Source organism: Micromonospora sp. CNB394 (genome assembly GCF_000374985.1).
Classification (GTDB): Bacteria; Actinomycetota; Actinomycetes; order Mycobacteriales; family Micromonosporaceae; genus Micromonospora; species Micromonospora marina.
Genome location: NZ_KB895828.1, coordinates 139,288 through 253,162 on the forward strand (window position 1 = coordinate 139,288; position 113,875 = coordinate 253,162).

Consider the following 113,875-nt stretch of genomic DNA (forward strand, 5'->3'; position numbering starts at 1 on the left):
ACGCGACGCCATCGCGTCCACCCGCGGGTCGTCGGCGTTGAGCACCGCCAGCCCGTCTTCGGGCAGCGCCTCGACCAGCTCACCCTTGGCGAGCGCGATGGCCTCCACCGAGCCGAACTCGCCCAGGTGCGCCACGCCGACGTTGAGCACCACCGAGATCCGCGGCGGCACCACGTCGCACAGGTAGCGGACGTGCCCGACCCCGCGGGCGCCCTTCTCCATCACCAGGTAGCGGGTCTCCGGCGTCGACTGCAACGCGGTGTACGGGTGTCCCAGCTCGTTGTTGAACGAGCCGGGCGGCGCCACCGTCGGGCCGAGCCGGACCGCGAGCTGGGCGATCAGGTCCTTCGTGGTGGTCTTGCCGGACGAGCCGGTCAGACCGATCACGGTCAGCCCGGGCAGCCGGTCCACCACCGTGCGGGCCAGCCGGCCCAGCGCGTCGAGCGCGTCGCCGACGAGCACCATCGGCACGCCCGGCACCTCCCGGGTGCCGAGCACCGCCACCGCACCGGCCGAGACCGCGCCGGCCGCGTAGTCGTGGCCGTCGACCCGCTCGCCGGGGAAGGCCACGAACAGCCCGCCGGCGCTCACCTTGCGGGAGTCGAACTCCACCGTGCCGGTGATCCGGGCGTCCGGGTCGGCGCCGGTCAGCCGGCCGTCGACGGCGGCGGCCACCTCGGCCAGCGTCAGCGGGATCACCGCTGACCCGCCAGGTCACCGAAGCGGGCGCGCAGCGCCGCCGCCAGCTCCACCCGGTCGTCGAACGGCAGCACCTCGCCGCCGATCTCCTGTCCGCGTTCCTGGCCCTTGCCCAGCACCGCCACCACGTCACCCGGTTCGGCCACCCGGACCGCCTCCTCGATCGCCGCCCGCCGTCCGGGCACCTCGATGACGCGGGCCGGGGTCGCGGCGGCGTACGCGCCGGCGAGCACCTCGGCCCGGATCGCGGCCGGGTCCTCGGTCCGCGGGTTGTCGTCGGTCACCAGTACCACGTCGGCGCCGCGCGCGGCCACGCCGCCCATCACCGGCCGCTTGCCCCGGTCCCGGTCGCCACCGGCGCCCAGCACGCAGATCAGCCGGCCCCCGGTCAGGCCGCGCAGCGCGGTGAGCACCGCCTCGATCGCGTTGGCCTTGTGCGCGTAGTCGACGACGCCGCGTACCGGGGCGTCGCCGCTGACCAGTTCCAGCCGGCCGGGCACACCCCCGCAGGCGGCCATGCCGCGCGCCGCGGTCCGCGTGTCCACCCCGGCGGCGACCAGCAGGGCGACCGCCAGCAACGCGTTCGCCACGTTGTGCCGGCCGGGCAGCGCCACACCGGTGGGCAGCGCCGGGGAGTCCGGGCCGTGCAGCGTGAACCGCTGCGCGTAGCCCTCGCCGTCGATGCCGTCGGCCCACCAGGTCGCGTCCGGGTCACCGGCCGCCGAGTAGGTGACGGTGCCCGGCTTGTACAGCGGGCGCAGCGCCGGGTCGTCGTGGTTGAGCACCTCGACCCGGCAGCGGCCGTCGAACAGCCTGGCCTTGGCCGCGAAGTAGTCCGCCTCGTCGGCGTGGAAGTCCAGGTGGTCGGAGCCGAAGTTGGTGTAGCCGCCGACGTCGAACCGGACGCCGCCGACCCGGCCCATGGCGAGGGCGTGGCTGGACACCTCCATGACCACCGTGTCCACCCCGTGCTCGCGGGCCACCGCGAGCATGGCGTGCAGGTCGGTGGCCTCCGGGGTGGTCCGGACGCTGTCGATCACCAGGTCGCCGAGGCGGGTCTCCACGGTGCCGATCAGCCCGGTGACGTGGCCGGCGGCCCGCAGCCCCGACTCGACCAGGTAGCTGGTGGAGGTCTTGCCGGCGGTGCCGGTCACCCCGATCACGGTCAGGCCGGCGGTCGGGTCGCCGTAGACGGTCGCGGCCACCTCGCCGAGCGCGTCGCGCGGGTCGTCGACGACGAGCACGGGCAGGCCGGTCCCGGCGGCCAGCGCCGCGCCGGCCGGGTCGGTCAGCAGGGCCACCGCGCCCGCTTCCGCCGCCGCGGCGGCGAACTCCGCGCCGTGGCGCCGCGCGCCGGGCAGGGCGGCGTACAGGTCGCCGGGGCGTACCTCCTGGGAGGCGTGGGTCACGCCGGTGACGGCCAGTTCGGCGGCCTCCTCCGGCGGGGTCGCCGCCACGCGGGCGGCGAGGTCGCCGAGCCGTACGGGACGCACGGTTGTGGGACGTGGATTGCCGGGCACGGCGTCAGACCCTACCCGGTCGTCCGGTTCCGACCGCACAGCCGCCCCGGTGGTTCGCCGCCACTCACCGATGATGTCCCGCCGTCCCCGCTCAGCGCGGAAAGACCTCGAACTTCGGGGACTTGTTGGTGAGCGACGGCGGCACCCGGTAGTGGCGGAGAGTGAAGCCCATCATCTCCCGGAACGCCGGCGCGGCGACCGCACCGCCCCCGCCGTCAGGGCTCCACACGAACACCGCGACGACGTACCGGGGGTTCTCCGCCGGTGCCATGCCGATGAACGAGCCGACCTCGCCGGGCTGCTGCTTGCCGCCGTCGTAGCGCAGGCCGGTGCCGGTCTTGCCGGCCACCCGGTAGCCGGGCACGGCCGCGGCCAGCCCGGTCGCCTGACCGTCCGGGCCGTCGACGGTGGTGACCGCCTCCATCATCCGGCGCAGCGCCGCCGCGTTGTCGGGGCTGAGCACCGAACGGGTGGCAGGCGCCGCGGCGGGGCTGCGCTCGCCGTCCGCGCCGATGGTCTCCTTGACCAGGTGCGGCTGCACGTACGTGCCGTTGTTGGCGATGGCGGCGTACGCGGCGGCCATCTGCAGCGGCGTGGCGTCCACGCTGTGCCCGATCGGCACCGACCCGTACGCCGAGCCGCTCCACTGGTCCGGCGGCAGCAGCCGGCCCGCCGCCTCGCCGGGCATGCCCTCGCCGGTGACCTGGCCCAGCCCGAACCGCTTCTGGTAGTCGAACAGCCGGTCCTTGCCCAGCTTCTCGGCGACCTCGATGGTGCCGACGTTCGATGAGAAGGCGAGCATGCCGGGGATGCTCATGGTGCGGCCGTCGACCGGTTGGGTGTCGCGGAACGTGACGCCGCCGCGGACGGCGGTGTTGGCGACCGGGAACGCGGTGTCCGGCGTGATCACGCCCTCCTGGAGCGCCGCGCCGAAGGTGATGGCCTTGTGGATCGAGCCGGGGTCGACCACGAACGTGGTGGCCGCGTCGTCCCGGTCCGACGGTGAGCCCACCTTGGTGGGGTTGGCGGCGTCGTACGTCGGCTGGCTGGCCTGCGCCAGCACCTCGCCGCTCGGCACCTCGATGATCACGGCGGCGCCGATGCTGCCCTTCACCTTCGCCGTCTGCTTGGCCAGGATCCGCTGGGTCATGAACTGGAGGTCACGGTCGACGGTGAGCTTCAGCGAGCTGCCCGGCTGCGGCTGGGTGGTGCGGCTGTAGCCGCCCGGGATGGGCGCGGCCAGGTCGCCGAGGCCCACCTCGTAGGTCCGCTTGCCGGCCTGTCCGCGTAGCACGTCGTCGTACTTGGCCTCCAGCCCTTCCAGGCCGTTCATGTCCTGGCTGACGAAGCCGATCAGGTTCGCCGCCAGGTCGCCGCCGGGCACCTCGCGCCGCTCGTCGCGGTGCACGTTGATGCCGGCCAGGTCGAGCGCCATGATCTTCTTGGCGGTGCCGATCTCCACGCCGCGGGCCAGGTAGACGAACTGCAACGGGGTGTCGGTGCCGGGCAGGTTGCGCTTGCGCATCTTCTCGGCCAGGTCGGAGGCGGGCACACCGAGCAGCGGCGACAGCGCCCTCGCGGTGGCGGCGCGATCGGTGACCCGGGTCGGGTCGGCGAACACGTACCGGGCCTCGACGCTGTGCGCCAACGGCTCGCCGTCGCGGTCGAGGATCGCCCCGCGCGGGGCCGGCAGCTCGACCACGGCGAGCCGGTCGGGCAGGCCGCGGTCGGCGTACGCCGGGGTGTCCGCGGTCTGGAGATAGACGAGCCGGACGCCGATGCTGGCGAACAGCGCCAGCGCCAGCACGGTGCCGAGCCGCAGCCGCCGGCGCGGGTCGCCGAGTCGCGGCGGCCGGCGCGGCTTGCGTACCGGCCGGCGGGGCGGCGCGGCCGGGCGGCGCGGCTGGGACCGGCGGCGCGGCGGCGGCGCGTCCTCGTCGTCGTCGTCGAACGGTTCGTGCACGGGCCGGGACGAGACGGTCCGGACCACGGCGGCCCGGCCGCCCGCGGCGGTGGACCGGCGGCCGGACCGGGCGCCGTCGGTCGCGGGCTCGCGCGTGCCGGCGCGGCCGGCCCGGCCGCCGTCGAGCACCTGCAACGCGGGCCGGAACGGATCGCCGGACCGGTTGCTGCGGGGGGTACGCCGTTGCTCGGCGCCGCCGCCCTCGCGCACGGTCCGCCCGCGCGGGGTGTACGCGCGGGCGTCGGAGATCCCGCCGAGGCCCGGCTCGCGCGGCTCCGACCCCCGCGACGAGCCGCGCCGGGAGCCCGTGGCGTCCCGGCGCGGATCCTCCGATCTCGGCGGCATCGCTCAGCCTCCGTCGCCCTGCCGGCTGGTGACCGGCGGGGCGCCCTGCGCGGGGTGCGGCACCCCGATGGTCTGCCCGTCCGGCAGCCGGATGTAGGCCGGGTCCTCGGACTCGACCAGGCCGAGCCGCTTGGCGTTGGCGGTCAGGTTGCCGGGCGCCTTCTGGTTGGCGATCTCCTTGCGCAGTTCCTGCTCGTCCACGTCCAGCTTGGCCTGCTGCTGCTGGAGCCTCTCCAGCCTGAACGCGTTCTCGTTGATCTTGGTGTTGACCGCCAGGATGCCCAGCACCCCACCGACCACCAGCACCAGGATCAGCGCGACGAACGGAGCACGGGGCACCCGGATCGGCGCCGGCGGGGCGACCCGAAGGCGCGGCGCGGGCGCATCGGTCACCCGGGTACGCTCGGCCGGCCGCAGAGCGGCGCTGCCCTGCGTCGGGAACTCGCGCGCCCCCCGGGCGCGAGTCGCCTCCCGGCGGTCGGTCGCGGTCGTGTCCCGCGTGGTGCGCCGCGCCGCGGTCCGGCCCCCCGACCGCGGTGCGCGCTGCCCGACGGCTCCCCGGCCGTCGCGCTTCTCGACGTTCATGTCCCCTCCCCCTCCTCGTCCGTCCCGTTCGCGTCCCCCGGGGCCGACCGCGGGTCCTTGCCGGACCCCGGTGACCCCGTCCCCGGTTGGTGCATCGCCTTCACCCGGCGGCGGTACCGTTCGCGGTCGGTACGCCCCTGCCGGGCCGCCTCCGGGTCGAGCCGTTCCGCTGCCCGCAGCCGCACCGAGGCGGCACGCGGGTTCGCGGCCACCTCGGCCTCCCCGGGCAGCTCGGCGCCCCGGCTCAACAGCCGGAACGTCGGGCCCGACCCGGGCAGCTCGACCGGGAGGTCGACCGGGCCCTTACTGCGGACCCGGTCGGCGAGCGCCTGCTTGGTGAGCCGGTCCTCCAGCGAGTGGTAGGACAGGACCACCATGCGGCCGCCCACTGTGAGCTTGTCCAGAGCAGCCGGCAACGCCGTCTCCAGCGCTGCCAGCTCTCTGTTTACCTCGATCCGTAAAGCCTGAAACGTTCTCTTTGCCGGGTGTCCGCCGGTTCGTCGGGCCGGTGCCGGAATGGCGTCCCGGACCAGCTCGGCCAGCCGGGCCGAGGACGTGATCCGGACACGCTCCCGTTCGCGGATGATCGCCGAGGCGATCTTCCCGGCGAACTTCTCCTCGCCGTACACCCGCAGCAGGCGGGCCAGGTCCGGGTGGGAGTAGGTGTTGACGACCTCCTCGGCGGTCATCCCCCGGGTCTGGTCCATCCGCATGTCCAGGGGCGCGTCCTGCGCGTACGCGAACCCGCGGTCGGGCGCGTCCAGTTGCAGGGACGAGACGCCGAGGTCGAACAGCACCCCGTCGATCGCCGGGTGACCGAGCCGGTCCAGCACCTCGGGCAGTTCGTCGTAGACGGCGTGCTCCAGGTGGATCCGGTCGGCGAACCGGGCCAGGCGGACCCGTGCGTGGGCGAGCGCCTCGGTGTCCCGGTCCAGGCCGATCAGCACCGTGTCCGGATGCGCCGAGAGCACCGCCTCGGCGTGCCCGGCCAGGCCGAGTGTGGCGTCGACGTGCACGGTGCGACCGGGCCGGCCCAGTGCGGGGGCCAGCAGCTCGAGACACCGCTCGAGCAGCACCGGCACGTGCGTGCCGCGTAGCTCCCCCATCTCGACCCCCACCCCGTTCGCCAACCGTTCCGTCACGTGTCCGTCGTCGCCACGACGCCTCGCCATACCGCCAGATCCCCATCCGCTCCCGCCCGCCGGAGGCCGCGGCCCTCCGTGTCGGATCGTGCGCCTGGCACCGGGGAAGGGGTGCCAGGAACTCGAAAGCGGCTGGAGATCTCGCAGTACGTCGGGCGCCGTCACGCCCTACAGACCGCCGGGCAGCACCCCCTCCTCGATGTCGGCGAAGTCGTCTTCGCTCTCCGCGAGGTAGGCCTCCCAGGCCGCCTTGTCCCAGATCTCCACCCGGGTGCTCGCTCCGATCACGACCAGATCCCGGTCCAGTGCCGCGTACGACCTCAGGTGGCCGGGTATGGTGACCCGCCCCTGCCTGTCCGGCACCTCGTCGTGCGCGCTGGCGAAGAAGACCCGGCTGTAGGCCCGGGCCGCCTTGCTCGTCATCGGCTGCGCGCGCAACTGGTCGGCGATCCGCTGGAACTCGGGCATCGGGAAGACGTAGAGGCAGCGCTCCTGCCCTTTGGTGATCACGACACCCCCCGCCAGTTCGTCCCGAAACTTGGCCGGCAGGATCAACCGGCCTTTGTCGTCCAGGCGCGGAGTGTGGGTGCCGAGGAACATCGGCCCAACCCCCTCGCCCTGAGCGGCGTTCGCGGCGCCGCCGACCCCCCGGGCCGGTGTGGCCCTCCCGGCCTCACCATCGCGCCCCACTCTACTCCACTTCCCTCCACCTGCAACCAGAATCGCCCGCGTGGCGTGGCGTTTCCGCGCGCAAAACCGCACGTCAACGCGGGTGGGGCGGAGTGGAGGGGGTGGGGCGCCCCGCGCAGCGTCCGCTACCCGACATCGACCGCCGCCGTCCGGCCCCGCGCGCTCCGCCCGTCCGCCGGGTCGTCCCCGGCCGAACGGTTCGCCGTCGGCGGCGATCTGGCGGAGGCGGCGGTCCGGTAACCTCGCTCGGGTGACGGACGCGAAGATGCCCTTGCGGGCGAAGGTGGCCAGCTCCGTGTCGCGCACCGCCGCGGCGCTGTCGCGGGCCGCGGGCCGTGGCGACGGCTCGGTGATCGGCGGCTGGATCGGCCTCAAGATCGACCCGGACCTGCTCGCCCACCTCTCGGCCGGGCGCGCCATCGCCCTGGTGTCCGGCACCAACGGCAAGACCACCACCACCCGGCTCACCACCGCCGCGGTCGGCGTGCTGGGCCGGGTCGCCACCAACTCCTTCGGCGCGAACATGCCCACCGGCCACACCTCGGCACTGGCCAAGGCCGGCAGCACGCCGTACGCGGTGCTGGAGGTGGACGAGCACTACCTGGCCCAGGTGCTGGAGGCGACCGAGCCGCACGTGGTGGCGCTGCTCAACCTCTCCCGCGACCAGCTCGACCGCGCCAAGGAGGTCGCCATGATGGCGCAGCTCTGGCGCGCCGCCCTGGTCCGGCACCCGCGGATCCGGGTGGTCGCCAACGCCGACGACCCGATGGTGGTGTGGGCCGCCTGCCCGCCGGCCGACCCGGCCCAGGGCCACGTGCCGCCGCACGTCACCTGGTTCAGCGCCGGGCAGCGCTGGCACGACGACTCCTGGGTCTGCCCCGAGTGCGGATTCACCATCCAGCGCTCCGGCGAGCAGTGGTGGTGCACCGGCTGCCCGCTGCGCCGCCCCGAGCCGCACTGGACCGTCGAGGACGACGGTGTGCTCGACCCCACCGGCGCCTGGCACAAGATCCAGCTCCAGCTTCCCGGCAAGGTCAACCTCGGCAACGCGGCCACCGCGCTGGCCGTCGCCGCCGAGTTCGGCGTACGCCCGGTGGACGCGGTGTCCCGCCTCGGCACCGTCACCTCGGTGGCCGGCCGCTACGCCCAGGTGGACCGCGACGGGCGCAACATCCGGCTGCTGCTGGCGAAGAACCCGGCGAGCTGGCTGGAGGCGTTCGACATGGCCGACGTCGCGCCGACACTGCTGTCCATCAACGCCCGCGACCCCGACGGGCTGGACACCTCCTGGCTGTTCGACGTGGACTTCTCCCCGCTGGCCGGCCGGCAGGTGCTGATCACCGGCGACCGGGCGTACGACCTGGCGGTGCGCCTGGAGGTCAACGGGGTGCCGTTCCAGCACGTCCGCAGCTTCGACGAGGCCGTCCGCGCCGTGCCGCCGGGCCGGCTGGAGGTCATCGCCAACTACACCGCCTTCCAGGACATCCGAGCGGAGCTGGACCGTGTCAACTGAGAGCCTGCGCATCGTCTGGATCTATCCCGACCTGCTGTCCACCTACGGCGACCGGGGCAACGCGCTGATCCTGGCCCGCCGGGCCCAGCTGCGCGGAATGCCGGTCGAGGTGCTGGAGGTCCGTTCCGACCAGCGGCTGCCCGCCACCGCCGACATCTACCTGATCGGCGGCGGCGAGGACGGCCCGCAGGCGCTCGGCGCCCAGCGGCTGATCGCCGACGGCGGCCTGCACCGGGCGGTGGCCCAGGGCTCGGTGGTGTTCGGCGTCTGCGCCGGCTACCAACTGCTCGGCACCTCGTTCTTCGCCAAGGGCACCCGGTGTGCCGGCCTGGAGCTGCTCGACCTCTCCTCCGACCGCGGCCCCACCCGGGCCGTCGGCGAACTGGTCGGCGAGGTCGACCCGCGGCTGGGCATCCCGCACCTGTCCGGGTTCGAGAACCACGGCGGCCGCACCCACCTCGGCGCGGGCGTGTCCCCGCTGGCCCGGGTCACCACCGGGGTCGGCAACGACGGGGCCACCGAGGGCGCGTGGCGGGGCAAGCTGCTCGGCACCTACTCGCACGGCCCGGCGCTGGCCCGCAACCCCGATCTGGCCGACCTGCTGCTGCGCTGGGCCACCGGCATCCACCAGCTCCCGCCGCTCGACGACACCTGGGCCGACCGCCTCCGCTCCGAGCGCCGCACCGCGGTGGCCGCCGCCCAGAGGCCGTGACCGGCGCCGCCCGGCCGGGGCGGCGACCGGTGGCCCGCCGGCTCGCCGGGTTGCTGCGGCAGCCCTCGGCGCGCCGGTTCGGGCTGCTCCTGCTACTGCTCGCCGGGTTCGGCGTGACGCTGCTGCTGGTGCCCCGGCCGGACCCGGCCGACCTGCCCCGGCTCGCCGACTCGCTCGGCGGCTACGGCCCGCCCGTGGCGGTGGTCGGCGGCGCGCTGCTGCTGGTGGCGCTGGTGCCGCGGACGTTCGTCACGCTGGCCGCGGGCGCGCTCTTCGGTCCGGTGCAGGGCGCCGCGTACGCGCTCGGCGCGGCGCTGCTCGCGGCGGCCATCGGCTTCACCGTCGGCCGGATGCTCGGCCGCGACTTCGTCGCCGAGCGGGTACGCGGCCGGCTGGCCCGCCTCGACGGCTGGTTCGCCCGGCAGAGCGTCTTCGGCGTGATCACCGTACGGCTGCTGCCGATCGCCGGGTTCGGACTGGTCAGCTACGGCTACGGCACCACCGCCGCCCGGGTCGTGCCGTTCCTGGCCGGCAGCGTGATCGCCTCCGCCCCCACCGCCGTCGGCTACGCGGCGATCGGCGCGGCGGTGACCGCGCCCGGTTCGATCAACTGGTACGCGGCCGCGCCGGCCAGCCTCGGCCTGATCGCCAGCGCGCTGCTCATCCACCGCTGGTGGCGGGCCGAACGGCGACGTCGCGCGCCCTGACCGGCGGCGGGCGCGTCCCTCGATGTGGACGCGCCCACCGGCCGGTCTCAGGCGACGACCGAGACCATCCGGCCCTTCACCACGATCACCTTGCGCGGCTCCTTGCCGCCCAGCGCGCCGGCCACCGCCTCCAGCGCCGCCGCGCGGACCACGTCCTCGGCGGCGTCGGCCGGCACCTCGACCCGGCCCCGGACCTTGCCGTTGACCTGCACCGGATAGGTCACCGACTCGGCCACCAGCAGGGCCTCGTCCGCGACCGGGAAGTCCGCGTACGCCAGCGAGGTCTGGTGGCCCAGCTTGCGCCACAGCTCCTCGGCCATGTGCGGGGCGAACGGGGCGACCATCAGCACCAGCGGCTCGGCCACCTCGCGCGGGGTACGCGTCAGCCGGGTCAGGCCGTTGGTCAGCTCGATCAGCTTGGCGATGGCGGTGTTGAACCGGATCCCGTCCATGTCGGAGCGGACCCCGTCGATCGTCTTGTGCAGCAGCCGCCGGGTCGCCTCGTCGGCCGGCTCGTCGGTGACCCGCAGGTCACCGGTCTGCTCGTCGACCACGGTGCGCCAGACCCGCTGCAGGAACCGGTACGCGCCGACCACCGCCCGGGTCTCCCACGGGCGGGACACCTCCAGCGGGCCCATCGACATCTCGTACACCCGGAACGTGTCCGCGCCGTACGCGGCGCACATGTCGTCCGGGGTGACGACGTTCTTCAGCGACTTGCCCATCTTGCCGTACTCGCGCCGGACCTCGGTCTCGCCGTGGAACCAGCGGCCGTCGACCTCGACGACCTCCTCGGCGGGCACGTAGGCGCCGCGCGGGTCGACGAACGCGTACGCCTGGATCATGCCCTGGTTGAACAGGCGGCGGAACGGCTCGAACGACGAGACGTGGCCCAGGTCGTACAGCACCTTGTGCCAGAAGCGCGCGTACAGCAGGTGCAGCACGGCGTGCTCGGCGCCGCCGACGTACAGGTCGGTTCCCCCGCAGTCGCCCGGACGCCGCGGTCCCATCCAGTACGCCTCGTTCGCCGGGTCGGCGAAACGCTGCGAGTCGGTCGGGTCCAGGTAGCGCAGCTCGTACCAGCAGGAGCCGGCCCACTGCGGCATCACGTTCGTCTCGCGGGTGTAGCGCTTGGGCCCGTCACCCAGGTCCAGCTCCACCTCCACCCAGTCGCGCCGCCGCGACAGCGGGGTCTCCGGGTTGCTGCCGGCGTCCTCCGGGTCGAACGTCTTCGGCGAGAAGTCCTCCACCTCGGGCAGCTCGACCGGCAGCATCGACTCGGGCAGCGCGATCGGCGCCCCGGTGGAGTCGTACACGATCGGGAACGGCTCGCCCCAGTAACGCTGCCGGGAGAACAGCCAGTCGCGCAGCCGCCAGGTGACCGCGCCCGCGCCGTGCCCGTTCGCCTCCAGCCACTCGATGATCCGGGCCTTGGCGTCGGCCACACCCAGGCCGTCCAGGTCGATGCCGCGCTCCGGCGCGGCGCTGTTGATCGCCGGGCCGTCACCGGTGTACGCCTTGCCGTCGAAGCCCTCCGGCGGCGCCACGGTCCGCACGATCGGCAGCTCGAAGACCTCGGCGAAGTCCCAGTCCCGCTCGTCCTGCGCGGGCACCGCCATGATCGCGCCGGTGCCGTAGCCGGCCAGCACGTAGTCGGCGATGAAGATCGGGATCTGCCCGCCGGTCGCCGGGTTGGTGGCGTAGGCGCCGACGAAGACGCCGGTCTTCTCCCTGCTGTCCGCCTGCCGCTCCGCGTCCGTCCTGGCCGCGGCGGCCTTCCGGTACGCCTCGACGGCCTCCCGCGGGCCGGCGTGCCCACCGGTCCACGCGTCCCGGGTGCCCTCCGGCCAGGCGGCCGGCGTCAGCACGTCGACCAGCTCGTGCTCGGGCGCCAGCACCATGTAGGTGGCGCCGAAGACGGTGTCCGGCCGGGTCGTGAACACCCGCACCGGGGTCGCGTCGGTCGGGAAGTCGATGTGCGCGCCGGTCGACCGGCCGATCCAGTTGCGCTGCTGCAGCTTGATCGGCTCCGGCCAGTCCAGTGTGTCCAGGTCCTCCAGCAGCCGGTCCCCGTACGCGGTGATCCGCATCATCCACTGCTTCAGGTTGCGCTTGAAGACCGGGAAGTTGCCGCGCTCGGACCGGCCGTCGGCGGTGACCTCCTCGTTTGCCAGCACGGTGCCCAGGCCCGGGCACCAGTTCACCGGCGCCTCGGAGACGTACGCCAGGCGGTGGTCGTCGACGATCGCCCGGCGCTCCCCCACGGACAGCTCGGCCCAACCACGCCCGTCCGGGGTGGCCCGGGTGCCGCCCTCGAACTCGCCGATCAGCTCGGCGATCGGCCGGGCCTTGCGCGCGTCCGCGTCGTACCACGAGTTGAATACCTGCAGGAAGATCCACTGGGTCCAGCGGTAGAAGTCGGTGTCGATGGTCGCCACCGACCGCCGCTCGTCGTGGCCCAGCCCCAACCGGCGCAGCTGCGACCGGTACCGCTCGATGTTGGCCTCGGTGGTGGTCCGGGGGTGGGTGCCGGTCTGCACCGCGTACTGCTCGGCGGGCAGGCCGAACGCGTCGAAGCCCATCGCGTGCAGCACGTTGCGCCCGGCCATCCGCTGGTAGCGGGCGTAGCAGTCGGTGCCGATGTAGCCCAGCGGGTGGCCGACGTGCAGGCCGGCGCCGGACGGGTACGGAAACATGTCCAGCACGTACAGCTTCTCGGCGCCGGCGCGGGGGTGGCCCGGGTCGGCCAGCGGCCCGGCCGGGTTCGGCGCGTGGAAGGTGCCCTCCCGCGCCCAGGTGTCCTGCCAGCGGTGCTCGATCTCGTCGGCCAGGGCGGCGGTGTACCGGAACGGGGGGATGTCGGTCGCCGGTGCGGCTGCCTCACTCATGGCGTCTCCTCGGCGCGGATCGATTCGAAAGAAATGTGGGCGGTCTGCCGCGGGCACAAAAAAACCCCCCGCGCAGGAGGGGCGGCCGTGCTGTCGCGCGTTCAGCGCATCAGCACGGCTCGGTAAGAAGCAGGAAGAACCCGGCCACGCAGGCAGTGTACCTCGCACCCCTCGGCGGGGGCGCGCCCGTTCCGCCCCCGGCGGCCGGTCCCCCGGTCCGGCGAATATTCCGGGCGTAACCGACCGACCACCTGCGGGAGTCGGCAGTAACGACAAACATGGTTAGCCTGAGAGGCCAGTGAGATTACTGCGGCAGACGAGGCTCGGCGTCGCGAACCCAACGGCGGGTCCAGGTGCTCTACGAAGAGCTGCCGTCCAGGCGACGAGGAGGAGGCCCGTGACACAACAGACCTGGGACGAGGTGGGCGGTCTGCTGCCGCACGACGAGTTCCGCGCCGCCAGCGAGGCCATCGTGGCCAACATCGAGCAGGTCATCGAGGGCAAGACCGCCACCGTCCGGCTCGCCCTGGCGGTGCTGCTGGCCGAGGGTCACCTGCTCATCGAGGACGTGCCCGGCGTCGGCAAGACCAAGCTCGCCAAGGCGATGGCCCGGTCCATCGACTGCTCGGTCCGGCGGATCCAGTTCACCCCCGACCTGCTTCCCAGCGACGTCACCGGCGTCAGCGTCTACAACCAGGAGACCCATGACTTCGAGTTCCGCCCCGGTGCGGTCTTCGCCAACCTGGTGGTCGGCGACGAGATCAACCGGGCCTCGCCGAAGACCCAGTCGGCGCTGCTGGAGTGCATGGAGGAGCGGCAGGTCACCGTCGACGGGGTCACCTACCAGTTGCAGACGCCGTTCATGGTGATCGCGACGCAGAACCCGATCGAGATGGAGGGCACCTACCCGCTGCCCGAGGCGCAGCGGGACCGGTTCACCGCCCGCATCGCCATGGGCTACCCCGACCCGCGCGCCGAGCTGGCCATGCTCGACGGGCACGGCGCCACCGACCCGCTGCCGGGGCTGCGGCCGGTCTCCGACGCCGCCACCGTCCGCCGGCTGATCGGTCACGTCCGGCAGGTGCACGTCGCCGACGCCGTCAAGCAGTACGCGATCGACCTGGTCACCGCCACCCGGGAGGCCCCCGACCTGCGGCTCGGCGCGTCCCCCCGGGCCACGCTCCAGCTGCTGCGCACCGCCCGCGCGGTGGCCGCCCTGGAGGGCCGCGACTACGTCCTGCCGGACGACCTCCAGGTGCTCGCGGTGCCGGTGCTGGCGCACCGGATCATCCCGACCGCCGACGCCCAGCTGGCCCGGCGCACCACCGACGCGATCGTCTCCGAGCTGGTGCACCGCCTGCCGCTACCGCACGACCGGCAGCGGTCGCCGTACGACACCCGGCCCGGCGGCGGCAACAACGGCCGCGGGCCGTACGAGCCGCGGAGGCCGTGACGTGCGTGACGGCCTGCGTGGGCTGACCACCCGCGGCCGCTCCTTCCTGGCGGCCGCGGTGGCCGCGGCGATCTCCGCCGGCATCCTCGGCGAGAAGGACCTGCTCCGGGTGGCGGTCCTGCTCGCCGTGCTGCCGCTGCTGGCCGCCGCGTACGTCGGACGCAGCCGGTACAAGCTGGCCTGCAACCGGTCGCTGGAACCGCACCGGGTGCCGGTCGGCGCCAGCTCCCGGGTGGTGCTCCGGTTGCAGAACCTGTCCCGGCTGCCCACCGGCACGCTACTGCTGGAGGACCGCCTGCCGTACGCGCTGGGCAGCCGGCCCCGGGTGGTGCTGGAACGGCTCGGCGCGCACCAGGCCAGCTCGGTGGCGTACACGGTCCGGGCGGACGTGCGCGGCCGCTACGAGGTGGGGCCGCTGGTGATCCGGCTGACCGACCCGTTCGGCCTGTGCGAGCTGACCCGGTCGTTCCCCAGCACCGACCATCTCACCGTGATCCCGCAGGTCACCCCGCTGCCCTCGGTCCGGCTACCGGGCGAGTACGCCGGCAGCGGCGACAGCCGGGCCCGCTCGGTGGCGGTGCACGGCGAGGACGACGCCGCCACCCGCGAGTACCGGATGGGCGACGACCTGCGCCGGGTGCACTGGAAGTCCACCGCCCGCACCGGTGAGCTGATGGTGCGCCGCGAGGAGCAGCCGTGGGAGAGCCGGGCGACGGTGCTGCTCGACACCCGCGCCGCCGGGCACCGCGGCGAGGGCCCGGCGGCGAGCTTCGAGTGGGCGGTCTCGGCCGCCGCCAGCATCGCCGTGCACCTGCGCCAGGCCGGCTACAAGCTGCGTCTGGTCACCGGCAACGGCGCCGACGTCGGGGCCACCGAGGCCGGCGGCGAGGGGCTGCTGCTCGACCACCTCGCCGACGTGCACCTCGACCGGCGCGGCGAGATCACCACGCTCGTGCAGCAGGTCCGGCAGCGGGCCGACGGTGGCCTGATCATCGCGCTGTTCGGCACGCTCGGCACCGCCGAGGCGGAGCTGCTGGCCGGTTTGCGCGGCAACGGCGCCACCTGCGTGGCGTTCCTGCTCGACAGCAACACCTGGCTCAACCTGCCGGCGAACGCCCGGACCGAGGCGGAGCGGGCACACGGCGCCGCCGCGCTCGCGCTGCTGCAGAGCGGCTGGCGGGTCATCGGGGTGGAGCACGGCACCAGCCTGCCGGTGCTGTGGCCGCAGGCCGGGCGGGGCTCGCAGGGCTTCGCGCTGCGCGCGGCCATGGCCGAGACGGTGGCCGGCGGACGACGATGACCGGAGGGATGGTCCTGTGACCCCGCACCGCAACATCGGATTCGTCGCCGCGGCGGCGACGCTGCTGGCGGCGGCACCGCTGTCGGCGATCTTCGAACGCTGGACCTGGCTGGTCCAGGCCGCCGTCGTGGTCGCCGTGGTGGCCGGTTCGGCCGCGTTGAGCCGGCTGGGCCGGCTACCGTTGTGGGGGCAGGTGCTGGCCATGCTGGCCGGGCTGACCCTGGGCCTGACCTGGGTCTTCCCCGGCGGCACCGAACTGCTCGCGTTCGTGCCGACCCCGGCCACGTTCGGCCACTTCGGTGACCTGCTCCAGGCGTCGTTGCAGGACATGCGCTCGTACGGCGTGCAGGTGCCGGACGTCGACTCGCTGCTGTTCCTCGCGGTGCTCGGCATCGGCGCGGTCGCTGTGGTGGTGGACGTGCTCGCGGTCGGGCTGCGCCGGCCGGCGCTGGCCGGCCTGCCGATGCTCGCCATCTACTCGGTCCCGGTCGCGGTGTACGTGGACAGCGTCCCCGCCACCCCGTTCGTGGTGGGCGCCGCCGGTTACCTCTGGCTGCTGGTCACCGACAATGTCGACCGGGTACGCCGGTTCGGCCGCCGGTTCACCGGCGAGGGGCGCGACGTGGACGTCTGGGAGGCGTCCCCGCTGGCAGCGGCCGGACGGCGGCTCGCAGTGGTCGGCGTGATCGTGGCGGTGGCGCTGCCGCTCGCGGTGCCCGGGATGACCGGCGGGCTGCTGAACAACCTCGGTGCCGGGCCCGGCGACGGCAGCGGGCGGCCGGGCCAGGGCGGCAGCTCGGGCCGGGTGGACCTGTTCGCGGCGCTCAGCGGCCAGCTCAACCAGAGCGAGGAGATCGATCTGGTCAAGGTCAGCACCAACGAGACGGCCCCGTTCTACCTGCGCCTGGGCGTGGTCGACGACCTGCGACCCAGTGGCTTCCAGGCACGTGTGCCCACCGGGCGGCCGGTCACCCGCCCGCTGCCCGATCCCGGGGAACGCGCCCCGCGCGGCGTCGACCAGCGGCGCTACCGCGCCTCCGTCGAGGTGACGAAGAACCTGAACATGCCGTTGCTGCCGGTCTACGCCGAGCCGGTCAAGACCGACGACCTCAACGGCAACTGGCTGTACGACACGAACCAGCAGGTCGTTTTCTCCAATCGCGAGAACGCCCTCGGCAAGACCTACTCGTTCGACTACGTCCGGTCCACCTTCAGCCCGGCGGCGCTGCGCGCGGCCCCGTCGCTGCCCTCCGACAGCCTGGTGATGCGGCAGCAGACCGAGCGGCCGTCCGTCCCGGCCGTCGAGGAACTGGTCGCGCAGCTGGTCGAGGGCAAGTCGAACGACTACGACAAGGTCCGGGCCATCTACGACTACTTCTCCGTGGAGAACGGCTTCACCTACGCGCTGTCCACCCGCAACGGCAGCAGCGGGGAGGACATCACCGACTTCCTCGCCACCAAGGTCGGCTACTGCCAGCAGTACGCCGCGGCGATGGCCTGGCTGGTCCGGGCCGCCGGCATCCCGGCCCGGGTCGCCGTCGGGTTCACCAACGGCAGCAAGGCCGACGGCGGCACGTACGTGCTGACCAACCGCAACCTGCACGCCTGGACCGAGGTCAACTTCAGCGGGATCGGCTGGGTGCCGTTCGACGCCACCCCGGCGGCGGCCGTGACGGGGTCGGTCCGCTCGGCCTGGGCGCCGGACATCGACGCCCCAGAGGAGGTCACCCCCTCGGCCGGCAGCACCAGTGCTCCTGACGCGGCCGGCCCGTCGGCCGGGCCGAACGAGGCGGACCGGCTCGACAAGGACACCGACCAGGGCCTGACCCTGGACCAGGGCGGCCCCGCCGAAAGGAGCCCGGTCTGGCCGTGGTGGCTGGCCGGTGCGCTGGCGCTGCTGGCGCTGCTCGCCGTACCGGCCCTGCGCCGCTCCGCCCTGCGCCGCCGCCGGCGGGTCCGGGCGGTCACGCCCGCGGCCACCGCACTGCCGGTGCCGAATCAGCGCGGCGAGGCACGGCAGGTGGTGGTCGGCGTGGACGCCGAGGCGGCCCGCGCCGACGCGCACGCCGCCTGGGACGAACTGCTCGACACTCTCGTCGACTTCCACGTCCGGGTGGACCGCACGGAGACCCCACGGGCCACCGCCGAGCGGCTGGCCCGGGAGGCGCTCGGCGAGCGGGGGGACGCCGCGACCGGGGTACGCCTGCTCGGCCGCGCCGAGGAACGAGCCCGCTACGCCCGTGACCCGCTGACCGACGCAGAGCTGCAGCCGGCGCTGCGCACGGTCCGGGGCGCGCTGGCGGCGGGCGCGGACCGCCGTACCCGGCTGGTGGCCGCGCTGCTGCCCCCGTCGGTGTTGCAGCGTTGGCGCACCGGCCTGGCCGAGCGGTCGGCAAGGGTGGTGACCACGACCGGCCAGGTCCGTCAGCGTCTGACCCGCTGGAGCCCTCGCCGCCTCCTGGCCCGCTGACCCCCGCCCGCCCCTCAGCGGTGATCAAGGAGTTTGTGTCCGTTTCCGGCCCCGCTGGAGACACAAACCCCTTGGTCACCGCTTCTGGTCCCGGTGCGCGCGAGATATTGGTGCGAAATGGCCCCCAGAGGGCGTTTCCGTACCAAGACGGAGAGGGCTGGGCACACCCGTCCCGGCGATCTTGCAGTTCGTGCCCGGGCGAAAACGACATCCGGGGCGCCACTCGGGCCGAAAGTGCAAGATCGCGCGCGAGGGTCGGGGCCGGTGAGCGATGAGGCGCTCGACCAGGCGGACCGGGGAGGACGCGTGGGGACGGGGGACGAATCGCGGCGGCGCGCCGAGCGGCGGGAAGGTGCGATCGATCGCGGGCACGACCGACCGCGCCCCCTCACCCGCGCTGCCACGGCGAAAGGCGGCACGTCGCCCCGGCGGCGCTCACCGAGGTGCCACGGAGGCGCGCCGGTGTCCCGCCCGGGTCAGGGGCGGGACGCGGTCAGCGGTGACCCTCCGGGCGCTGCCGCCAGCGGTCCTCCATCCGGTCGAGGAAGGAGCCCCGGCGACCACCACCACTGCGGCCACGGGGACGACGCCGGCTCGTTGTGCCGCCGACCACGTGCAGGTCGGGCGACTGGGATCGGCGGTGCGACTGCACCGCGTAGCCCAACGAGGCCAGCATGACGACGAAACCCGCCACCGACAGCAGTGGAGTCGTAATCACCACGCCATAGACCAACAGGGCCAGACCAGCGACGACCACGCCGGCAGCGACGAGCACGCGACGCCGCGCGTGGAAACGCGGGTCGCTGGCGCGCACGGCCGAGGCGAACTTGGGGTCCTCGGCAAGCGACCGCTCGATCTGCTCGAACAGCCGCTGCTCGTGCTCCGAGAGCGGCACGGCACTCCTCCCCGGTCACGTTGGTCGGCCCGGGCGGGCCGACAGACCGTGGCAGCCAACCGGCTGCTTACCCGCAAGTCTACGAGGGCCCCCGCGCGTCGGAAAGCGGGACGACCTATGGCCGGGTCGGTTTTTCGACTTGTCGTGTATCACGACGGCCGAGAAGACTGGCCGGACCTATGACGGATCGCCCGAATCGGGCAGCCGCCGCGTCGGCCGCCACCTCCGCCTCCCGCCAGCCTCGCTCGGGCGCGCCCAGGGTGAGCTGCTGCGGAGTCTCCCCCGCGGGAGCGAGACCTTCCATCCGGACACCGACCAGCCGAACCGGCTCGCCGGGGGCGAGCGCGCCCCACAGCGCCCAGGCCGTGCCGAACATCTCCCGGGCGGTGTCGGTGGGCACAGCGAGCGTGCGGGAGCGGCTGATCGTCCGGAAGTCGGCGAAGCGGACCTTGAGCGACACGGTACGGCCCATCTGTCCGGCCGCCCGCAGCCGAGCGCCGGCCTTGTCGGCGAGCGCGAGCAGGGACCGCCGGATCTCGTCCGGGTCGCTCACGTCGGTGTCGAACGTGACCTCCGCGCCGATCGACTTCTCCACCTGCTCGGGCGTGACCCCGCGCGGGTCACGCCCCCAGGCCAGCTCGTGCAGGTGGGCGGCCGACGCCTCACCCACCGCCCGGCGCAGCAGGCCGGTCGGCGCCTCGGCGAGGTCGCGCACGGTACGCAGGCCGAGGCGGCGCAGCGCGTCCGCGGAACGCTCCCCCACACCCCACAGGGCGGACACCGGCAGCGGGTGCAGGAAGTCGAGCACCCGGGCGGCCGGAACCACGAGCAGGCCGTCGGGTTTGGCCCGGGTGGAGCCGAGCTTGGCCACGAACTTGCTCGGCCCCACGCCCACGGAACAGGTCAGCTGCTGTTCCCCGGCGACCCGGCGGCGGATCAGCGCGGCGATGTCGGCGGGCCGGCCGAACAGCCGGCGGGCACCCGCCACGTCGAGGAACGCCTCGTCCAGGGAGAGCGGCTCGACCAGCGGGGTGACGTCCCGGAAGATCCGCATGACGGCCCGGGACGCCTCCGTGTAGGCGCTGAAGTCGGGCGGGAGGTAGACCGCGCCGGGGCACAGCGCGCGGGCGCGGGCGGTGGGCATCGCGCTGCGGACGCCGTACCGCCGGGCCTCGTAGCTGGCGGAGCTGACCACGCCGCGCGGGCCGACGCCGCCCACCACCACCGGCCGGCCGCGCAGCTCGGGACGGCGGCGCACCTCCACCGACGCGTAGAACGCGTCCATGTCGACGTGCAGGATGGTGCAGCCGGTGTCGTCGGCGTCCGGCCCGAAGCGCGGGTCACCGCCTCGGGGCAACGACTGGCTACGGCCCATGACAGCAGGCTAGCCCGCCGGTCCGACAACCCGGCCCGGCACCGCCATCATCGGCCCGGCACCGCCATCATCGGCCCGGCACCGGACGAGGCCCGGAACCGGCGGCGCAGAGGCACTGACGAACCGGGGTCAGCCGCGGACCACCAGCAGCGGGACTGCCATCTCGGCGGCGGTGTCCGCACCGTGGTACGCCACCAGCCGCGACGCCATCGGCGGCTCGGAACGGGTGGCGACCACCGCGTACGTGTCCCGGCAGACCACCACCACGTCACCGATCCGGGTCAGGTGCGCCTCGGGCACCGGCCCGAACCAGCCGGTCGCCACCGCCTCGGCCCGGGTCAGCACGTGCGCGGCCGGGCCCAGCACCTCGGTCCAGGCGGCCGTCACGTCGGCCTCGGCGCCCGGCTCGGCATGCAGGTAGCGGACCCGGGGCTCACCGGCGACCACCCGCACCCCGGCCCGCAGGCGGGGGTCGGCGTCCAGGTCGATCCGGTGTCCGGCGGGCACGTCGAGCTGGCCGTGGTCGGCGGTCACCAGCAGCGCGGCGTCCGGCGGCAGCCCGTCGACGAGCCGGGCCAGCAGCGCGTCCACATCGGCGGCGGCGGCCCGCCACGGCGCGGAGTCCACGCCGCTGAGATGCCCGTGCCGGTCCAGGTCGGGGTGGTAGCCGGAGACGAGTGCGGGTCCGTCCCCGGCGGCGAGCGCCGCCAGCATCCGGGCGGCGAGCGCGTCGACGCCGGCCGCGCCCCGGTAGTCGCCGCCCCGGTTGGCGGCGAGCGTCAGGCCGCTGCCGGCGAACTCGGGGCGGCTGACCACCGTCACCGCGACCCCGGCGGCGCGCGCCCGCTGGTACCAGGTGGGCACCGGCTGCCAGCTCGCCGGGTCCGGGTCGCCGGCCCAGTCGACGTGGTTGAGCACCCGGTCGGTGCCGGGCACCCGGACGGTGAAGCCGAGCACGCCGTGCGCGCCGGGCGGGGTGCCGGTGCCGAGGCTGACCAGGCTGGTCGGGGTGGTGGACGGGAAGCCGGTGGTGAGCGACCGGCCGACGGTGGCGGCCAGGCCGGCGAGCGTCGGGGCGTACGGGGCGGCGGTGGGGATCTGGTACCAGCCGAGGCCGTCGACGAGCAGCACCGCGATCCGGCGTACCCCGGCCAGGCGCGGGGCCAGGCCGAGCCGGTCGGCCGCGCCCGGTACGCCGAGCAGCGCCAGCGCGCTCGGCAGCACATCGGCCAGGCCACCGCCCTCGTAGCGGGGCGCCACCCGGTCCAGCGGACCGGGAGCCCGGCCGGGAATCGGATCGGGAGCCGGGCCGGTCATGCCGGACGGCGGGCGAACAGGTGCAGCTGGGCGGCGAGATCGCGGTACGGGGACCGGGCCGCGAGGGCGCGCTCCAGCTCCACCAGGGCGGCCTGCTGTCCGTCCGCCACCGCGGCCGGGAGCAGGTCGGCGAGCACCCGTACCCCGTGGGTCTCCTCCACGACGAGGCCGGCGGCGGCGAGCAGCGTGCTCGCGTCGGCGGCGTCGTAGCGGCGACGCAGCGTGTCCCGGCCGCCGGTGGTCCCGTGCGGGTCGGCGGCGAGCGCGGCGGCGGCGTCCAGTTGCCCGTTCATCGCCCGGCCGAACACGGCGGCGGCCCGGCCGGCGACCAGCACGCTCGCCGCGCCACCCGGGCACAACGCGGTGACCAGCGCGGACATCACCGGCTCCGGGTCGTCGACCACCTCGAGGACGGAGTGGCACAGCACCAGGTCCACGGTGGCCGGCTCGACCAGTCCGGTGAGCGCGTCGGCGTCGCCCTGCGCCGCGCGTACCCGATCGGCGACCCCGGCCTCGGCGGCCCGGCGGGTCAGCGCGGCGAGCGCGTCGGGGCTGGCGTCGACCACTGTGACCCGGTGACCGGCCTCGGCGAGCGGGACGGCGAAGCCGCCGGTCCCGCCGCCGACGTCGAGCACGGAGAGTCGTTCGCCGGCTCGCCGGTCCAGCTCGGCCCGGAGCACCGACCAGATGACGGCGGTGCGGGGGGTGAGGGTTCGGATCTGCTCCACGCGCCGAGCCTAGTCACCCCCCGGCCCGGGTTCAGGACTCGCCGCCGCCGGCGGGGTCGTCCTCGGCGCGGGAGCGCTGGTTGTTCGCCACCGGGCCGTCGGTCACCTGGTATTCCCGCAGCTCGGCCCCGTGGGTGGGAGCCCAGTCGGCACCGAGGCGGGTGCGGCGGACGTTTGCCACGCCGCCGCCGGCGGCGTACGTGCGGTGAAAGGTCATCGTTCATCCCCCATACCCCGGGTGGGCCACTCTGCCCACCCGCGTCGGGAGTCTCCCGCCTCCGGCCCGCGGAAACCGTAATGTGAATCACTCCATCAACGGAAATCCCTGGATGCCGGGGTGACGGGGGGCTCGATCGCGTCCAGCCGGTCCGCGGTGAGGTTCGTGACGCCCTCGTGCCGCTGCAGCCGGCCCCGCACCACGAGTGCTCCACTGGTGCGGGCGATCCGACGGTATCTCTGCCACAGCCCCGGGGAGCAGGTGACATTGAGCATCCCGGTCTCGTCCTCCAGGTTGAGGAACGTGACGCCGCCGGCGGTCGCCGGGCGCTGCCGGTGGGTGACGATCCCGCCGACCCGGATCCGCTGCCCGGGCGGCACCCGGCCGAGCCGGGCGATCGGCACCGCGCCCAGTTCGTCGAGCCGGTCCCGGATGAACCGGGCCGGGTGGCTCTCCGGGGACAGGCCGGTGGCCCAGACGTCGGCGACCAGGCGGTCCACCGCGGCCATGCCGGGCAGGGTGGGCGGGTCCGCGCCGGTCACCGTGCCCGGCAGCCGGCCCGGCCGGTCCTGGGCCGCCGCGCCGGCGGCCCAGAGGGCCTGCCGCCGGGTCAGCCCGAAACAGGCGAACGCGTCGGCGGTGGCCAGCGCCTCCAGCTGCGCGGCGGTGAGACCGACGCGGCGGGCCAGGTCCGGCATGTCCCGGTACGGCCCGTGCGCCGCGCGTTCCGCCTCGATCCGCTCGGCCACGTCGTCGCCGAGGGTACGGACGCTGCCCAGCCCGAGCCGTACCGCCGGGCCACCCAGCCCCCAGGCGTGCGGCGGCTCGCCCGGCACGCTGCCCCACCGGGTCTGCGGGGTCGACTCCAGCACCGCCCTGGCGCCGCTGGCGTTGATGTCCGGCCGGCGCACCTCGACGCCGTGCCGGCGGGCGTCGTCGGCGAGCGTCTGCGGCGAGTAGAAGCCCATCGGCTGGGCGTTGAGCAGCGCGGCCAGGAACGGGCCGGGGTGGTAGCGCTTGAGCCACGAGCTGGCGTACACCAGGTAGGCGAAGCTCATCGCGTGGCTCTCCGGGAAGCCGTAGCTGGCGAACGCGGTGAGTTTGCGGTAGACGTCGTCGGCCAGTTCGCCGCTGATGCCCCGCTCGGCCATCCCGGCGTAGAGCCGGTCGGCGATCTGCGCCATCCGCTCCACCGACCGCTTCGCCCCCATGGCCCGGCGCAGCTGGTCGGCGCCGGCCGCGTCGAAGCCGGCCAGGTCGATGGCGAGCTGCATGAGCTGCTCCTGGAACAGCGGCACGCCGAGCGTCTTCTCCAGCGCGTTGCGCATCAGCGGGTGCGCGTACGTGACCGGCTCCTGGCCGTTCTTACGCCTGATGTACGGGTGCACCGAGCCGCCCTGGATCGGGCCGGGCCGGATCAGCGCCACCTCCACCACCAGGTCGTAGAACTCGCGCGGCTTGAGCCGGGGCAGCGTGGCCATCTGGGCGCGGCTCTCCACCTGGAACACGCCCACCGAGTCGGCCCGGCAGAGCATGTCGTAGACCTCGGGGTCGTCCAGGTCCATGTCGCCCAGGTCGAGGCTGGACCCGATCAGGTCGTAGCCGTAGTGCAGCGCCGACAGCATGCCGAGGCCGAGCAGGTCGAACTTGACCAGGCCGACGGCCGCGCAGTCGTCCTTGTCCCACTGGAGCACGCTGCGGCCGGGCATCCGGCCCCACTCCACCGGGCACACCTCGATCACCGGCCGGTCGCAGATCACCATCCCGCCGGAGTGGATGCCCAGGTGCCGGGGGAACCCCGCCCGCCTCCCCGAGCCGCCGGCCAGCTCGTTGGCGTACGCGACCACCTGCTCCGGGATGTCCGCCACGTCGACCGCGGCGACGGAGCCCCACCTGTCGATCTGCTTGCTCCAGGCGTCCTGCTGGCCGGGTGAGAAACCGAACGCCTTGGCCACGTCCCGCACCGCCGACCGGGGCCGGTACGAGATGACGTTGGCGACCTGGGCGGTGTGCTCCCGGCCGTAGCGGGCGTAGACGTGCTGGATCACCTCCTCCCGGCGGTCGGACTCGATGTCCACGTCGATGTCGGGTGGCCCGTCGCGCTCCGGGGCGAGGAACCGCTCGAACAGCAGCCGGTGCCGGACCGCGTCCACGTTGGTGATGCGCAGCGCGTAGCAGACCGCCGAGTTGGCCGCCGAGCCCCGGCCCTGGCAGTAGATGTCCTGCGCGCGGCAGAACGCGACGATGTCGTAGACCACCAGGAAGTAGCCGGGGAAACCGAGGTCTTCGATCATCCGCAGTTCGTGTTCCAGCTGCGCGTACGCCTCCGGGTGCGCCTCGGGCGGGCCGTAGCGCTCCCGGGCGCCGTCCATGGTCAGCCGGCGCAGCCAGCTCATCTCGGTGTGCCCGGGCGGCACCGGGTACGCCGGCAGCTTCGGCGCCACGAGCTGAAGGTCGAAGGCGAGTTCCGCGCCGTACTCGGCGGCCCGCGCCACCGCCCCCGGGTACGCGGCGAACCGCGCCGCCATCTCCGCGCCGCTGCGCAGGTGGGCGGTGGCCGCGGCGGGCAGCCAGCCGTCGATCTCGTCGAGGCTGCGCCGGGCCCGGACCGCGGCGACGGTGGTGGCCAGCCGCCGCCGCCCCGGGGTGGCGTAGTGCACGTTGTTCGTGGCCACCGTGGGCAGTCCGGCCGCGGCGGCCAGCTCGGCGAGCGCGTCGTTGCGGTCGGCGTCGACCGGGTGGCCATGGTCGGTCAGCTCCACCGCCACCGTCTCCGCGCCGAACAGCGCGGTGAGCCGGTCCAGTTCCCGGGCCGCCGCGTCGACGCCCTCGGTGAGCAGCGCCGCCGGCACGTGCCCCTTGCGGCAGCCGGTGAGCACCAGCACGTGGTCGCGCAGCTCCGCCGCGATCTCCTCCAGCTCGCCGTAGAGCGGGCGGCCCTTCTCCCCGCCGCGCAGCTGGGCGCGGGAGATGCTGGCGGCCAGGCGCGCGTACCCCTCGTGGCCGTGCGCGAGCACCAGCAGGTGCCGGCCGAGCGGGTCGGGTTCGCCGTTCTGCGGGCCGGGCAGCCCGAGGGACAGCTCCGCGCCGAAGATCGTCGGCAGCCGCAGCGCGCGGGCCGCCTCGGCGAAGCGCACCACGCCATAGAAGCCGTCGTGGTCGGTGACGGCGAGCGCGGTCAGCCCGAGCCGGGCCGCCTCCTCGGCCAGTTCCTCCGGGTGGCTGGCCCCGTCGAGGAAGCTGAAGTTGGAGTGCGCGTGCAACTCCGCGTACGGCACCACGCCGTCCGGGCGGGCCAGTTCCGGCGGCCGGTATTCCTGGCGTTTGCGGCTCCAGGCCGGTGAGTCGCCCCCGTCGGCGTCGACCGCGAGCGGGTCGACCACGTGCAGGTGCCGTTCGTCCTTGGCCCGCCCGGAGAGCACCTGCTCCAGCTTCGACCACGGCATCTTCGGGTTGTGGAAGCTCACCGGCGCCTCCCCCGGCGCTCAGTCATAGATCGCCTCCACCAGCCACTGCCCGCCCTCGACCGCGAGCAACAGGGCGGCGCCGTCGGCCAGGCTCACCTGGAACCGGGCCCTGCGGCGCGCCTCGGCCGGCGCCCACCAGCGCTCGTCCACCGGCCACGGGCCGGCCCAGCCGGTGATCTCGGCCGGGCGGCCGTCGCCGACGGCGAGCCGGGCCGGTGCCGCGCTGACCACCAGCCGGGCGCTCACCACGACCGGTTCCCCGGCCGCGTCGCGCACGTCGGCCGGCAGCGGGGCGGGCAGGACGACGGCCGGTGACGGTGGCGGGATCCGGCCCGGCCACGGCGGCTCGGCCACCGCCCGGCCCCGCCCGGCCCGCCGCCGCGCACCGCCCCCAGCGGGTACGACGACAGGGGCGGACGCGGCACCCGGAGCGGGAGCGGCGGGCGGCGGGGGTGGCGGGCCGGGACGCGCGGGCGCCCGCTCGTCACCCCACGGGACCAGGCGCACCTGGTCGGCCGGGGAACGCCCGCCCCCGAGCACGGCGGTGACCACCGCCTCGGGGCCGAGGATGCCCTGTACCCGGCTCAGCGCCCGGTGTGCCCGCTCCCGCTCCGCACCGGTCTCCCCCCACAGCCCGGGTTGCAGGCCCGCCTGGGCGAGCACCCCGTCGGGCACCAGTCGCAACCGGACGATCCCGGCGGTGGGCCGGGCCGGGCGCGTCCCGCCCCGGCCGTTGCTGCCGGAGAGCCAGCCGTCGAGCTGCCAGCGGACCCGGTCGGCGATGGCCGCGGCGGTGAGCAGGCCGCCGTGCCGCCAGACCCGGTGCAGCTCCTGGCCGTGTGCGGTGACCGCCTCGATGCCGAGGCGGGTGCAGGCCAGGCCGTAGCCGGCCAGCCGCTCGTGCAGCCGCTCGGCGAGCGTGCGGGCGGCGAACGCGGCGGCGTCGACCCGGTCGATCGGCTCGTCGTGGTCGGCGGTGACGGTGAGGTCGGCGGGCGGCTGCCGGACCGCCAGCGGGCGGTCGTCCCGGCCGCCGGCGAGCCGGTGCGCCAGCGCCCCGTCGAAGCCGAACCGGGCCAGCACGTCTCCGGCCGGCAGCGCCGCGAACTCGCCGAGGGTGCGGACGCCGAGCCGGCGCAGCAGGTCGGCCAGGGCGGGCCGGCCGAGCGCCTCGACCGGCCGGGCGGCCAGGAACTCGCGGGTGTCGCCGGGGTCGACGATCCGCCCCTCCCGGGCGGCCAGCCCGGCCGCGAACACCCCGTCGGCGATGCCGACCTGGCTCTCCACCGCGCAGGTCTGCGCGACGTGCTCCACGATCCGCTCGGCCGCCGCCTCCTCGCCGCCGAGGTAGCGGCTCGGCCCCCGGGCCGCCGTGGCGCAGGCGCCCGGCCGGATCACCTCGACGCCGGCCACCACCTCCTCCACGGCGGCCACCACCGGCTCGAACGCGCGTACGTCCCGGCCGGGGTCGTGGTCGACCACCGTGAGGTGCGGGCAGCGTCCCTGCGCCTCGCGGCGGCGCAACCCGCGCCGGATCCCCTCGGCGCGGGCCCGTTCGGAGCAGGCGATCACCCGGTTGGCGTGCAGCACCACGACCGGGTCGGTGGCGGGCACCCCGTCGACGATCTCGGCGGCGAGGACCGGCCAGTCCGGGCACCAGAGCAGCAGCGTCCGCTGCGGTGCGCCGCTCACGCCGGACCGGCTGCGGCGAGCGTACGGGCGGGTGGGGCGACCACGCGCAGCCGGCGCGACGGCGCGACGGCCGGGGCGCCGAGCCCGGCCGAGCGGGGGATCACCCGGGTCAGCTCGTCGCCGGGCAGCCACACCTTGATCTCCTTCGGGCGGGCGGCGGCGCCCCGGCCCCGGGCCGATACGGTCACCTCGCGACGGCGCAGCCGGCCGCGACCGGGGCCGAGCCCCTGCCAGACGCCCCGGACCACCTGGAGTGTGACGTCCGCGCCGTCCCACCGCCCGTACGGGACGAGCACGCTTCCGCGCTGCCGGGCTCGGGCGGCCAGCCGGGTGGCGACCGAGGCGGAGACGGTGGCCGGCACGGCGGTGACCACCACGTCGACCCCGTCGATGAGCGCGGCGACCACAGTGGGCCACTCCGGCCCGGGGTCGGGCACCAGGGCCAGCCGGTCCAGGGCGATGCCCGCCTCGGCGGCCGCGCCCGCCCCGAAGGTGGGTACGCCCACCACGGCGCACCACGAGCCGGCCCGGGACGCCTCGGCGAGCAGCGCGAGGATCAGCGAGGTGGCGCCGCTGCGCCGGGGCTGGCCGGCGCCGACCGCGACGGTGCTGCCGCGTCGCAGCCCGCGGCTGGGCAGCAGCCCGGTCAGCTCGGCCCGGACGGGCAGCACCCGGTGGCCGCCGGCCGGGTCGGGCGCGCTCGCCGGTCGGACCAGATCGGCCAGGGCGGCGGAACCGACCACCATGCGGCCCGCCATCGGACCAACCCCCCGTCGTGTTTCGCCACGGGCCTCGCCCGTGGATGGTGCTGCGTGGATCGTGTCGTGCGCGGCACGCGTGTGCCGTGGGTGCGGCGCCCGGCCACCCGGGGTCCCGCCGGTGGTGGCCGGGCGCCACGAATCAGGCGGCGGCTGCCCCGGGGCCGGGCGGGGCGGCGGAGGCGCCGAGCCGCAGCGGGCGGGGCAGGCCGTCGAGCGCCGGCTGGTGCGCCAGGCCGAGTGCGGTCTCCACCACTGTCACGAACTCCTCGGCGGCACGCAGCAGGTCGTCGGCCTCCCGGGCGGTGACCACGCGGGGGATGCCGGCCTCGGCGGCGGCCCGCTTGCTCGCGCCGGCGGCGAAGTAGGCGGCCCACTCGTCCAGCTCGGGGGCGACGGTGGCGAGCAGCACCCAGACGCTGGTGATCCGGTGCCGGCGGGTGGGTGCGGGGCGGGCCCGGGCGGCGAGCACGGCGGCGGCGGCGCGCAGCGCCGCGAGGTGGGCGGCGGCGTACCGGAGGCCGTCGGGACGGGTGCGGGCGGCCTCGGCCAGCCCGTCGCGGGCCACCGCGAGCAACTGGGCGGGGGTGCGGTGCGGCAGCACGTGCGCGGGCACCGTGGGTGCCTGGGCCGGACTGGTCGGCATGGGTCTCTCCTCCGCGTGTGGCCGGGGCGGGCGGTCGCGCGACGGGGACGTCGCCCGGTCGCCCGGAGCGGTCGGTGCGGAGGAAGACGCACCTTGGTGGCGGCCGGCCGGATGTGGACGCTTCCCCACACCCACACCCGGCCGGCGTGCCGGCGGGTCCGTCGCCCGCCGCCCGGGGGTCGTGGGCGGCGGGCGACGACCTGCCTGACGGGCCCGGACTCGCGACTGTCCGAGACCCGGTGCGGCCCGCGGTGCCGCACCTCCCGGAAGCCGGTGCCGCGAAACACCGCTTCCGGAGCGTTCGACGGGTGCGCGACCGGCTCGGATCAGGCCGGGCCAGCCGGGGAGCTGAGCCACTTGCCGTGTGAGCCGAATCGAACACTCGTTCTAACTACCCTGACAGTACACCTCCCCACCGACGAAAACGCAACGTGTGACGCGCCGGGGACACACGGGAGGGCGACGGCCCCCGGCGGGGTCGTACCGGGGTGGGGGAAGAATGGGTGCATGCAGCCACACCCGAATGTGCAGGCGGTGCAGCGCGCGCTCGACGACGCGGGCGCGCGGAACGGATCGGGCGAGGCCAGCCTCGTCCGACTGCTCCCCGAGGCGGTGCACACCGCGGCCGCGGCGGCCGGGGCGCTCGGCGTCGCCGTCGGCGCCATCGCCAACTCGCTGGTCTTCGACGCGGACGACGCGCCGCTGCTGGTACTCACCTCCGGCGCGCACCGGGTGGACACCGTCGGGCTCGCCGCCACGCTGGGCGTGACCCACCTGCGCCGGGCCACCCCGGAGTTCGTCAAACGGCACACCGGGCAGGTGATCGGCGGCGTCGCCCCGGTCGGCCACCCCGCGCCGCTGCGGACCGTCGTCGACACCGCCCTGGCCGGGTACGACGAGGTGTGGGCGGCCGGTGGCGTGCCCCGGGCGGTGTTCCCCACCACGTACGCGGAACTGCTGCGGATCACCACCGGCGCCCCGGCCGAGGTGGCGTGAACCCCGGACTCGTCACGCTGCACGTGTGGCGTGTGCCCCGCCGGGCCGTACCCGGTGTGCTGACCCGGATGGCCACCCACCCGGCGCGGCTGCGCCGCCTGCCCGGCGTGCGCTTCGCCAAGCTGCTCGGCACCGGGACCGGCACCGGCTTCGGCCCCGGCGACGCCGACCTGACCCGGTGGGCCGCGCTCGTGGTCTGGGGCTCCCCCGCCGACGCGGCCGGCTTCGACACCTCCCCGGTCGCCCGCTCCTGGGCCCGGATCGCCCGCGCCGCGGTACGGGTGGACCTGCGTCCGCTGACCAGCCGCGGCCGGTGGTCCGGCCGGGAGCCGTTCGGCGCGCCGTCCGGCGGACGGGTCACCGGGCCGGTGCTGGCGCTGACCCGGGCCCGGCTGCGGGCCCGCCGCGCGGCCACGTTCTGGCGCGCGATCCCACCGGTCGCCGCCGAACTGCACGCCGCGCCCGGGCTGCTCGCCCGGTTCGGCGTCGGCGAGGCGCCGCTGGGCTGGCAGGGCACGGTGAGCGTGTGGCGCGACCCGGCGGACCTGGTCGCGTTCGCGTACCGTTCCCCGGAGCACCGCGCCGCGATCACCCGTACCCCCACCGAGGGCTGGTACGCGGAGGAACTGTTCGCGCGGTTCGCGGTGGGCGACGTGGTCGGCGACCGCACGGTGCTCGGCTGGGCCGCCGAGGGCGACCCGGAAACATCGAGAGGGTACGCATGAGGCTGGTGCGGTGGACACCGGACGACCTGGTCCGGCGGCTGGACGACGTGGTGGCCGTCTACGGCGAGGCGATGGGCTACCGGGCCGACCTGCTGGAGGCCCGTCGCGGCTACATCGCCACCCACGTCCGCCGGCCCGGCTTCCGCGCCATCGCCAGCCTGACCCGCGAGGGACACCTGGCCGGTTTCGGGTACGGCTACCAGGGCGCCACCGGGCAGTGGTGGCACGACCAGGTGCACCGGGCGCTGAACGCGCCGGCCCGGCAGCGCTGGCTGACCCACCCGTTCGAGGTGGTCGAGCTGCACGTCCGCCCGCCCGCGCAGGGGCACGGCCTGGGCGCCCGCCAGTTACGCGCGCTGCTCGCCGTGGCCGAGGGTGACACCACGCTGCTGTCCACCCCGGAGGCCGACGAGGAGAAGTCCCGGGCCTGGCGGCTGTACCGCCGGTTCGGCTTCGTCGACGTCCTGCGCCACTTCCACTTCCCCGGCGACGAGCGGCCGTTCGGCGTGCTCGGCCGGGACCTGCCGCTCCCCCCGCCGGACGTCGCACAGTGAGCGCGAGGAGTGAGCCGGGTTTGCGAGCCCCGCAGTCGCGAACGAAAAGCGGCACAGTGAGCGGCCGGCTGCCCTGGGCGTTGCTGGCCGTGCTGGTGCTCGCCCAGATCTGCTACCCGCTCACCGGCGGCGCGACCCGGGCCGGGCTCACCGTGGCCACCGTGGTGCTCGGCTGGCTGCTCTCGGTCGGCCACGCGCTGCTCACCCGTGGCGTCCGTACCGCCGTCGCGCTGGTCGCGGTCGTCACCGGCGGCGGGTTCGCGGTGGAGGCGATCGGCGTGGCCACCGGGTTCCCGTTCGGCAGCTACGACTACTCCGGCGAGCTGGGCCCGAAGCTGGCCGGGGTGCCGCTGATCATCCCGCTCGCCTGGACCTGGATGGCCTGGCCGGCCTGGCTCACCGCGGTCCGGCTGGTCCGCTCCCGGGTCGCGCGGATCGCGCTCTCGGCGGTCGGGCTGGCCGCCTGGGACCTGTTCCTCGACCCGCAGATGGTGGCCGAGGGCTACTGGACCTGGCTCGACGCCACCCCGGCACTGCCCGGGCTGCCAGGCATCCCGGTCAGCAACTACCTCGGCTGGCTGGGCTTCGCGGTGCTGCTCGCCGTCGCGCTGCGCCCGCTCGCCGGGCCGTCGGTGGACCGGGTCGACGGCCGGGACGCCCCGATGTTCGCGCTCTACCTCTGGACGTACGCCTCCAGCGTGCTGGCGCACGCGGTGTTCCTGCGGCTGCCGGCGTCGGCGCTGTGGGGCGCGGCCGGGATGGCGGTGGCGGCGGTGCCGCTGGCGGTGACGCTGTGGCGGGCCCGTCAGGACCGGGCCGGTACGCCGGAGCCGGCGCCGCGCGTCGACGCCCCGGCATGATCGCCGCCCTCACGCTGGCGGTGGCGGTCGCCGCGCTCACCGGTCACACGTTGGTAAACGCGTACGCCTGGCTGCGCCGCCCCACTGCCGGCCCGGCCGAGGTGACCGAGCCGGTGGCGGTGCTGCTGCCGCTGCGCGACGAGGCCGAGCGGGTCACCCCGTGCCTGCGCGCGCTGCTGGCCCAGCGCGGCGTGCCGGACCTGCGGATCGTGGTGCTCGACGACGGCTCGACCGACGGCACCGCCGACGTGGTCCGCGCGGTGACCGGCGACGATCCCCGGGTCACGCTGCTCACCGGGGTCGCCCCGCCGCCCGGCTGGCTGGGCAAACCGCACGCCTGCTGGCAGCTCGCCACCCGGACCGGCCCGGAACCGGTGGTGCTGGCCTTCGTCGACGCCGACGTGGTGCTCACCCCGGACGCGGTCGCGGCGGCGGTGGCCGAGTTGCGCGCGGCCGACGCGGCGCTGCTGTCGCCGTACCCCCGGATCGTGGTGCGGACGGCGGCCGACCGGCTGGTGCAGCCGTTGTTGCAGTGGTTGTGGCTGACGTTCCTGCCGCTGCGCGCGATGGAACGCTCGCGGCGGCCGTCGCTGGCCGCCGCGGGCGGGCAGTTCCTGGTCGTGGACCGGGCCGGCTACCTGCGGGCCGGCGGGCACGCGGCGGTGGCCGACAAGGTGCTGGAGGACATCGAGCTGGCCCGGGCGGTGAAGCGGGCCGGCGGGCGGATCGCGCTGGCCGACGGATCCCGGCTGGCGTCCTGCCGGATGTACGACACCTGGCCGCAGCTGCGCGACGGCTACACCAAGTCGCTGTGGGCGACGTTCGGGCATCCCACCGCCGCGGCCGCCGTGCTGGCGTTGCTGTTCGCGTTGTACGTCGCGCCGCCGCTGCTGGCTCTCGGGGCGCTGCTCGCGGGCACGCCGGCGGTGGCCGCTGTGGCGTTCCTGGCCTACCTGGCCGGCGTCGCCGGGCGGGTGGTGAGTGCCCGCGCCACCGGCGGACGGGCGTGGCCCGACGCGCTGGGCCACCCCGTGTCGGTCGTGGTCCTCGGTTGGCTGACCGTCCGGTCGTACCATCTGCGGAAGCGACACCGGCTCACCTGGCGGGGTCGCCCGGTCACCTAGGAGGGGCACGCCATGGCGCGCATCGTGGTCATCGGCGCCGGGGTGGGCGGGCTCGCCGCCGCCGCCCGGCTCGCGGTCACCGGGCACGAGGTCACCGTCCTCGAACGGGCCGGCACGGTCGGGGGCAAGCTCGGCCGGTACGCCCACCACACCCCGGAGGGGGTGTGGCACTTCGACACCGGACCGAGCCTGTTCACGCTGCCGCAGGTCTTCCACGACCTGTTCGAGGCGACCGGGGCGAAGCTCGACGAATACCTCGACCTGGTCCCGCTGGACCCGATCGTGCGGCACGTCTTCCCCGGCGGTGGCCCCACGCTCGACTCCTGCGCCGACCCGGACGAGTTCGCCGCCCGGATCGGCGCCGCGTTCGGCGACCGGTCCGCCGCCGACTGGCGGGGGTTGTGGCGGCGCGCCGGCCGGGTGTGGGCGGCCTCGCACCGGGACATCCTGCGCCGTACCGTCGACTCGCCCCGTGACCTGGCCGCGCTGGCCTGGCGGCTGGGTGACCTGGCCGCCATCGGTCCCGGCCGCAGTCTGCGCGGGCTGGGCCGCCGCCACCTGTCCGACCCGCGGCTGCGGATGCTGCTGGACCGGTACGCCACGTACACCGGCGCCGACCCGCGCCGCGCCCCGGCCGCGCTCGTCGCCGTCCCCTACGCCGAGCTGGCGTACGGCGGCTGGTACCTGCGCGGCGGGCTGGGCACGCTCGCCGACGCGCTGCTGTCGCGCTGCCTGGACCTGGGCGTGGTGGTGCGCACCGGCGCGACAGTCACCCGGATCGACGCCGCGGGCGGGCGGGTGCACGGGGTACGCGTGGCGGGGACGGCCGCGCCGGTGCCGGCCGACGTGGTGGTGGCGAACGTGGACGCGCTCACCGTCTACCGGAACCTGCTGCCCGACCCGCGCCGGCTGGCCGCGCTCACCGACCGCAGCCTGGCCGGGTTCGTGCTGCTGCTGGGCGTACGCGGCGACTCGGGGCTGGCCCACCACAACGTCTTCTTCCCCCGCGACTACGACGCCGAGTTCGACGCCGTGTTCGGTGCCCCGGGTCGCGGGGTGCGGGCCCGCCCGGCGCCCGACCCGACGGTGTTCGTCACCGCCGCCGACGACCCGGCGGTCCGCCCGGACGGCCACGAGGCGTGGTTCGTGCTGGTCAACGCGCCCCGGCACGGCACCGCCGCGAGCGCCGTGGACTGGCGGCGGCCCGGCCTGGCCGAGGCGTACGCGGACCGGATCCTCGACGTGCTGGCCGAGCGCGGGGCCGACGTGCGGGACCGGCTGGTGTTCCGGGAGATCCGCACCCCGGCCGACCTGGACGCGGCCACCGGCGCGCCGGGCGGGGCGATCTACGGCACCGCGGGCGGGCTGCTGCGCCCGGCCAACCGGGGGCCGGCGGCCGGGCTGTGGCTGGTCGGCGGCTCCAGCCATCCGGGCGGCGGCCTGCCCATGGTCACGCTGTCCGCGGAGATCGTCGCCGAGGCGGTCGGCCCGGCCTGGTGAGGTGTAAGGAGGGGCCCCCTGTTAACGCCTCCGGTAGAGGAAGGGCCCCTTCTTAACGCCACGCTGACCGCCGCGCGGCCGCTGCGCGGGCGCGCGGCGGTCAGTCGGCGTCGACCAGCGCGCGGCGGACGGCGGAGAGCAACTGACCGAGGCCGAACCCGGCGAGCAGCACCCAGACCGTGGTGGCCATGGTGATCGTGCCGGCGGTCAGGTCGGCGTCGATCAGGCCGGTGAGCCCGGCGACCAGCAGCCCGACCAGCGCGACGCAGACCCGGGTGGGCCGCTCCCCCACGGTCACCGCGCCGATCTCGCGCATCCCGGCCGAGACCGCGCGCGCCCGCACGTACTCGTGCAGCCAGGACAGGCCGCCGGCCGCCGCGACCAGCGCGCCCGGCGCGCCGAGCAGCCAGAACGCGATCAGCCAGGCCACCTCGCCGAGCCGGTCGGCGACCGAGTCGTACACGTAGCCCAGCCGGGTGGTGCGGCCGGTCGCCACCGCCACCGCGCCGTCGACACTGTCGGCCACCGCCGCCAGCAGCACGAACAACGCGCCGAGGAACGGCCCGTCGCCGGGCCGCTCCACGAACAGGGGTACGCAGAAGCAGAGCAGCACCCCGAACACGGTCACCGGGGTCGGACCGACGCGCAGCCGGCCCAGCACATAGCCCACGTGGTACGCGAAGCGCAGCCAGGCACGCACCACCGGCGCGGCGGTACGCGGATCGAAGCCGCCGTGCAGCCGCGCCCACGCGGTCGCGTACTGGTCCCAGTTCAGCTGTGTGCCCACCACGGCTCAACCGTAGAAGCACGGCGCGGGTGTCGTGTGGCGGGTGGTCACACCCGGGCGGAGGCGCGCAGCCGCTGCCACACCTCCCGGGTCGCCGTGGACCGGTTGAGCGTGATGAAGTGGATTCCCGGCACGCCCTCGTCGAGCAGCTTCTCGCACATCTCGCTCGCCTGCTCCACGCCCAGGCGGCGGACCGCCTCCGGGTCGTCGGCCACCCGCTCGAACCGCTGCGCCAGCGCCGGCGGGAACGGCGCGCCGGACAGCTGCACCGAGCGTTCGATGGTGCCGATCTGGGTCACCGGCATCACCCCGGCCAGGATCGGCGTGTCGCAGCCGGCGGCGGCCACCCGGTCGCGCAGGCGCAGGTAGTCGTCGGCGTCGAAGAACATCTGGGTGATCGCGAACTCCGCGCCGGCCCGGCACTTGCGGACGAAGTACGCGGTGTCGCTGTCCACGTCCGGCGAGCGCGGGTGCTTGTACGGGAACGCGGCCACGCCGACTCTGAAGTCGCCGCTGTCGCGGACCAGCCGGACCAGGTCCTCGGCGTACCGGACGCCCTCGGGGTGGGCGATCCACTCGCCGCCCGGATCACCCGGCGGGTCACCCCGCACGGCCAGCACGTTGCGCACGCCGACCGAGGCCAGCCGGCCGATCACGTGCCGCAGCTCGGCCACCGAGTGGTTCACCGCGGTGAGGTGCGCCATCGGCAGCAGCGTCGTCTCGGTGGCGATCCGCTCGGTCACCGCGACTGTGGTGTCGCGGGTCGAGCCGCCCGCGCCGTAGGTGATCGACACGAACGACGGGCGCAGCGACTCCAGCTCGCGGATGGCCTGCCAGAGCAGCTTCTCCCCGGCCTGGGTCTTCGGCGGGAAAAACTCGAAGGAGAACGTGGGACGGCCGTCACGGATCAGCTCCCCGATGGCCGGCTGGGGATTGGGAAGGACCGAGGGAAGACCGAGCGCCACGGCCCGACTGTAACCGGGACGGCACGCCGCACCGGGAATCTTCCCAGCCCGCGAACACCTGCCCCGCCGCGACGTCGTACCCCGGGGGTAGAAAGACGGCAGCGCGGTGGGGCGGCCGACGGCCGTCCCGGGGGCCCGCGCGGGGGTCGCCACGACGGCGACGCGCCGGCGCCACCACCTGGCCGGGCGTCCGCGTCGCCATCCGCGCCGTCACCCCGGAGGTTCCGATGATCCCGTCCCCGCCACCGGGCCCGTGCCTGCTCGGGCCGCTGCTGGCGCAGTTGCGGGCCGCCCGTGGCTGGAGCCAGCAGCGGATGGCCGCCGAGCTGTGCGCCGCCTCCGGCGTGCCCACGCTGACGCGCAACGAGGTGTCCCGCTGGGAACGCCAGCTGCGGCTCCCCGGCGACTTCTGGTCCGCCTGGCTGGCAACGGTCCTGGGGGTGCCGGGCGAGTTGCTGGCCGGGGCCGCCGCCCGCAGCCGCCGGCTGGGCGTGGTGCCCGCGGCGGTCGGCCCGGCCGGATCCCGGGCCCGGCTGGCGCTGCTCACGCTCGCGTACCGCTGGGTGGCCGACCCGGGCGGCCGCACGCCGGTCGGCCCGTTTCCCGCCGCACCGCCGCTGCCCGGCCCGCCGGGACGGGACGCCGAGCGCTCGCCCGTCGCGGACGAGTCGCTGTGGCTCGACGTCCCGCGCGGCCCGGACGATCCCGCCGGTGCCGGTCGTGACCGCCCGGTGGACGGGGTGACGCTCGCCACGCTGCGGCGCTGGGACGACCTGCTCGGCGGTGGCGACCTCGCCGGGCACGGTGCCCGCGGGCTGCGGCGGGCGGTCCGCGGCTACCGGCGCGCCGGGCCCGCCGGCCGGCGCGCGATGCTGCCCGCGCTCGCCGAGTCGGCGCAGCTCGCCGGGTGGCTGGCCGCCGACACGGGCGACCTCGGCGGGAGCCTGGACGCGTACCGGCTGGCGCTGCGCGCGGCGGTGGCCGCCGGGCAGCCGCCGTTGGCCGGGTACGTGCTCGCGTCGGCCAGTCACCTGCTGGCCGGCGCCGGCGACCCGGCCGGCGCGCTGGTCCTGGCCCGGATCGGGTACGCGGGCGGCCGCGCCACCGCCTCGCCCGGTCTGCGCGCGCTGCTGCTGCACCGGGTGGCGCTCGCCGCCGCGCTCGCCGGGCGTCCCCGTGCCGCCGGGCAGGCGCTGGCCGGTGCCGATCGGGCCGGCACGCCGGAGCCCGGCCGGGAGCCGCCCTGGCTCTACTGGCTCGACACGGCCGAACTGGCGGCGATGACCGGGCGCACGCTCGTGGCGCTGGGCCGTCCGGCCGCCGCCGTGCCGCTGCTGACGCCGGTGGTGGGCGCGCGGGGCCGCCCGCGCCGGTCGGCCGTGTACGGCGGCTGGCTGGCCCGCGCCCACCTGGGCCTGGGCGCGGTGCCCGAGGCGTGCGCGGTGGCCGGGGAGGCGCTGCTCGACGCGGTCCGGTCCGGTTCCCCCCGGGCCGTCGGCCAGCTCACCGCGTTCCGCCGCGGCCTGGCGCACGCGCCGCCCGGTCCGGCGACCCAGGGGTACGCGCGAGCGCTCACCGCGGCCCGCCCGTACCTGCCATCCGGCGCGCGCCCCGCCACCGGCGCGACCGTCCGCGCGGGTGAGCCACGAGGCACGCCGGGACGCCGGGCACGGCGGGAACGGGTGTGAACCGCTAGCGTCGTGGCGTGACCCACGCTGCTCCCGTATCCCCCGTCGACCGTGCCGGCCTGCGTCAGCGGATCGACAAGGCGCTCACCGAGTTCCTCGCCGGCCAGCGCGGCTGGCTGACCGCCGTCGACGACGGCCTGCTGCCCGTCGCGGAGGCGGTCGAGGCGTTCGTGCTGGGCGGCGGCAAGCGGCTACGCCCGGCGTTCGGCTACTGGGGTTACCGGGGCGCCGGCGGGATCGACTCCGACCAGGTCGTCGCCACCCTGGCCGCACTGGAGTTCGTGCAGGCCAGTGCGCTGATCCACGACGACCTGATGGACCGGTCGGACACCCGGCGCGGCGAGCCGGCGATGCACAGGCGGTTCGCCGCCCGGCACCGTACGGCCGGCTGGGGCGGCGACGCGGACGCCTTCGGCGACGCGGCGGCGATCCTGCTGGGCGACCTGTGCCTGGTCTGGTCCGACGAGCTGCTGCACTCCTCCGGCCTGCCGCCGGCCACGGTGGCCCGGGCCCGGCCGGTCTTCGACGAGATGCGCACCGAGGTGACCGTCGGGCAGTACCTGGACGTGCTGACCCAGGCCACCGGGGACGCCTCGCTGGACCGGGCCGCGAAGGTGGCCCGGTACAAGTCGGCGAAGTACACGGTCGAGCGCCCGCTGCTGCTGGGCGCCGCGCTGGCCGGCGCGCCGCCCGAGGTGCATGCCGCGTACTCGGCGTACGGGCTGCCGCTGGGTGAGGCGTTCCAGCTCCGCGACGACGTGCTGGGGGTGTTCGGCGACCCGGAGCGCACCGGCAAACCGGCCGGCGACGACCTGCGCGAGGGCAAGCGTACATACCTCGTGGCGGCCGCTCTGGAGACGCTCGACCCGGCCGGCCGGGAGGCGCTGCTGGCCGGGCTCGGCGTACCGGACCTGGACGCGGCCGGGGTGGACCGGCTGCGTGAGCTGATCAGCACGAGCGGCGCGCTGGAGCGGGCCGAGCGGCACATCACCGCGCTCACCGAGAGCGCTCTGGCCGCGCTCACCGCTGTCGACCTGGACACCGAGGCCCGCCAGGCCCTGGTCGACCTGGCCATCGCCGCCACCCGCCGTCCCGCCTGACCCTTGCCACAGGGGAGTCGATCATGAGGCTGGCGGCACTTTCGGAGATCGACTTCGCCGCCAACTTCATGATCGACGAGAACGGAGGCAGAAGGGGCTAGAAGGCTACGGCCTGGGCTCGGCGTTTGACCTCTCGGGCCAGGTCGCCGCCGAGGGCTACGGCGGGGGTGCCGGGAAGAGATGGGTCCTCCCGGTAGAGCCAGCGCAGCGCCTCCTCGTCGTCGTACCCGGCGTCGGCGAGCAGGTTGAGCACGCCGGGCAGGTGCTTGAGCACGGTGCGGTTGGCCACCAGGTCGGCCGGGATCCGGCGGACGCCGTCGCGGCGCACCGCGAGCAGCTCGCGGTCGCGGATCATCTGGTGCACCTTACTGATCGACAGGTCCAGGCGCTCGGCCACGTCGGGCAGCGTCAGCCAGCCGGCCGGGTCGGCCGGTCCGGCCAGGTCGGGGCCGGTCTCGGCGGGTACGGAATCGGTCACCCGACCACCCTGCCACGTGCCCGCCGGGACCGGTGCACGGCACCCCCGCAGCGCGCCGGTCCACCCGTGTCCGAACCCGGCGGTAGCATCCTGTTCTACGTTCACCCTTCCGACACATAGACTGCCTGCCGATGGACACACAGGTCGCCGACACGTTGCTGGGCTCGCTGATCGAGGGGCGCTACCGCATTCGCGGGCGCGTCGCCCGGGGCGGCATGGCGACCGTGTACACCGCCACCGACGAGCGCCTGGAGCGCACCGTGGCGGTCAAGATCATTCACCCGACCCAGGCGCCGCAGGCCAGGGCCCGGATGGCCGGCTTCGTCGCGCGCTTCACCGACGAGGCGAAGACGATCGCCCGGCTCACCCACCCGAACGTGGTGGCGGTCTACGACCAGGGCATCCACGCCGGCCTGCCGTACCTGGTGATGGAGTACGTCCGCGGTCGCACGCTGCGCGACGTGCTCGCCGAGCGCCGCCGGCTGAACCCGGACGAGGCACTCGCGATCACCGAGCAGATGCTCGCCGCGCTCGCCGCCGCGCACCGGGCGGGCCTGGTGCACCGCGACGTCAAGCCGGAGAACGTGCTCGTCGCCGAGGTGCCCACCGGCGGCAGCCGCAACCTGGTCGACAGCGTCGTCAAGGTGGCCGACTTCGGGCTGGCCCGGGCCGTCGAGGCCAGCGCCGAGGACGAGAACGGCAACCAGCTCATGGCGACCGTGGCGTACGTGGCGCCGGAACTGGTCACCCAGGGCCACGCGGACCCGCGCACCGACGTCTACTCGGCCGGCATCGTGCTGTTCGAGATGCTCACCGGCCGGGTGCCCTACGACGGCGACCGTCCGGTGGAGGTCGCATGGCAGCACGTCGACCGGGACGTACCGGCCCCGTCGACGCTGGTGCCGGCGCTGCCGCCGGCTCTCGACGCGCTCGTCGCCCGGGCCACCCGGCGCGATCCGGCCGGCCGCCCGGCCGACGCCGCGGCGCTGCTGAGCGAGGTGCAGGCCGCCCGCGAGCAGCTGGGCCACCCGCACGCGCACACCACCGTGCTGCCGCAGCTCAGCGACGACACGGCGATCCTGAGCCAGCCGACCCAGATGGTGGCCGCGCTCCAGCCGGTCGAGCGCCCCGCGTGGGCCCGGCTGCCCGACAGCGGCGCCGCGCAGCGTCCGCACCGGCGCCGCGCCGTGGAGGAGGACGATCCGGGCACCGGGTTCGCCGCCCTGCGTACCCGGATCATGGGCTCGCCGCGCGGACGGCTGGCCGTCGCCGCGGCGGTCGTGGTGCTCGGCCTGGTCGCCGCGGTGGGTGGCTGGTGGTTCGGCGTGGGCCGCTACACGGTCGCGCCGCAGATGGTGAGCCTGACCAAGGCCGACGCGGAGGCGCAGGCGCAGCGCGGCGGCTTCACACTGAAGTACGCCACTGGGCGCCACGACGAGCAGGTCCCCAAGGACACCGTGCTCGGGCAGTCCCCGGGCTCGGCCGCGCGGATCGTCAAGGGCGGCACGATCACGCTGACCCTGTCGCTCGGTCCGGAGCGGCTTCCGGTGCCGGACGTGGTGGGCAAGGACTACGCGCTGGCCCAGGCCGAGCTGGAGGGCGTCAACCTGGTCGTGGCCAAGGGCTCCTCCCGGTACGACGACACGCTGCCCACGGGCGTGGTGCTTGCCACCGATCCGAAGGTGGGCACCGAGGTCAAGCCCGGGGCCAAGGTGACGGTGATCCTCAGCAAGGGTCGCGCGCCGGTGACGGTGCCCGACCTGGTCGGCAAGAGCCTCGCCGAGGCGCGGACCATCCTCGCGCAGCTCGGGCTGAAGCCGGTGGAGAACGTCAAGGACTCCGACAAGCCGAAGGACGAGATCCTCGGCCAGAGCCCGGCCGACGGCACCGGTGTGGAGAAGGGCGCCCAGGTCAAGCTGGAGATCAGCAAGGGCCCGCCGCAGGTGGCCGTCCCCCGGGTGATCGACATGCCCTGCCAGCAGGCCAAGCAGATGCTGGAGAGCCAGGGCTTCCCGGTCAACGTCCAGCTCAGGCCGAACGGCGTCGTCCGGCTGCAGAACCCGGCCGAGAACACGCCGGTGCCGCCGGGTACGACTGTCACTGTGACATGCCTGTGAGCGCAGGTGACGGACGCCGGCGGGTGGGGTCGCACACCCCCACCTCCGGTGGCCTGGGCCGGGCGGCCCTCCCGTACGCGGACGCGGCCGAGTCCGAGGTGGTGCAGGTCTACGTGTCGAACTCGCGCGGCTGGGCGCTGCCGGCCGGCGACCCGGCGCAGGACGCGTTGTTCCGCGACGGGTGCGGTGAGCGCGGACTGCCCGTGTTCATCCACGCGTCGCTGCTGGTCAACCTCGGCTCCCCCACCCCGGCGACGGTGACCCGGTCGGCGGAGACGCTGGCGCACGCGCTGCGGCGGGGCCGGGCGATCGGCGCCGAGGGCGTGGTGTTCCACGCCGGCAGCGCGGTCGACTCCGGTCACGCCGAGGCGGCCCTGCGGCAGGTCCGCGAGGCGCTGCTCCCGCTGCTCGACGAGATCGCCGCCACCGGCGGGCCGATGCTGCTGGTCGAGCCGAGCGCCGGGGGCGGCCGGTCACTGGCGTCCCGGGTCGAGCACCTCGGTCCCTACCTGGACGCGGTCGACCGGCACCCGATGCTCGGGGTCTGCTTCGACACCTGTCATGCCTGGGCTGCCGGTCACGACCTGGCCGCCGAGGGCGGCATGACCGCCACGCTCGACACGCTCGTCGCCACGGTGGGCGCGGACCGGTTGCGGCTGGTGCACGCGAACGACTCGAAGGACCTGTGCGGCTCCACCCGGGACCGGCACGAGAACATCGGCAAGGGCACCATCGGCGAGCCGGCGTTCGCCGAGCTGATGCGCCACCCGGCGACCGCCGGGGTGCCAGTGCTGGTGGAGACCCCCACGGAGAAGCACATCGGCCACGCCGCCGACATCGCCACCCTGAAGCGCCTCCACCCCTGACGGGGTTCGCTCCCCTCCCCCGCATGACTCCGGTGATCAAGGAGTTCGTGTCCCGCCACGGCGCGGATTCGGACACGAACTCCTTGATCACCGCCGACATGGTCAGGCGCGCAGGGCGGTGTCCAGGATGGTGGCGGCGCGGTCGATCTGCGCGTCGGTGACGTCCAGGTGGGTGACCAGCCGGGCGGTACGCGGGCCGAGCACCGAGATCAACAGCCCTTCCGCCCGCGCCGCCGCCGCCAGCGCGTGCGCGTCCAGCGGGTGCTTGGTCAGGTCCAGCGGCACGATGTTGGTCCGCACCACCGACGCGAGCACCCCGTGCGGGGCGACCGCCTCGGCCAGCCGGGCCGCCTTCACGTGGTCGTCGGCGAGCCGCCCGACGTGGTGCGCCAGCGCGTACCGGCCCGCGGCGGCGAGGACGCCGACCTGCCGCATGCCGCCGCCCATCCGCTTGCGCAGGAACCGCGCCCGGGCGATCTTCTCCGCGCTGCCCACGATCAGCGAGCCGACCGGCGCGCCGAGACCCTTGGAGAGGCAGACCGACAGCGTGTCGAACAGCACGCCGTACCCGGCAAGCGGCACCCCGTCGGCGACGTGCGCGTGCCAGATCCGCGCGCCGTCGCAGTGCAGCGCCACCCCGTGCTCGTCGGCGACCTCGCGCATCCGGCGCAGCGTCGGCAGCGGGATCACCCCGCCGCCGCCCCGGTTGTGGGTCTGCTCCACCGCGATCGCCCGGGTGGGCACCGCGAAGTAGCCGTCCGGCCGGATCATCCCGGCGACCACGTCGGGGTCCAGATCCGCGCCCACCGCGGGCCACGTCCGCGAGGAGATCCCGCCGTACGCGGCGGCGGCACCGACCTCGTACGTGACCACGTGCGCGTCGGCGTCGCAGAGCAGCTCGTCCCCGGCCGGCACGTGCAACTGGAGCGCGATCTGGTTGGCCATCGAGCCGCTCGGGGCGAACAGTGCCGCCTCGTGACCGAACAGCGCGGCCACCTCGGCCTCCAGCGCGGTGACCGTCGGATCCTCGCCGTAGACGTCGTCGCCCACCTCGGCGACGGCCATCGCCTCCCGCATCCCCGGCGTCGGCCGGGTCACGGTGTCCGTCCGCAGATCGATGACCTCACCCACTGTGCCCCCTCCGGCTGCCGACTGCGGGGCTCGCAAGCTCACTCCTCGCGTCAGCCACGGAGCATCTCCGCCACCAGGAACGCCAACTCCAGCGACTGCTGGGTGTTCAGCCGGGGGTCGCAGGCGGTCTCGTACCGGTCGGGCAGGTCGAGGTCCTCGATGCCCTGGGCGCCGCCGAGGCACTCGGTGACGTCCTCGCCGGTCAGCTCGACGTGCAGGCCACCCGGGTGGGTGTCCAGGCCGCGGTGCACCTCGAAGTAGCCGAGCACCTCGTCGACGATCCGGTCGAAGTGCCGGGTCTTGTAGCCGTTCGAGGACTCGTGCGTGTTGCCGTGCATCGGGTCGCACTGCCACACGACCTTCGCCCCGGCGGCGGTGACCTTGGCGACGATCGGCGGCAGCGCGTCGCGGACCCGGTGGTTGCCCATCCGGCTGATCAGCGTGAGCCGACCCGGGATGTTGTCCGGGTTGAGCTTCTCGCAGAGTTCGATCGCCTCGTCCGGCGTGGTCGTCGGGCCGAGCTTGACGCCGATCGGGTTGGCGATGCGGGAGATGAAGTCGATGTGCGCGCCGTCGATCTGCCGGGTCCGCTCACCGATCCAGAGGAAGTGCCCGGACAGGCCGTACGCCTTGCCGTTGGAGATCCGGGTCAGCGCCCGGTCGTACTCCAGCGCGAGCGCCTCGTGCGAGCAGTGCAGCGTGACGGTGCGCAGCGCCTCGTCGTCGGTCATCCCGCAGGCCCGGATGAAGGCGAGCGCCCGGTCGATCTCGCGGGCGATCGCCTCGTAGCGCTCGCCGGCCGGGGACCGCCGGACGAAGTCCTTGTTCCAGTCGTGCACGGCGTGCAGGTCGGCCAGCCCGCCGGCCAGGTACGCCCGGAGCATGTTCATCGCGGCGGCCGAGTTGGCGTACGCCCGGATCATGCGCTGCGGGTCGGCGACCCGCGCCTCCGGCGTGGCCTCCAGGGAATTGATCATGTCGCCGCGGTAGGCGGGCAGGCCCCGGGCGTCGGTCGGCAGGGACCGGGGCTTGGTGTACTGGCCGGCGACCCGGGCGACCTTGACCACCGGCAGCGACGCGCCGTAGGTGAGCACGATGGCCATCTGGAGCAGCGTGCGGGCGTTGGCGAGCAGGTGGCTCTCGGTGTTGTCGGCGAAGGTCTCCGCGCAGTCGCCGCCCTGGAGCAGGAACGCCTTGCCCTCGCAGACCAGCGCGAGCCGCTGCCGCAACTGGTCGACCTCGTAGGGCGCGACCACCGAGGGCACCGTGTCCAGCACCCGGCAGACCTCGGCCACCTGGGCCGGGTCGTCCCAGGGTGGGGTCTGCGCGCGCGGCAGCTCCCGCCAGCGGTCGAGACCGAGGGCAGCGTCCTCGGCGGAGTCGGCGGTCGGGCGGCTGGTCTGTAGACCAGGGCTGCCCACGGCGGGGTGACTCAGCTGATGCCACTCATGGCGCATGGAGGAAAGCGTACGGCGACCGTCGCGATCACTCGCGGCCGAGGGGGATGGTTCCGGTCACTGGGAGGGCACCGCCGAGGCTGTGGGCGGCGGCCCCGAAGGGCTGACGTCCGGATCGACCGACCCGTCGCCGGGCGCCTCGCCGGAGATGCACCAGTCCGCGCCGCTCCGGGTGACGGTGAACAGCAGCGGCCGGACGGCCTTGCGCGAGCCGGCGGCAACCGTGATCGAGGCGCTGACCTCCTGGCCGTTCGGGCCGGAGCGGACCTCGGTGATGGTCGCCTGCGGCACCGTGAAGTGGTCGGCGAAGTCGCCGTTCGGACCGGTGGCGGCGGAGTCGAAGGCGGCGTGCATGGGCGCGCAGAGCTGGCTGCGGCCGGCGGCGGCGTCGCGGGCGGTGAGCGCGTCCAGGTACGCCTGCACGCGTTCCCGGCTCTTGGCCGCCGCCTCCTCGGCCGGTGCCTTCCCGCTGGGCGGGGTGTCTCCGCCGTCCTGGCCGCCCGAGCCGCAGGCGGCCAGGGCCGCCGGTAGGAACGCGAGGAGGGCGAGCCCGGCGAACCGGCCCCGGTGGCTGCGACCCATCTGTCCTCCCGTCGCGTGGACTCGTCGAGTGGCGAGTGTGCCACACCCGGCCCGAGCGGCCGGGTGACTCCCCATCCTGACCCGGATCGGCGCGCGCGGCCAGGACGGCACGCGGGCGGGGAGGGGCCGGTGCGGCCCCTCCCCGCCGGGTGGGTGGTGCGTCGGCCCTCGGCTCAGCCGAGACCGCCCTTGATGGCGCCGATCAGCTCACCGTTGCTGGTGTCACCGGAGAGCTCCCAGAAGAACGCGCCACCGAGGCCCTGGCTGTTGGCGTAGCTCATCTTCCCGCCGATGGTCGACGGGGTGTCGTAGCTCCACCAGTTGCTGCCGCACTTGGCGTACGCCGTGCCGCCGACGGTGCCGGTGGCCGGGCAGCTGTTCTTGAGCACCTTGTAGTCCTCGATGCCGGCCTCGTAGGTGCCCGGTGCCGCGCCGGTGGCGCTGCCGCCGGGTGCGGACTGGGTCACCCCGGTCCAGCCGCGTCCGTAGAACCCGACGCCGAGCAGCAGCTTGCTGGACGGCACGCCCTTGGACTTCAGCTTCTGGATCGCCGCGTCCGACCAGAAGCCCTGCTGCGGGATACCCGGGTACGAGTAGAGCGGCGAGTGCGGCGCGGTCGGTCCCTGGGCGTTGAAGGCGCCGAAGTAGTCGTACGTCATCGGCATCAGCCAGTTGAGGTTGTTCGCGGCGCCGGCGTAGTCGGTGGCGTCGATCTTGCCGCCGTTGCTGCCGTCGGCGGTGATCGCCGCGGTGACCAGGAAGCTTCCGCCGAACTTGCTCCGCAGCGCCGAGATCACGTTCTTGAACGCGTTCGGGCCGCTGTTGTCGCACTGGAGACCGCAGGCGTTCGGGTACTCCCAGTCGATGTCGATGCCGTCGAAGACGTCCGCCCAGCGCGGGTCCTTGACCAGGGAGTAGCAGGAGTCGGCGAACGCGGCCGGGTTCTGCGCGGCCTGGGTGAAGCCGCCGGACCAGGTCCAGCCGCCGAAGGACCACAGCACCTTGAGGTTCGGGTACATCTTCTTCAGCTTGCGCAGCTGGTTGAAGCTGCCGCGCAGCGGCTGGTCCCAGGTGTCGGCGACGCCGTCGACGCTGTCCGCGGCGGTGTACGCCTTCTCGTAGTCGGCGTAGCTGTCCCCGATGCTGCACCGGCCGCCGGTGGTGTTGCCGAAGGCGTACAGGATGTGGGTCAGCTTCGCGGCCGAGCCGCTGGTGTGGATGTTCTTGACGTGGTAGTTGCGGCCGTAGACGCCCCACTCGGCGAAGTAGCCGACGATCTTCTTGCCGCCGGGCGGCGGCGTGGTGGGCGGCTGCGTGGTCGGCGGCGTGGTCGTCGGCGGCGTGGTGGTGGGCGGCGTGGTGGTCGGCGGGGTCGTGGTCGGCGCGGTGGTCGTCGGCGTGCCGCCGCCGGTGCAGGTGCCGCCGTTGATCGTGCAGCTCACCGGCGCCTTGTACGCGCCGGTGCCGTTGTAGCCCCAGCTGAAGCTGGCACCGGGGGCGAGCGTCGCGGCCCAGCTCTTGTTGACCGCCACGTAGCGGTCACCGCTGCGGGTGATGTCGGCGTCCCAGGAGCTGCTGATCGAGGTGCCGGAGGGCAGCGTGAACTCGATGCGCCAGCCGTTGACGGTGGAGCTGGTGCCGTTGGTGACGGTCACCCGCCCCTCGTGGCCGGTCCCCCAGTCCTGCACCTTGGCGAACGTGGCGGTGACGCTGCCGGCGGCCGACGCGGTGGTCACGGGCACCGCGGCGACCGCGAGCGCGACCACGGCGCCGGTGGCCCACAGGGCCCGGCGGAGCGATCTCTTCATACGGCGTCCCTCCAATAGTTAGGAAACTTTCCAAATTGATTGCTGAGACGCTACTCACGCCGTCACCACTTCGTCAAGATGCAAGTGCATCGATTTCCTGGATGGCGCGCGCGGGGAACGTACCGGCCATCGGGCGGTCCTCGGTTACTCAGGCGGCAGGTACGCCTGCAGCACCATGAGGCGACGGGCGGAAGGTCGCTGAGTCTCGGCGACCCCGAGCCAGGGTTGCGCTGCGCAGGGCTTGCAATCCTGCCCCCACCGCAACGACCGATGTGGATAGAGTCGGCGACCATGACTGAAGCCACGCGGCAACTGGGACTGGGACATGGCAGCGCTTTCGGCGAGCGAGGGGTAGCGAAGAGACTGGGAACGCTCGGCCGATACACATCGCTCAGCGGTCGGCGACTGCTGGAGATCGGCTGTGGGGACGGCACGTACACGATGCGGCTGGTAGACGCATTCGAGCAGATCGAGGCGGTCGACATCCAGCAGGACCGATTAGAGCTGTTCCGGGAGCGGCTGGCCGAGGACCCGGCGGCGGCGCAGAAGATCAACGTGCGGGAGTTGTCCGCCACCGAACTGGACTATCCGGATGAGAGTTTCGACCTGGTCACCGCCATCGAGGTGGTGGAGCACATCGATGATCTCGATGCCGCATTGCGGCAGGTGCACCGGGTGCTGGTGCCGGGTGGCCGGTTCGCGTTGACCACTCCCCACCGGTGGTTCCCGTTCGAGACGCACGGTTTCCTGATCCGCGGCAAGCGGTACCGGCCGGCGCGGGGCCCGTTCCTGCCGTGGATCGTCCCGCTGCATCGGCGGTTGGCTGACGCGCGTTCCTTCACCGCTCGTGGTTTGTCGGGGCAGCTTCGCCGGGCGGGGTTGGAGACGGTGGCGGTGGACTACATCATGCCGCCGTTTGACCGGTCCGGTTTCGGGCAGCGGATCCGCCCGGTGACCGACGCGATCGAGCGGTCGCCGCTGAGATTCTTCGGCATGGCGCTGGCGGTGGTGGCCCGGCGACCGGACTGACGGAGGCTCGCTACCCGGCTACTGGAAGAAGCCCGGCGGACGCGGCCCAGGTCGGCCACCGCCGGGCTTCACCGTGGGCTCGACGCCAGCTCGGTGACCGCTCCACTTGATCAAGCCGATCGCCATCACGTAGCGCCATCAAACTGTGCATTTCCGGGCGATTTGAACCTTTAATACTAGCTGTTTGTAATAGTTATTGACCTGAGACTTGTCGGCTCGATAGCTTGTCTCCCGACACAACGGTTGACCGATGGCAACCAGTGATATCAACGGGGGATGCGCGAATGACGATGACGGGCTGAAAACTTCCGAACTTCAGCGCTGATGGCGCTTTTCGGCACGGTCGCCCGCTGCCTACTTCTGGGCTTGGGGTGGCTGTTTCCGCTGCTCGCCGAGGCAAGATTCCGCATCGACCACGATTTGGGCTCTTTCAACGAATCGTGCGAATCGTGCGAGCTGTTCGCCTCGACCGGCGTTCGCGAGAAATCATCTGGCAGTCTTTTCAACGCCTGATAGGTCTTCAATCCCGGCGGGCCCGCCCTTGGCGAGGGTGCCGCTTTCAATCAACCATGCCGTTCGTCGATTCCGCCGATGAACGGCATGGCGAGGTATGTCCTCCTCCTGGCGGATGGACCGTCGGGAGCGTGTGTGGGAGATGGAGTGTTGATGGGTCAACGTCGAGTGGCTGTGGGAGTGGCGTCCGCGCTGCTGGCCACGTCAGTGCTGGCGGTTCCGCCGGCTGTGTCCTCCGCTGCGCCCGCGGCGCCGCAGGAGGCGGCGGACACGCCGCAGGTGTCGCCGCGGTCGTCGTCGAAGGTGTGGTTGTTCGACTCACCGCAGCGCGCGGTGACGCGGGCCGCCGCGGGGGCGGCGCCGTCGGTACCCAAGGGCACCGGGCCGGTGCGCAACGGCACCCTGGTGTCGTTCTCGCTGGCGGATCGGATGGAGGTGAAGGTCAACGTCGGGTCCGGCAACTTGATGGTGAACACCACCGACCTGACCCTGCCCGGGATCGCCGGGAACGTGACGCTGGGGGCGTCGTTCAACAGCCTGATGTTGGGCAGTGACCTGTCGGTCGGCGCGCACGGGCCGGGTTGGCGGACGCGGTCCGGGCAGGACGTGAAGCTGTATCCGGCCGATGACAGCTCGGTCACCTACGCCGCCGCCGACGGCGTGGTCGGGAAGTTCACCTGGACCGGTTCGGCCTACACGACGCCGGGTGAGTTCAAGGCCAAGCTGGTCAAGAACGGCAGCGGGTGGAAGCTGACCGAGAACGACAGCGGCAAGGAGCTGTTCTTCACCTCCGACGGTCTGCTGGACAAGACCGAGGACCGCAACGACAACGTCACCGACTACTCCTACAGCGGCGGGCAGCTGACCCAGGTCGTCTCCGACCGGGGCGGCCAGTACGCCCGCGCGGCGACGGTCACGTTCGTGAACGGGCGGTTGAAAACGTACGAGCAGAGCGACGGCTACAACGTGGTCCGGACGGTGTCCTACACGTACGACACCAACAACCGCCTGAAGGCGATCGACCTGCTCGGCGCGACCCGGCAGTACGCGTTCGAGTACAACAGCGCCGGTGACCTGGTCAAGATCTGGTCCAAGGACGACACCTACAGCCTCGTCACCTACGACGGGCAGCACCGGGTCACCTCGTTCACCCAGGTCACCGACAACGCCACCAATCAGGGCGCGACCACCCGGTTCGCCTACCCCACGTCGTCGCAGACGAAGATGGCCGACCCCCGCCAGGACCTCTCCCAGCCGGTCGCATCCGTGCCGCACACCACCTATGACCTGAACAGCGACAAGCGGGTCACCAAGGCCACCGACCCGGCCGGCAACGAACGCTCCAAGACGTACACGCCGTGGCAGGACGTGGCCACCACCATCAGCCCCGAGGGCAGCACGGTCACCAACACCTACGGCGCCAACGCCGGGCAGTCACTGACCAAGTCGGCCTCCCCGTCCGGCGCCAGCGCATCCGCCGCCTACGCCAACCCGGCGACCTCGACGAACCCGACCGCGAACTTTCAGCCATCCTCGTCCATCGACACGCAGAGCAACTCGTCGACCTACACCTACAACGGCGCCGGCAACCGCACCTCCACCGCCGACGCCCTCGCCGCCAAGGCCGAGGTCGACTACAACACCAACGGCACCGTCAAGACCTCCACCGACCCGGCGAACACCGGCAACCCCACCACCTACACCTACAACAGCGACAAGCAGATCACGACCCTGACCCCGCCCACCGGCAACGGCCTGGCCGTCAAGACGTTCACCTACGACGTCCTCGGCCGCGTCCGCACCGTCGCCCAGGGCGGCTGCACCACCACCTACGACTGGACCAAGGACGACCGGCTGGAGAAGGCCAGCTACTCCGGCTGCGGCACCAACCCCACCCCGGTCACCTACCAGTACGGGCGCGCCGGGAACCTGATCAGCCGCACCGACGCCACCGGCACCACCACCTGGGAGTGGGACAACCTCAACCGGCTACACCGGCGCACCAACCCCGGCACCGCGACGTTCGTCTACGAGCACGACCTCGCCGGGAACCTCACCGGGATCACCGACGGCCGCGGCATGACCAAGCACTACTACAACACCCGCAACTGGCTGGTCCGCACCGACACCGCCAGCGGCACCCGCTACAACTACTCCTACGACAACGACGGCAACCGCACCAACACGTGGTTCGCCACCGATGAGGGCAACAGCGTCTACGCCCTGCGCGTCAAGACCACCTACGACAAGTCCGACCGGCCCACCCGCATCACCGCCACCCGCAACTCCGCCGCTCCCGCGACGGTGTTCGACGTGACCTACTGTTACGCCAAGTACACCTCCGGACAGCCCTGCTCCACCGCCACCGCCAACGACACCGGCCTGCGGCAGTGGCAGAAGGACGAAACCTCCGGCGCGATCAGCCAGTTCACCTACGACAAGGCCAACCGGCTCACCAAGGCCACCAACTACAACGGCAAGACCTACGACTACACCTACGACAGCAACGGCAACCGCAAGACGGTCAAGGTCGACGGCACCACCACCCAGACCCTGACCTACAACACCGCCAACCAGGTCACCACCACCAACAACACCTACGACAACCGCGGCAACCAGACCCGAACCAGCCACCCCTCGGTCAACCCGGTCACCTACAACGGCGCCAACCAGATGACCGGCGCGAACACCGGCACCTACGCCTACGCCGGCACCGACCAGGTCGAACTCACCCGCGCCGGCACCACCACCCTGCAGTACGGCTACGAAGACCAGCACGGCATGCCCTGGCTCCAGTCCTGGACCGCCGCCGGCACCACCGTCTACGTCGAACGCGACGGCCTCGGCACCCCGCTCGGCCTGCGGATCAACGGCACCGACACCGCCTTCGTCCTCGACGGCCTCGGCACCCCCGTCGCCGCCGTCAAGGCCAACGGCACCCTCGCCGCCACCTACAAGTACGACCCCTATGGCAACGCCACCACCACCGACGAAACCAACCTCGGTGCGAGCAACCTGGTGCGCTACACCGGTGGCATCTACGACCAGAGCACCGGATTTACCAAGTTCGGCCAGCGCTGGTACAACCCCCAACAAGGCCGATTCACCCAGCAAGACAGCCTCAGCTTCATCGGCAGCCCTGACCACGGCAACCGCTACGCATACGCCAGCGGCAACCCCATCAACTACACCGATCCCACGGGGCTATTCACATGGTCGGGCCTGGTCTACGCGTCGGCGGGTGCGGCAGTCACGGGAGCCGTCACTGGTTGCCTCAGCACGATTCTTGCCGGATGCGTCGAGGGAATGGTCGTGGGGTTCGTGACAGGAGCAGTAGGCGGTGCAGTAAGCTACGTCATCGCACAGGGCCAGCCGGAATGACTTCTGATCGGCTGAGCGTCGGCCTCTAATCGTAGGAACTTACAATGCTGAAGACTCAGTACGTTGCGTTTGGCGCGCTAATGCTCCTAGCCGGCATAGGCATCGGCAAGTTCATGGTGGGAGGCACCTGGGCTGTGGCGATCGTTACCGGCGTCATAATGGGGGCTCTCTCAGCTGTGCTTCTGAGAGTCCTGAAGGGTTAGGTCGTAATCTAGCGCGTGACGCATTCGGTCCGCTGAAGGCGAGACAACAGGTTGGGGCTCGACGGCTTTGCCGTCGAGCCCCAACGCAGGGATTGAGCCTCTTTCATCCTGCGTAGCGGTTGGCTCCGACGTGGTCCAGGACGAGGATGGCCCGCACGATCGTGATCGCTCACCGTGGGCAGCAGCCCAACTCGTTCAGGATCTCCAGGTCTTGAGGGTGGCGATCGCGCGTTTGCCGGGGGCGCGGTTTACGGCCTTCGGTCGGCGTGACAGCTTGGGTCGGAAGCGGTGCCGCTGAACGGTGTCTGTACGCTGCAGCGGCTTCTTGGTATCTGCTATCAGCGAAGGTCATCAAGTCTTCTCTCGTCAGCGCCTCGATGATGCCGTGGGTTCCGGGCGGCAGTCGGATGTTCAACACGCAGGGACAACCTCAGCTTCATCGGCAGCCCTGACCACGGCAACCGCTACGCATACGCTGGCGGCAACCCAGTCAACTTCGTAGACCCGACGGGTAACGATCACGATGACCCATTCGTCGACGCGATTGACACCGCAGGTAAGGTCGGTGGAGCTGGAGTCATCATCGGTGGAGTTGCGGGCTGCATTTTCGGGGCGTTCGCCGGTCCTGTCGGCTGTCTGGCCGGCGGCGCCTTTGGCGGAATCTTCCTCGGAGGGTTCATTCCTGTTTGGTATTGCATATTACTGGGGTTCCCGCTAGGAGGCTTAAGGTGCGGCGTCGCCCGTCAGCTCGGATATTCACGCTATTGCTGATCCTGTTTGCAGCAATTTTCGTTGCTGCAGGCTACCTGAGCGGTCACCTCGGTTTTAGCAGGGTACAGGCCATTCTGGCCATGGCCGTCCTCGGGCTAGTGGCCGTCCCGGCTTTGATAATCGTGGCACCGCACATCCTGCAACGGCGAGGGAAGTGAACTGAGCACTCAGGGGCGTCTGCACAGGAAGGTTCAACTCCAGCCCGCAAGCGTCATCGACGCACTTGCGTACTGCGGATCGCGGGCTCACTCGCTGTTGCTGCGACTAGTCAGATACTGGCGGCCGAAGACTGTTCGTACTGGCCGAGCTCGGTTGGTTCCTCCTCTCGGTCAGGGCCGTTGTTCTTCGCTTAAGGTGAGGTTGCGGGACCAGCTTCGCTGGTCCCGCAACCCGGGGAAGGAGTTCTCTCATGGCGGTAAGTCGTAGGCGGGTAGGACAGATGTTGCTCCTGTTCATCGTGTTGTTCGGCGTGGGTGGTCTGACGCTGGGCTGGCTGCTCGGGCAGACGAATCTGTCGCAGTGGGTCAAGATCACGGCATCGCTGGGCTACGCGATCTGCGGCGGCGGCGTCGCGGCCCTCATCTACCTGCGGCAGCGTTGAGCGGGCGACTCGTCAGCTTTCGTCCATTGAGCCTTTTCCAAGCTGATCTTGCAGCTCGGGCGGGTGTGGCAGGCCCGGTGATCGATGGGTGCAAGGCTCCAGGTAGGACAGCTGTCGACCAAGACTCGAAGCCGGCCGGCGTCAGCCCGCACACCAGCGCCGCCTGCTGCTCCAGCAGGCGGCGGTAGGACCGGGTGCAGGACGTCTCCGCCGTCGTACTTCAGCTCGTTGACTCGCTTCACCTGCTCGCTGCTCTGCCGGCACCCGTCCCGGTCGATCGCGGTGATTCCGCTGACTGCCCGCGGTCAGACCACAGACCTCGGCTGCCTCGGCCTCCCGACCGGGCTCCTAACCATCGCGCTCGGCGGCGTCGATGCGCCGCTACCGATCGTCGTAGACAGTTCTGTCCTGCGGGCTCAACCGGTTCGCGACCTGCTCGTCGTCGCAGCGCCGAACCCCCGAAGGGCCGTAGCCTCGTCCCATGACCGTTTTCGACGTCCAGATCGACGCCCTCACCGGCGGCCCGGCCGACCTCGGCCGCTACCGCGGCCGCGCCCTGCTCGTGGTCAATGTGGCCTCCCGCTGCGGCCTCACCCCGCAGTACGCGGGCCTCCAGGAACTCGCCGACACGTACGCCGGGCGCGGGCTGACGGTGCTCGGTGTGCCGTGCAACCAGTTCGCCGGCCAGGAGCCGGGGAGCGCCGCCGAGATCGAGGAGTTCTGCCAGGTCAACTACGGCGTGACGTTCCCGCTGACGGAGAAGGTCGACGTCAACGGGCCGGGCCGGCACCCGCTCTACGCGGAGCTGGTGTCCACGCCGGACGCCGAGGGGCACACCGGCGACGTGCGCTGGAACTTCGAGAAGTTCCTCGTCGCGCCGGACGGCACGGTGGCCGCCCGGTTCGGCCCGCAGGTCACACCCGAGGACCCCGATCTGCGTACGGCGATCGAGAAGGCCCTGCCGGCCTGACCGGCGCCCCGGCGGCGGGCACGGCGCAGCGGCACACCTCGCGGGAGGCGTGCCGCTGCCGTGGACCGGTCAGCCGGCGGCGGCCCGGAAGACCGGGTAGTAGCCACCGGACTGCCCGGCGGCCGTCGGGTGGTACGACTTGCTCAGGCTCAGCACGTTCAGCGCGTGCAGCCACTTGGTCCCGTAGCTGCACAGCTGGTGACCGACGAAGATGGAGCGGACGTCGGCGAAGGTGAAGCCGGCCGAGACGGCGGCCGTGCGGGTGATGTCGTCGAGCAGGTTGATGCCCTCGTTGATCTTCGCTCGGGACGTCGCGCTGAGCCCGATGCAGGTGGTGCCGAGCTGGTAGAACACCGGGTAGCCGACCACTACGACGCGGGCCGAGGGCGAGCGGCTCTTGATGCCGTTGTAGACGTTGGCGAGGCGGCCCGGCATCGAGGTGCGGGCCACGTTCATGGCGGACTGCACGGCCGCCACGCACTGGGTCTCCCCCTGGAGCACGCAGGTGCTCATGATGTTGGCGAAGCCGACGTCGTTGCCGCCCACTGTCACGCTGACCAGTGTGGTGGTGGAGGAGAGCGCGGAGAGCTGGCTGTTTATGACGTCGGCCGTGGTGGCGCCGGAGCAGGCGACCGACCGGTACGACGCGGGCTTGATGTTGGTGTTGTAGAGCGCCGGATAGGCGTTCGTGCTGCGCAGGCAGCTGCCGCTCTCGGACGTGTAGCTGTCGGCGCCGACGCCGGAGGCGTACGAGTCGCCGAGCGCGACGTAGCGGTCGGACGGGGCCGCCTGGGCGGGGGCGGCCAGAGACAGAGTGACCCCGACCGAGGCGGCCAGGGTCAGGGCGAGGGTGGCAAGACGGGATCTCCGCACGTCGCACTCCTGGGGGCGTGAAGTGGTGGTGAGAGATAGATATCAATAAGATCACAGCGCATGGAAGATCACCGATTTGCGGCCGGGCGCGCATAGCGACTTACGCCGACAAATCGTTGCCGGTTTCGCCTAGCGGAATGAAGGATTCCTCCGCCGGGAAGGTCAGCCGCATCGCCGGGTCGGCGGTCTCCCGGAAGCCGAGAGCCCGGTAGAGCGGCCGGCCGGCCGCCGACGCCCGCAGGTCCACCCGGCGCACACCCCGGTCCCGGAACCAGGCCAGCAGGGCGGTCAGGCAGGCTCGGCTGTGCCCGCGCCTGCGGTACGCCGGGTCGGTGCTGACGTTGAAGACGTACCCGACCAGGCCACTCGGGTCGTCCGGCCCGCCGAGCCGCCGCTCCACGGTGCCCACCGCGCAGGCCGCCAGCGACGCGCCGCCCGGCGCGTCGACCACGAAGGCGGCGAGCCAGGGATCCGGCTCGGCCAGCCAGGCACGCAGATTGTCCCGGGCGACGTCCTGCCACCGCCCCGGCGGCGTCGGCACCCCGCTCATACCCGCGAGCATCAGCCCGCGCAGCCGCACCAGCTCGTCGGCGTCGGACGGCACCGCCCGGCGCACCTCACCCACAGCGCGCCGTCAGACCGGACGGCGGCCGGCGAAACCGCACTCGACCCGGTGGTACCACCTGATGTCGGTGTCCCCCTCCAGCCAGCACCAGAGCACCGCCCGGCCGTCGCGCTCACCGGGAAAGTCGAGCAACACCGGGGCGATCCCCTTGACCGCGATGTCGTGCTGGTGGAACTCGTCCACCACCACGTGCAGCCGCGCCTCCAGCGCCTTCACCTCGGCGAGCCCGCCGAGCGCGCTGACGCCGTGGTCGGCCAGATCGACCCGTAGCTCGGCCAGGTCGGCCCGCAGCCGGATCAGCTCGTCGACGCGCGGCCGCAGCGTGGCCACCAGGTGTCGCGCCTGGGCGAGAGTGAACACCGGGCCAGTATGCGGCACGACCGGTGTCGTCCGCGTCACCGCTCACCCGCAGGTCGACCGTCAGGGCTGGGACGAGAGTCTGGAATGGCCGCGGGACACCGGCCGACGCCGGCAGCCTCCCGCACCTCGGCCTGCCAGGCGCGCAGGGCTCGCTTGATGCGGTCGTTCTCGCCCAGCGCGTCGTCGAGCAGCCGGGTCCGCTCCCCCAGCTCGTAGACGAGCCGATGCAGCAGCGCGTCGACGTCGTCGGTCCGGTAGCCGCGCCGGCCCAGTGACGTGCGGGGCAGCTCGACGGCGCCGAGCCGGTCCGCGGTGAGCGGGCCGGCCAGCACGTTGCGGCTGCGGTAGACGCCCATCAGGTGCCGAACCCGTCCGGCAGGTGGATCCGCTCAGCCGGCACCCCACCGGCGAGCAACCGTAGCCGCGACCCGGCCACCATCAGCGGTGGCCCGCACAGGTAGACCTCCTGACCGGGACGCCAGTGGTCGAGCGCGACGGTGAGCGCGTCGCCCTGCTCGCCCGCCTCCGCCACCGGATCGTGCGAGAACGCGGGTACGACGGTCAGCCAGTCGTGGGCGCTCTGGAGCTTGTCCAGGCTGATCGGGTCGTAGAGGTCGGCGAAGGTGCGGGCGCCGACGACCAGTGTTACCCGGCGACCGGCCGGTGCGGTGGCGACCTGCTCGACCAGGGCGCGCAGCGGCGCCAGCCCGGTGCCCCCCGGCGACGAGCAGCAGGTCCGCATCCGACGCCGGATCGAGGGTCAGGCCGATCGACCGGGGCGGGCCGAGCCAGATCCGATCATCGGGGCGTACCCGGTGCACGAGCGCGCGGGAGACGGCGGCGACGGCACGGATGTGGAGTTCGACGGTGCCGTCGGCGCGCGGAGCGTTGGCCGGCGAGTACCAACGCCACCGGCCCGGCCGGCGCTCGGTGCAGACGGGCAGCGCCTGACCGGGCCGGAACGCCAGGCGGCGCCAGGGGCGCATGGTCACCACGGCGATGCCGTCGGCCGCCCGGTCGTGGTCGACGACCTGCGCCGGCCACCAGGGCGGGCCGTCGCCGGCCTGCTCGACCACACGGCTCACCGCCGCCGTGGCCCGCCGGCTGGCCCCTGCCCAGGCCGCCGCCAGCTCCGATGTCAACCTCACCTGCCGGGACACCGTCGCGACGAGCGCGGCCTCGACGGTGAGCTGGTGCGGCAGCAGGCGGTAGCGGCGGTAGGCCCGGCCAAGCACGGCCAACAGCGCCGCCCGCCCGGCCGAGTCGTCACCACCGCTGGCCAGCCGTCCGAATGCGGCGAGGAACACCGTCGCCTCCCGCTCCGGCAGCGTCCCGGGGCAGCGATCCTCGACCGCACACCAGAAATGGTCGGCTGCCTCGCGGGCGTACCGCATGGTGACGGACCACGACGCGGCCAGGGCGGCGGTCACGAGCCGGCCTCGTCCGAGAAGGCCCGCCGGGCCGCTGTCACCGAGCCCGCCGGCACGTCCAGCGCCCAGAGCACCCCGGCCAGGTAGTCGACCACACGGCGGTGCTGCGCCTCGGTCAGGCCCAGACCCTGCCACGCACCGGCCGCCGGGCGGGCGATGTCGCCCGCCGGTCCGCCGAGCGCCACTGTGAGCGTGAGCGCCAGGTGTCCGGCGAGCCGGGCCCGATCAACCCCGACGAGGTACGGCGCCAGCTCGGCGTCCGCCGCCACCAGCCGCAGCCACCGGGCCACCGCCTCGCGCACCGCCGCCGACCCGGGCCAGCTCTCCTTCGGGTACGCCCCGAGCCCGGTCACGCCCACGGCCAGGCGCCCGGGTCGCCTACGGCGGCCAGCTCGTCCACGCGCTCCTCGGTGAGCCCGGCCGCCAGGAGTGTGCTGCGGCCCCAGCGGGCCAGCCGGCACGGATGCGGTACCCGCTCACTGCGGCACAGTGGACCCGCCGGCCACCGCTCCGGCACATGCACCGCCACCGCGCGCACGGCGAGCGCCACGTCCTCGTCGCTGACCGGGGTGAGCACCGGGAAGTCGTCCAGCACCGCCGCCATGAGGAGCCCTTCCGTCGAAAGTCCGAGCGGCACCGGGGCGGGCGGGGACGGCGGACGCGCTCGGGTGACGCCCCACCGGAGCCCAGCACCCGCCCCGGGCCATGCGTCCACCCTCGCCAACTTGCGGCTCATGGGGTACGACTACGCTCTGCACTTGCGCTGTACCAGCTCTGAAGTCGAGCCGCTAAGCTGCTGGCGGCCGGTCTCGACGCACTCGGAGGCGAGCCGATGACGACCGTGCAGAAGTGGACCGGCCGAGAGACCCGGATGCTGCGGCACGCGCTGCGGATGAGCATCCGCGACTTCGCCGAACACCTCGGCGTCAGCGAGCGCACCGTCTCGAAGTGGGAGGCCGGCCGGGATGCTGTATCGTGAGCTGCTGCCGGTCGCCCTTGATGCTGTTGGTCGGGCAGCCACCTTGATGCGCCGCCGGGCACCGGTCACCTCTGCCAGTAAAGGTGACCGCGATCTCGTTTCGAACGTCGACTACGCGATCGAGCGAGACCTTCGATCATTCCTGCGCGATGCGACACCCGGCATCGCCTTCCTCGGAGAGGAGGAGGGCGTCAGCGGCGCCGGGGATCTGCAATGGACGCTCGATCCAGTCGACGGAACGATCAACTTCGTTCGCGGTCTCCCCTTGTGCGGCATCTCGCTCGGCTTACTCCACGGAACACGTCCAGCCCTCGGCGTCGTTGACCTACCCTTCCTCGGTGCTCGATACTGGGCCGCCGAGGGTTGTGGAGCATTCGCGAACGGCGAGCCGGTCAAGGTGAGCGACACCACGAGCCTGAGCGAAGCCGTCGTGGGGATCGGCGATTTCGCCGTCGGAACGGATGCCGCGAACAAGAATCGGATCCGGCTGGCACTGATGGCGCGGCTCGCCGAGACAGTGCAGCGTGTGCGGATGAGTGGATCAGCCGCAGTGGATCTCGTCTGGCTGGCGGAGGGGAAGATTGACGCCGCCATCACCCTTTCCAACCACACCTGGGACATGACAGCCGGGGTGGCCATCGCCCGCGAGGCGGGAGCCGTCGTCGTCGACAGCAGAGGGGCCGAGTACAGCGCCGAGTCGACGACCACCCTCGCGGTCACCCCTGGGCTGGTCGGTCAAATGTTGCCGCACCTGCGGGAGAACGGCGACGGCGTAAGCCGATGACGACTGTGGCAGGGGTCGAGCCTGACGCTCGCGCTGATGTCATCATGAGGAGGTCACATGGACATCGATGAGGCAAAACGCGAGGTGCGTGAGACCGTTTGGTCACGGTTGGAACGGGCCGGACAGGCACTACCCCCTGGTGCGCACGGGCGTATCCCCGGCTTCATTGGAGCCGAGCGGGCCGCACAACGGCTTACTGCGCATGACGCTTGGCGCAGCGCCCGCGTCATCAAGTCCAACCCCGACAAGGCTCAACTTCCGGTAAGGCTGCAGGCGCTTGCCGAGGGCAAGCTCCTCTACATGGCAGTGCCTAAGCTCGCCGACCTCCGACCCTTCTACCTGCTCGATCCCGCCACCCTGGACGCAGCACCAGCCGACATCGCCACTGGCAGCGGCGCGGCGGACCATGCCCCGAAAGTCAATATCAGCGAGATGCAGCCCGTGGACCTGGTGGTGTGCGGCAGCGTCGCGGTCAATCGTGACGGAGCACGGATCGGAAAGGGCGCGGGTTACGCGGACATCGAGATCGCCCTGCTCACCGAGGCCGGCATGGTCGGCCCCTCCACCATCCTCGCAACGACTGTTCATCCGCTACAGGTCGTCGAAGGACCGCTTCCCGAGTCGTCGCACGACTTCCGAGTCGACTTGATCGTCACCCCGGACGAGGTGATCGAGTGCCACCGAAGCCAGCGACCGGCCTGCATCTACTGGGAAAGCCTCAGCGCCCAGAAGATCGACTCCATTCCGGTCCTCAGGGCATCTTCTGCTTCCGGTTGAGGCTCATCGTGCGTAGCACGCACCCATCGACTACGAGGAAAGCGGCGCCGGGTATGAGCGGTACGCATGCGGCCCTGATCGTCATCGACATGCAGAACGGCTTCATCAACGAGCGGAGCCGGCATGTCATCCCGAGGGTCGTAGAGCTGGTCGAACGGTGGGAGGCCACGGGCAGACCCATCGTCTTTACGCGCTACTACAACTATCCGGACAGCCCTTTCGAAAGGCTGATCCACTGGTCGAAGATGCAGCATGCGCCAGAGACAGAGATCGTGCCCGAACTGCGCCGACAAGCTACTCGCGCACGAGCCGTTCTCGACAAGCCCATCTACTCGTACTTCACGAGCGAGGGCGCGGATCTGACTGCTCAGGAGGGCTGGACCGATCTGGTGTTCTGCGGCGTCGCCACCGAGAGTTGCGTGCTGAAATCAGCGGTGGACGCGTTCGAGCGCAGCCTGACGCCATGGCTCGTCACGGATGCGTCGGCCAGCCACGGCGGTCCGGCTGCACACGAGGCGGGCATCCTGGTGGCACAGCGTTTCGTTGGTGCCGGCCAGCTCATCGACACGAAGACGGTCGGTGAGCTGTTCGATGGTCGATGATGGCGCTGGACCGGTTACACGGACGGGTCCCAGGCGATGAGCTGATCGAAGATGCGCCGGTCGCCCTCGTACTTCAGCGCATCCAGCGGAATGCGGCCGTAGAAGAACAGGACCAGGTCACTTGCCGTGCCTCGGGCGGAGACGTCGGCCGGGGCCGGGGCGGCAGCGGAGGTGAGGCGGGTTACCTGCGCCCCGTCGCCGGACAACCGCAGACGCCAGGAGCGGCCCTCGGTGGCGTGGTAATCAACGACAGCGAGCTGGTGCGGCCAGGCGACAGTCGTCGCGCACAGGGTGAACTGGCAGTCGTCGAAACCGTCGAGGGCGACCTCCTCCGACAGCGGTTGCGGGGCGCCCACCGTGAGCTGGACGTCGTAGGCGTGCACCGCGATCTCGGGGACCTGTCGCCGCGCCCAGGCACCGGAGGTCTGCGGTGACGGCGAGTCGTCCCACCACGTCCAGCAACGGCGATCCGGGCCGGCCTCACGCAGCGTGCTCGTCAGTAGATCGACGGACTCGGTCCACCAGGCCAGCAGTGCCTGGCGATCCCGGGGCGCGCCCGTGCCGTTCTCCCAGGCCGACTTGTCCGGGGGTCCGTCCGCGGGCCCGGCGGCGACGATCGCGGCTGTCTTGCGGCGGCCCGTGCCCACGTGCCGGACCAGTTCGGACAGCGTCCGCTCCGGATGGTTAGGCGCCTGCATGTCGAGGCTGGGCGCCGCGGCGACCGCGGCGCGGAAGGCGGTCGACCGCTCGTCGATGAGCCGCAGATGATCGGAGAACGTGATCCTGCTGCTGCGCCGGCACCGGCGACCGGGACCGGCGTCACGGCCCGGCTGAGCGTCAGTCGGCCTGGGCGGCCAGTTCCCGGGCCCGGTCCCGGGCGGCCTCCAGCGCCGCCAGCATGGCCGCGCGTACGCCGTGGTTCTCCAGTTCGCGGATCGCGGAGATGGTGGTGCCCGCGGGCGACGTGACCGCCTCGCGCAGCTTCACCGGGTGCTCGCCGGAGTCGCGCAGCATCACCGCCGAACCGATCGCGGTCTGCACGATCAGCTCGTGCGCCACCTGACGCGGCAGGCCGAGCAGGATGCCCGCGTCGATCATGGCCTCGACCAGGAGGTAGAAGTAGGCCGGTCCGGAGCCGGAGAGCGCGGTGACCGCGTCCTGCTGCGACTCGGGCACCCGGACGGTGGCGCCGAGCGGGGAGAACATCTCCTCGGCCAGGGCCAGGTGCTCGCCGGTGGCGTACGCGCCCGCCGAGATGGCGCTCATCGCCTGGTCGACCAGCGCCGGGGTGTTCGTCATGACCCGGACCACCGGGGTGCCCTCGGGCAGCCGGCGGTTGAAGAAGGAGGTCGGCAGGCCGGCGCAGAGCGAGATGACCAGCTTGTCGGCCGGCACCTTCGGGCCGATCTCGTCCAGCAGCGCGGCGGCGTCCTGCGGCTTGACCGACACGGCCAGCACCTCGGCCTCGGTCACGGCGGTCAGGTTGTCCACCACCCGTACGCCGTAGCGGTCGGTCAGCTCCTGCGCGCGTGCCGGCCGCCGCGCGGTGGCGAGCAGCCGCTCCACCGGCCAGCCGGAACGCAGCAGCCCGGAGAGCATCAGCTCACCGATCTTGCCGGCGCCGATCACCGCGACCGTGTGCCCGCCCACCCGTGCCCCCTTCTCCGACTCCGTTAAAAGGGGGCCCCTGCTCTGCACGAGGCGTTAAGCAGGGGCCCCTCCTTACACAACTCAGCTGCCGAAGAAGACCTCGGCCTCGGCGTACCGCTCCAGCGGCACGGTCTTCAGCTCGCGGGTGGCGTCGGCCAGCGGGACGCGGACGATGTCAGTGCTCTGCATCGCGACCATCTTGCCCCAATCGCCCTCGTGCACGGCGTCGATCGCCTGGAGACCGAGCCGGGTGGCGAGCACCCGGTCGAACGCGGTCGGGGTGCCGCCGCGCTGGATGTGGCCGAGCACCACGGTGCGGGCCTCCTTGCCGGTCTTCGCCTCCAGCTGCTCGGCCAGCCACTGGCCGATGCCGCCGAGGCGGACGTGACCGAACGCGTCCAGTTCCTGGTTGTGCAGGACCATCTGGCCGTCCAGCGGCTGGGCGCCCTCGGCGACCACGACGATCGGAGCGTACTGGTGCTGGAAGCGCTTCTCGACGTAGCCGGCGACCTGCTCGACGTCGAACTGCCGCTCCGGCAGCAGGATCACGTTGGCGCCACCGGCGAGGCCGGCGTGCAGGGCGATCCAGCCGGCGTGCCGGCCCATGACCTCGACCACGAGCGTGCGGTGGTGGCTCTCCGCGGTGGTGTGCAGCCGGTCGATCGCCTCCATGGCGATGTTGACGGCGGTGTCGAAGCCGAAGGTGTAGTCGGTGGCACCGAGGTCGTTGTCGATCGTCTTCGGCACGCCGATGACGTGGACGCCCAGCTCGTGCAGCTTGGTGGCGACGCCGAGCGTGTCCTCGCCGCCGATCGCGATCAGCGCGTCCACGCCCTGGGCGGCGAGGTTCTCCTTGATCCGCTCCACGCCGTTTTCGATCTTGAACGGGTTGGTGCGGGACGAGCCGAGGATGGTGCCGCCGCGGGGCAGGATGCCACGCACCTCGGCGATGCCGAGCCGCTTGGTCAGGCCCTCGAGCGGGCCCTTCCAGCCGTCCCGGAAGCCCACGAACTCGTGACCGTAGGTGGCGACGCCCTTGCGGACCACCGCCCGAATCACCGCGTTGAGACCTGGGCAGTCGCCGCCGCCGGTGAGCACGCCGATACGCATGATCTGCTCATCCTCCTGGAGCATCAGGTAAAGCCCGGATAAGCCCCAGGATATGTGTCAGATCAGACCATCGGCGCCGTTGCCGGCCCGGGGCGGGCCGTCACTGCGCACTGTAGTCGGCACAGGCGTACGCCGACACCGCACCCCGGGCCGTCCCGGACGGCGGTCGGGCTACCCGTCAGTAGCTGACCTCGTGGTTCTCCCCCGCCTTCGGCGGCTTGCCGGTCACCGCCGCCTTGGCGAAGCCGAGCAGGTTGACCATGGTGCTGCCGGGCGAGTCCCAGTACTCCGCCGACCCGGCGTGCACCTTGATCAACGTGATCCCGGGCGTGTCCAGCCCGTCCGGGAACCACGCCTTGAGCAGCGGGTTCCACAACTCCTTCGCCCGATCGGGGTCCCACTCCTCGGTGGCGGTGCCGGCGACCGACACCCAGGCGTGGTGGCGCTGGTCGGAGAAACCGACGTTCACCTGCGGGTTCACCCGGATCTGCCGCACCTTCGCCGAGTCGGCGTACGCGAAGAACCACAGGTCACCGTCGAAGTCCGCCTCCTGCAACCCCATCGGGCGGCTCACCAGACGCCCGTCCACGCCGGTGGTGGTGAGCAGGCAGATCCGGGCGTCCCGGATCAGCTCGGTGACCCGGCGGCGGGCGTCCGCGGCGTTTGTCGGCTCATTGCTCATGGGGCACTCCTGTCTCGGATCGGCGTAGATGCCGCTCCCGTGCCCTGGGCGGAACCGGTCAAACCTCCCGCGCCGTCATCGCCCGCCACCGCGCCAGGTTGTGCCGGGCGTCGACGAGAGCGTCGTGCCGACCGGCCTCGGCGTCCGGCAGCCGGGGACGCCCCCGGTCGTCCCAGAGCTGGCGCAACTCCTTGGTGAAGCGGGGAATCTCCCGGGGCAGCGCCGGCATCGCACCCCAGAGCTGGGCCAGCACGACGTGGTCGTAGGCGGCGTACCAGGCCCACAGCTCCAACTGCTCGCCCGGCCGGTCCCGCACCGGCTCCAGCAGGAACTCGTGCAGGTCGTCGCGGATGCGCGCGCGGGAGCGCCAGGCCCGGTCGGCCGGCGACGGGAGCTTGTCCAGCACGTTGCGCCGCACCCAGGGCACCGCCCGGGAGTCGTCGAACTCGGTGGAGACCGCGTAGAACTCGCGGCCGTACTCGTCGACGACGCCGATCGACACCAGGTCGACGATGCGGCCGTCCTCGATGAATTCGCAGTCGTAGAAATAGCGGTAGACCATCGCCCCCATCCTCGCCCATTACCGGCACGGGCCGGTCGCCGGGGCGTCCGCCGAGGTCGGCGGCCGTACCGGCGGCGGCCGGGCATGGTCACGGAAGTGTTTCCGGGGGTGTACAGCACGCGACGGGAGCGTCATGATCTGATGTGTACCGCCGTCGGGCGCCGAACCGGTTGAGCTGCCTCGTACCGGGACTGACAGCTTCACCCGGTGTGCGAGTCGTGACTTCTGACCGGGGAGGGGTTGAGCCGTGGAGTCTCGCCTGCCGGAGCCGGGTGACGCGCTCACGGGTGTGGAGATGTTCGCCGGGCTTGAGCCGGAGGTGCGGCAGCGTGTCATCGCCGCCGCCGTGCCGCGCACCTACCGCAAGGGCCAGCTTCTCTTCGTCGAGAACGACCCCGGCGAGTCGCTGATCGTGCTGCGCCGCGGCGCGGTGGCGGTGTTCCGCACCGCCCCGACCGGCGAGCGCGCGGTGCTGTCGGTGATCCGACCCCCGGACGTGCTCGGCGAGGTGTCCCTGTTGGACGCCTCCACCCGCTCGGCGTCGGCCGAGGCGATCGAGGACTGCGCCGCGCTCGCGCTGTCCCGGCCCGCGTTCATGGAACTGGTGCACTCCAACCCGCGCATCCTGGACGCGGTGATGCGCTCGCTGGGCCAGCTGATCCGCCGGCTCACCGAGCAGAACGCCGACCACGTCTTCCTCGACCTGCCCGGCCGGGTGGCCAAGACGCTGGTCCGGCTGGCCGGCGAGAGCCAGGCCCCGATGATCACCATCGAGTTGAACCAGAGCCAGCTCGCCGAGATGGCGGGCGGCTCCCGGCAGAGCGTCAACCAGGCCATCGGCTCGTTCGCCAGCCGGGGCTGGCTGCGTACCGAGGGACGCCGCATCGTGGTCACCGACGTGGCCGCGCTGCGCCGCCGGGCCGGCATGAACGACCGCTGACGCGACGACGGCGGGGGCCGGCGGTCGTCCCGCCGGCCCCCGCCGCGTTCGTCGTACGCCAGTTCGTCGTACGCCCGGTCAGTCCTTCTCGGTGTCGGCCGGGGGCGCGCTCGGCCCCGGGCCGATCTTCGACGGGTCGGTCTTCTTCGGCGGGGTCGTCGTGGTGGTCGTGGTCTCGGTCGATCCGCTGCCCGCGGGCTGCTCCACCATGCCTTTTTCCTCCAGTTCGGCGAGGGTGACAGCGTCCACGTCGACCGTGTCACCGACGGCCCACACCGTCCCCCGTGGATCGGTCCATGAGGCGGACAGCCGGACGTGCACGGCAATCTCCCTGTCGACGGGACTTCCTGCTAGGGGAGACTAGACCCGGCCGAACAGCCGTGACGTCCCGCCGACCCGTCGGGTACCCGACTGCACGGCCGCGCGGGACACTGGGGACCTCACGCGTACGGAGCCGGACATCGACCTCACCTGTGGACACTGCTCCCGGACCGCCGGGCCGGACGACCGTTTCTGCGGTGGGTGCGGCCGTCCGCTGGCCGCGGCCTGCCCGGGCTGCGGCCACGCCAACGACACCGGCGCCAACTTCTGCACCAACTGCGGTCAGCCGCTGCGCGACCACGCGGTCACCGTGCAGGAGGACCGCCGCCAGGTGAGCGTGCTCTTCGTCGACATCGTCGACTTCACGACATACGCCGAGCGGGCCGACCCGGAGCAGGCCCGCGGCCTGCAACAGGCCTACTTCGCCACGGTGCGCCGGCTGGTGCACCAGTACGGCGGCGTGGTGGAGAAGTACATCGGCGACGCCGTCATGGCGTTGTTCGGCGCGCCGGTGGCCACCGACAACGACGCGCTGCGCTGCGTACGCGCCGGCCTGGAGCTGCAACGCAGCCTGGCCCGGCAGCCGGCCGGACCGCATCCGCCGCTCGGGTTCCGGGTCGGCATCGCCACCGGCGAGGCCCTGGTCGACCTGGCCGCGGCGCGCGACGGCGGCCAGGCGTTCGTCACCGGCGACGTGGTGAACACCGCCAGCCGGTTGCAGGGGCTCGCCCCGGTCGGCGGCGTGGTGGTCGACGAGAGCACCTGGGCGGCCACCCGGCGCGAGATGGAGTACGACGACCAGCCACCGGTGACGTTGCGCGGCCGGTCGTCGGTGAGCCGGATCTGGCTGGCCGTACGGGCACAGCCACGGCGCGACGACCAGACCGCCGAGCTGACCCCGATGGTCGACCGGGACCACGAGCGGGGCCTGCTGGTCAGCGCGCTGCACCGCACGCTGACCGAGCGCACCTCGCAGTTGCTCACCGTCTTCGGCCCGGCCGGGGTGGGCAAGAGCCGGCTGCTGCGCGAGCTGGCCCGGCACGCCGCCAGCCTGCCCGGCGCCCGGGTCACCTGGCTGACCGGCCAGTGCCCGCCGTTCGGCGAGAACGTCACCTACGCGGCGCTGGCCGACATCGTCCGGAGCTGGGCCGGGCTGACCGGCGCCGACGACCCGGCCACCATCCGGGAACGGCTGCGCGAGCGACTGGGCCACCTCACCGACCCGCACGCGGTACGGCTGGCCGAGGCGCTGGGCCCACTCGTCGGCGTCTCCGGCGAACGGCTCACCTCGGCCGAGACCGAGGCGGCGTGGCGGCGCTTCCTGCTCGCCCTGGCCGCGACCGGTCCCACGGTGCTCGTCTTCGAGGACATGCACTGGGCCGACGAGGCGATGCTGTCCTTCGTCGAGCAGCTCGGCGCGGCGGCCCGCAACGTGCCGCTGCTGGTCGTCGCGACCGCCCGGCCGGAGCTGCGCGAGCGGCATCCCGCCTGGACCGGCACGATCAGCGGGGCGATGTCCATCTCGGTGCCGCCGATGCACGACGGGGACATCGACACGCTCTACTCGCTGCTGCTCGGCCAGGCCACGCTGCCGCAGGACGCGCGGGCACCGCTGATCGAGTTCGCCGACGGCAACCCGCTCTACGCCCAGGAGTACGCGCGGATGCTGCTCGACGGCGGGCTGGCCGAGCGGACCGCCGCGCTCGCGCTCGTCGACCCCGTCGGCGGTGCCGGGATGCCGCGTACCGTGCAGGCGGTCATCGCCAACCGGCTGGACCTGCTCGACCCCGCCGACCGCGCGGTGCTCCAGGCCGCCTCGGTCGTCGGCGTGCAGTTCTGGGCGGCGCCGGTGGCGCTGGCGCTCGGCCGCCCGGCGGAGTGGGTCGAGCGCGCGCTGCACCACCTCCAGCGCCGTGACCTCGTCTACGAGCTGCCCGTGTCGACCATGCCCGGCCAGGCGGAGTACCGGTTCCGGCACGTGCTGGTCCGGGACGTCTGCTATCAGCGGCTGCCCCGGGCCGAGCGGGTCGCCCGGCACCAGCGCACCGCCGACTGGCTGGAGCAGCTCGCCGACGGCCGCCAGCACGACCTGGCCGAGGTGCTGGCCAACCACAGGTGGGCGGCGCACGAGATCGCCCGTACGGTCGGTCTGGACCAGGCACCGCAGGCCGCCGCGACCCGGTCCGCGCTGCACCGGGCCGCGCGCCGGGCGTACGACCTGCACGCGCTGGAGACGGCGGCCACGCTGGTGGACCGCGCGCTGAGCGTGGAGTGCGGCCCGGACCCGGCGCTCGAGCTGTTCCAGGCCGAGCTGGCGTTTTACCGGGACCGGGACGGCTTCCTCGACGGCGGCGGCACGGCGCTGCTCACGGCGCTCGCCGGCCGGCTGGCCGACGCGGGTGACCGGCCCGGCGCGGCGAAGGCGTGGCGGCTGCTGGCCACCGCGGCGTTCGCGCGGGCCGACCGTTCGGAGCTGATGCGCTGCCTGGACCGGGCGATCGGGCTGCACGCCACGCTGCCGGACAGCGAGGACAAGGTGGGCGTGCTGCTGGAGCTGGCCCGGGCGCACATGCTCGACGCCGAGACCGAGCCGGCGTGCGTGGCCGCGCGCACCGCCGCCGAGCTGGCCGAGCGGCTGGAGCTGCGGGAGGCCCGGGCGAACGCGCGTATCACGCTCGCGGTGGTCCGTTACCAGGCCGGCGCCGAGGAGGCGTACGCCGAGCTGGCCGACGTGACCGAGGAGTGCCGGGTGGAGCGGCTGACCAGCCGCCGCCGCGCGATGCACAACCTGGCCTGGGTGCTCCAGGAGGAGGGCGATCTGACCGGCTCGGCGCGGCTGGTCGACGAGCAGCGCTCGCTGGACCTGGCCGGTGAGCACGCCCTGACGGTGAGCTTCAGCGACCAGTGGGCCCGGTCGTACTACAGCGGGGACTGGACGTCGGCGCTGCGGATGGCCGAGGGGTCGACCCGGCGCCCGACCGACGAGTGGGACCTGCACATCGTGGCCGTGTCCGGTTGGATCCGGGCGCTCGGCGACGACCCGGGCGGCCCGGGCACCGGCGAGGACCTGGTGGATCAGGCGCTCGTCGCGGCCCGGCGTAGCGGGTTCCAGCGGGTGCTGCGCTCCACGCTGGCGCACGCCGCGCTCTGCCGCGCGGTGCAGGGCCGCCGGGACGAGGCGATGGCGCTGCTGACCGAGCTGGACGAGGACTGGCGGCAGACCACGATGATTCCGTTCGCCGAGTGGGTGCCGGCGGTCGGTCACGTCGCCGCGCTGCTCGGTGGCGACGCCGCGGTGCTGGTGCGCGACCTGCTGGCCCACGCGCCACGGGTGACCCGGTGGGCGCGGCAGGCCGGGCGGTCGGCCGAGGCGGCGCTGGCCCGGGGCGACGGGGACGCCGGGCGGGCGGGCCGGCTGCTCACCGCCGCCGCCGAGGGGTACGCGGAGATGACCGACGTCACCGACCAGATGATCGCGGACGCGCTGGCGGTCGGGCCGCTGACCGAGGCGGACCCGCCGGCCGCGGCGGCGACGCTGCACCGGGTACGCGCGTTCGCCGGCCGGCACGCCGCCGGCGGGCTGCTGCGGATCGCCGGGGCGGGCTGAGGGGTCAGGCCGGGACCGGCTGCGGGTAGATGCCCCTTACCGGTGGAGTATTTGGCTTTCGCGATGGATGTTACTTTTCGCGGCGGTGCCTCCGAGAGTCCGGGATGAGGTACGAACGACGAGCGGCACGCCACAACGCACTCCCGGAACCGGGTGCCGACGTGTCACGATTCAGGGCACGGGCAGGGATCGGCGAAGGGGGTGTCCGGTGTCAGGGGGCGGGCCCCGTCGGGGACGACGGGACAACGGGCTCGACGCGGCCGAGTACGCGGTCGCGGGCGACGTCGATCCACGCGTCGGCGAGCACCTGCTCGACGTGCTCGCCGCCGGTGGCATCGCGGCCTACCTCCAGCCCTCGGCCGACCTGAACCCGGTGACCCGCACCACCACCGTCCCGGCCCGACCGGTCGACCGGCTCTACGTCGACAGGTCGCACCTGACCACCGCCCGCGACTACCTCACCCAGCTCGCCGACGAGAGCGCGGGCGACCCGCCGCGCGCCGACGAGCCGGACATCGAGGCCGAGTGGGCGAAGATCGTCGCCGGCTTCCACACCGCGCCCAGCGCCGGCAGCCGCCCCTGGCCGACCGCGGAGGACGTGGACGACCCGCCCGCGCCGGGCACCGCCGCCGGCGGCCGGGCCGAGGAGCCCGCCGGCCCGACCGCCACCGACGTGCGCCGGCTGCCGTACGCCGCCGACATCTCCGGTGTCTCGCTCAGCCGGGACCGGCACGACGAGCCCTCGCTGCTCGACGGCCTGGACACGTTCGGCGCGAACCTGCCCGACGAGGCGTCCGACGAGGAGCACTACACCCCGCCCCCGCCACCCCCGCTGCCCCGCTTCTCCAAGTACGCGGTGCTCGGTGTGGCCTGCTTCGTGCTCGGCTTCCTGCTGTTCCTGTCCCCCACCGTGGTGTCGCTGGTCGACCCGTCGGTGGTCACGCTGCTCGGCTTCACCGGCATCCTGGCCGGATTCGTGATGCTGATCTGGCGACTGCGCCCGGGCGACCGGGACGACCACGACCCGGACGACGGCGCGGTCGTCTGAGGCGGCACCGGGCGCCGCCCGGATAGCGGGACGCCGCCCGCCCTGGGCGAGGGCGTGACAAGCGTGTAACTTACAGTCAGTAGGAATAGGCCGAACGTCACGTCCCGCACCGGCTGTCCGGTTTGCGTCTCCTTCCGGGTCGCCGGTCCCCTGCTGAGCGGAATGCCCGAGATGCGACTGAGCCCCCTCGTGGTGGTGGCCAACCGCCTCCCCATCGACGACAGCGTGGCGCCCGACGGCGCCTTCGAGTGGCGCCGCAGCCCCGGCGGTCTGGTGAGCGCCCTGCACCCGCTGCTGCGGCACACACCCGCGACCTGGGTGGGCTGGGCCGGCGGCACCGGTCCCGCACCCGAGCTGCCGGACGTGGACGGCGTCCGGATGCACACCGTGCCGTTGAGCGCCGACGACTTCCGCGACCACTACGAGGGCTTCGCCAACGCCACCCTCTGGCCGCTCTACCACGACGCCGTCGAACAGCCGGAGTACCACCGCCGCTGGTGGGAGGCGTACCAGCGGGTCAACCAGCGGTTCGCCGAGGCCGCGGCCCAGGTGGCCGAGCCGGGCGGCCTGGTCTGGGTGCAGGACTACCACCTCCAGCTGGTGCCCGGCCTGCTCCGCGAGCTGCGCCCCGACCTGCGGATCGGGTTCTTCCTGCACGTGCCGTTCCCGCCGCCGGAGCTGTTCATGCAGCTGCCCCGCCGGGCCGAACTGCTGCGCGGCATGCTCGGTGCCGACCTGGTCGGCTTCCAGCGGGCCCAGGCCGCCCACAACTTCGCCCAGCTCGCCACCAAGGTGCTCGGCCTGCCCGCCAGCGACCGGCGGATCGGCGTGGACGGCCGGGTGGTGCGCATCGGCGCCTTCCCGGTCGCCATCGACACCGCCGAGATGTCCGCGCTCGCCGCCCGCCCCGAGGTCGCCGAGCGGGCCCACCGGCTGCGGCAGGACCTGGGCCGGCCCGAGCACGTGATCCTCAGCGTCGACCGGATGGACTACACGAAGGGCATCGAGCAGCGCCTCAAGGCGTACCGGGAGCTGCTCGCCAACGGCGACATCAAGGTCCGCGACACGGTGCTGGTCCAGGTGGCGGTGCCCAGCCGCGACCGGGTGGCGCAGTACCAGATCCTGCGCGACCGGGTGGAGCACCAGGTCGGCCGGATCAACGGCGAGTTCGGCCGGGTCGGCGAGCCGGCGATCCACTACCTCACACAGCCGTTCGACCGCGCCGAACTGGTGGCGCTCTACCGGGTCGCGGACGTGATGGCGGTGACGCCGCTGCGCGACGGCATGAACCTGGTCGCGAAGGAGTACGTGGCGGCCCGGGTCGACGGCACCGGCGCGCTGCTGCTGAGCGAGTTCGCCGGCGCCGCCTCCGAACTGGAACAGGCGTACCTGGTCAACCCGCACGACCTCGACGGCCTCAAGCAGGGGTTGCTGGCCGCGCTGCGGGCCGGCCCGGAGGACGTCGCGGCCCGGATGCGCGCGATGCGCGACCACCTGGCCCGCAACGACATCCACGCCTGGGCGGCGTCCTACCTCAGCGCGCTGGAGGAGAGCGGAACCCTCGCCGGCCGCCGCCCCGCCGCCCGATGACCCGGGCCCCCGGCGCTCACCCGTGGGTGGGCGCCGGGTCCTTGTCCAGCCAGTCCAGGATCGCGTCGATCGGCTCGCGCCAACGGGCGTCGAGCATCAGGTCGTGCCCCATGCCGGGGAACAGCAGCGGCGCCGAGGCGTACCGCCGGGCGGCCCTGGTCAGCGCCGTGGCCGGGAGCACGCGGTCGTCCGGGCTGCCGAGCACCAGCACCGGTGGCCGGCCGACCGCCGGCTCCGGTGCCCGGCCGGTCAGCAGCTGCCACTGCGCCCGCCGTCCGGCCCGGCCCAGCCGGGCCAGGTGCCGCCGCGCGTCGGCGTCCGGCAGCTCCCGGCTGAACAACTGCCGCCGGTTGAGCCGCAGCCCGGCGCCGAAGACCGCCGGGACGGTGCCGGCCGGGTTGCGCCGCAACGCCGTGCCGAACGTCGCCCAGCCGCCGAGCACCGGCGCCACCAGCACCGCGGCCCGCACCGGGTAGCGGGCCATCGCGTGCGCCACGACCCGGGCACCGGCGCCGTGCCCCACCAGCACCGCCTGCCGCGGCAGGCTCGCCGCCACCTGCGTCACGTCATGGGTGTACGACCGCAGCGTCGCCTCCGGCGCCGGCTCGCTGCCGCCGTGCCCGCGCAGGCTCAGCGCGTACGCCGGGAAGCCGCGACCGGCGGCGTGCCCCAGCCAGTGCTCGGCGAACGCCCACGCCCCGTGCCCGAACCCGGGCACGAACAGCAGCGGCGGCTTCGCCTCCTCCCGCTCCGGTACGGCGGCGAGCACCTCGCGACGGGCGGGCCGCTCCGGCCGGGCCCACTCCCAGGACCGGACCACCCGGACACGATCCGTCGTCGCCGTCATTTACCGTCCTCCAGCTCGTGCAGCGCCCGCTGGAGCGCGCGCAGGTAGTCGGCGTGCCCGACCTCGAACCAGTGCCGGGTGCTGTCCTTGACCTTTGCCGAGTACCGCTCGCCCAGACCGGCCCGGACCTTGCGGTCGAACACGGCGGCCAGCTCCGGCCGGGTGGCGCGCAGCGTGAGCAGCCGGGCGAACAGCACGCTCTGCCAGTGCGAGATCGCGAAGATGCCGGAGTCCGGCTGCACCAGGCCGACCACGGCGAGCGTGGGGTGACCGGCGGTGAACGCGTTGAGCCACAGCCGGGGCCGCCCGGAGCCGTCCTCGTCGCCGAGCACCCGGCCGGCGAGGAACTCGAAGCGCGGCAGGTAGCCGGTGGCGAAGACGACCAGCTCCGGGTCGATCCGGCGGCCGTCGGTCAGCTCCACCGCGCGGTCGTCGAACCGGGCCACGTCCGGCACCGGGGTGACCTCGCCGTGGCCGACGTAGTAGACGAGCTGGCTGTTGGCGATCGGGTGCGTCTCGTAGACCCGGTGGTCCGGCTTCGGCATGCCGAACCGGGTCAGGTCGCCGACGGTCAGCCGCAGCGTCCAGTGGTAGAGCCACTGCCGTACCCGCAACGGCACCCGCAGCGCCAGCAGCGTGTCGTTCACCTGGTCGGCGGGGCGGCCGAGGACGTACTTCGGGGCGTACCAGTAGCCGCGGCGGGTGGAGTGCCAGCAGCGCGACGCCTGCTGGGCCGCCTCCACCGCGATGTCGCAGCCGGTGTTCCCGGCCCCGACCACGAGCACCCGCTTGCCGCGCAGCTGCGCCGGGTCCTTGTAGGACGAGGCGTGCATGACCTCGCCCCGGAACTCCTCCAGCCCCTCGTAGCGGGGCAGCTTGGGCGACCAGTTGTGGCCGTTGGCGACCACCACTGCGGCGTACCGGGAGGTGCGCTCGGGGCCGTAGCCGCCGGTGCTGCGCGTGGTCACGTCCCAGCGGTCCCCCTCGACCGGCTCGACGCGGACCACCTCGGTGCCGAACCAGACGTGCTGGCGCAGGTCGAAGTGGTCGGCGTACCGCTCGAAGTAGGACAGCAGCTGGCTGTGGTGCGGGTAGTCCGGCCAGTCGTCCGGCATCGGGAAGTCGGGGAACTGGGTGAACGGCCGGGACGAGATCAGGTGGGTGCTGGCGTACACCGGGCTGCGGTCGTGCCGCCAGTTCCAGGCGCCGCCGACGCCCGTCTCCCGCTCGTAGCAGTCCACGCCGAAGCCCGCTTCGCGCAGGTTCTTCACGGCGGTCAGGCCGCTGGCGCCGGCGCCGATGACGCAGACCGTGTCGCCCCGGTCGGAGACCGGGCGGTCGTCGCGGCTCGGTACGACCGTCCGGTCCGGATCGGGGCGGCCGAGGTCGGTGGAGGAGGACACCGGGAATTCTCCTTTGTGCGGCACGCGTGCCGGGTCGGAGCGAAATCCTGCCGAGAATGCCAGCCGTTGTCCAGCCACCCGATCCGGCACCGCCCACCCGCCGGGCTTCCCCGACACAGCGTCACCACCGGGTCGGTCACCGAGCGTGAGTGGACCGGCTGCGCGGACGGCGTACCCTCGTTCGCCCTTTGCTCTGCCGCCACTGACGCAGCACCGCCGCGAGCTGCCCTGATGTCTCGCGGCCATCCGGCCGGAACGCGGCCCGCCGGTCACAGTGGGTAGCTGGTGCGCATATGGCGGCAGAGCAAAGGCGGCGAAGCGGTTAGCCCGCCGGCCGCTGGACCTCACCGTGCGTCACCGCCTCCGCGGTCCGGCTGCTGCGCAAGCGCGGACGGCGCGCGGCGCAGGCGTCGGGCGCGGACGGGCCGCCGGGCACGGTGCGGCCCGGCGGTCCGTGCCGGTCAGGCGGTGGGCAGCAGCAGGTCGACCAGGACCGGGAAGTGGTCGCTGGCCCGGCGGGCCGCCGGGGTGTCCACCACGTCGTAGTCGACCACAGTGATCCGGGGATCGACGAACAGCGCGTCGATGCGGCGGCGCGGGTCGGCGCAGGAGTACGTCAGCCGGTCGGCCCGGTCGGCGGCGAGCGCCGTGTCGGTGAGCCCTTCGGCGAGCGTCTGCCACGCCGGGCCGTCCGGGCCCTCGTTGACGTCCGCGCCGGCCACCACGGGCAGCGTGGACGCAGCCAGTTCCCGCTTGAACGCCGCCGCCTGGGCCGGACGCTCGGCCGGGTCGGTGGACAGGTGCGAGCCGGCCAGCAGCACGTCGACGCCGCCGACCCGGCACTGCGCGTACGCGGCGCCGCGCATGTGCCGCCCCGGCGTCAGCGGATACCGCTGGCAGCTGGTGTCGACGGCGCGCACCCGCAGGCTGGTCAGCAACACGTTGCCGAGCGACGGCAGGCCGCCGGCCGCCACCACCATGCCGAACGACTCGGCCAGCGCGGCGCACTTCTGCCGCCACCGGAACCGGCGCGGTCCCTCCTGGACGATCACCACGTCCGGCGCGGCGGTCCGGACCACCTCGGCCAGCGCGGCGGCGTCGTCACGCTGGCTGTGGATGTTGTACGACAGGACCCGCAGCGGCACACCCGCATCAGTCATGTCAGATCCGCCGGGCCAGGTCGGCGGCGCCGATCACGCCCGCGGTGTTGCCCAGCTCGGCCGGGCGCACCTCGGCGACGGGCAGGCGGCTGCGCTGGGCCAGCGCGTCGGCGAACGACCGCCGGGTCGGGCCGAGCAGCAGGTCACCGGCGTCGATCACGCCGCCGCCCACCACCAGCACCTGCGGGTCGAGGATCTGCGCCATGTCGGCGAGGCTGGTGCCGAGCCAGCGGCCGACCTGGGCGAACGCCTCGGTGGAGACCGGGTCGCCGCCCTTCGCGGCGGCGGTCACCATCGGGCCGGTGATCGTCTCGGCCTCGCCCCCGGCCAGCTCCAGCAACGCGGTCGCCCGGTGCGGCTCCTGCCGGGCGGCCGCGCGGGCGAAGCGGACCAGGGCGCTGCCGCTGGCGTACTGCTCGATGCAACCGAGCCGGCCGCAGCCGCACTGGTGGCCGTCCGGCACGGTGAGCATGTGGCCCAGTTCGGCGGCGATGCCGTTGGCGCCACGGACCAGGCCACCGCCGAGCACGATGCCGCCGCCGACACCGGTGCCGATGGTGAACATGACCATCGAGTCGTCGGCGTCGCGGGCCGCGCCGTAGCGGAACTCCGCCCAGGCGGCCACGTTCCCGTCGTTCTCCACGATCACCGGCAGACCGGTGGCGTCGCCGACGTACGTGCGCAGCGGCTCGTCCCGCCAGGCCAGGTTCGGGGCGAACAGCACGGTCGAGCGGGAGGCGTCGATCCAGCCCGCCGCGCCGATGCCGACCGCCTCCACGGCGTGACCGGCGGCCAGTTCGGTGACCACCTCGATGATGACGTCGCGGGTCTTGGCCACGTCGTCGGCGGGGGTGTCCCGTCGCGTCTGCACGAGTACCGTGCCGGCGTCGTCCACGACACCGCCGGCCACCTTCGTGCCACCGACGTCGACTCCGATGGTCAGCGTCACCGCTGCCACTCCCCTCTGCTGTGCTGCCCGGGAACCGGCCGAACCGGCCGTACGGTCCCGGGATGTCCGGTGGTCAGGCCCCGTCGCCTGGTGCGTCCGCGCCCACCTCTCCGGACGCCCGCGAGGCGGGCACCGCGGGACGGCCGGCCGGTGGCCGGCTCGTCGCCGGCTCCGGCGGCCCGGCGGCGTCGGCGGCACCCGCATCGGCCGCGCCCTCCCCCCGGGTGGCGGCGGACCACACGTCCTGCTCGGGTGCCGGCTGAGAATCATGCCCGCTACGGGTCGCCTCGCGCCACACGTGGTCCCCGGATCCCTCCGGAGCGGCGGTGCCGGCGTCGGCGGATCGCTCCGGTTCGGCCGGGGTGAACGCCCGCAGCACGCTCGCCACTCCGGCCGCCAGGTCCCCGGCGCCGGTGGCGAGCCGCTCGGCGAATTCCGGACTCGGATCGCGCAACGCGGCGATACCGCGGCAGACGGGGCAGACACAGCATTCCGGCGAGCCGGTGGCGAAACCGGCGGGCGCGGGCGTCTCCGGGGCCGGGCCGGCGCCGGGCGGGGTGTGACCGAGGACACCGGAGAGGATCCCACCGAGCGGACCCCAGGCACCGGAGCCGGGTGCGGCGGCGGCCATCTTCGCGCCGGCGAGCAGTGTGGCGACGAGGCGCTCGGCCTCTTCCCGGGCCGAACCCGGATCAGTGGTGCCCATGGTTCGGCTCCTCCAGCGTGACTACCGGGACGACGGTCGGGTCTCGTGCGCCGCACCGGGTGCTTCTACCCGGCGCTTGAGCTGCTTCAACGCCGCATCCATGATCATTTTCTCGGCCTTGCGGCGGAACATGCCGAGCATCGCCACGGACAGCTCCACCTCAAGCGTGTAGGTCACCGTGGTCGTCCCGTCCGCGTTGCCCGCCAGGTCGTACGACCCGCGCTGGGAGCGCTGCATCTTCGACGCGGCGACCAGGTGCCACTCGATCCGGGAGATGTCCTCGGCGTACTCGTAGGCCAGCACGTACTCGTCGGCCATCACGCCCGCGTCGAGGGTGAACCGGACCTGGCTGGCGTAGCCGTCCTCGTACTCCTCGATCACCTCGGCCCGGCGTACCGCCTCGGCCCACTCGGGATAACTCGGGAAGTCGCAGATGACCGCCGCCACCCGGTCCGGTGACGCGCCGATGATGATCGACTGGGTGGAGGTGTCCGCCATGGGGGGAGGCTACCCGGCCGCCCCGCGGCCGGTCCCGCTCCACCCGCCGGACGGCGTCCCACCAGCCGGGCGGGCAACCTCCCTGGCAGACCCCCCTGGGTGTGCGGGTAGGTTTCGACAGAGCCGACCAGGCCGGCCCCGCCGGTAGAGCACGAGGGAGTGCAGGTGCGCGAGTTCTCCGTCCCGCCGATCGTCACCGTCGGCGACGCGGCCACCCTGACCGACCCGGTCTGGGAAAACGCCGAGGTCGCCCCGGACACCGTGCAGTTCGTCCGCCCCGGCGCGGGGACGGACGCGCGCGAGGAGGTCACCTGCCGCCAGTTCCGCGACGAGGTGGCGGCGGTGGCGCAGGGCCTGATCGCGGCCGGCGTCTCCCCCGGCGACCGGGTCGGCCTGATGAGCCGCACCCGCTACGAGTGGACGCTGTTCGACTACGCGATCTGGGCGGCCGGCGCGGTGACCGTGCCGATCTACGAGACCTCCAGCGCCGAGCAGGCCGCCTGGATCCTCGGCGACTCCGGCGCCGTCGCCGTGGTGGTGGAGAGCACCGCGCACGCCACCCTGGTCGCCGGCGTCCGGGACCGGCTGCCCGAACTGCGCGAGGTGTGGCAGATCGACCTGGGCGCGGTCGACGACCTGGTCGCCGCCGGCGCGTCGGTGGACCAGGCCGAGGTGGAGACCCGCCGCTCGCTGCTCAAGGCCGACGACGTCGCCACGATCATCTACACCAGTGGCACCACCGGCCGGCCCAAGGGCTGCGTGCTGACCCACCGCAACATCTACTCCGACATCGCCAACGCGGTGCCGGTGCTGCCGAACCTGTTCCGCCAGGGCGCCTCCACCCTGCTGTTCCTGCCGCTCGCGCACGCCTTCGCCCGGCTCATCCAGGTCGGCGTGGTGCACGCCCGGGCCACCATGGCGCACTGCTCCGACACCAAGAACCTGGTCGCCGAGCTCCAGGACTTCAAGCCGACGTTCGTGCTCTCCGTACCCCGGGTCTTCGAGAAGGTCTACAACGGCGCGCGGCAGAAGGCCGAGGCCGAGGGGAAGGGCAAGATCTTCGACCGCGCGGAGAAGGTCGCCATCGCGTGGAGCGAGGCGCAGGAACTGCCCGGCGGTCCCGGCCTGGGGCTGCGCGCCCAGCACGCCGTCTTCGACAAGCTGGTCTACCGCAAGCTGCGGGCGGCGATGGGCGGCCGGTGCCGCGACGCCATCTCCGGCGGCGCACCGCTCGGCGCGCGGCTCGGGCACTTCTTCCGCGGCGTCGGAGTGACCATCTGCGAGGGGTACGGCCTCACCGAGACCTCCCCGGCCGCCGCCGCCAACCTGCCCACCGGCACCCGGATCGGCACCGTCGGCCGCCCGCTGCCCGGCGTCACCATCCGGATCGACGACGACGGCGAGGTCCTCATCGCCGGCGACATCGTCTTCCAGGGCTACTGGCACAACGACGCGGCCACCGCCGAGGCGATCACCGCCGACGGCTGGTTCCGCACCGGCGACCTCGGGCGGCTCGACGAGGACGGCTACCTGAGCATCACCGGCCGGAAGAAGGAGATCATCGTGACCGCCGGCGGCAAGAACGTCGCCCCGGCGGTGCTGGAGGACCAGGTACGGGCGCACCCGCTGATCAGCCAGTGCGTGGTGATCGGCGACCGGCAGCCGTTCATCGCCGCGCTGGTCACCATCGACGAGGAGGCGCTGCCGAAGTGGCTGGCCGGGCAGGGGCGCCCGGAGACCACGAGCATCGCCGAGCTGCGCGAGGACGCGGCGCTGCGCGCCGAGGTGCAGTCCGCGGTCGACCAGGCCAACCAGGCGGTCTCCAAGGCCGAGGCGATCAAGGTGTTCCGGATCCTGCCGCAGGACTTCACCGAGACCACCGGCGAGCTGACCCCGTCGCTGAAGGTCAAGCGTCAGGTCGTGCACAAGACGTACGCCGCGGAGATCGCCGAGATCTACCGGGGCTGACTACCATCCGTCACGTGCCCGCCTCCACATCCCGCCAGCCGTCGACGCAGCCCCTCGCCGCGGCGGCTCGCGCGGTCGTCCTCGCGCTGGTCGCCGCCCTGACCCTGTTCGCCACCCGCGACGCCACCCAGCTCTGGTGGATCGCGCTGCTGGGCGTCGCCGGCCTGCCCGCCGTGCTCGCCCCCCAGCACCGGCTGCTCGCCCCGATCAGCCGCTTCGCCGAGGTCGTGGTGCTCGGGCTGGCGGCCAGCCAGGTCGCCGCCGACACCCACCTGTCCGGCGTGACCGGCGGGGTGGGCGCCTCGGCGGTGCTGCCGTACCTCGCCGTGCCGGTCACCGTCACCGCGCTGAGCCGCCGGTTCCGCGAAGGTGCCGCGCTGCTCACCGTGGCGGCGGCGACGCTGCTGGCCAGCGCCGCGTTCACCCAGGTCGACGGCGGACCGCAGCTCGGCCAGGTCGGCTACCTCGCGGTCTGCGCCCAGTGGCTGATCCTCGCCGGGCTCGGCCTCTACACCGCCGGCACGCTCCAGCGCGTCATGCGGGTGCGCGGCGAGGGCAAACCCCAGCCGTACGCCGAGGCGACCCGCCTGCTCACCCAGCTCCGTACGGTCGCCCGCCAGCTGCCCGGCGCCACGCTGGACCCGGGCGGCATCTCCGAGCACCTGCTGGAGGAACTGCGGGTGGTGGCCAAGACCGACCGGGGCGCGGTGCTGTCCGCCAGCGGCGGCGGCCGGCTCGTGGTGCTCGCGCAGATCGGCGCGGACCGGGTCGACTGGGAGACCACGCTCGACGCCGACTCGGCCATCGCCGACGCCTGGGCCAGCCAGCAGCCGACCGTCTCGGCCCGCTCGCAGGCCCGGTCCCGGCACTCCGGCGAGGTCTCCGCGCTGATCGTCCCGCTGGTGGCGGGCGTACGCACCGTCGGCCTGGTGGTGATCGAGGCGGACACCGCCGCCGCGTACCCGCCGCCGGTGGTGTCCCGGGTGACGGCGCTGACCGGCCCGGCGGCGCTGCGGCTGGAGGCGGCGTTGCTCTTCGACGAGGTGCGCTCGCTGGCGACGAACGAGGAGCGGCAGCGGCTGGCCCGGGAGATCCACGACGGGGTCGCCCAGGAGCTGGTCATGGTCGGGTACGGCATCGACAACGCGCTGGCCACCGTCCACGACGACGCCGAGGAGACCGCCGACTCGCTGCGGACCTTGCGCCAGGAGGTCACCCGGGTGATCACCGAGCTGCGGCTGAGCTTGTTCGAGCTGCGCAGCGAGGTGGACCGGCACGGTGGCCTGGCCGCCGCGATCGCCGAGTACGCCCGCACCGTCGGCGCCTCCGGCGGCCTGCGGGTGCACCTGTCGCTGGACGAGTCCACCGCCCGGCTGCCGGCCGCCACCGAGGCCGAGTTGCTGCGCATCGCGCAGGAGGCGGTGACCAACGCGCGCAAGCACGCCGGCGCGTCGAACCTGTGGGTCACGTGCGAGGTGGATCCCCCGTACACCCGGATCGAAGTGTCGGATGACGGTCACGGCATCGGTGACCAGCGCCCGGACGGGCACTATGGCCTTGCGATCATGGCCGAGAGGGCGGAACGTATCCGAGGCCGGTTGGAGATCAGGCCGCGACAGCCGAGTGGGACGACTGTGGCGGTGGTGCTCGGTTCGTCGCCCCGGCGCGATAAGGTGCGCGGCAGCGCCGCAGCAGCAGAAGGGGAGTAACCCGAGGATGACCAGCAGTCCGACACCGGCCACCCGTACCAAGGTTCTCCTGGTCGACGACCACGACCTCATCCGCAAGGGGCTGCGTCACGCGTTCGAGCGGGACCGCCAGTTCGAGGTCGTGGGCGAGGCGGCCACCGCGGCGGAGGGCGTGCGCCAGGCCGGTGCGCTCCAGCCCGACGTGGTGATCATGGACCTCCGCCTGCCCGACGGCAGCGGCCTGGAGGCCACCCGTGCCCTGCGCAAGTCCAGCGCGTCCATGGGCATCGTCGTGCTGACCATGTACGCCGGCGACGACCAGCTCTTCGGCGCCCTGGAGGCGGGCGCGAGCGCGTTCGTGCCGAAGACCGCCCCGGCCGACGAGGTGGTGGCCGCCGCCCGGCACGCCGCCTCCTCCCCCAGCGCGTTCACCGCCGCCGACCTGGCCGAGGCGATGAAGCGCCGGCTTGCGCCGTCCGGCCCGCAGCTGTCCCCCCGTGAGGGCCAGGTGCTGCGTCTGCTCGCCGACGGCATGAGCGTGGCCGGCATCGCCAAGCAGCTGTTCGTCAGCGAGTCGACCGCCAAGACCCACATCTCGAAGCTCTACGAGAAGCTGGGTGCGGCCAACCGGGCGCAGGCCCTGATGACCGCGCTGCGGCTGGGGCTGCTGGAGGCCCCGGACGCCCCGAAGTTCTGAACGGCGCACCGCCGGAAGAGGCCCCGTCCACCTCGGACGCGGGCCTCTCGGCGTTCCCGGCCCCGATGTGGTCGCGCACGGTGAGCGGCCGGACGCCCAGTGACGGCGGTCTTTGCAGCGCGGCGGCGGAGGGGCAGAATACCCGGGTGATCCGCGCGGCGGTGACGACCGCGTGTCGCCGACACCCGAGGGGCAGGACATGCAGCGGCCGGACTGGGCACCCGAGACCATCGACATCGAGCGCCCCAGCGTCGCCCGCATGTACGACTACTACCTCGGCGGCTCGCACAACTTCGCCGCCGACCGGGCGGCCGCCCGCGCGATGGTGGAGGCGGTGCCGGAGGCGCCGCTGATGGCCCAGGCCAACCGCGCGTTCCTGCGCCGGGCGGTGCAATACCTCGCCCAGGCGGGCATCCGCCAGTTCCTGGACATCGGCTCCGGCATCCCGACCGTCGGCAACGTGCACGAGATCGCCCAGCGGATCGATCCGGAGTCGCGCGTGGTCTACGTCGACGTGGACCCGGTGGCGGTGGCGCACAGTCAGGAGATCCTGGCCGGCAACGCGCACGCCGCGGTGCTCCAGGAGGACCTGCGCAACCCGGAGGCGATCCTGACCCACCCGGAGGTCACCCGGCTGCTGGACTTCAGCCGGCCGGTCGCCGTGATGGTCGTGGCGGTGCTGCACTTCGTCCCGGACGCCGACCGGCCCGAGGAGATCCTCCGGACGCTGCGCGATGCGCTGGCACCCGGCAGCCACCTGGTGCTCTCCCAGGCCAGCGATGAGGGCCGCGACGGCACCGGCGAGCGGGCCGAGGCGGAACGGGTCTACCGGCGCACCGACAGCCAGCTCTGGGTCCGCAGCCGATCCGAGCTGACCGCGCTGTTCGACGGCTTCGAGCTGGTCGACCCGGGTGTGGTGTGGGTGCCGCAGTGGCGGCCGGACTCCCCCGACCAGGCGGAGAACGCCGAACGGGCCGTGTTCATGGGCGGGGTCGGGCGGCTCGGTGGGTGACGACGCGACCCGCTGCCGGCCCGGCGTGTTCGCCCGGGCCTGGGCCAAGGCGGTGTCCGGCACGAGCTACCTGCCGATGACCCAGGCGCAGCTGGAGGAGATGCTGCAGCGGCTCACCGACCGGCTCGCCCAGGCGTTGCGCGCCGAGCCGTTCGACCTGCGGATCGGCCAGCAGGTCGGCGCGGAGCTGGTGCAGGCGCACATCGCCTCCGCGGAAGGGCTGGGCCGCACCGTCGAGGTGATCCAGCTACGCCTGGTCCGCGATCTCGACCTGGTCGTCGACGACGTCGAGGACCGGATGGCCCGGCTGCTCGCCACCGTCGCCACCGGGTACGCCCGCGCCCTGCGCGACCGCACGCTGGACGAGCAGGAGTCCATCCGCCGCGCCGCCATGATGGCCCGGGCGCAGGCGGAACGGGCGCTGCGCGACAGCGAGGCCCGGTTCCGGCACCAGGCCACCCACGACCCGCTCACCGGCCTGCCGAACCGCACGCTGTTCACCGAACGGCTGACCGCCGCGATCACCGCGCCGGGGCGGGGCGCCGACCGGGTCGGTGTCTGCTTCCTCGACCTGGACCGGTTCAAGGTCGTAAACGACTCCCTCGGCCACCAGATCGGCGATTCGCTGCTGGTCACTGTGGCGCAGCGCCTGCACCGGGCGCTCGGCGAACACCTGGTCGCACGGCTCGGCGGCGACGAGTTCGTGATCCTGGTCGAACGCACCGCCGGCACCGACGACGCGGTGAAGGTCGCCGAGGCGGCGCTGGCCGCGGTACGCGAACCGGCGCTCGTCGCCGGCCACGAGCTGACCGTGTCGGCCAGCATCGGCATCGTGGAGCGCCCGGTGACAGGCACCTCGCCGATGGACCTGATGCGCGCGGCCGACAGCACCCTGCACTGGGCCAAGGCCGCCGGTGGGGCCCGCTGGTCGCTGTTCGACGCCGACCGCAACCGCCGCGAGCTGGCCCGGTACGCGCTTTCCGCGGCGATCCCCGCCGCGCTGGACCGGGGCGAGTTCTACCTCGACTACCAGCCGCTGACGTCGTTGCGCGACGGGCGGGTGCTCGGCATGGAGGCGCTGGTGCGCTGGCGTCACCCGGAGCTGGGTGTGCTGCGGCCGGACAGCTTCATCCCGCTGGCCGAGGAGACCGGGCTGATCGTCCGGCTCGGCAGCTGGGTGCTGGCCGAGGCGTGCCGCGAGGCGGGCACCTGGCCGGGCGCGGACGGCGACGCGCCGTTCGTCAGCGTCAACCTCGCCGTGCGGCAGTTGCACCGCGCCGACCTGGTGACCGAGGTACGGGGGGTGCTCGGGCGCACCGGCCTACCGCCGCACCGGCTGCAACTGGAGATCACCGAGAGCACCATGATGAGCACGGTGGTCGAGCCGGTGCGGGCCCTGCGGGTGCTCGGCGACCTCGGGGTCCGGGTCGCCATCGACGACTTCGGCACCGGCTACTGCAACCTCGCGTACCTGCGGGACCTGCCGGTCGACGAGCTGAAGGTGGCGGGCGAGTTCGTGACCGGCCTGCGCGCGCCGGGCAGCCGTACCGACGAGCGGATCCTCGCCTCGCTCGTCTCGCTGGCGCACGCGCTGGACCTCACCGTCACCGCCGAGGGCGTGGAGACGGCCGACCAGGCGGACCGGCTGCGCGCGATCGGCTGCGACGCCGGGCAGGGCTGGCACTTCGGCCGTCCCGGCCCGGCCGCGCCGCACCTGGGCCGGGTGCCCGCCCACGTCGACGCGGCTTCCTGACCCAACCGGCGCGCGGTCAGCCGGCCAGCAGGGCGGCCATCCGCTGCGCCTGCGTCTCCCAGCGCCACTCCCGCTCCACCCAGGCGCGGCCGGCGGCGCCGAACTGCCGGGCCAGGTCCCGGTCGGCGAGCAGTGTGGCCACCCGGTCGGCGAGCTGGGCCACGTTCCGGCCGCCGACCACGTACCCGGTCTCCCCCTCGCGGACCGCGTCCGGGGCACCACCGGAGTCGCCGGCCACCACCGGCAGCCCGGTCGCGCTCGCCTCCAGGTAGACGATCCCGAGGCCCTCCACGTCCAGGCCCCGGTTGCGGGTGCGGCACGGCATCGCGTAGACGTCACCGGCCGCGTAGTGGGCGGGCAGCTCGGCGGAGGGCACCGAGCCGGTGAAGACCACGTCGCGTTCCAGCCCGGTCTGCCGGGCCAGCTTCTCCAGCGTCGAGCGGTACGGGCCGCCGCCGACCACGAGCAGCGCGGCGTCGGGCACCCGGCGGCGGATCTCCGGCAGCGCGCGGATCAGCATGTCCTGGCCCTTGCGGGGCACCAGCCGCGACACGCACACCACCACCGGCCGGTCGGCCAGCCCGAGCCGCGACCGGACCCGCCCGCCGTCGACATCCGGGTGGTAGGTCTCCACGTCCACGCCGGGCGCGAGCCGCCGCAACTCGGTCAGCCCGTCCAGCGCGCGGGCCAGCCGCGCCCGGGTGTACTCGCCGAGGTAGGTGGTCACGTCCACGCCCCGGCCGATCCGGCGCAGCGCCGACCGGGCGCCGGGCAGCGCCGCCCAGCCGACCTCGTGGCCGTGGGTGAGCGCCACCGCCCGGCGGATCCCGGCCCGCCGCCGCAGGCCCCCCGCGAGCAGCCCCAGCGGGGCCGCCGCGCCGAACCACACGGTGTCGCAGTCGTACGCGCGCGCCAGCCGCGCCGCCCGCCGGGCGATCAGCGGGGTGGGCAGCAGCACCCGGGTCTGCTCCCGGACCACCTCGAACGGCTGGTCGGCGTCGAACTTCTCCGCCCCGCGCCAGCTCGACGCGTACACCACCACCGAGCCGGGCTGCTGGCGTACCGCGAGGTTGTGCACGAACGACTGGATGCCGCCGGGGCGCGGCGGGAAGTCGTTGGTGATCAGCAAGGTACGGCTCATCGGCCGGACTCCCTGGCGTAGGCGCGGGCGGCGGCCATCCGCTCCACGGTGGACGGGTGGGTCGCCGACCAGAGGCGCTCCCAGCGCGGCGGGTCGGGGTCGGCCAGGTTGACCCCGGCCAGTCGCCGCTGCATCGCCTCGAACGTCGCCGGGTCGCCGGTGAGTGCCAGCGCGTGAGCGTCGGCGCGGGCCTCGATCCGGCGCGAGACCAGCGCCTGGACCGGGGTGGCGAGCAGGCCGGCGACCGTGACCAGCGCGATCAGCAGTGGGAACGCCCGCGGCTCGGCGATCGAGTCGACGCCGGCGAGCCGTAGCAGCGGCGTCCACGAGCCGATCAGGTAGAGCGCCACCACGGCGGCGGCGGCGCCGAGCGCGCCGAGCACCGTGCCGGTCCACACGTCCCGGTCCTTGGCGTGCCCCAGCTCGTGGGCGACCACGCTGGTCACCTCGGCCGGCTCCGCCTCGCGCAGCAGCGTGTCGTAGACGACCACCCGCCGCGTCGGGCCGAGCCCGGAGACGTACGCGTTCACCGCGCTGGTGCGCCGGGACGCGTCGGCGACGAGCACGTCACGCACCGGTACGCCGTCCCGGGCGGCCATCGCGGTCAGCTCACTGCGCAGCGGGCCCGGCTCCATCGGCGTGAACCGGTTGAACACCGGCTCGACCAGCACCGGCAGCACGAACGACAGCACCACCACCAGGGCCGCCGCTCCGGCCGCGCCGAACGCCCACCACCAGCGCGGGGCGAGCCGGACCACGGTGTAGAAGCCGAGCAGTACCAGCGCGCCGATCACCGCGCTGACCGCGTACGACTTGAGCAGGTCGACCGCCCAGCCGCCCCAGCCCTGGGTGCTCAGCCCGTACCGGACCAGCACGGTTCTTCGCCAGGCCGCGAACGGCAGCGTGAGCAGGTCGGCGAGGAACACGACGGCCAGCCCGCCGAGCACGGCCTGCGCGATCCAGTGCCCGCCGAACGGCCGGCCGACCAGTTCGACCAGGCGCCCGCCCAGCGGGGTCAGCCCGAGCAGCAGCGCCACCACCAGCCCGACCGCCAGCGCCGACCAGACCGCCGGGCGCAGCGCGCCGTGGAACGCCCGGCCCCGGGTCACCTGCTCGGCCGGGAGATCCCGCAGCGCCGCGAGCTGGTCGGCGCGGGGTGCCGGCGGACGGCTCCACGGCACCAGCAGCGCCACCGCCACGAGCAGCGCGACCACCAGGCCGCCGAGGGTCAGCAACGCCCAGGCGCGCGGGGTCATCGCCCCGCCCCGCCGTCGTGCCCGGTCCGAGTCATGCCGCCCCCTCCCGCCGTGACCGCCCATCCTATTGCCCGGCGCGGGCAGCGGGCAGCGGGCAGCGGGCAGCGGGCAGCGGGCAGCGGGCAGCGGGAGCGTCAGGCGATCCGGCGGCAGCCGGTGCGGCGGGGCGGCGGCGCCCGTCTCGGGGCCGGCGCCGCGGCGGGCGCGGGTGGCAGCACCTCGACCTCGAACCCGGCCCGCGCGAACACCTCGATCGCCCGGTGCTCGGCCGGGCCCAGGTCGGCCGGGTCGGAGTCGAGCAGTGCGGTCACCAGGCAGCCGGAGCAGCCGGCACCGCGGTTGCCGCAGGTGTCGCAGTCGATGAGCATCAACGCCTCCTGACAGGTCGCCGGTGGCGCTCGGGCAAGGGACCACCACCGTCGGTCACCGGAACGCTAACGCTCGGGTATGACAGAACCGGACAACGAGGCAGCACCCGCCGCGAACCCGAACCAGTACGCCGAAGTGGCGCGATCAACACGCCCTCGACCCGCCACCTCCCCGACCTGGCGTCGATCAGGTGAGAGCGAAGTTCAGGACCGGGCCAGGCGCCGCAGCAGCGAGTCGGCGCCCAGCGGGTACGCGCCGTGCCGGCGTACCCCGTCGGCGACCTCGCGGTCGGAGGAGACCACCACCACCGGCCGCCCGGCCGGCTCGGCGCGGACCAGCCGGCGGATCAGCTCGTCGGCGGTCTCGCCCTTGCGGGAGAACAGCACGCGTACGCCGCGCGGAGCCGGGGGCAGCCCGTGGATCCGCTCGGCGCCGTCGAAGACGACTGTGACCTCGTCCCCGGTCTGCGCGGCGATCCCGCCCAGCCCGGTGATGAGCCGCTTGCGCTGCTGCTCCAGCGACATCTCGCCGAAGCCGCGCTTGGTCACGTTGTAGCCGTCCACCACCAGGTGCGCCCGCGGCAGCGCGAGCAACTGGTCGAGGCGGGCCGGGTCGTCGGTGTCGCGGGCCCGGGTCGACGGGCCGGCCGCTGCCGCGCCCGGCTGCTCGGCGAACGCGTCGGCGACGAAGTCGGCCGGGAGCTTGTCCACCGGGTCGAGCGCCAGCTCGCGGCGCAGCCCCACGGCGGCCTGGCCGATCGTCTCCAGCAGCAGCCACAGCCGCGCGTCGTCGACCGAGCGGGCCTCCTTGGCGCTGGCCCGGGCCACCCCGGCGGTGGCCTCCGCCTCAGCCAGCCGGGCCCGGGCGCGGCGCAGCTCCGCGTCCGCGTCGGCGGCGGCACGGGTCGCCCGCCCCCGCTCGGTGGCGAGCATCTCGGTGGCCTTGCGCTCCCGGGCCTGGGTCTCCCGCAGGGTACGGGTCAGCTGGCGCGCCTCCTCGCGGAGCTGACCCAGCTCCTCCCGCACCCGGGCCAGTTCGTCGCGCAGCTTCTCCGCCTCGACCCGGGCCACCGCCCGGTCGTGCTCGGCGCGGGCGGCCCGCTGCTCGGCCTCGCGGACCAGTTCGGCCACGACCGCGCTGTCGGCCTCGGCGCGTACCGCCTCGCCGCTGGCCTCGATCAGTTCCCGCCAGCTGCGGGGCCGGGCCAGGTAGGCCAGGGCGGCCACCTCGACCGGGTCGGCGGCGGCGGGCGCGGTGCCCTCGACCACCGCCGCGCCCAGGTCACCGGCGTCGGCGAGCACCCGGGCGGTGATCCGCTGCCGGAACAGCGGGTCGGCGGTGAGCTGGGCGGCGATCGCGGGCGCGCCCAGGCGCGCGCGGCGGTTGGGGGCGAACTTGGCGACCCGCCGCAGCGGCACGGGCACCTCGTCGGCGGGCAGGCCGGGCAGCACGGCGGCGGTCAGCGTGACGATCCGCTGCCGGACCGGCTCGGGCAGCACGGGCTCGGGCTCGATCGCTGCCGGCGCCTCCTCGTCGGCGGGCACACCGACCACCGGCTCCTCCGCGGAGGAGCGGTCGTCGTGCGGCTCGGTGAGGGGCATGAGGCAAGTCTCCCACCCCGAACGGGCCCACCGCCCGGTGAGTGAGCCGATCTCTCATCGTACCCCCGTGGTATCTCCTGGGGCGGCGGTGACAGGAGTGTCGGACCGTGCCGCTAGCGTCCCGCGGGTGACAGGAGCGGAGTACGTCCAGGAGTCGCTGGCCGGCCTGGACCCGGCCGGCAGCGGTGTCGACCCGGCGCTGCCGCTCTACGCGACCACCTTCGTGGTGGTCGACCTGGAGACCACCGGCGGCACGCCCGACGGCGGCGGGATCACCGAGATCGGCGCGGTGAAGGTCCGCGGCGGCGAGGAGCTGGGCGTGCTCGCCACACTCGTCAACCCGGGCGTGCCGATCCCGCCGTTCATCACCGTGCTCACCGGCATCACCCAGGCCATGCTGCTGCCCGCCCCGCCGATCGAGCAGGTGCTGCCCAGCTTCCTGGAGTTCGTCAGCGACGCCGTGCTCGTCGCCCACAACGCGCCGTACGACGTGGGTTTCCTCAAGGCGGCCTGCGCGAAACACGGCTACCGCTGGCCCAACCCCCGGGTGCTGGACACGGCCGCGCTGGCCCGGCGGGTGCTCACCCGCGACGAGGTGCCCAACCGCAAGCTGGGCACGCTCGCCGCCTACTTCCGCACCGCGACCCAGCCCACCCACCGGGCGCTCGACGACGCGAAGGCCACCGTCGACGTGCTGCACGGGCTGATCGGCCGCCTCGGCGGGCACCGGGTCGACACGGTCGGCGAGGCGATCGTGTTCGCCCGCGCGGTCACCCCCACCCAGCGCCGCAAGCGGCACCTCGCCGACGGGCTGCCCAAGGTGCCGGGCGTCTACATCTTCCGGGCCGCCGACGACCGGCCGCTCTACGTCGGCACGTCCGGCGACATCGCCACCCGGGTCCGCAGCTACTTCACCGCCGCGGAGAAGCGGGCCCGGATCTCCGAGATGCTCGCCGCCGCCGAGCGGGTGGAGGCGGTCGAGTGCGCCCACTCGCTGGAGGCCGAGGTCCGCGAGCTGCGGCTGATCGCGGCGCACGCGCCGCCGTACAACCGCCGGTCGAAATATCCGGAGCGCCAGGTGTGGCTGAAGCTCACCGACGAGGCGTACCCCCGGTTGTCGATCGTGCGCGCCATCGCGCCCACCGACACGGCCTACCTGGGGCCGTTCCGGTCCCGGCAGGCGGCGGAGCTGGCCGCCGCCGGCTTCCACGACGCGGTGCCGCTGCGGCAGTGCACGCACCGGCTCTCCCGGCGCACCACCACGCCGGCCTGCGCGCTGGCCGAGCTGGGTCGGTGCCCGGCGCCCTGCGAGCACCGGATCACCCCCGAGGAGTACGACGACCGCGCCGCGACACCGTTCCGCACCGCCACCAGCGACGACCCCGGTGTGGTGGTGGACGCGCTGCTCGCCCGCATCGAGGTGCTGTCGGCCGCCCGGCGGTACGAGGAGGCGGCGGTGGTCCGCGGCCGGCTGGTGGCGGTGCTGCGCGCGGCGGTCCGGATGCAACGGCTGGCCGCGTTGACCGGCATCGCCGAACTCGCCGCCGCCCGGCCGGCCGCCCGGGGCGGCTGGGAGCTGGCGCTGATCCGGCACGGCCGGCTGGCCGGGGCCGGGGTGTCCCCGCCGGGTGTCCACCCGCGACCCACCATCACCGCGATCCGCGCCACCGCCGAGACGGTGCTGCCCGGGCACGGTCCGGTGCCGGCCGCGACGGCCGAGGAGACCGAGCGGCTCCTGTCCTGGTTGGAGCGACCGGAGACCCGGCTGGTCGAGGCGACCGACGGCTGGGCCTCGCCGGTGGCGGGCGCGGGGCGTTTCCGTGACCTGCTGACGAAGGCGGAGAACGGCGGATCCGCCAAACTCTCGACCGAACGCTCATGACCAACTGACCGATCGGACTACCTCGACTCCCTTAGTCTGTTAAAGGAGTGCAGACCTGCCCGATTCGCGGGCTCTGCTCCCGGTCGCCGGTTCCCGGCGGCCGAGGGCCGGGGTGAGGAGGTGTCCCAGGTGGACGTCGACGCCGGACACGGCGCCGCCCTGGGTGGCGCGCTTCCAACCCAGGGCGAACTACCACTCACCCGCCGCCTGCGTTCCCTGCTCACCTGGCCGACCTCCGACGGTGACCCGGTCACCGCACTGGTCCGGGTCCACCGGGGCATCCACGCGAGCGCCGACGCCTCGGTGCTGCGCCGGGCCTACACGATCGCCGAGAACATGCACCGCGGCCAGTTCCGCAAGAGCGGCGAGCCGTACATCACCCACCCGCTGGCGGTGGCGCAGATCTGCGCCGACCTCGGCATGGACACCATCACCCTGGTCGCGGCGCTGCTGCACGACACGGTGGAGGACACCCGCTACACGCTGCAGGCGCTCCAGGAGGACTTCGGCCGCGAGGTCGCCCACCTGGTCGACGGCGTGACCAAGTTCGACAAGGCGTTCTACGGCAAGGCCGCCGAGGCGGAGACCGTCCGCAAGATGATCGTGGCGGCCGGCAAGGACGTCCGGGTGCTGGTGATCAAGCTGGCCGACCGGCTGCACAACATGCGTACGCTCGGCGTCCGCTCGGCCGCCTCCCGGGAGCGGATCGCCCGCAAGACCCAGGAGGTGCTGGTCCCGCTCTGCGACCGGCTGGGCATCCAGACGCTCAAACGCGAGCTGGACGACGTGGTGCTGCTGCACCTGCGGCCGGAGGAGCACGCGCGGATCGCCCGGTTCGTGCACGACCGGCCCGGCTGGGACGCCTACCTGGCCGACGTGGTGGCCCGCACCCGGGCGGCGCTGCGCCGCAACCGGGTCGACGCCGACGTCTCCCCCCGCCCCCGGCACCTCTACTCGATCTGGAAGGACACCGTCGCCGGCGACCACGCCGTACCGTACGACCTACCCCGCATCGCGATCGTGGTGGACGGTCCGGCGACCGACTGTTACGCCGCGCTGGGCGCCGTGCACGGACTCTGGCGGCCGGTGCCGGGCCGGTTCAAGGACTTCATCGCCTCCCCGAAGAACAACCTCTACCGGTCCCTGCACACCAGTGTCTGCGGGCCCCAGGACCGCACCGTCGAGGTGCTGATCCGCACCACCGAGATGCACCGCTCCGCGGAGTACGGCGTGGCCGCCCACTACCGCTTCCCCCGGGCCGCCGGGCGGGCCGCCGACCGGGCGGACGAGCTGGCCTGGCTGCGCCGGGTGCTCGACTGGGAACAGGGGACGGTCGACCCGACCCAGTTCATGGAGTCGCTGCGCTGCGACCTGTCCGAGGCGCAGATCCAGGTGGTCGCCGACGGGCGGCAGGTGGTGCTGCCGGCCGGGGCGACGCCTGTCGACCTCGCGTACGAGCTGGGCACCGAGCGCGGCGACCACTGCCTGGCCGCCCGGATCAACGGCCGCCTCGCGCCGCTGGCCTCCGAACTGGAGGAGGGCGACGTGGTGGAGATCTTCACCGAGAACGACGCGGAGAGCGGCTTCGAGGCGGACGTGGCCCCGCGCGGCCCGCGTCGGGAGTGGCTGGGCTTCGTGAAGTCCCCGCACGCCCAGATGCAGATCAACCGCTGGTTCGCCGAGCACACCGAGCCGGGCATCTCGATCGCCGACAAGGTACGGCTCGGCCGGGCCTCGATCGGCCTGGCGTTGCGCAAGCACAACCGGGGCCTGGCCAGCGACCTGCCGTTGCTGCGGCTGTCCGAGGAACTGGGCTACCCCGACCTGGAGACGCTGCTGGTGGCGGTCTTCGACCGCACGGTCGAGCCGGACACCGTGGTCCGGCAGTTGATCGATCTGGTCGATCACCGGCAGTAGACGGAGCCGGTCCGCGCCGGGACCACTAGCCTGGACGGCATGATCCCCCGCGCGCGTGCCACCGGACGGGCTTTCGGCTACCAGATCTTCTACCGGCTTCCGGTCCCGCTGCGACGGCGGCTGGTCCGGCTGGCCGTACCGAAGTACATCGTGGGTGCGGTCACGCTGGTCCGGGACGCGGAGGCCACCGGCGCGGGCCGGATCCTGCTGCTGCGCCAGCCGCCCGGCTACAGCTGGACGCTGCCGGCCGGGCTGCTGCAACGCGGCGAGGCCCCGGTGGTCGGCGCCGCCCGTGAGCTGTACGAGGAGTCCGGCGTCCGCCTGTCCCCCGACGCGCTGCGTCCGGCGGTGCCGAACGCGGTGGTGCACGCCAAGGGCTGGGTCGACGTGGTCTTCGAGGCGGAGGTTCCGGCGTCGGCCACCGAGCTGAAGGTGGACGGTGCCGAGGTCTTCGAGGCCGCGTTCCATCCGCTCGACGACCTTCCCCGGCTCAGCCGCGCCACCGCCAACCTGCTCGGGTACTACGGCATCGGCCCGCGCGCCGGCGAGCACCCTCCGGCTCCGTGAGCGCCCCGTACGCGGGCGCTCCGGCGCCGGGGGTCGAGGTGTGCGCGGTGGTGCTGGCCGCGGGCGAGGGCACCCGGCTGCGCCCGCTCACCGAGCGGGTGCCGAAGGCGCTCTGCCCGGTCGGTAACGTCCCGCTGCTGGACCGGGCGCTGGCCCGGCTGGCCGGGCTCGGCCTGACCGGCCCGGAGCGGGTCGCGGTGAACGCCTGCTACCTGGGCGACCAGGTGGTCGCGCGGGTGGGCGACCGGGCCCACCTGTCGGTCGAGCCGGACGCGCCGCTGGGCACCGCCGGAGGGGTGGGCCGGCTGCGGGAGTGGATCGCCGGCCGGGGCGTGCTGGTCGGCAACGCCGACGCGTACCTGGCCGACCCGCAGGCCCCGCCCGGGCCGGACATCGCCGCGCTGCTGCACGGCTGGGACGGGCACGGCGTACGCCTGCTCGGCCGGCCCGCCGACGACCCGGACGCCCCCGGCACCTTCGACGGCCACGAGTTCGTGGGTTTCTCGCTGCTGCCCTGGCGGCTGGTCCGCGACCTGCCCGCCACGTTCGGCGACCTGGTCCGGACGGTGTGGCGGCCGGCGGAGGCGGCCGGGGCGCTGACGGTGGTGCCCTACCGGGGCACGTTCTACGACACCGGCACCCCGGCCGACTACCTGGCCGCCAACCTGCACGCGGCCGGACCGGGCGGCCTGGTGGACCCGGCCGCGACGGTGCACGGCCGGGTCACCGGCTCGGTGGTCGGCACCGCCGCGCGGGTGCACGGCGACGTCGACCGGTCGGTGGTGTGGCCGGGCGCGACCGTCGCGGCCGGGGAACGCCTGCGTGAGGTGATCCGGGCCGGGGACGACCTGACCGTCCCGGCGGCGCGCTGAGGGCCGCGGGCTCTAGCATGGGCCTCGTCGCCGACGAACGGAGAACCGTCCCGTGATCACCGCGATCGTGCTGATCGACTGCGCCACCGACTCCATCCCCGAGGTGGCCGAGACCCTGGCCAACCTGCCCGGTGTCAGCGAGGTCTACTCCGTGGCCGGGCACGTCGACCTGATCGCCATGGTCCGGGTCCGGGAGTTCGAGCAGATCGCCCAGGTCATCGCCGGCAGCATCTCGAAGGTGCCGGGCGTGCTCAACACCGAGTCGCACATCGCGTTCCGCGCCTACTCCCAGCACGACCTGGAGGAGGCGTTCGCGATCGGGCTGGCCAACGCCGACTGACACGAGCCGGTGACCGGCCCGCCCTCGCGGGCGGACCGGCCACCGTCGACCGTGCGGTACGTCAGCTCTGGCTGGGCACCGGGGTCTCCGTGGTGCCCGGAGCGGGCTCCTCGGTCTCGGTGCCACCCGGAGCCGGCGACTCGGTGCCACCCGGGGACGTGGTGCCGCCCGGGCTGGGCGTGCCGCTGGCGCTGGCCTGCGGAACCGGGACGCCCAGGGTCTGGGCCAGGGCCACGAGCGCGTCGTAGTGCGCCTGGAGCACCGGCAGCGCGTCCTGGGCGAGCTGCACCACCGACTGCTCGGAGCCCTGCGAGATCTCGGTCTGGGTGGCCTGGATCGCCTGGACGTGGCCGGCGAGTTCAGCGGTCACCCACGCCTTGTCGAACTCGGCCCCGCTGAGGTTGTTCAGCTCGTCCAGGACCTGCTGCTGGTCGGCGGTCGGTTCGGCCGGCAACTGCACGTTGAGCTGCTGCGCGGTCGACTGCACCGTCTGGTCCAGCTGGGTGTGGTCCGTCACGAACATCTTGCCCAGGTCCTTGACCTGCTGGTTCTGGCCCTTCTGCTGGGCCAGGTTACCGGCGGTGATCTCGAACAGGTTGACCTGGTGCACCGCCTGCAGGTACTGCGTGTCCTGCGTCGACGGCTGCGCCGCCGCCTGCGCCGCGGCGGCGGGCGCCAGCCCCACGACCACCAGCGCGGCCAGCAGGCCCAGGCGTTTGATTCCCAACATTCGTTCCTCCCCCATGAGACGTCGGACCGCACGGATACCCGGCTGACCGGGGTTATTCCTGCGATTCCACTCGTCCGTGTCGGGGCGACTGCCGTCGGCGCACCGGTCGTCCGGCCCCGTGCGGGAGGCAACGGGACGACCGGGGCGGAAACGGCAGTGGCGCCCGCCGGAGGATCCGGCGGGCGCCACTGCCAGTCGTACCGCTGAGGGTCAGCGACGGCTCTCGCCGCTGCCGATCTCCTCCCGCTCCGGCCGGGCCTCGACCGGCGGGTGCCCCGGCGAGACCGGCGCCTCGGCCGGCTTCTCGATCGGGTAGAAGAAGCCCCGGATCGCCGGGCCGAGGGCACCGAGCCGGTTCATCTTCTTCGGCACCACCCAGCCGACGTAGTCCAGCGCCGGCGGGTGACCGTCGTGGCCGTCGGCCGAGGTGAGCGGCTGGTGGACCTCGACGAACCGGCCGTCGGGCAGCCGCTTGATGATGCCGGTCTCCACGCCGTGGGCCAGCACCTCCCGGTCGTGCTGCTGTAGACCCAGGCAGAGCCGGTACGTGACGTAGTACGCGATCGGCGGCAGGATCAGCAGGCCGATCCGGCCGGCCCAGGTCATCGCGTTCAGGCTGATCTGGAACTTGTCCGCGATGACGTCGTTGGCGCCGGAGAGGGTCAGCACGATGTAGAAGGTGACCGCCATGGCGCCCACGGCGGTCCGGGCCGGAACGTCCCGGGGCCGCTGGAGCAGGTTGTGGTGCTTGTAGTCCTTGAGGCGGCGCGCCTCCAGGAACGGATACATCGTCGACAGGCCGACCAGGATTCCGGGTAGCACCACTGTCGGCCAGAACAACGGTGGAATGACGTACCCGTCGCCGATCGGGATGCTGATCTCCCAGCCCGGCATGAGCCGGGTCGAGCCGTCGAGGAACATGACGTACCAGTCGGGCTGGCTGGCCGCCGAGACCACCCACGCCTCGTACGGGCCGAACAGCCAGATCGGGTTGATCTGGAACAGGCCGCCCATCAGCGCGATCACGCCGAAGACGACCATGAAGAAGCCGCCCTGCTTGAGCGCGTAGCGCGGGAACATCCGCTCGCCGACCACGTTGGAGTTGGTCCGGCCGGGGCCGGGCCACTGGGTGTGCTTCTGCTTGAACACCAAGCCGAGGTGGACGCTGATCAGCGCCACCAGCAGGCCCGGGATGAGCAGCACGTGGGCGATGAAGAAGCGGCTGATGATGATGGTGCCGGGGAACTCCCCGCCGAAGATCGACGAGCTGACCCAGGAACCGATCACCGGGATCGACAGGATGATCGCGGAGGCGATCCGCAGACCGGTGCCGGACAGGCCGTCGTCCGGCAGCGAGTAGCCGGTGAAACCGGCCAGGAAGCCGACCCAGAACAGCAGCGAGCCGATGATCCAGTTGGTCTCACGCGGCTTGCGGAACGCGCCGGTGAAGAAGACCCGCAGCATGTGGACCACGATCGCGGCCATGAACAGCAGGGCCGACCAGTGGTGCATCTGCCGCATGATCAGGCCACCGCGGACGTCGAACGAGATGTCCAGGCTGGAGGCGTAGGCGGCCGACATCGGGGTGCCCCGCAGCGGGGCGTAGCTGCCGTTGTAGATGACCTCGGTCATCGCCGGCTCGAAGAAGAACGTCAGGAAGACGCCGGTGAGCAGCAGGACGACGAACGAGAACAGCGCGATCTCGCCGAGCAGGAAGGACCAGTGGTCGGGGAAGACCTTGTTCAGCAGCTTGCGCAGCGGCGTGGCCACCTGGAAGCGGTCGTCCACCGCCCGCGCGCTCTTGGCCGGCAGCGCTGCTGCATCAAACTTTCGGCGCTTCATGGCCGCTCCCAGAAGTCGGGACCGATGGTCTCGGTGTAGTCGGACTTCGCCACGAAGAAGCCCTCCTCGTCCACCTCGATCGGCAGCTGCGGCAGCGGCCGGTTGGCCGGGCCGAAGATCGGCTTGGCGTTGTCGGTGATGAGGAACTGGGACTGGTGGCAGGGGCAGAGCAGGCGGTTGGTCTGCTGCTCGTAGAGGCTGGCCGGGCAGCCGGCGTGCGTACAGATCTTGGAGTACGCGACGTAGTTGCCCCACATGTAGTCGCCGTGACCCTTGCGCTCGTTCGCGGCGCGCGACTTCTGCGCGTCGTCCTCCCGCAGGTGGATGAGCAGGGTGGGCGAGTCGGCGTGCAGGTTGCTCACGCCGCCGTCGATGCCCGGGAACACGGTGAGCTGGCCGCCGACGCTGACGTCGGCCGGGCGGATCGGGCGGCCGTCCTCACGGATCAGCCGGATCTTCCGGCCACCCTCGGCGGGGTGGAAGCCGGTGGTGAACATCTGGTTGTTCTTGTGCGGCTGCTCGATCAGGCCACCGATCAGCGGGGCCGCGGCCACCGCGCCCACCGGCGCCAGGCCGGCGAGCAGGGAGATGCCGAGCAGCGGCCGGCGGCGTACGCCCATCTCGTCGGCCAGGTAGAGCATGGTCTCACCGGTGATCTTGCGATCCTCCGGGTTGTCGACCTGGTCGTGCCGGTCCTGGATCGAGACCTCCTTGGGCAGCAGCTTCTTGCCCCAGGTCAGGATGCCGAAGCCGACGCCCAGCAGCGCGAGGCCGAGGGTCACGCCGAGCAGCGGCGTGTAGAGCTTGTCGCCGCCGGCACCCGGCTCCCACTGCCACGGCCACCAGATGTAGACCACCAGGAAGGCGGTCGCGAAGGCGCCGGTCAGCAGGAACATCAGGGCGACCGTACGGGTCAGCCGGCGCTCGGCCTTGCTGCCGGGGGCCACCTGCGGCTCGTAGTGGACGATCTCGATGTCGTCCCGCCGCGCGCCCTCCTGGACGACGTCGAACCGGGAGAGCCGGGGGTCGTTCACGTCGAGCGGCTCCGGGCCCTGCTGGGCCTGGTGCTCGGTGTGGGTGCTCATGCCGTCACCTCGCTACGGGTGACGCCGGGGGTCGGCGCCACAGCACTGGAAGCGTTGATTCGTCCGGTCACGACTTGCCCGCGATCCACAGGCTCGCGAAGACCAGCGCGACGATACCGACCAGGAAGATCGCGAGACCCTCCGTCGACGGGCCGTAGCGGCCCAGGTTGAAACCGCCCGGGTCGCCGTCGTGCTTCAGCGTCTCCTGGATGTAGGCGATGATGTCCGCCTTCTCCTCGGGCGTGATCTGGTTGTCGCCGAACACCGGCATGTTCTGCGGGCCGCTCAGCATGGCGGCGTAGATCTGCCGGTCGCTGGCCGGGGCGAGGCTCGGGGCGTACTTGCCGGAGGACAGCGCGCCGCCGCCACCGCCGAACGCGTGGCACTGCGAGCAGTTGATCCGGAACAGCTCGCCGCCGGTGGACAGGTTGGCGCCCTCACGCAGGTCGCCGCCGGGGACCTGCGGGCCGCCGCCGAGCTCCTGGATGTACTGCCCGAGCTGGCGCACCTGCTCGTCGGTGAAGACCGGCGGCTTGCGCATCGCCTGGGCCTCCTGGCGGGCCATCGGCATGCGACCGCTGCCGACCTGGAACTCGACCGAGGCGGACCCGACACCGATCAGGCTCGGACCGCGGCCCTCGATGCCCTGCGCGTTGCGACCGTGACAGGTCACACAGCTCACGTCGAACAGCGCCTTGCCCTCGTTGCCTGCGGCGGTCAACGGAGGGTTGTCCTGCGCCTGCACGCCGGGGGCGAAAACGGTGTAGGCACCGCCGGCCAGCATCAGGGCGGCGAACAGCCGGACCGCGGCACCCAGCCGGCGGCGGCCCCTGCTGCGCGCAACGGGCCGCCCGCGCAGGCGCGCGAGCAGACCGCGTCGGCGGTCGTTGTCAGAAGTCATGACCTGTGTCCTTAACCGGTTGGACCTTGTCTCAGGGGACGGAGCAGCGGCGCGGTTCGTGACGCGCCAAGATCACTGGAGCCAGTAGATCATGACGTAGAGCCCGATCCACACGACGTCCACGAAGTGCCAGTAGTAGGACACGACGATCGCCGAGGTCGCCTGGGCGGGGGTGAAGCGGCCCATCGTGGTACGGATCATGAAGATCACGAAGGCGATGAGACCGCCGGTCACGTGCAGACCGTGGAAGCCGGTCGTGAGGTAGAACATCGACCCGTAACCGTCTTCGTTGATCTTCACGCCCTCGTGCACCAGGGTCCGGTACTCGTTGAGCTGACCGAGCACGAAGATCAGACCCATCACGAAGGTGATCGTGAACCACCGGCGCAGAGCGTGGACGTCACCGCGCTCGGCCGCGAACACGCCGATCTGGCAGGTGATCGAGGAGAGCACCAGGATCACCGTGAACGTGGTCGCGTACGGGACGTTCAGCACCTCGGTGTGCTTCTCCCACTGCTCCGGCGCCGCCGCGCGGATGGAGAAGTACATCGCGAACAGCGCCGCGAAGAACATGAGTTCGCTGGAGAGCCACACGATCGTCCCGACGCTGACCATGTTGGGCCGCGTCAGGGAGTGGATCCGGCTCTTGTCAATGGCTGGGGCCGCAGTCACGCGGTCATTATTGCCCCTGACCGGGACCGACGATCAGCGGGGTGCCAAACCCGGCCCCTCCGTGGCCCGATCGTGGTGGTCCGCTTCGCCTGACCTACCCTGAAAAGCGTGCTGCACGTCGATCAGATCCGCGCCGTCACCTCGGCTGTTCCGGCGACGCTGGCGGCGGGAGGCGAGAGCGCCCCGCCGCCGTTCACGGTGACCCGGGTGTTCACCGAGACGCGGCTGGACAGCTGGCTCACGCTGGGCATCGTCCTGGCCGCCGGCCTCTACCTCTACGGGGTGCACCGGCTGCGGCTGCGCGGCGACCGCTGGCCGGTCGTCCGTACCGTGTCGTTCCTCGGCCCCGGCCTCGGCGGCATCGCGCTGGTCACGCTCACCGGCCTCGGCGCGTACGACACCGCCCTGCTCTCGGTGCACATGGTGCAGCACATGGTGCTGTCGATGATCGCGCCGATCTTCCTGGCGCTCGGCGCCCCGATGACGCTGGCGCTGCGCACGCTCCCGGCACGGCCCCGCAAGCGGCTGCTCGCGATCGTGCACAGCAAGGTGATCCGGATCTACACCTTCCCGCTTGTGGCGTTCGCCATCTTCGTGGTGAACCCGTTCGCGCTGTACTTCACCGACCTCTACGAGTTCACCCTGCGCCACGACTGGGCGCACGAACTGGTCCACGCGCACTTCATCGCCACCGGCTGCGTCTTCTTCTGGCCCCTGCTCGGCCTGGACCCGCTGCCCGGCCGCTGGCCGTACCCGGGACGTGCGCTGCTCATGCTGCTCTCGGTGCCGTTCCACACCGTCCTCGGCCTGACCATCATGCAGAGCACCACGCTGTTCGGCGGCGACTGGTACCCGTCGCTGAACCTTTATTGGTCCGACCCCTGGAACGACCAGGTGGTGGCCGGCGGCATCCTGTGGGCCGGCGGCGAGTTCGTCAGCGTCACCATGCTCGCCGTCCTGGTCGTCCAGTGGGTCAGGCAGTCCGAGCGCGAGGCCCGCCGGCTCGACCGCGAGCTGGACCGCCAGGAGGCCCGCGAGCGCGCCGCGGAGGCCAGCGCCTGAGGCCGGGTCAGGGGTACGCCCCGAGCCCGCCCGGGCGGGGCGACGACCCGGATGTGACGACCGCTACGATCAGCGGGCAGCTACGAGGTGGGAGCCACGTCACGATGAGCGATCGTCTTTGCACCGTCCTGCTCTACAGCGACGACCCGAAGGTCCGCGACCGGATGCGGCTGGCCGTGGGCACCCGGCCGGCGCCCGGGCTCGAGGTCGAGTTCGTCGAGGCCGACGACTACGACGCCTGCGTCCGGCTGGTCGACGACTACGAGATCGACCTGCTCCTGCTCGACGGCGAGGCGACCCCTGGCGGCGGCATCGGCATCGCCCGCCAGATCAAGGACGACCGGGACGACGCGCCGCCGACCTGCGTGGTGCTCGCTCGCGCCGCCGACCGCTGGCTGGCCGCGTACGCCGAGGTCGACGCCACGCTCACCCACCCGCTCGACCCGGTGGTCGCCGGCAGCACCGTCGCGGAGCTGCTGCGCCGCACCCACGCCGCGGCCTGATCGCCCGGCCTCAGCGCGCCACGGCGACGCGGCCGTAGCGCGCCCCAACCGCTTTCCTCACGCCGCTCGGGAGGCCCGCCATGGGCGAACGGACCTGGCCGCTTCTGCTCAACGCGCTGCTGCGCGGCGAGGAGCTCTCCACCGCCGACACCGCGTGGGCGATGGGCGAGATCATGGCCGGCTCGGCCACCCCGGCCCAGATCGCCGGGTTCGCCGTGGCGCTGCGCACCAAGGGCGAGACCCCCGCCGAGCTGGGCGGCCTCGTCGAGGCCATGCTGACCCGGGCGGTGCCGGTGCACCTGCCCGAGGACGTACGCGCGACCGCGCTGGACGTGGTCGGCACCGGCGGCGACCTCGCCCACACGGTGAACATCTCCACCATGGCGGCGCTGGTGGTCGCCGGGGCGGGGGTCCGCGTGGTCAAGCACGGCAACCGGGCCGCCTCCTCCTCCTGCGGCACCGCGGACGTGCTGGAGCAGCTCGGCGTCTCCCTCGACCTGGCGCCCGAGCAGGTGGCCCGCTGCGTCACCGAGGCCGGCATCGGCTTCTGCTTCGCCGCCCGGTTCCACCCCGGCATGCGGCACACCGGCCCGGTCCGGCGCGAGATCGGCGTACCCACCGCCTTCAACTTCCTCGGCCCGCTGACCAACCCGGCGCGGCCCCGCGCGGGTGCCGTGGGTTGCTTCGACAAGCGGATGGCCCCGGTGATGGCCGCCGTCTTCGCCGCCCGGGGTGACTCCGCGATCGTGGTACGCGGCGAGGACGGCCTGGACGAGTTCAGCACCGGCGCCCCCACCCGGGTCTGGGTGGCGCAGCAGGGCACCGTCACGGAGGCGGTGCTGGACGCCACCGAGCTCGGCGTGCCCCGGGCCACCCTGGCCGACCTGCGCGGCGGGGACGCGGTCTACAACGCCGACGTGGTCCGCCGGCTGCTCGCCGGTGAGACCGGTCCGGTACGGGACGCGGTGCTGGTCAACGCCGCCGTCGCGCTGGCCACCCAGGGTCCGCTCGACGGCGACCTGTACGAGGTGCTGCGGGCCAACCTGGACCGGGCCGCCGAGGCGGTCGACTCGGGTTCCGCCGCGGCCGCGCTGGAGCGGTGGCTCGAGGTGGCGCGCACCGCCTGACGGCGGGGTTGTCGTACCCGCGTGCCAAACTACACGGGAGTTATTTTCCGTTTTCGGCAGTTGGTTCGGCCGAGCCGTCGCGCCGGCCGAGCCGCTTACCTGGCCGGACCTTTGGTCCGCCGGCCGCGTCTCACCGCACCGGCCGGTGCCCGGGAGCGAGAGGAGCCACCCGTGTCTGACCGCGAGCTGCACTGCGACACCTGCGCGGGCGTCGTGCCGTTCGAGGCGCCGCCGTGCGGCGACGGGCACGGCGCCGACTGCCCGGAGCTGATCTGCACCGGTTGCGGCGCGGCCGTGGTGATCGCCACGTTCGCCTTCCGCGAGACCCGCCTGGCGAGCCGCCGCGCACCTCGCCGGCCCTCCCACGCCCGGGCCGCCTGACAGTGAGGATGTAGCGGTGGGGTCACCCGGCCTGGTCTGACTCTGCTCCCTCCCCCGGCGACGCCCTTCCTCCGCCACGCCCGTCCACGCCGGGCCCGTCCACGCCGCGCCCCTTGCGTGCACCGCCCCCGCCCCGCCCCCGCCCCGCCCTGCCCTGCCCTGCCCCGCCGGCCCAACCGTCCGACGCTCGTGATCAAGGAGTTTCTGTCCGCCTGGACCGCCGCGAGGGACACAAACTCCTTGATCACCGCCTGGTGATCGGGAGGTGGTGAGGGCTCTGCCATCCGAGGCGGCGGGCGGGGCGCGAGGCGGCCGGTGCGCGCCGGGTGCCAGGCCGACGCGACAAGCCAAGCGGGACGACGCTCTCGGCGAATGGAACTGTCGTATGGAACGCCGACTGACCCCGCCCGGGGGGTGATCATGAGGTTGCCGGGGACGAATAGGACCGCTGGTGCCGTCAACTTCATGATCGACGGGGCGAGGCCCAGGGCGGGAGAGCGCCTAGGGGATGGAACGCCGCAGGCCCGCGGCCCCGGATGCGGGGCGCGGGCCTGCGGCGGCGCTTCGGGTCAGTGCTCGGCGGTACGGCGGGTGCCCGAGTAGTACTCGAACAGCAGCCCGCAGGTGGCGAAGACGACCGCCACCAGGCCCAGTCCCAGCAGCCAGAACTGCCAGAACACCAGGCCGAGGCCGGCGATCGCGGCGGCCAGCGCCAGACCGAACGGCCAGTAGCTACCCGGGCTGAAGAAGCCGACCTCACCGGCACCGTCGGCGATCTCGCCGTCCGGCCGGTCCTCGGGGCGCAGATCGATCCGGCGGGAGACGAACCAGAAGAAGCCGCCGCACATCGAGGTGAGCAGGCCGGAGAGCATCAGCGCCACGGTGCCGATCCACTCGACCGCGCCGCTCTCGCCCCAGGTCCACAGCCCGTAGAGCATCGTGGCGCCGAACAGGAACACCGAAATGATGGTGAAGATCTTCCACTCGGTCTTCATGCCGAACCCCTCAGCTTCCCGCGCCGGCCGTCGCGTCGGACGGGTTGAAGTTGTTCGCGTCTCGCCGGGTGTCGAACGGCTTGGTCTCGGTGGCGTACTCCGGCTCACCGATGGCGCCGAGCGCCTCCTGGGTCGACTTGCCGGCCTTCTTGGCCGCCAGGAACTGGTCGTACCTCTCCGGCGAGACGACCCGCAGCTCGAAGTTCATGAAGGCGTGGTAGCTGCCGCACAGCTCGGCGCAGCGGCCGACGAACGCGCCCTCCTGGTCGATGCTGGAGACCTCGAACGTGTTGCGGATGTTGCCCGGCATGACGTCCCGCTTGAACAGCAGCTCCGGCACCCAGAACGAGTGGATGACGTCGCGGCTGGTCTCCTCGAACCGGATCGAGCGACCGCTGGGCAGCACCAGCACCGGGATGACCTCGCTGGTGCCGAGCACCGAGGCGACGGTGTTGGCGTCACGGCCCTGACCGTCGCGGTAGTTGAACTGCCAGTTCCACTTGAACGCCACGACCTCGACGGTGACGTCCGGGTTCCTCGACTCCTTCACCACGTCGGTCTGCACGACAGCGGTGTAGTAGAAGAGGACGGAGACCACGAGGATCGGCGCGATGGTGTAGAGGAACTCCATCGGCAGGTTGTAGCGGGTCTGCACCGGCAGCTCGTTGCCGCGCTTGCGGTAGCGGACCACGCACCAGAAGATCAGGCCCCACACGAACACGCCGACGGCGAGCGCCGCGATGCAGGACGCGATCCACAGGTCGTACATGCGGTGCGACTCGGGCGTGATGCCGCCCTGCGGCCAGCCGAAGCCGCCGAACGTCTTACCGACGTCACAGCCGGTGAGCGAGACCAGCAGCGCCGCCGCGCCGAGACCGAGCCCGGCGATTCGACCAGCACCACGCCGCCGGCGCCCACCGGCCCCCGGGGAAGCGCTGTGCCGTACGGCCGAGCGCCGTACCTCCGAACTCCTTGCGACCACCTGGTCCTGCCTCCCTAGCGCGCCGCGGCGGTTGTTCTCCCTGACACCGACGGCAAAGGCGTCACCGACGGTCGCAGATTACTCGACCATGACCGGCCAGGCCGTCTTGGGGTCGCTGTCCAACCCCATCGGGGGGATCTTGGGCGTAACCGGGCGATAGCGTGGAGCCTCATGAGCGTCTCCCCGGTCTACCTGGACGCCGCCAGCGCGGCACCGCTGCATCCGGTCGCGCGGCAGGCGCTGCTGGCCGCCCTGGACGACGGCTGGGCGGACCCGGCCCGGCTGTACGCGCCGGCCCGCCGGGCCCGCCGGCTCCTCGACGCCGCGCGGGAGGCCGCCGCGCAGACGCTCGGCGTCCGCGCCGACGAGGTGTCCTTCACCCCCAGCGGTACGGCGGCAGCGCACGCCGCCGTCCTCGGTGGCCTGGCCGGGCGGCGCCGGGCCGGGGCGACGCTCGTGCACTCGGCGATCGAACACTCGGCGGTGCTGCACGCCGCCCAGCGGCACACGGCCGGCGGCGGCGCGGCGGTGTCCGTACCCGTGGACCGGTCGGGCCGGCTGGACCTGGACGTCTGGGCGGCGGCGGTGGCCGCGCCCGGCGTTGCCCTCGCCGCCCTGATCGGGGCCAGTCACGAGGTGGGCACGGTGCAGCCGGTGCCCGCGGCGGCGGAGCTGTGCGCCGAGGCGGGAGTGCCGCTGTACGTGGACGCGGCGCAGCTGGCGGGCCGGGTGCCGCTGCCGTCGGGCTGGTCGGTGCTGACCGCCAGCGCGCACAAGTGGGGCGGGCCGCCCGGTGTCGGGCTGCTCGTGGTCCGCAAGGGCACCCGGTGGGAGTCGCCGTACCCGGCCGACGAGCGGGAGTCGGGGCGTACCCCGGGCGTGGTGAACCTGCCGGCGGTGGTCGCGGCGGCGGCGAGCCTGCGCGCGGCGGCGGCCGACGCGGCGGCGGAGGCGGCCCGGCTGGGTCCGCTGGTGGACCGGATCCGGGCGCGGGTGGCGGCCGAGGTGCCGGACGTGGAGGTGGTCGGCGACCCGGTGGACCGGTTGCCGCACCTGGTGACGTTCTCCTGCCTGTACGTCGACGGCGAGGCGTTGCTGCACGCGCTGGACCGGCGCGGGTTCGCGGTGTCCTCCGGCTCGTCGTGCACGTCGTCGACGTTGCGCCCGTCACACGTGCTGGAGGCGATGGGGGTGCTGTCGCACGGCAATGTGCGGGTGTCGCTGCACCGGGAGACCACCGAGGCGGACGTGGAGCGGTTCCTGGCCGAGCTGCCCGGGATCGTGGCGGACCTGCGGGCGGAAGCGGGGGTGACGGACCTGTGAGCGCGAGGAGTGAGCCGCTCCTGCGAGCCCCGCAGTCGCGAACGGAGACGGACCTGTGAGCGAGCCGGACGAGGTGCTGGACTGCCGGGGGCAGCGGTGCCCGCTGCCGGTGATCAATCTCGCCCGGCTGGTGCCCGGCCTGCCGCCCGGCGCGGTGGTGCGGGTGCTCGCGGACGACCCGGCCGCGGCGGTGGACATCCCGGCGTGGTGCCGGATGCGCGGCCACGAGTTCCTCGCCGAGCGCCCGGGCCCCGCCTACGACGTCCGGGTGTAAGGAAGGGCCCCCTCTTAACGCCTCGGGTAGAGGAAGGGCCCCTTGTTAACGCCCGGCGCGTCAGCGCAGGTAGGCGAGGACGCCGGGCAGCGGGTCGGCCACCACGGCGGTGTCTACCACCAGGCGCGGGCCGATCAGCGGCTCGTACTCGGCCCGGCGGCGCAGCGTCTGCTCCCAGGTGCCGTGCTCCTCGGGCGGGCGGGCCTCGACCCGGCGGCGATGCTCCTCCTCGTCGCCGCAGTGCACCTCGATCACCCGCAGCGGCACGCCCGCCCGCTCGGCCACGTCGTGCCAGAGACCCCGGGCGCTGGCGACCGGGTTCACCGCGTCGACCACCACGCTGAGCCCGAGGCCGAGCTGCACCTCGGCCAGCCCGGCGACCGCGCCGTAGGCGGCCATGCCGGGTACGTCGCCGGTGAGGCCGTAGCGGTGCAGGGCCCGCTCGACCGGGTCGACCGGCAGGACCGGGGCGCGCAGGGCGGCGCCGACCCGGGCGGCGAGCGTGGTCTTGCCCACGCCCGGCAGCCCGGCGAACGCGACGAGCACCGGGCCGCCGGAGCCGGGGCGGGCACCCGGGTCCACCCCTCCGGCCGGCACCGCCGGGCCGGTCACAGCAGGTGCGGCCGGACGTCCTCGGCGGCCACGTCACCGTACGACTCGGCGAGTCGCTTCACGAACAGGTCGCGGCGGACCTCGTACTCCTGGCCGCCGAAGTTCTCCAGCACGAGCGTGGCGAGCAGGCAGCCGACCTGGGCCGCCCGCTCCAGGCCGACGCCCCAGTCGAGCGCGGCGAAGAAACCGGCCCGGAAGCCGTCGCCGACACCGGTCGGGTCGACCGCCTGGATCTCCCGCGCGATCGGCACCCGGATCGTGCCGATCTCCCGGCCGGCGATCTCCACGCCCTGCTTGCCGAGCGTGGTGACCCGCACCCTGACCCGGTCCAGCAGCTGCTCGTCGGTGAGGCCGGCCTTGCTCTGCAGCAGGGACTTCTCGTACTCGTTGGTCATCAGGTAGTCGGCACCGTCGATGAGGCCGAGCACGTCGTCGCCGTCCATCCGGGCGAGCTGCTGCGACGGGTCGGCGACGAAGGAGTAGCCGCGGTCCCGGCACTCGCCGGAGTGCCTGATCATCGCGGCCGGGTCGTTGGCGCTGACCAGCACCAGGTCCAGGCCGCCGAGGCGCTGCGCCACCGGGGCCAGCTCGATGTTGCGGGCCTCGCTCATCGCCCCGGCGTAGAAGGAGGCGATCTGGCACATGTCGGTGTCGGTGGTGCAGACGAAGCGTGCCGTGTGCGCGACCTCGCTGACGTGCACCGAGTCGCAGTCGACGCCGTGGCGTTCCAGCCAGGAGCGGTAGTCGGCGAAGTCGGCGCCGACCGCGCCGAGCAGCACCGGGCGCAGCCCGAGCTGGGCCATGCCGAAGGCGATGTTCGCCGCGGTGCCGCCGCGCCGGAGCACCAGTTCGTCGACGAGGAAGGACAGCGAGACCTTGTCGAGCTGGTCGGCGATGAGCTGGTCGGCGAATCGGCCGGGGAAGCTCATCAGGTGGTCGGTCGCGATCGAGCCGGTCACGGCGATCTTCATGTCAACCCTCGGGGTCGGGAGCACGGCGCGGTCAGCCTACCGGCCCCCGGGCCGGGTGGACGGCGGTCGGTCACCAACCGGTCGGCCGGCGCACATCCGGACGTCACACACCCGGGGTACGACGAAGCGGCGGGCCGCCCCACCCGGGGACGGCCCGCCGCTTCCGGCCGGTCTGCCGACTCAGCTGAAGGAGTCGCCGCAGGCGCAGGAGTTGCCCGCGTTCGGGTTGTCGATGGTGAAGCCCTGGGCGTCGATCCGGTCGGCGAAGTCGATGGTGGCGCCGGCCAGGTAGGGGGCGCTCATCCGGTCGACGACGACCTCGACACCGTCGAAGTCGGTGACGACGTCACCGTCGAGCGAGCGCTCGTCGAAGAACAGCTGGTACCGCAGGCCGGAGCAGCCACCCGGCTGCACGGCGACCCGGAGCCGCAGGTCGTCACGGCCCTCCTGCTCGATCAGGGCCTTGACCTTCTGCGCCGCGACGTCGGTGAGGACGACGGTGCTGGGGGCCTTGGCCTCGGTCGACTCGGTCTGCGCTGGCGTGGTCACGTGGAAGTCTCCCTGCGCGGTATGAGGTCCGGACGTCCTGGCCAACGCGGTACGTCCGCCAGTGATTCCCGGTGTGGTCCGTCTGTCGATCGTACGCCGCCTCCGGCGTCACCACCCGGCGGCGTGACCAGCGGAACCGGTCAGCGGCTCCACTGCCGCGCCAGGCGGGCGCCGAGCGCGCGAAGACCTTCGGCCGGGCGGGTCATCGCCGCGTCCACTCCCCCGCGTTCCTCGCCGCCGAAGTGCTCCACGAGGCTGTGCGCCTCGGTGACGCCGGCCGCCGCCGCCTCCCGCCGCCCGGTGCTCACCCGTCCCGCCAGCACCACGCAGGGCACGCCCCGGTCCCGGGCCGCCCCGGCCACACCGGCGACCACCTTGCCGCGCAGCGACTGGTGGTCGAACGAACCCTCACCGGTGACCACCAGGTCGGCGGCGTCGAGCGCGGCGTCCAGGCCCACCGCGCGGGTGACCAGGCCGATGCCGGACTCGCACCGGCCGCCGAGCGCCAGCACCGCCGCGCCGAGGCCGCCGGCGGCGCCGCCGCCGGGCAGCGCGCCCAGCCCGGCCGGGCAGCCCGGCAGCCGCTGCGTCAGCACCTCCGCCCAGCGGGTCAGCGCGGCGTCCAGCAGCAGCACGTCGGCCCGGTCGGCGCCCTTCTGCGGGCCGAAGACACTGCTCGCGCCGTGCAGCCCCAGCAGCGGGTTGTCCACGTCGGTGGCGGCGACGAGCGTCGCGCCGCGCAGCCGGGGCTCTCCGTCGAGCGCGGCCACCCCGGCGAGCGCCGCGCCGCCGTACGGCAGGGCCCGGCCGGCGCCGTCCAGCGGCGTGACACCCAGCGGTACGAGCATCCCGGCGCCGCCGTCGTTGGTGGCCGAGCCGCCCAGCCCCACCACCACCGTCCGCGCGCCCGCCTCGACCGCGGCGGCGACGAGCAGCCCCAGCCCGTACGAGGTGGTGGCCTTCGGGTCGCGTTCGGCGGCGGTGAGCAGGTGCAGTCCGCACGCCTGCGCGCTCTCCAGGTACGCCGTGCCGTCGTCGGTGAGCAGGATCTCACCGGCGGCCGGGCGGCCCAGCGGGTCGACGGTGGGCACCGGCACCCGGCGCCCGCCGAGCGCTCCGGCGAGCACGTCGACGAACCCGGGCCCGCCGTCGGCGAGTGGCCGGACCAGCAGGTCGTCGCCGGGGGCGACGTCATGCCAGCCGTCGGCCACCGCGGCGGCCACGTCTGGGGCCGACAGCGTGCCGGCGAACTTGTCCGGACAGAGCAGCACGCGCATGCGCAGCAGTGTGGCAGGCCACATCCGAGGCGGCTGCGGCGCGGGCATGCTGTGGGACCATGGGGTCGTGACTTCGACCTGGGTTGAGCCGTCCAACACCGCCACGGCGCTGCTGCTTCTCGGCCGCGGCAGCGACACCGCCACCGAGCGTGGCGTGGAGTGTCCGGGTGATCTTCCCGCGCCGAGCGACCCCGATCTGGTGGCCCGCGCCGCCGCCGCGAAGGCGGCGCTCGGCACGAAGGTGTTCGTCCTGGGCCACCACTACCAGCGCGACGAGGTGATCCAGTTCGCCGACGTGACCGGCGACTCGTTCAAGCTGGCCCGGGAGGCGGCCGCCCGCCCGGACGCGGAGTACATCGTCTTCTGCGGCGTGCACTTCATGGCCGAGAGCGCGGACATCCTCACCTCGGACGCGCAGAAGGTGATCCTGCCCGACCTGGCCGCCGGCTGCTCGATGGCCGACATGGCGGTGCTGACGCAGGTCGAGGCCGCGTGGGACACGCTCACCGACCTGGGCATCGCGGCGGAGACCGTGCCGGTGACGTACATGAACTCGTCGGCCGACATCAAGGGTTTCGTCGGCCGCAACGGCGGCGTGGTGTGCACCTCGTCGAACGCCAAGCGGGCCCTGGACTGGGCCTTCGAGCAGGGCCGCAAGGTGCTGTTCCTGCCCGATCAGCACCTCGGCCGCAACACCGCGGTGCTGGAGATGGGCTTCTCGCTCGACGACTGCGTGCTCTACGACCCGCACAAGCCGGGCGGCGGGCTGACCCCGGAGCAGCTGCGCGACGCGAAGATGGTCCTGTGGCGCGGTCACTGCTCGGTGCACGGCCGCTTCACGCTCGACAGCGTGAACGACGTACGCGAGCGGGTGCCGGGCGTGAACGTGCTCGTGCACCCGGAGTGCCGCCACGAGGTGGTGAACGCCGCCGACCTGGTCGGCTCGACCGAGTTCATCATCAGGACGATCGAGGCGGCCCCGGCCGGCTCGGCGTGGGCGGTGGGCACCGAGCTGAACCTGGTACGCCGGCTCGCGCTGGCCCACCCGGACAAGCAGATCATGTTCCTCGACCGGGCGGTCTGCTACTGCTCGACGATGAACCGGATCGACCTGCCGCACCTGGTGTGGGCGCTGGAGGAGCTGGTCGCCGGGCGCGTGGTCAACCAGATCACCGTCGACCCGGAGACCGCCCGACACGCCCGGTCGGCGCTGGACCAGATGCTCGCCCTTCCGGGAGCCTGATCACCGTCGGTGACCTTGCTGGCACGGAAACGCACCGGACACCCCGGTTCGTGCCCTCGCTGGTGATGTGACCGATTCCATTCCCGTCACGGAGGGCTATGCTGCCGGGGCGACGACACACGCGGCCCGTTTTCCCATGACCGCGTTCCGGGTAGCGATGAACTTCGTGCGCCCATCACTAGACACGGCAGCACCCAACGCGCTGGAGGTTGCGTTGACCGACGACGTCCTGGTCGTACACGGAGGCACTCCGCTTGAAGGGCGGATCCGCGTGCGCGGCGCGAAGAACCTGGTGTCCAAGGCGATGGTGGCCGCCCTGCTGGGCGACACACCGAGCCGGCTGTTCGACGTGCCGCGCATCCGTGACGTCGAGGTGGTCCGCGGTCTGCTCGGCCTGCACGGCGTCAAGGTCAGCGACGGCGACGAGGAGGGCGAGCTCGTCTTCGACCCCACGAATGTCGAGAGCGCCAGCACCGACCAGATCAACGTGCACGCCGGGTCCAGCCGGATCCCGATCCTGTTCTGCGGCCCGCTGCTGCACCGGCTCGGCCACGCCTTCATCCCCGACCTGGGCGGCTGCCACATCGGCCCGCGCCCGATCGACTTCCACCTCCAGGCGCTGCGCGAGTTCGGCGCCACCGTCGAGAAGACCCCGGAGGGCCTGCACCTGTCCGCCCCGAACGGGCTGCACGGCACGAAGTTCGCGCTGCCGTACCCGAGCGTGGGCGCCACCGAGCAGGTGCTGCTCACCGCGGTGATGGCCGAGGGCGTCACCGAGCTGCGCAACGCGGCCGTGGAACCGGAGATCATCGACCTCATCTGCGTGCTCCAGAAGATGGGCGCGATCATCAAGGTGCACACCGACCGGGTGATCGAGATCCAGGGCGTCAAGCGGCTGCACGGCTACACCCACCGGCCGATCCCGGACCGGATCGAGGCGGCGAGCTGGGCGGCGGCGGCGCTGGCGACCCGCGGTCACGTAGAGGTGCTGGGCGCCCAGCAGGCCGACATGATGACCTTCCTGAACATCTTCCGGTCGGTCGGCGGCGAGTACGAGGTCACCGACCTGCGCCCGCCGCGCGGCGGCAGCCCGGGCCAGGAGGGCGGCATCCGGTTCTGGCACCCGGGCGGCGAGCTGAACGCGGTGGCGCTGGAGACCGACGTGCACCCCGGTTTCATGACCGACTGGCAGCAGCCGCTGGTGGTCGCGCTCACCCAGGCCCGGGGCCTGTCGATCGTCCACGAGACGGTCTACGAGCAGCGGCTCGGCTACACCGAGGCGCTGAACACGATGGGCGCCAACATCCAGGTCTACCGGGACTGCCTCGGCGGCACCCCGTGCCGCTTCGGCCGGCGCAACTTCAAGCACTCCGCGGTGATCGCCGGGCCGAGCAAGCTGCACGCGGCCGACCTGGTCATCCCGGACCTGCGGGCCGGGTTCAGCCACCTGATCGCGGCGCTGGCCGCCGAGGGCACCTCCCGGGTGTACGGC

105 protein-coding genes and 2 pseudogenes (2 of these 107 running past the window's edge) are annotated in these 113,875 nt (G+C 73.2%); 48 read left to right on the plus strand and 59 right to left on the minus strand.

Features of this window, described 5'->3' with window-relative positions:
• From murF to mraZ, 6 genes are all read right to left on the minus strand, one after another.
• Positions 1-699: the 5' portion of a UDP-N-acetylmuramoyl-tripeptide--D-alanyl-D-alanine ligase gene (murF, locus tag C569_RS0107935; protein WP_018785262.1), read on the minus strand. Its footprint begins 711 nt before the window's first position; 699 of the gene's 1,410 nt are visible here — the first part of the coding sequence; it begins with the start codon at positions 697-699; the stop codon falls past the left edge of the window.
• Positions 696-2,258, minus strand: a complete 1,563-nt coding sequence (locus C569_RS0107940; protein ID WP_026267845.1) for a UDP-N-acetylmuramoyl-L-alanyl-D-glutamate--2,6-diaminopimelate ligase — start codon at positions 2,256-2,258, stop codon at positions 696-698. The genes murF and C569_RS0107940 overlap by 4 nt, the downstream gene beginning before the upstream one ends.
• A 52-nt stretch (positions 2,259-2,310) precedes the next feature.
• Positions 2,311-4,527: a penicillin-binding protein 2 gene (locus C569_RS0107945; protein WP_018785264.1), complete on the minus strand. Its 2,217-nt coding sequence runs from the start codon at positions 4,525-4,527 to the stop codon at positions 2,311-2,313.
• A gap of 3 nt (positions 4,528-4,530) precedes the next feature.
• Positions 4,531-5,112 (minus strand): hypothetical protein, encoded by a 582-nt coding sequence (locus C569_RS0107950; protein WP_018785265.1) that lies wholly within the window; start codon positions 5,110-5,112, stop codon positions 4,531-4,533.
• A complete protein-coding gene (rsmH, locus tag C569_RS0107955; RefSeq protein WP_036345342.1) occupies positions 5,109-6,218 on the minus strand; it encodes a 16S rRNA (cytosine(1402)-N(4))-methyltransferase RsmH in 1,110 nt (369 codons plus the stop codon). The genes C569_RS0107950 and rsmH overlap by 4 nt, the downstream gene beginning before the upstream one ends.
• Before the next feature lie 204 nt (positions 6,219-6,422).
• A complete protein-coding gene (gene mraZ / locus C569_RS0107960; protein ID WP_026267847.1) occupies positions 6,423-6,854 on the minus strand; it encodes a division/cell wall cluster transcriptional repressor MraZ in 432 nt (143 codons plus the stop codon).
• Positions 6,855-7,209: 355 nt separating this feature from the next.
• Here mraZ and C569_RS0107965 point away from each other — a divergent pair, with 355 nt between their 5' ends.
• From C569_RS0107965 to C569_RS0107975, 3 genes are read left to right on the plus strand one after another with little or no spacing between them, the layout of a single operon-like run.
• Entirely contained in the window at positions 7,210-8,457 is a 1,248-nt protein-coding gene (locus tag C569_RS0107965; RefSeq protein WP_026267848.1) for a MurT ligase domain-containing protein, read from the plus strand.
• Complete coding sequence (locus C569_RS0107970; RefSeq protein WP_018785269.1) at positions 8,447-9,169, plus strand: type 1 glutamine amidotransferase; 723 nt, start codon at positions 8,447-8,449, stop codon at positions 9,167-9,169. The genes C569_RS0107965 and C569_RS0107970 overlap by 11 nt, the downstream gene beginning before the upstream one ends.
• A complete protein-coding gene (locus tag C569_RS0107975; protein ID WP_018785270.1) occupies positions 9,166-9,876 on the plus strand; it encodes a TVP38/TMEM64 family protein in 711 nt (236 codons plus the stop codon). The genes C569_RS0107970 and C569_RS0107975 overlap by 4 nt, the downstream gene beginning before the upstream one ends.
• 47 nt (positions 9,877-9,923) lie before the next feature.
• Here C569_RS0107975 and leuS read toward each other — a convergent pair whose 3' ends face one another.
• A complete protein-coding gene (leuS, locus tag C569_RS0107980) occupies positions 9,924-12,764 on the minus strand; it encodes a leucine--tRNA ligase (protein ID WP_018785271.1) in 2,841 nt (946 codons plus the stop codon).
• Between the two features lie 397 nt (positions 12,765-13,161).
• On the opposite strand from leuS, the gene C569_RS0107985 reads away from it, so the two are divergent.
• Genes C569_RS0107985 through C569_RS0107995 form a run of 3 tightly spaced genes read left to right on the plus strand, consistent with a single transcriptional unit; the run spans position 13,162 to position 17,987 of the window.
• Positions 13,162-14,217, plus strand: coding sequence for a MoxR family ATPase (locus C569_RS0107985; RefSeq protein WP_013287615.1), 1,056 nt, complete (start codon positions 13,162-13,164; stop codon positions 14,215-14,217).
• 1 nt (position 14,218) lies between these two features.
• Entirely contained in the window at positions 14,219-15,517 is a 1,299-nt protein-coding gene (locus C569_RS0107990; protein ID WP_018785272.1) for a DUF58 domain-containing protein, read from the plus strand.
• Positions 15,518-15,533: 16 nt separating this feature from the next.
• Positions 15,534-17,987, plus strand: coding sequence for a DUF3488 and transglutaminase-like domain-containing protein (locus C569_RS0107995; protein ID WP_018785273.1), 2,454 nt, complete (start codon positions 15,534-15,536; stop codon positions 17,985-17,987).
• 493 nt (positions 17,988-18,480) lie between these two features.
• Here C569_RS0107995 and C569_RS0108000 read toward each other — a convergent pair whose 3' ends face one another.
• The 9 genes from C569_RS0108000 to C569_RS0108040 form a co-directional block, all read right to left on the minus strand.
• Positions 18,481-18,882, minus strand: a complete 402-nt coding sequence (locus C569_RS0108000; protein WP_018785274.1) for a DUF3040 domain-containing protein — start codon at positions 18,880-18,882, stop codon at positions 18,481-18,483.
• 115 nt (positions 18,883-18,997) lie between these two features.
• Positions 18,998-20,257 carry a DNA polymerase IV gene (locus C569_RS0108005; RefSeq protein ID WP_018785275.1) on the minus strand — a complete coding sequence of 420 codons (1,260 nt, stop codon included), beginning with the start codon at positions 20,255-20,257 and terminating at the stop codon, positions 18,998-19,000.
• Between the two features lie 129 nt (positions 20,258-20,386).
• Positions 20,387-21,574 (minus strand): alkaline phosphatase family protein, encoded by a 1,188-nt coding sequence (locus C569_RS0108010; protein WP_018785276.1) that lies wholly within the window; start codon positions 21,572-21,574, stop codon positions 20,387-20,389.
• A complete protein-coding gene (locus tag C569_RS0108015; protein ID WP_018785277.1) occupies positions 21,571-22,302 on the minus strand; it encodes a methyltransferase in 732 nt (243 codons plus the stop codon). Before C569_RS0108015 ends, C569_RS0108010 begins: the two co-directional genes overlap by 4 nt.
• A gap of 31 nt (positions 22,303-22,333) precedes the next feature.
• Complete coding sequence (locus C569_RS0108020) at positions 22,334-22,519, minus strand: hypothetical protein (protein ID WP_018785278.1); 186 nt, start codon at positions 22,517-22,519, stop codon at positions 22,334-22,336.
• Between the two features lie 95 nt (positions 22,520-22,614).
• Positions 22,615-25,986, minus strand: a complete 3,372-nt coding sequence (locus C569_RS0108025) for an error-prone DNA polymerase (protein WP_018785279.1) — start codon at positions 25,984-25,986, stop codon at positions 22,615-22,617.
• A gap of 18 nt (positions 25,987-26,004) precedes the next feature.
• Entirely contained in the window at positions 26,005-27,678 is a 1,674-nt protein-coding gene (locus C569_RS0108030) for a DNA polymerase Y family protein (RefSeq protein WP_018785280.1), read from the minus strand.
• Positions 27,675-28,436, minus strand: a complete 762-nt coding sequence (locus C569_RS0108035; protein ID WP_018785281.1) for a hypothetical protein — start codon at positions 28,434-28,436, stop codon at positions 27,675-27,677. The genes C569_RS0108030 and C569_RS0108035 overlap by 4 nt, the downstream gene beginning before the upstream one ends.
• Positions 28,437-28,578: 142 nt before the next feature.
• Entirely contained in the window at positions 28,579-29,082 is a 504-nt protein-coding gene (locus C569_RS0108040) for an SAV_6107 family HEPN domain-containing protein (RefSeq protein WP_018785282.1), read from the minus strand.
• A 507-nt stretch (positions 29,083-29,589) separates the two neighbouring features.
• Here C569_RS0108040 and C569_RS0108045 point away from each other — a divergent pair.
• The 6 genes from C569_RS0108045 to C569_RS0108070 are packed head-to-tail and all read left to right on the plus strand — an operon-like array spanning position 29,590 to position 34,841.
• Complete coding sequence (locus C569_RS0108045) at positions 29,590-30,078, plus strand: YbaK/EbsC family protein (RefSeq protein WP_026267849.1); 489 nt, start codon at positions 29,590-29,592, stop codon at positions 30,076-30,078.
• Complete coding sequence (locus C569_RS0108050) at positions 30,075-30,803, plus strand: monooxygenase (protein ID WP_018785284.1); 729 nt, start codon at positions 30,075-30,077, stop codon at positions 30,801-30,803. The genes C569_RS0108045 and C569_RS0108050 overlap by 4 nt, the downstream gene beginning before the upstream one ends.
• A complete protein-coding gene (locus tag C569_RS0108055; RefSeq protein ID WP_018785285.1) occupies positions 30,800-31,357 on the plus strand; it encodes a GNAT family N-acetyltransferase in 558 nt (185 codons plus the stop codon). Before C569_RS0108050 ends, C569_RS0108055 begins: the two co-directional genes overlap by 4 nt.
• Before the next feature lie 56 nt (positions 31,358-31,413).
• Positions 31,414-32,217 carry a carotenoid biosynthesis protein gene (locus C569_RS0108060; RefSeq protein ID WP_018785286.1) on the plus strand — a complete coding sequence of 268 codons (804 nt, stop codon included), beginning with the start codon at positions 31,414-31,416 and terminating at the stop codon, positions 32,215-32,217.
• A complete protein-coding gene (locus C569_RS0108065; RefSeq protein ID WP_026267850.1) occupies positions 32,214-33,341 on the plus strand; it encodes a glycosyltransferase family 2 protein in 1,128 nt (375 codons plus the stop codon). Before C569_RS0108060 ends, C569_RS0108065 begins: the two co-directional genes overlap by 4 nt.
• A 12-nt stretch (positions 33,342-33,353) precedes the next feature.
• Positions 33,354-34,841: an NAD(P)/FAD-dependent oxidoreductase gene (locus tag C569_RS0108070; RefSeq protein WP_018785288.1), complete on the plus strand. Its 1,488-nt coding sequence runs from the start codon at positions 33,354-33,356 to the stop codon at positions 34,839-34,841.
• Between the two features lie 100 nt (positions 34,842-34,941).
• On the opposite strand, the gene C569_RS0108075 is transcribed toward C569_RS0108070, so the two are convergent.
• Positions 34,942-35,631 carry a CDP-alcohol phosphatidyltransferase family protein gene (locus C569_RS0108075; RefSeq protein WP_018785289.1) on the minus strand — a complete coding sequence of 230 codons (690 nt, stop codon included), beginning with the start codon at positions 35,629-35,631 and terminating at the stop codon, positions 34,942-34,944.
• A 44-nt stretch (positions 35,632-35,675) separates the two neighbouring features.
• Complete coding sequence (gene metF / locus C569_RS0108080; RefSeq protein WP_018785290.1) at positions 35,676-36,593, minus strand: methylenetetrahydrofolate reductase [NAD(P)H]; 918 nt, start codon at positions 36,591-36,593, stop codon at positions 35,676-35,678.
• 227 nt (positions 36,594-36,820) lie between these two features.
• Between metF and C569_RS29920 the strand changes: the two genes are divergently transcribed.
• Both C569_RS29920 and C569_RS0108090 read left to right on the plus strand, forming a co-directional pair.
• On the plus strand, positions 36,821-38,281 hold the full coding sequence (locus tag C569_RS29920) for a helix-turn-helix transcriptional regulator (protein ID WP_231394740.1): 1,461 nt from the start codon (positions 36,821-36,823) through the stop codon (positions 38,279-38,281).
• 17 nt (positions 38,282-38,298) lie between these two features.
• On the plus strand, positions 38,299-39,381 hold the full coding sequence (locus C569_RS0108090; protein WP_018785291.1) for a polyprenyl synthetase family protein: 1,083 nt from the start codon (positions 38,299-38,301) through the stop codon (positions 39,379-39,381).
• A gap of 97 nt (positions 39,382-39,478) precedes the next feature.
• On the opposite strand, the gene C569_RS0108095 is transcribed toward C569_RS0108090, so the two are convergent.
• Entirely contained in the window at positions 39,479-39,859 is a 381-nt protein-coding gene (locus C569_RS0108095) for an Rv2175c family DNA-binding protein (RefSeq protein WP_018785292.1), read from the minus strand.
• Between the two features lie 131 nt (positions 39,860-39,990).
• On the opposite strand from C569_RS0108095, the gene pknB reads away from it, so the two are divergent.
• Both pknB and C569_RS0108105 read left to right on the plus strand, forming a co-directional pair.
• Positions 39,991-41,976: a Stk1 family PASTA domain-containing Ser/Thr kinase gene (gene pknB, locus C569_RS0108100; RefSeq protein WP_018785293.1), complete on the plus strand. Its 1,986-nt coding sequence runs from the start codon at positions 39,991-39,993 to the stop codon at positions 41,974-41,976.
• Positions 41,967-42,842 carry a deoxyribonuclease IV gene (locus C569_RS0108105; protein WP_026267851.1) on the plus strand — a complete coding sequence of 292 codons (876 nt, stop codon included), beginning with the start codon at positions 41,967-41,969 and terminating at the stop codon, positions 42,840-42,842. The genes pknB and C569_RS0108105 overlap by 10 nt, the downstream gene beginning before the upstream one ends.
• A gap of 102 nt (positions 42,843-42,944) precedes the next feature.
• Here the strand turns inward: C569_RS0108105 and C569_RS0108110 are convergent, their stop codons facing one another.
• The 4 genes from C569_RS0108110 to C569_RS0108125 form a co-directional block, all read right to left on the minus strand.
• Positions 42,945-43,919 (minus strand): low specificity L-threonine aldolase, encoded by a 975-nt coding sequence (locus tag C569_RS0108110; protein WP_051090460.1) that lies wholly within the window; start codon positions 43,917-43,919, stop codon positions 42,945-42,947.
• A gap of 104 nt (positions 43,920-44,023) precedes the next feature.
• A complete protein-coding gene (locus C569_RS0108115; RefSeq protein WP_018785296.1) occupies positions 44,024-45,430 on the minus strand; it encodes a class II 3-deoxy-7-phosphoheptulonate synthase in 1,407 nt (468 codons plus the stop codon).
• A gap of 57 nt (positions 45,431-45,487) precedes the next feature.
• A complete protein-coding gene (locus C569_RS0108120) occupies positions 45,488-46,012 on the minus strand; it encodes a hypothetical protein (RefSeq protein ID WP_018785297.1) in 525 nt (174 codons plus the stop codon).
• 173 nt (positions 46,013-46,185) lie between these two features.
• The gene (locus tag C569_RS0108125) at positions 46,186-47,820 is read right to left on the minus strand and encodes a glycosyl hydrolase family 18 protein (protein WP_018785298.1); all 1,635 of its coding nucleotides are present in this window, start codon (positions 47,818-47,820) and stop codon (positions 46,186-46,188) included.
• Between the two features lie 270 nt (positions 47,821-48,090).
• Here C569_RS0108125 and C569_RS0108130 point away from each other — a divergent pair, with 270 nt between their 5' ends.
• The 3 genes from C569_RS0108130 to C569_RS0108140 all read left to right on the plus strand — a co-directional run bounded on the left by C569_RS0108130 (position 48,091) and on the right by C569_RS0108140 (position 52,743).
• Positions 48,091-48,849 (plus strand): class I SAM-dependent methyltransferase, encoded by a 759-nt coding sequence (locus C569_RS0108130; protein ID WP_231394741.1) that lies wholly within the window; start codon positions 48,091-48,093, stop codon positions 48,847-48,849.
• 324 nt (positions 48,850-49,173) lie between these two features.
• Positions 49,174-49,362, plus strand: coding sequence for a hypothetical protein (locus C569_RS0108135; RefSeq protein WP_018785300.1), 189 nt, complete (start codon positions 49,174-49,176; stop codon positions 49,360-49,362).
• 153 nt (positions 49,363-49,515) lie between these two features.
• Entirely contained in the window at positions 49,516-52,743 is a 3,228-nt protein-coding gene (locus C569_RS0108140) for an RHS repeat-associated core domain-containing protein (protein ID WP_231394742.1), read from the plus strand.
• A gap of 306 nt (positions 52,744-53,049) precedes the next feature.
• Here the strand turns inward: C569_RS0108140 and C569_RS32145 are convergent.
• Positions 53,050-53,337: pseudogene (locus tag C569_RS32145) on the minus strand (IS5/IS1182 family transposase); the annotation flags it as partial.
• 819 nt (positions 53,338-54,156) lie between these two features.
• Here C569_RS32145 and C569_RS33085 point away from each other — a divergent pair.
• Together C569_RS33085 and C569_RS0108155 are read left to right on the plus strand one after the other, a co-directional pair.
• Positions 54,157-54,318 (plus strand): hypothetical protein, encoded by a 162-nt coding sequence (locus C569_RS33085; protein ID WP_018785303.1) that lies wholly within the window; start codon positions 54,157-54,159, stop codon positions 54,316-54,318.
• Positions 54,319-54,799: 481 nt separating this feature from the next.
• Positions 54,800-55,288 carry a glutathione peroxidase gene (locus tag C569_RS0108155; RefSeq protein WP_018785304.1) on the plus strand — a complete coding sequence of 163 codons (489 nt, stop codon included), beginning with the start codon at positions 54,800-54,802 and terminating at the stop codon, positions 55,286-55,288.
• A 69-nt stretch (positions 55,289-55,357) separates the two neighbouring features.
• Here the strand turns inward: C569_RS0108155 and C569_RS0108160 are convergent, their stop codons facing one another.
• The 6 genes and pseudogenes from C569_RS0108160 to C569_RS35000 form a co-directional block, all read right to left on the minus strand.
• Positions 55,358-56,161: an SGNH/GDSL hydrolase family protein gene (locus C569_RS0108160; protein ID WP_018785305.1), complete on the minus strand. Its 804-nt coding sequence runs from the start codon at positions 56,159-56,161 to the stop codon at positions 55,358-55,360.
• A 100-nt stretch (positions 56,162-56,261) separates the two neighbouring features.
• Positions 56,262-56,765 carry a GNAT family N-acetyltransferase gene (locus C569_RS0108165; protein ID WP_231394743.1) on the minus strand — a complete coding sequence of 168 codons (504 nt, stop codon included), beginning with the start codon at positions 56,763-56,765 and terminating at the stop codon, positions 56,262-56,264.
• Positions 56,766-56,795: 30 nt separating this feature from the next.
• Positions 56,796-57,146 (minus strand): DUF2203 domain-containing protein, encoded by a 351-nt coding sequence (locus tag C569_RS0108170; protein WP_018785307.1) that lies wholly within the window; start codon positions 57,144-57,146, stop codon positions 56,796-56,798.
• A 35-nt stretch (positions 57,147-57,181) separates the two neighbouring features.
• Positions 57,182-57,502, minus strand: coding sequence for a DivIVA domain-containing protein (locus C569_RS0108175; protein WP_018785308.1), 321 nt, complete (start codon positions 57,500-57,502; stop codon positions 57,182-57,184).
• Positions 57,502-57,888, minus strand: a complete 387-nt coding sequence (locus C569_RS34150; protein WP_026267853.1) for a hypothetical protein — start codon at positions 57,886-57,888, stop codon at positions 57,502-57,504. The genes C569_RS0108175 and C569_RS34150 overlap by 1 nt, the downstream gene beginning before the upstream one ends.
• Positions 57,889-58,003: 115 nt before the next feature.
• Positions 58,004-58,132 (minus strand): annotated as a pseudogene (locus tag C569_RS35000) (oxidoreductase); the annotation flags it as partial.
• On the opposite strand from C569_RS35000, the gene C569_RS34155 reads away from it, so the two are divergent.
• Entirely contained in the window at positions 58,131-58,358 is a 228-nt protein-coding gene (locus C569_RS34155; RefSeq protein WP_018785309.1) for a hypothetical protein, read from the plus strand. The pseudogene C569_RS35000 and the gene C569_RS34155 overlap by 2 nt on opposite strands.
• Positions 58,359-58,572: 214 nt before the next feature.
• Here C569_RS34155 and C569_RS29930 read toward each other — a convergent pair whose 3' ends face one another.
• On the minus strand, positions 58,573-58,929 hold the full coding sequence (locus C569_RS29930; RefSeq protein WP_051090461.1) for a hypothetical protein: 357 nt from the start codon (positions 58,927-58,929) through the stop codon (positions 58,573-58,575).
• Positions 58,926-59,180: a hypothetical protein gene (locus C569_RS0108195; RefSeq protein WP_018785311.1), complete on the minus strand. Its 255-nt coding sequence runs from the start codon at positions 59,178-59,180 to the stop codon at positions 58,926-58,928. The genes C569_RS29930 and C569_RS0108195 overlap by 4 nt, the downstream gene beginning before the upstream one ends.
• Positions 59,181-59,408: 228 nt before the next feature.
• Here C569_RS0108195 and C569_RS32150 point away from each other — a divergent pair, with 228 nt between their 5' ends.
• Genes C569_RS32150 through C569_RS0108215 form a run of 4 tightly spaced genes read left to right on the plus strand, consistent with a single transcriptional unit; the run spans position 59,409 to position 61,718 of the window.
• A complete protein-coding gene (locus tag C569_RS32150; RefSeq protein WP_018785312.1) occupies positions 59,409-59,555 on the plus strand; it encodes a DNA-binding transcriptional regulator in 147 nt (48 codons plus the stop codon).
• Positions 59,542-60,339 (plus strand): inositol monophosphatase family protein, encoded by a 798-nt coding sequence (locus C569_RS0108205; protein ID WP_026267854.1) that lies wholly within the window; start codon positions 59,542-59,544, stop codon positions 60,337-60,339. The genes C569_RS32150 and C569_RS0108205 overlap by 14 nt, the downstream gene beginning before the upstream one ends.
• Before the next feature lie 57 nt (positions 60,340-60,396).
• Positions 60,397-61,116 carry a 5-formyltetrahydrofolate cyclo-ligase gene (locus C569_RS0108210; protein ID WP_018785314.1) on the plus strand — a complete coding sequence of 240 codons (720 nt, stop codon included), beginning with the start codon at positions 60,397-60,399 and terminating at the stop codon, positions 61,114-61,116.
• A gap of 53 nt (positions 61,117-61,169) precedes the next feature.
• On the plus strand, positions 61,170-61,718 hold the full coding sequence (locus C569_RS0108215; protein ID WP_018785315.1) for a cysteine hydrolase: 549 nt from the start codon (positions 61,170-61,172) through the stop codon (positions 61,716-61,718).
• A gap of 14 nt (positions 61,719-61,732) precedes the next feature.
• Here C569_RS0108215 and C569_RS0108220 read toward each other — a convergent pair whose 3' ends face one another.
• From C569_RS0108220 to C569_RS0108240, 5 genes are all read right to left on the minus strand, one after another.
• Positions 61,733-62,500 carry a maleylpyruvate isomerase N-terminal domain-containing protein gene (locus C569_RS0108220; protein WP_026267855.1) on the minus strand — a complete coding sequence of 256 codons (768 nt, stop codon included), beginning with the start codon at positions 62,498-62,500 and terminating at the stop codon, positions 61,733-61,735.
• A gap of 55 nt (positions 62,501-62,555) precedes the next feature.
• Positions 62,556-63,368, minus strand: coding sequence for a pyrroline-5-carboxylate reductase (gene proC / locus C569_RS0108225; protein ID WP_018785317.1), 813 nt, complete (start codon positions 63,366-63,368; stop codon positions 62,556-62,558).
• Between the two features lie 81 nt (positions 63,369-63,449).
• Complete coding sequence (locus C569_RS0108230) at positions 63,450-64,478, minus strand: 6-phosphofructokinase (RefSeq protein WP_026267856.1); 1,029 nt, start codon at positions 64,476-64,478, stop codon at positions 63,450-63,452.
• A 178-nt stretch (positions 64,479-64,656) separates the two neighbouring features.
• Entirely contained in the window at positions 64,657-65,160 is a 504-nt protein-coding gene (locus C569_RS0108235) for a pyridoxamine 5'-phosphate oxidase family protein (RefSeq protein WP_018785319.1), read from the minus strand.
• A 58-nt stretch (positions 65,161-65,218) separates the two neighbouring features.
• Positions 65,219-65,722, minus strand: a complete 504-nt coding sequence (locus C569_RS0108240) for a polyadenylate-specific 3'-exoribonuclease AS (protein WP_018785320.1) — start codon at positions 65,720-65,722, stop codon at positions 65,219-65,221.
• Positions 65,723-65,969: 247 nt separating this feature from the next.
• Between C569_RS0108240 and C569_RS0108245 the strand changes: the two genes are divergently transcribed.
• Positions 65,970-66,662 (plus strand): Crp/Fnr family transcriptional regulator, encoded by a 693-nt coding sequence (locus C569_RS0108245; RefSeq protein WP_013287664.1) that lies wholly within the window; start codon positions 65,970-65,972, stop codon positions 66,660-66,662.
• Between the two features lie 78 nt (positions 66,663-66,740).
• Here the strand turns inward: C569_RS0108245 and C569_RS0108250 are convergent, their stop codons facing one another.
• On the minus strand, positions 66,741-66,983 hold the full coding sequence (locus C569_RS0108250) for a hypothetical protein (protein WP_026267857.1): 243 nt from the start codon (positions 66,981-66,983) through the stop codon (positions 66,741-66,743).
• A gap of 139 nt (positions 66,984-67,122) precedes the next feature.
• Between C569_RS0108250 and C569_RS0108255 the strand changes: the two genes are divergently transcribed.
• The 3 genes from C569_RS0108255 (at position 67,123) to C569_RS0108265 (ending at position 73,228) form a co-directional block, all read left to right on the plus strand.
• Positions 67,123-70,590 carry an adenylate/guanylate cyclase domain-containing protein gene (locus C569_RS0108255; protein WP_081635917.1) on the plus strand — a complete coding sequence of 1,156 codons (3,468 nt, stop codon included), beginning with the start codon at positions 67,123-67,125 and terminating at the stop codon, positions 70,588-70,590.
• Positions 70,591-70,798: 208 nt separating this feature from the next.
• Positions 70,799-71,638, plus strand: a complete 840-nt coding sequence (locus tag C569_RS0108260; RefSeq protein ID WP_018785323.1) for a DUF308 domain-containing protein — start codon at positions 70,799-70,801, stop codon at positions 71,636-71,638.
• Positions 71,639-71,809: 171 nt separating this feature from the next.
• Positions 71,810-73,228, plus strand: coding sequence for a trehalose-6-phosphate synthase (locus tag C569_RS0108265; RefSeq protein WP_026267858.1), 1,419 nt, complete (start codon positions 71,810-71,812; stop codon positions 73,226-73,228).
• A 16-nt stretch (positions 73,229-73,244) separates the two neighbouring features.
• Here C569_RS0108265 and C569_RS0108270 read toward each other — a convergent pair whose 3' ends face one another.
• The 6 genes from C569_RS0108270 to C569_RS0108300 form a co-directional block, all read right to left on the minus strand.
• Positions 73,245-74,075, minus strand: a complete 831-nt coding sequence (locus C569_RS0108270) for an alpha/beta hydrolase (protein ID WP_018785325.1) — start codon at positions 74,073-74,075, stop codon at positions 73,245-73,247.
• Positions 74,072-75,478: an NAD(P)/FAD-dependent oxidoreductase gene (locus C569_RS0108275; protein ID WP_018785326.1), complete on the minus strand. Its 1,407-nt coding sequence runs from the start codon at positions 75,476-75,478 to the stop codon at positions 74,072-74,074. The genes C569_RS0108270 and C569_RS0108275 overlap by 4 nt, the downstream gene beginning before the upstream one ends.
• A gap of 461 nt (positions 75,479-75,939) precedes the next feature.
• A complete protein-coding gene (locus C569_RS0108285; protein WP_026267859.1) occupies positions 75,940-76,638 on the minus strand; it encodes an endonuclease/exonuclease/phosphatase family protein in 699 nt (232 codons plus the stop codon).
• Position 76,639: 1 nt separating this feature from the next.
• A complete protein-coding gene (locus C569_RS0108290; RefSeq protein WP_026267860.1) occupies positions 76,640-77,587 on the minus strand; it encodes an ROK family glucokinase in 948 nt (315 codons plus the stop codon).
• Between the two features lie 73 nt (positions 77,588-77,660).
• Complete coding sequence (locus C569_RS0108295; RefSeq protein WP_018785330.1) at positions 77,661-78,293, minus strand: hypothetical protein; 633 nt, start codon at positions 78,291-78,293, stop codon at positions 77,661-77,663.
• Positions 78,294-78,314: 21 nt separating this feature from the next.
• Entirely contained in the window at positions 78,315-78,791 is a 477-nt protein-coding gene (locus C569_RS0108300) for an SRPBCC family protein (protein ID WP_018785331.1), read from the minus strand.
• A 165-nt stretch (positions 78,792-78,956) separates the two neighbouring features.
• Between C569_RS0108300 and C569_RS0108305 the strand changes: the two genes are divergently transcribed.
• The 5 genes from C569_RS0108305 (at position 78,957) to C569_RS0108325 (ending at position 85,909) form a co-directional block, all read left to right on the plus strand.
• The gene (locus C569_RS0108305) at positions 78,957-80,759 is read left to right on the plus strand and encodes a long-chain fatty acid--CoA ligase (RefSeq protein ID WP_026267861.1); all 1,803 of its coding nucleotides are present in this window, start codon (positions 78,957-78,959) and stop codon (positions 80,757-80,759) included.
• Positions 80,760-80,773: 14 nt separating this feature from the next.
• Complete coding sequence (locus C569_RS0108310) at positions 80,774-82,468, plus strand: GAF domain-containing sensor histidine kinase (protein ID WP_018785333.1); 1,695 nt, start codon at positions 80,774-80,776, stop codon at positions 82,466-82,468.
• 7 nt (positions 82,469-82,475) lie between these two features.
• Positions 82,476-83,144: a response regulator transcription factor gene (locus C569_RS0108315; RefSeq protein WP_013287678.1), complete on the plus strand. Its 669-nt coding sequence runs from the start codon at positions 82,476-82,478 to the stop codon at positions 83,142-83,144.
• Between the two features lie 199 nt (positions 83,145-83,343).
• Positions 83,344-84,156, plus strand: a complete 813-nt coding sequence (locus C569_RS0108320) for an SAM-dependent methyltransferase (protein WP_018785334.1) — start codon at positions 83,344-83,346, stop codon at positions 84,154-84,156.
• Between the two features lie 76 nt (positions 84,157-84,232).
• Positions 84,233-85,909: a bifunctional diguanylate cyclase/phosphodiesterase gene (locus tag C569_RS0108325; RefSeq protein ID WP_231394745.1), complete on the plus strand. Its 1,677-nt coding sequence runs from the start codon at positions 84,233-84,235 to the stop codon at positions 85,907-85,909.
• A gap of 16 nt (positions 85,910-85,925) precedes the next feature.
• Here the strand turns inward: C569_RS0108325 and C569_RS0108330 are convergent, their stop codons facing one another.
• The 4 genes from C569_RS0108330 to C569_RS0108345 all read right to left on the minus strand — a co-directional run bounded on the left by C569_RS0108330 (position 85,926) and on the right by C569_RS0108345 (position 90,276).
• A complete protein-coding gene (locus C569_RS0108330; protein ID WP_026267862.1) occupies positions 85,926-87,050 on the minus strand; it encodes a glycosyltransferase family 4 protein in 1,125 nt (374 codons plus the stop codon).
• Positions 87,047-88,306 (minus strand): M48 family metallopeptidase, encoded by a 1,260-nt coding sequence (locus tag C569_RS0108335; protein WP_018785337.1) that lies wholly within the window; start codon positions 88,304-88,306, stop codon positions 87,047-87,049. The genes C569_RS0108330 and C569_RS0108335 overlap by 4 nt, the downstream gene beginning before the upstream one ends.
• A gap of 134 nt (positions 88,307-88,440) precedes the next feature.
• A complete protein-coding gene (locus C569_RS0108340) occupies positions 88,441-88,674 on the minus strand; it encodes a hypothetical protein (protein WP_018785338.1) in 234 nt (77 codons plus the stop codon).
• Between the two features lie 204 nt (positions 88,675-88,878).
• Complete coding sequence (locus C569_RS0108345) at positions 88,879-90,276, minus strand: NYN domain-containing protein (RefSeq protein WP_018785339.1); 1,398 nt, start codon at positions 90,274-90,276, stop codon at positions 88,879-88,881.
• A gap of 127 nt (positions 90,277-90,403) precedes the next feature.
• Between C569_RS0108345 and C569_RS0108350 the strand changes: the two genes are divergently transcribed.
• From C569_RS0108350 to C569_RS0108370, 5 genes are all read left to right on the plus strand, one after another.
• The gene (locus tag C569_RS0108350; protein ID WP_018785340.1) at positions 90,404-92,158 is read left to right on the plus strand and encodes a DEDD exonuclease domain-containing protein; all 1,755 of its coding nucleotides are present in this window, start codon (positions 90,404-90,406) and stop codon (positions 92,156-92,158) included.
• A 129-nt stretch (positions 92,159-92,287) separates the two neighbouring features.
• Positions 92,288-94,075, plus strand: a complete 1,788-nt coding sequence (locus C569_RS0108355) for a bifunctional (p)ppGpp synthetase/guanosine-3',5'-bis(diphosphate) 3'-pyrophosphohydrolase (RefSeq protein WP_026267863.1) — start codon at positions 92,288-92,290, stop codon at positions 94,073-94,075.
• Between the two features lie 39 nt (positions 94,076-94,114).
• The gene (locus tag C569_RS0108360; protein WP_018785342.1) at positions 94,115-94,642 is read left to right on the plus strand and encodes an NUDIX domain-containing protein; all 528 of its coding nucleotides are present in this window, start codon (positions 94,115-94,117) and stop codon (positions 94,640-94,642) included.
• Positions 94,639-95,514 carry an NTP transferase domain-containing protein gene (locus tag C569_RS0108365; protein ID WP_018785343.1) on the plus strand — a complete coding sequence of 292 codons (876 nt, stop codon included), beginning with the start codon at positions 94,639-94,641 and terminating at the stop codon, positions 95,512-95,514. Before C569_RS0108360 ends, C569_RS0108365 begins: the two co-directional genes overlap by 4 nt.
• 52 nt (positions 95,515-95,566) lie before the next feature.
• Positions 95,567-95,854 (plus strand): Lrp/AsnC family transcriptional regulator, encoded by a 288-nt coding sequence (locus C569_RS0108370; protein WP_013287689.1) that lies wholly within the window; start codon positions 95,567-95,569, stop codon positions 95,852-95,854.
• A 61-nt stretch (positions 95,855-95,915) separates the two neighbouring features.
• Here the strand turns inward: C569_RS0108370 and C569_RS0108375 are convergent, their stop codons facing one another.
• From C569_RS0108375 to C569_RS0108395, 5 genes are all read right to left on the minus strand, one after another.
• A complete protein-coding gene (locus C569_RS0108375) occupies positions 95,916-96,584 on the minus strand; it encodes a DUF4142 domain-containing protein (RefSeq protein WP_018785344.1) in 669 nt (222 codons plus the stop codon).
• A 210-nt stretch (positions 96,585-96,794) separates the two neighbouring features.
• Entirely contained in the window at positions 96,795-98,426 is a 1,632-nt protein-coding gene (locus C569_RS0108380; RefSeq protein WP_026267865.1) for a cytochrome b N-terminal domain-containing protein, read from the minus strand.
• The gene (locus tag C569_RS0108385) at positions 98,423-99,511 is read right to left on the minus strand and encodes a ubiquinol-cytochrome c reductase iron-sulfur subunit (RefSeq protein ID WP_018785346.1); all 1,089 of its coding nucleotides are present in this window, start codon (positions 99,509-99,511) and stop codon (positions 98,423-98,425) included. Before C569_RS0108385 ends, C569_RS0108380 begins: the two co-directional genes overlap by 4 nt.
• A gap of 67 nt (positions 99,512-99,578) precedes the next feature.
• On the minus strand, positions 99,579-100,412 hold the full coding sequence (locus tag C569_RS0108390; protein WP_018785347.1) for a cytochrome c: 834 nt from the start codon (positions 100,410-100,412) through the stop codon (positions 99,579-99,581).
• A gap of 72 nt (positions 100,413-100,484) precedes the next feature.
• On the minus strand, positions 100,485-101,084 hold the full coding sequence (locus C569_RS0108395) for a heme-copper oxidase subunit III (protein ID WP_026267866.1): 600 nt from the start codon (positions 101,082-101,084) through the stop codon (positions 100,485-100,487).
• A 108-nt stretch (positions 101,085-101,192) separates the two neighbouring features.
• On the opposite strand from C569_RS0108395, the gene C569_RS0108400 reads away from it, so the two are divergent.
• The 4 genes from C569_RS0108400 (at position 101,193) to C569_RS0108415 (ending at position 104,157) form a co-directional block, all read left to right on the plus strand.
• Positions 101,193-102,146 (plus strand): cytochrome c oxidase assembly protein, encoded by a 954-nt coding sequence (locus C569_RS0108400; protein WP_018785349.1) that lies wholly within the window; start codon positions 101,193-101,195, stop codon positions 102,144-102,146.
• 104 nt (positions 102,147-102,250) lie between these two features.
• Positions 102,251-102,649, plus strand: a complete 399-nt coding sequence (locus C569_RS0108405) for a hypothetical protein (protein ID WP_018785350.1) — start codon at positions 102,251-102,253, stop codon at positions 102,647-102,649.
• An 80-nt stretch (positions 102,650-102,729) separates the two neighbouring features.
• Positions 102,730-103,776 carry an anthranilate phosphoribosyltransferase gene (trpD, locus tag C569_RS0108410; RefSeq protein ID WP_018785351.1) on the plus strand — a complete coding sequence of 349 codons (1,047 nt, stop codon included), beginning with the start codon at positions 102,730-102,732 and terminating at the stop codon, positions 103,774-103,776.
• Positions 103,777-103,947: 171 nt separating this feature from the next.
• A complete protein-coding gene (locus tag C569_RS0108415; RefSeq protein ID WP_018785352.1) occupies positions 103,948-104,157 on the plus strand; it encodes a hypothetical protein in 210 nt (69 codons plus the stop codon).
• 569 nt (positions 104,158-104,726) lie between these two features.
• Here C569_RS0108415 and C569_RS0108420 read toward each other — a convergent pair.
• On the minus strand, positions 104,727-105,152 hold the full coding sequence (locus C569_RS0108420) for a cytochrome c oxidase subunit 4 (RefSeq protein WP_018785353.1): 426 nt from the start codon (positions 105,150-105,152) through the stop codon (positions 104,727-104,729).
• A 10-nt stretch (positions 105,153-105,162) separates the two neighbouring features.
• Positions 105,163-106,134 (minus strand): cytochrome c oxidase subunit II, encoded by a 972-nt coding sequence (coxB, locus tag C569_RS0108425; protein WP_018785354.1) that lies wholly within the window; start codon positions 106,132-106,134, stop codon positions 105,163-105,165.
• Positions 106,135-106,305: 171 nt separating this feature from the next.
• On the opposite strand from coxB, the gene C569_RS0108430 reads away from it, so the two are divergent.
• Both C569_RS0108430 and C569_RS0108435 read left to right on the plus strand, forming a co-directional pair.
• Positions 106,306-107,457: a cysteine desulfurase family protein gene (locus tag C569_RS0108430; RefSeq protein WP_018785355.1), complete on the plus strand. Its 1,152-nt coding sequence runs from the start codon at positions 106,306-106,308 to the stop codon at positions 107,455-107,457.
• Positions 107,458-107,512: 55 nt separating this feature from the next.
• Positions 107,513-107,731 (plus strand): sulfurtransferase TusA family protein, encoded by a 219-nt coding sequence (locus tag C569_RS0108435; RefSeq protein WP_018785356.1) that lies wholly within the window; start codon positions 107,513-107,515, stop codon positions 107,729-107,731.
• A gap of 60 nt (positions 107,732-107,791) precedes the next feature.
• Here the strand turns inward: C569_RS0108435 and C569_RS0108440 are convergent, their stop codons facing one another.
• From C569_RS0108440 to C569_RS0108455, 4 genes are all read right to left on the minus strand, one after another.
• A complete protein-coding gene (locus tag C569_RS0108440) occupies positions 107,792-108,343 on the minus strand; it encodes an ATP-binding protein (protein ID WP_018785357.1) in 552 nt (183 codons plus the stop codon).
• Complete coding sequence (locus C569_RS0108445; RefSeq protein WP_018785358.1) at positions 108,340-109,314, minus strand: carbohydrate kinase family protein; 975 nt, start codon at positions 109,312-109,314, stop codon at positions 108,340-108,342. Before C569_RS0108445 ends, C569_RS0108440 begins: the two co-directional genes overlap by 4 nt.
• Before the next feature lie 180 nt (positions 109,315-109,494).
• Positions 109,495-109,863, minus strand: coding sequence for an iron-sulfur cluster insertion protein ErpA (gene erpA, locus C569_RS0108450; protein ID WP_013287705.1), 369 nt, complete (start codon positions 109,861-109,863; stop codon positions 109,495-109,497).
• A gap of 140 nt (positions 109,864-110,003) precedes the next feature.
• On the minus strand, positions 110,004-111,164 hold the full coding sequence (locus C569_RS0108455) for a glycerate kinase (RefSeq protein ID WP_026267867.1): 1,161 nt from the start codon (positions 111,162-111,164) through the stop codon (positions 110,004-110,006).
• A 43-nt stretch (positions 111,165-111,207) separates the two neighbouring features.
• Between C569_RS0108455 and nadA the strand changes: the two genes are divergently transcribed.
• Entirely contained in the window at positions 111,208-112,383 is a 1,176-nt protein-coding gene (gene nadA / locus C569_RS0108460; protein WP_018785360.1) for a quinolinate synthase NadA, read from the plus strand.
• A 214-nt stretch (positions 112,384-112,597) separates the two neighbouring features.
• On the plus strand, positions 112,598-113,875 hold the 5' portion of the coding sequence (gene murA / locus C569_RS0108465; protein ID WP_036345331.1) for a UDP-N-acetylglucosamine 1-carboxyvinyltransferase. It continues 78 nt past the right edge of the window; 1,278 of the gene's 1,356 nt are visible here — the first part of the coding sequence; its start codon is at positions 112,598-112,600; its stop codon lies off the right edge, out of view.

Bases quoted from the DNA above. Each gene is read 5' to 3' on its own strand.
- C569_RS0107945 (WP_018785264.1), bottom strand. From the start codon at position 4,527: ATGCCGCCGAGATCGGAGGATCCGCGCCGGGACGCCACGGGCTCCCGG.
- C569_RS0107950 (WP_018785265.1), bottom strand. From the start codon at position 5,112: ATGAACGTCGAGAAGCGCGACGGCCGGGGAGCCGTCGGGCAGCGCGCA.
- rsmH (WP_036345342.1), bottom strand. From the start codon at position 6,218: ATGGGGGAGCTACGCGGCACGCACGTGCCGGTGCTGCTCGAGCGGTGT.
- mraZ (WP_026267847.1), bottom strand. From the start codon at position 6,854: ATGTTCCTCGGCACCCACACTCCGCGCCTGGACGACAAAGGCCGGTTG.
- C569_RS0107965 (WP_026267848.1), top strand. From the start codon at position 7,210: ATGCCCTTGCGGGCGAAGGTGGCCAGCTCCGTGTCGCGCACCGCCGCG.
- leuS (WP_018785271.1), bottom strand. From the start codon at position 12,764: ATGAGTGAGGCAGCCGCACCGGCGACCGACATCCCCCCGTTCCGGTAC.
- C569_RS0108005 (WP_018785275.1), bottom strand. From the start codon at position 20,257: ATGGGCCGTAGCCAGTCGTTGCCCCGAGGCGGTGACCCGCGCTTCGGG.
- C569_RS0108010 (WP_018785276.1), bottom strand. From the start codon at position 21,574: ATGACCGGCCCGGCTCCCGATCCGATTCCCGGCCGGGCTCCCGGTCCG.
- C569_RS0108020 (WP_018785278.1), bottom strand. From the start codon at position 22,519: ATGACCTTTCACCGCACGTACGCCGCCGGCGGCGGCGTGGCAAACGTC.
- C569_RS0108035 (WP_018785281.1), bottom strand. From the start codon at position 28,436: ATGGCGGGCCGCATGGTGGTCGGTTCCGCCGCCCTGGCCGATCTGGTC.
- C569_RS0108040 (WP_018785282.1), bottom strand. From the start codon at position 29,082: ATGCCGACCAGTCCGGCCCAGGCACCCACGGTGCCCGCGCACGTGCTG.
- C569_RS0108045 (WP_026267849.1), top strand. From the start codon at position 29,590: ATGCAGCCACACCCGAATGTGCAGGCGGTGCAGCGCGCGCTCGACGAC.
- C569_RS0108055 (WP_018785285.1), top strand. From the start codon at position 30,800: ATGAGGCTGGTGCGGTGGACACCGGACGACCTGGTCCGGCGGCTGGAC.
- C569_RS0108065 (WP_026267850.1), top strand. From the start codon at position 32,214: ATGATCGCCGCCCTCACGCTGGCGGTGGCGGTCGCCGCGCTCACCGGT.
- C569_RS0108070 (WP_018785288.1), top strand. From the start codon at position 33,354: ATGGCGCGCATCGTGGTCATCGGCGCCGGGGTGGGCGGGCTCGCCGCC.
- C569_RS29920 (WP_231394740.1), top strand. From the start codon at position 36,821: ATGATCCCGTCCCCGCCACCGGGCCCGTGCCTGCTCGGGCCGCTGCTG.
- pknB (WP_018785293.1), top strand. From the start codon at position 39,991: ATGGACACACAGGTCGCCGACACGTTGCTGGGCTCGCTGATCGAGGGG.
- C569_RS0108105 (WP_026267851.1), top strand. From the start codon at position 41,967: ATGCCTGTGAGCGCAGGTGACGGACGCCGGCGGGTGGGGTCGCACACC.
- C569_RS0108110 (WP_051090460.1), bottom strand. From the start codon at position 43,919: ATGCGGGAGGCGATGGCCGTCGCCGAGGTGGGCGACGACGTCTACGGC.
- C569_RS0108115 (WP_018785296.1), bottom strand. From the start codon at position 45,430: ATGCGCCATGAGTGGCATCAGCTGAGTCACCCCGCCGTGGGCAGCCCT.
- C569_RS0108120 (WP_018785297.1), bottom strand. From the start codon at position 46,012: ATGGGTCGCAGCCACCGGGGCCGGTTCGCCGGGCTCGCCCTCCTCGCG.
- C569_RS0108125 (WP_018785298.1), bottom strand. From the start codon at position 47,820: ATGAAGAGATCGCTCCGCCGGGCCCTGTGGGCCACCGGCGCCGTGGTC.
- C569_RS0108130 (WP_231394741.1), top strand. From the start codon at position 48,091: ATGTGGATAGAGTCGGCGACCATGACTGAAGCCACGCGGCAACTGGGA.
- C569_RS0108135 (WP_018785300.1), top strand. From the start codon at position 49,174: ATGGCGCTTTTCGGCACGGTCGCCCGCTGCCTACTTCTGGGCTTGGGG.
- C569_RS0108140 (WP_231394742.1), top strand. From the start codon at position 49,516: ATGGGTCAACGTCGAGTGGCTGTGGGAGTGGCGTCCGCGCTGCTGGCC.
- C569_RS33085 (WP_018785303.1), top strand. From the start codon at position 54,157: ATGTTGCTCCTGTTCATCGTGTTGTTCGGCGTGGGTGGTCTGACGCTG.
- C569_RS0108155 (WP_018785304.1), top strand. From the start codon at position 54,800: ATGACCGTTTTCGACGTCCAGATCGACGCCCTCACCGGCGGCCCGGCC.
- C569_RS0108175 (WP_018785308.1), bottom strand. From the start codon at position 57,502: ATGGGCGTCTACCGCAGCCGCAACGTGCTGGCCGGCCCGCTCACCGCG.
- C569_RS34150 (WP_026267853.1), bottom strand. From the start codon at position 57,888: ATGCGGACCTGCTGCTCGTCGCCGGGGGGCACCGGGCTGGCGCCGCTG.
- C569_RS34155 (WP_018785309.1), top strand. From the start codon at position 58,131: ATGGTCACCACGGCGATGCCGTCGGCCGCCCGGTCGTGGTCGACGACC.
- C569_RS0108195 (WP_018785311.1), bottom strand. From the start codon at position 59,180: ATGGCGGCGGTGCTGGACGACTTCCCGGTGCTCACCCCGGTCAGCGAC.
- C569_RS32150 (WP_018785312.1), top strand. From the start codon at position 59,409: ATGACGACCGTGCAGAAGTGGACCGGCCGAGAGACCCGGATGCTGCGG.
- C569_RS0108205 (WP_026267854.1), top strand. From the start codon at position 59,542: ATGCTGTATCGTGAGCTGCTGCCGGTCGCCCTTGATGCTGTTGGTCGG.
- C569_RS0108210 (WP_018785314.1), top strand. From the start codon at position 60,397: ATGGACATCGATGAGGCAAAACGCGAGGTGCGTGAGACCGTTTGGTCA.
- C569_RS0108215 (WP_018785315.1), top strand. From the start codon at position 61,170: ATGAGCGGTACGCATGCGGCCCTGATCGTCATCGACATGCAGAACGGC.
- C569_RS0108230 (WP_026267856.1), bottom strand. From the start codon at position 64,478: ATGCGTATCGGCGTGCTCACCGGCGGCGGCGACTGCCCAGGTCTCAAC.
- C569_RS0108235 (WP_018785319.1), bottom strand. From the start codon at position 65,160: ATGAGCAATGAGCCGACAAACGCCGCGGACGCCCGCCGCCGGGTCACC.
- C569_RS0108240 (WP_018785320.1), bottom strand. From the start codon at position 65,722: ATGGTCTACCGCTATTTCTACGACTGCGAATTCATCGAGGACGGCCGC.
- C569_RS0108265 (WP_026267858.1), top strand. From the start codon at position 71,810: ATGCGACTGAGCCCCCTCGTGGTGGTGGCCAACCGCCTCCCCATCGAC.
- C569_RS0108270 (WP_018785325.1), bottom strand. From the start codon at position 74,075: ATGACGGCGACGACGGATCGTGTCCGGGTGGTCCGGTCCTGGGAGTGG.
- C569_RS0108285 (WP_026267859.1), bottom strand. From the start codon at position 76,638: ATGACTGATGCGGGTGTGCCGCTGCGGGTCCTGTCGTACAACATCCAC.
- C569_RS0108295 (WP_018785330.1), bottom strand. From the start codon at position 78,293: ATGGGCACCACTGATCCGGGTTCGGCCCGGGAAGAGGCCGAGCGCCTC.
- C569_RS0108300 (WP_018785331.1), bottom strand. From the start codon at position 78,791: ATGGCGGACACCTCCACCCAGTCGATCATCATCGGCGCGTCACCGGAC.
- C569_RS0108315 (WP_013287678.1), top strand. From the start codon at position 82,476: ATGACCAGCAGTCCGACACCGGCCACCCGTACCAAGGTTCTCCTGGTC.
- C569_RS0108320 (WP_018785334.1), top strand. From the start codon at position 83,344: ATGCAGCGGCCGGACTGGGCACCCGAGACCATCGACATCGAGCGCCCC.
- C569_RS0108325 (WP_231394745.1), top strand. From the start codon at position 84,233: ATGACCCAGGCGCAGCTGGAGGAGATGCTGCAGCGGCTCACCGACCGG.
- C569_RS0108330 (WP_026267862.1), bottom strand. From the start codon at position 87,050: ATGAGCCGTACCTTGCTGATCACCAACGACTTCCCGCCGCGCCCCGGC.
- C569_RS0108335 (WP_018785337.1), bottom strand. From the start codon at position 88,306: ATGACCCCGCGCGCCTGGGCGTTGCTGACCCTCGGCGGCCTGGTGGTC.
- C569_RS0108340 (WP_018785338.1), bottom strand. From the start codon at position 88,674: ATGCTCATCGACTGCGACACCTGCGGCAACCGCGGTGCCGGCTGCTCC.
- C569_RS0108345 (WP_018785339.1), bottom strand. From the start codon at position 90,276: ATGCCCCTCACCGAGCCGCACGACGACCGCTCCTCCGCGGAGGAGCCG.
- C569_RS0108360 (WP_018785342.1), top strand. From the start codon at position 94,115: ATGATCCCCCGCGCGCGTGCCACCGGACGGGCTTTCGGCTACCAGATC.
- C569_RS0108375 (WP_018785344.1), bottom strand. From the start codon at position 96,584: ATGTTGGGAATCAAACGCCTGGGCCTGCTGGCCGCGCTGGTGGTCGTG.
- C569_RS0108380 (WP_026267865.1), bottom strand. From the start codon at position 98,426: ATGAAGCGCCGAAAGTTTGATGCAGCAGCGCTGCCGGCCAAGAGCGCG.
- C569_RS0108385 (WP_018785346.1), bottom strand. From the start codon at position 99,511: ATGAGCACCCACACCGAGCACCAGGCCCAGCAGGGCCCGGAGCCGCTC.
- C569_RS0108390 (WP_018785347.1), bottom strand. From the start codon at position 100,412: ATGACTTCTGACAACGACCGCCGACGCGGTCTGCTCGCGCGCCTGCGC.
- C569_RS0108405 (WP_018785350.1), top strand. From the start codon at position 102,251: ATGAGCGATCGTCTTTGCACCGTCCTGCTCTACAGCGACGACCCGAAG.
- trpD (WP_018785351.1), top strand. From the start codon at position 102,730: ATGGGCGAACGGACCTGGCCGCTTCTGCTCAACGCGCTGCTGCGCGGC.
- C569_RS0108420 (WP_018785353.1), bottom strand. From the start codon at position 105,152: ATGAAGACCGAGTGGAAGATCTTCACCATCATTTCGGTGTTCCTGTTC.
- C569_RS0108430 (WP_018785355.1), top strand. From the start codon at position 106,306: ATGAGCGTCTCCCCGGTCTACCTGGACGCCGCCAGCGCGGCACCGCTG.
- C569_RS0108445 (WP_018785358.1), bottom strand. From the start codon at position 109,314: ATGAAGATCGCCGTGACCGGCTCGATCGCGACCGACCACCTGATGAGC.
- C569_RS0108455 (WP_026267867.1), bottom strand. From the start codon at position 111,164: ATGTGGCCTGCCACACTGCTGCGCATGCGCGTGCTGCTCTGTCCGGAC.